The 113,973-nt window shown below is 66.5% G+C and carries 107 protein-coding genes and 2 tRNA genes (2 of these 109 cut by a window edge); 68 read left to right on the top strand and 41 right to left on the bottom strand.

Annotation, left to right across the window (positions count from 1 at the left end; genetic code table 11):
- The 3 genes from J0X25_RS34170 to J0X25_RS34160 form a co-directional block, all read left to right on the top strand.
- Positions 1 to 137 carry the final stretch of a hypothetical protein gene (locus tag J0X25_RS34170; protein WP_207288349.1) on the top strand. Its footprint begins 811 nt before the window's first position, so only the last 137 of its 948 coding nucleotides appear in the window; its start codon lies beyond the left edge, outside the window; the stop codon is at positions 135 to 137.
- A 100-nt stretch (positions 138 to 237) separates the two neighbouring features.
- On the top strand, positions 238 to 1,050 hold the full coding sequence (locus J0X25_RS34165) for an alpha/beta fold hydrolase (protein WP_207288348.1): 813 nt from the start codon (positions 238 to 240) through the stop codon (positions 1,048 to 1,050).
- A 139-nt stretch (positions 1,051 to 1,189) separates the two neighbouring features.
- Entirely contained in the window at positions 1,190 to 2,083 is an 894-nt protein-coding gene (locus J0X25_RS34160) for a bifunctional methylenetetrahydrofolate dehydrogenase/methenyltetrahydrofolate cyclohydrolase (protein WP_207288347.1), read from the top strand.
- Between the two features lie 45 nt (positions 2,084 to 2,128).
- On the opposite strand, the gene J0X25_RS34155 is transcribed toward J0X25_RS34160, so the two are convergent.
- Positions 2,129 to 2,875: a DUF7117 family protein gene (locus J0X25_RS34155; RefSeq protein ID WP_207288346.1), complete on the bottom strand. Its 747-nt coding sequence runs from the start codon at positions 2,873 to 2,875 to the stop codon at positions 2,129 to 2,131.
- A gap of 329 nt (positions 2,876 to 3,204) precedes the next feature.
- Here J0X25_RS34155 and J0X25_RS34150 point away from each other — a divergent pair, with 329 nt between their 5' ends.
- The 6 genes from J0X25_RS34150 to J0X25_RS34125 all read left to right on the top strand — a co-directional run bounded on the left by J0X25_RS34150 (position 3,205) and on the right by J0X25_RS34125 (position 8,921).
- Positions 3,205 to 3,987: a putative sodium/potassium/calcium exchanger gene (locus J0X25_RS34150; protein WP_207288345.1), complete on the top strand. Its 783-nt coding sequence runs from the start codon at positions 3,205 to 3,207 to the stop codon at positions 3,985 to 3,987.
- Between the two features lie 490 nt (positions 3,988 to 4,477).
- Positions 4,478 to 4,624 carry a hypothetical protein gene (locus J0X25_RS34145; RefSeq protein WP_207288344.1) on the top strand — a complete coding sequence of 49 codons (147 nt, stop codon included), beginning with the start codon at positions 4,478 to 4,480 and terminating at the stop codon, positions 4,622 to 4,624.
- 491 nt (positions 4,625 to 5,115) lie between these two features.
- A complete protein-coding gene (locus J0X25_RS34140) occupies positions 5,116 to 5,391 on the top strand; it encodes a PadR family transcriptional regulator (RefSeq protein ID WP_121742850.1) in 276 nt (91 codons plus the stop codon).
- Positions 5,392 to 5,588: 197 nt separating this feature from the next.
- Positions 5,589 to 6,881: an MgtC/SapB family protein gene (locus tag J0X25_RS34135; protein ID WP_207288343.1), complete on the top strand. Its 1,293-nt coding sequence runs from the start codon at positions 5,589 to 5,591 to the stop codon at positions 6,879 to 6,881.
- A 240-nt stretch (positions 6,882 to 7,121) separates the two neighbouring features.
- Entirely contained in the window at positions 7,122 to 8,477 is a 1,356-nt protein-coding gene (locus J0X25_RS34130) for an aminotransferase class III-fold pyridoxal phosphate-dependent enzyme (RefSeq protein ID WP_207288342.1), read from the top strand.
- A gap of 90 nt (positions 8,478 to 8,567) precedes the next feature.
- The gene (locus J0X25_RS34125; RefSeq protein WP_207288341.1) at positions 8,568 to 8,921 is read left to right on the top strand and encodes a hypothetical protein; all 354 of its coding nucleotides are present in this window, start codon (positions 8,568 to 8,570) and stop codon (positions 8,919 to 8,921) included.
- Positions 8,922 to 9,027: 106 nt separating this feature from the next.
- On the opposite strand, the gene purD is transcribed toward J0X25_RS34125, so the two are convergent.
- Positions 9,028 to 10,320 (bottom strand): phosphoribosylamine--glycine ligase, encoded by a 1,293-nt coding sequence (purD, locus tag J0X25_RS34120; RefSeq protein WP_207288340.1) that lies wholly within the window; start codon positions 10,318 to 10,320, stop codon positions 9,028 to 9,030.
- 139 nt (positions 10,321 to 10,459) lie between these two features.
- On the opposite strand from purD, the gene J0X25_RS34115 reads away from it, so the two are divergent.
- The gene (locus J0X25_RS34115) at positions 10,460 to 11,251 is read left to right on the top strand and encodes a TrmB family transcriptional regulator (RefSeq protein ID WP_207288339.1); all 792 of its coding nucleotides are present in this window, start codon (positions 10,460 to 10,462) and stop codon (positions 11,249 to 11,251) included.
- A 24-nt stretch (positions 11,252 to 11,275) separates the two neighbouring features.
- On the opposite strand, the gene J0X25_RS34110 is transcribed toward J0X25_RS34115, so the two are convergent.
- From J0X25_RS34110 to J0X25_RS34090, 5 genes are all read right to left on the bottom strand, one after another.
- Positions 11,276 to 14,008 carry a DEAD/DEAH box helicase gene (locus tag J0X25_RS34110; RefSeq protein ID WP_207288338.1) on the bottom strand — a complete coding sequence of 911 codons (2,733 nt, stop codon included), beginning with the start codon at positions 14,006 to 14,008 and terminating at the stop codon, positions 11,276 to 11,278.
- A 3-nt stretch (positions 14,009 to 14,011) separates the two neighbouring features.
- Complete coding sequence (locus tag J0X25_RS34105) at positions 14,012 to 15,706, bottom strand: ribonuclease H-like domain-containing protein (RefSeq protein WP_207288337.1); 1,695 nt, start codon at positions 15,704 to 15,706, stop codon at positions 14,012 to 14,014.
- A 162-nt stretch (positions 15,707 to 15,868) separates the two neighbouring features.
- A complete protein-coding gene (locus J0X25_RS34100) occupies positions 15,869 to 16,654 on the bottom strand; it encodes a hypothetical protein (protein ID WP_225896676.1) in 786 nt (261 codons plus the stop codon).
- A 162-nt stretch (positions 16,655 to 16,816) separates the two neighbouring features.
- Positions 16,817 to 17,431: a DUF2238 domain-containing protein gene (locus J0X25_RS34095; protein ID WP_207288335.1), complete on the bottom strand. Its 615-nt coding sequence runs from the start codon at positions 17,429 to 17,431 to the stop codon at positions 16,817 to 16,819.
- Entirely contained in the window at positions 17,428 to 18,015 is a 588-nt protein-coding gene (locus J0X25_RS34090; RefSeq protein ID WP_207288334.1) for a hypothetical protein, read from the bottom strand. Before J0X25_RS34090 ends, J0X25_RS34095 begins: the two co-directional genes overlap by 4 nt.
- 208 nt (positions 18,016 to 18,223) lie before the next feature.
- On the opposite strand from J0X25_RS34090, the gene thyA reads away from it, so the two are divergent.
- The 5 genes from thyA to J0X25_RS34065 all read left to right on the top strand — a co-directional run bounded on the left by thyA (position 18,224) and on the right by J0X25_RS34065 (position 27,157).
- Positions 18,224 to 19,240, top strand: coding sequence for a thymidylate synthase (thyA, locus tag J0X25_RS34085; RefSeq protein ID WP_207288333.1), 1,017 nt, complete (start codon positions 18,224 to 18,226; stop codon positions 19,238 to 19,240).
- A complete protein-coding gene (locus tag J0X25_RS34080; protein WP_207288332.1) occupies positions 19,237 to 19,800 on the top strand; it encodes a dihydrofolate reductase in 564 nt (187 codons plus the stop codon). Before thyA ends, J0X25_RS34080 begins: the two co-directional genes overlap by 4 nt.
- Positions 19,801 to 20,007: 207 nt before the next feature.
- A complete protein-coding gene (acnA, locus tag J0X25_RS34075; protein WP_207288331.1) occupies positions 20,008 to 22,875 on the top strand; it encodes an aconitate hydratase AcnA in 2,868 nt (955 codons plus the stop codon).
- Between the two features lie 387 nt (positions 22,876 to 23,262).
- Entirely contained in the window at positions 23,263 to 25,455 is a 2,193-nt protein-coding gene (locus tag J0X25_RS34070) for a thioredoxin domain-containing protein (protein WP_207288330.1), read from the top strand.
- Between the two features lie 298 nt (positions 25,456 to 25,753).
- Positions 25,754 to 27,157, top strand: a complete 1,404-nt coding sequence (locus J0X25_RS34065; RefSeq protein WP_207288329.1) for an FAD-dependent oxidoreductase — start codon at positions 25,754 to 25,756, stop codon at positions 27,155 to 27,157.
- Positions 27,158 to 27,676: 519 nt separating this feature from the next.
- On the opposite strand, the gene J0X25_RS34060 is transcribed toward J0X25_RS34065, so the two are convergent.
- Together J0X25_RS34060 and J0X25_RS34055 are read right to left on the bottom strand one after the other, a co-directional pair.
- Entirely contained in the window at positions 27,677 to 28,459 is a 783-nt protein-coding gene (locus tag J0X25_RS34060; RefSeq protein WP_207288328.1) for an HAD-IIA family hydrolase, read from the bottom strand.
- A 55-nt stretch (positions 28,460 to 28,514) separates the two neighbouring features.
- Positions 28,515 to 28,922 (bottom strand): SHOCT domain-containing protein, encoded by a 408-nt coding sequence (locus tag J0X25_RS34055; RefSeq protein ID WP_207288327.1) that lies wholly within the window; start codon positions 28,920 to 28,922, stop codon positions 28,515 to 28,517.
- A 171-nt stretch (positions 28,923 to 29,093) separates the two neighbouring features.
- Between J0X25_RS34055 and J0X25_RS34050 the strand changes: the two genes are divergently transcribed.
- Positions 29,094 to 29,543 (top strand): DUF7992 family protein, encoded by a 450-nt coding sequence (locus J0X25_RS34050; RefSeq protein WP_207288326.1) that lies wholly within the window; start codon positions 29,094 to 29,096, stop codon positions 29,541 to 29,543.
- Between the two features lie 126 nt (positions 29,544 to 29,669).
- Entirely contained in the window at positions 29,670 to 30,134 is a 465-nt protein-coding gene (locus J0X25_RS34045; protein WP_207288325.1) for a DUF7992 family protein, read from the top strand.
- 93 nt (positions 30,135 to 30,227) lie between these two features.
- Here J0X25_RS34045 and J0X25_RS34040 read toward each other — a convergent pair whose 3' ends face one another.
- Together J0X25_RS34040 and J0X25_RS34035 are read right to left on the bottom strand one after the other, a co-directional pair.
- The gene (locus tag J0X25_RS34040; RefSeq protein ID WP_207288324.1) at positions 30,228 to 30,368 is read right to left on the bottom strand and encodes a rubrerythrin-like domain-containing protein; all 141 of its coding nucleotides are present in this window, start codon (positions 30,366 to 30,368) and stop codon (positions 30,228 to 30,230) included.
- A 279-nt stretch (positions 30,369 to 30,647) separates the two neighbouring features.
- Entirely contained in the window at positions 30,648 to 30,830 is a 183-nt protein-coding gene (locus tag J0X25_RS34035; RefSeq protein ID WP_207288323.1) for a DUF7501 family protein, read from the bottom strand.
- Positions 30,831 to 31,119: 289 nt separating this feature from the next.
- On the opposite strand from J0X25_RS34035, the gene J0X25_RS34030 reads away from it, so the two are divergent.
- Positions 31,120 to 31,251, top strand: a complete 132-nt coding sequence (locus J0X25_RS34030) for a rubrerythrin-like domain-containing protein (RefSeq protein ID WP_207288322.1) — start codon at positions 31,120 to 31,122, stop codon at positions 31,249 to 31,251.
- Positions 31,252 to 31,365: 114 nt separating this feature from the next.
- Here the strand turns inward: J0X25_RS34030 and J0X25_RS34025 are convergent, their stop codons facing one another.
- The 3 genes from J0X25_RS34025 to ddfA all read right to left on the bottom strand — a co-directional run bounded on the left by J0X25_RS34025 (position 31,366) and on the right by ddfA (position 36,103).
- Positions 31,366 to 34,569 carry a disk-shape morphogenesis protein volactin gene (locus J0X25_RS34025; RefSeq protein WP_207288321.1) on the bottom strand — a complete coding sequence of 1,068 codons (3,204 nt, stop codon included), beginning with the start codon at positions 34,567 to 34,569 and terminating at the stop codon, positions 31,366 to 31,368.
- A 177-nt stretch (positions 34,570 to 34,746) separates the two neighbouring features.
- On the bottom strand, positions 34,747 to 35,574 hold the full coding sequence (locus tag J0X25_RS34020; protein WP_207288320.1) for an MOSC N-terminal beta barrel domain-containing protein: 828 nt from the start codon (positions 35,572 to 35,574) through the stop codon (positions 34,747 to 34,749).
- A 265-nt stretch (positions 35,575 to 35,839) separates the two neighbouring features.
- Positions 35,840 to 36,103: a DdfA family disk-determining factor gene (ddfA, locus tag J0X25_RS34015; RefSeq protein ID WP_207288319.1), complete on the bottom strand. Its 264-nt coding sequence runs from the start codon at positions 36,101 to 36,103 to the stop codon at positions 35,840 to 35,842.
- 197 nt (positions 36,104 to 36,300) lie between these two features.
- On the opposite strand from ddfA, the gene J0X25_RS34010 reads away from it, so the two are divergent.
- The 11 genes from J0X25_RS34010 (at position 36,301) to J0X25_RS33960 (ending at position 49,361) form a co-directional block, all read left to right on the top strand.
- Entirely contained in the window at positions 36,301 to 36,756 is a 456-nt protein-coding gene (locus J0X25_RS34010; RefSeq protein ID WP_207288318.1) for a dCTP deaminase/dUTPase family protein, read from the top strand.
- Between the two features lie 107 nt (positions 36,757 to 36,863).
- Positions 36,864 to 38,165, top strand: a complete 1,302-nt coding sequence (locus J0X25_RS34005; protein ID WP_207288317.1) for a P-loop NTPase — start codon at positions 36,864 to 36,866, stop codon at positions 38,163 to 38,165.
- 282 nt (positions 38,166 to 38,447) lie between these two features.
- The gene (locus tag J0X25_RS34000; RefSeq protein WP_207288316.1) at positions 38,448 to 41,978 is read left to right on the top strand and encodes a molybdopterin-dependent oxidoreductase; all 3,531 of its coding nucleotides are present in this window, start codon (positions 38,448 to 38,450) and stop codon (positions 41,976 to 41,978) included.
- 11 nt (positions 41,979 to 41,989) lie between these two features.
- The gene (locus tag J0X25_RS33995; protein WP_207288315.1) at positions 41,990 to 43,183 is read left to right on the top strand and encodes a 4Fe-4S dicluster domain-containing protein; all 1,194 of its coding nucleotides are present in this window, start codon (positions 41,990 to 41,992) and stop codon (positions 43,181 to 43,183) included.
- Between the two features lie 69 nt (positions 43,184 to 43,252).
- Positions 43,253 to 44,083: a TorD/DmsD family molecular chaperone gene (locus tag J0X25_RS33990; RefSeq protein ID WP_207288314.1), complete on the top strand. Its 831-nt coding sequence runs from the start codon at positions 43,253 to 43,255 to the stop codon at positions 44,081 to 44,083.
- A gap of 125 nt (positions 44,084 to 44,208) precedes the next feature.
- On the top strand, positions 44,209 to 44,730 hold the full coding sequence (gene mobB / locus J0X25_RS33985) for a molybdopterin-guanine dinucleotide biosynthesis protein B (RefSeq protein ID WP_207288313.1): 522 nt from the start codon (positions 44,209 to 44,211) through the stop codon (positions 44,728 to 44,730).
- Positions 44,731 to 44,896: 166 nt separating this feature from the next.
- Entirely contained in the window at positions 44,897 to 45,868 is a 972-nt protein-coding gene (locus J0X25_RS33980; RefSeq protein WP_207288312.1) for an extracellular solute-binding protein, read from the top strand.
- Positions 45,865 to 46,728, top strand: a complete 864-nt coding sequence (locus tag J0X25_RS33975; RefSeq protein ID WP_425600918.1) for an ABC transporter permease — start codon at positions 45,865 to 45,867, stop codon at positions 46,726 to 46,728. The genes J0X25_RS33980 and J0X25_RS33975 overlap by 4 nt, the downstream gene beginning before the upstream one ends.
- Before the next feature lie 133 nt (positions 46,729 to 46,861).
- Positions 46,862 to 47,530: a helix-turn-helix domain-containing protein gene (locus tag J0X25_RS33970; protein ID WP_207288311.1), complete on the top strand. Its 669-nt coding sequence runs from the start codon at positions 46,862 to 46,864 to the stop codon at positions 47,528 to 47,530.
- A 220-nt stretch (positions 47,531 to 47,750) separates the two neighbouring features.
- Positions 47,751 to 48,518 (top strand): enoyl-CoA hydratase/isomerase family protein, encoded by a 768-nt coding sequence (locus J0X25_RS33965; protein WP_207288310.1) that lies wholly within the window; start codon positions 47,751 to 47,753, stop codon positions 48,516 to 48,518.
- A gap of 93 nt (positions 48,519 to 48,611) precedes the next feature.
- Entirely contained in the window at positions 48,612 to 49,361 is a 750-nt protein-coding gene (locus J0X25_RS33960) for a hypothetical protein (RefSeq protein WP_207288309.1), read from the top strand.
- A 164-nt stretch (positions 49,362 to 49,525) separates the two neighbouring features.
- On the opposite strand, the gene J0X25_RS33955 is transcribed toward J0X25_RS33960, so the two are convergent.
- From J0X25_RS33955 to pyrB, 3 genes are all read right to left on the bottom strand, one after another.
- Entirely contained in the window at positions 49,526 to 50,365 is an 840-nt protein-coding gene (locus J0X25_RS33955) for a hypothetical protein (RefSeq protein WP_207288308.1), read from the bottom strand.
- A gap of 449 nt (positions 50,366 to 50,814) precedes the next feature.
- Entirely contained in the window at positions 50,815 to 51,303 is a 489-nt protein-coding gene (gene pyrI / locus J0X25_RS33950; protein WP_207288307.1) for an aspartate carbamoyltransferase regulatory subunit, read from the bottom strand.
- Complete coding sequence (pyrB, locus tag J0X25_RS33945) at positions 51,296 to 52,249, bottom strand: aspartate carbamoyltransferase (RefSeq protein WP_207288306.1); 954 nt, start codon at positions 52,247 to 52,249, stop codon at positions 51,296 to 51,298. Before pyrB ends, pyrI begins: the two co-directional genes overlap by 8 nt.
- Positions 52,250 to 52,503: 254 nt before the next feature.
- On the opposite strand from pyrB, the gene J0X25_RS33940 reads away from it, so the two are divergent.
- Entirely contained in the window at positions 52,504 to 53,127 is a 624-nt protein-coding gene (locus J0X25_RS33940; protein ID WP_207288304.1) for an RAD55 family ATPase, read from the top strand.
- A gap of 279 nt (positions 53,128 to 53,406) precedes the next feature.
- Here the strand turns inward: J0X25_RS33940 and J0X25_RS33935 are convergent, their stop codons facing one another.
- Entirely contained in the window at positions 53,407 to 54,384 is a 978-nt protein-coding gene (locus tag J0X25_RS33935) for an FKBP-type peptidyl-prolyl cis-trans isomerase (RefSeq protein ID WP_207288303.1), read from the bottom strand.
- A gap of 94 nt (positions 54,385 to 54,478) precedes the next feature.
- Here J0X25_RS33935 and cyaB point away from each other — a divergent pair, with 94 nt between their 5' ends.
- The 6 genes from cyaB (at position 54,479) to J0X25_RS33905 (ending at position 60,496) form a co-directional block, all read left to right on the top strand.
- The gene (cyaB, locus tag J0X25_RS33930; RefSeq protein WP_207288302.1) at positions 54,479 to 55,048 is read left to right on the top strand and encodes a class IV adenylate cyclase; all 570 of its coding nucleotides are present in this window, start codon (positions 54,479 to 54,481) and stop codon (positions 55,046 to 55,048) included.
- 129 nt (positions 55,049 to 55,177) lie between these two features.
- Positions 55,178 to 56,383, top strand: a complete 1,206-nt coding sequence (locus J0X25_RS33925; RefSeq protein WP_207288301.1) for a methionine adenosyltransferase — start codon at positions 55,178 to 55,180, stop codon at positions 56,381 to 56,383.
- A 176-nt stretch (positions 56,384 to 56,559) separates the two neighbouring features.
- On the top strand, positions 56,560 to 57,789 hold the full coding sequence (locus J0X25_RS33920; protein ID WP_207288300.1) for an MFS transporter: 1,230 nt from the start codon (positions 56,560 to 56,562) through the stop codon (positions 57,787 to 57,789).
- A 160-nt stretch (positions 57,790 to 57,949) separates the two neighbouring features.
- Positions 57,950 to 58,435: an ester cyclase gene (locus J0X25_RS33915; protein WP_207288299.1), complete on the top strand. Its 486-nt coding sequence runs from the start codon at positions 57,950 to 57,952 to the stop codon at positions 58,433 to 58,435.
- An 86-nt stretch (positions 58,436 to 58,521) separates the two neighbouring features.
- Positions 58,522 to 59,700 carry a tRNA sulfurtransferase gene (locus tag J0X25_RS33910; RefSeq protein WP_207288298.1) on the top strand — a complete coding sequence of 393 codons (1,179 nt, stop codon included), beginning with the start codon at positions 58,522 to 58,524 and terminating at the stop codon, positions 59,698 to 59,700.
- Positions 59,701 to 59,812: 112 nt separating this feature from the next.
- Entirely contained in the window at positions 59,813 to 60,496 is a 684-nt protein-coding gene (locus J0X25_RS33905) for a DUF5804 family protein (RefSeq protein ID WP_207288297.1), read from the top strand.
- A 122-nt stretch (positions 60,497 to 60,618) separates the two neighbouring features.
- Here the strand turns inward: J0X25_RS33905 and J0X25_RS33900 are convergent, their stop codons facing one another.
- The 3 genes from J0X25_RS33900 to J0X25_RS33890 form a co-directional block, all read right to left on the bottom strand.
- Complete coding sequence (locus J0X25_RS33900) at positions 60,619 to 61,323, bottom strand: hypothetical protein (protein ID WP_207288296.1); 705 nt, start codon at positions 61,321 to 61,323, stop codon at positions 60,619 to 60,621.
- Between the two features lie 120 nt (positions 61,324 to 61,443).
- Complete coding sequence (locus J0X25_RS33895; protein ID WP_207288295.1) at positions 61,444 to 62,421, bottom strand: PLP-dependent cysteine synthase family protein; 978 nt, start codon at positions 62,419 to 62,421, stop codon at positions 61,444 to 61,446.
- A gap of 209 nt (positions 62,422 to 62,630) precedes the next feature.
- Complete coding sequence (locus J0X25_RS33890; protein ID WP_207288294.1) at positions 62,631 to 63,683, bottom strand: Leu/Phe/Val dehydrogenase; 1,053 nt, start codon at positions 63,681 to 63,683, stop codon at positions 62,631 to 62,633.
- A 151-nt stretch (positions 63,684 to 63,834) separates the two neighbouring features.
- Between J0X25_RS33890 and J0X25_RS33885 the strand changes: the two genes are divergently transcribed.
- The 3 genes from J0X25_RS33885 to J0X25_RS33875 all read left to right on the top strand — a co-directional run bounded on the left by J0X25_RS33885 (position 63,835) and on the right by J0X25_RS33875 (position 65,808).
- Positions 63,835 to 64,224 (top strand): thioredoxin family protein, encoded by a 390-nt coding sequence (locus tag J0X25_RS33885; protein WP_207288293.1) that lies wholly within the window; start codon positions 63,835 to 63,837, stop codon positions 64,222 to 64,224.
- Between the two features lie 131 nt (positions 64,225 to 64,355).
- On the top strand, positions 64,356 to 64,589 hold the full coding sequence (locus J0X25_RS33880; RefSeq protein ID WP_207288292.1) for a glycine zipper 2TM domain-containing protein: 234 nt from the start codon (positions 64,356 to 64,358) through the stop codon (positions 64,587 to 64,589).
- A gap of 115 nt (positions 64,590 to 64,704) precedes the next feature.
- Complete coding sequence (locus J0X25_RS33875) at positions 64,705 to 65,808, top strand: S66 family peptidase (RefSeq protein WP_207288291.1); 1,104 nt, start codon at positions 64,705 to 64,707, stop codon at positions 65,806 to 65,808.
- A 124-nt stretch (positions 65,809 to 65,932) separates the two neighbouring features.
- Here the strand turns inward: J0X25_RS33875 and J0X25_RS33870 are convergent, their stop codons facing one another.
- Complete coding sequence (locus tag J0X25_RS33870) at positions 65,933 to 66,376, bottom strand: acyl-CoA thioesterase (RefSeq protein WP_207288290.1); 444 nt, start codon at positions 66,374 to 66,376, stop codon at positions 65,933 to 65,935.
- Positions 66,377 to 66,580: 204 nt separating this feature from the next.
- Here J0X25_RS33870 and J0X25_RS33865 point away from each other — a divergent pair, with 204 nt between their 5' ends.
- The 3 genes from J0X25_RS33865 (at position 66,581) to purM (ending at position 70,053) form a co-directional block, all read left to right on the top strand.
- The gene (locus tag J0X25_RS33865; RefSeq protein ID WP_207288289.1) at positions 66,581 to 68,353 is read left to right on the top strand and encodes a TraB/GumN family protein; all 1,773 of its coding nucleotides are present in this window, start codon (positions 66,581 to 66,583) and stop codon (positions 68,351 to 68,353) included.
- On the top strand, positions 68,350 to 68,982 hold the full coding sequence (locus tag J0X25_RS33860; RefSeq protein WP_207288288.1) for a zinc metalloprotease: 633 nt from the start codon (positions 68,350 to 68,352) through the stop codon (positions 68,980 to 68,982). The genes J0X25_RS33865 and J0X25_RS33860 overlap by 4 nt, the downstream gene beginning before the upstream one ends.
- Before the next feature lie 69 nt (positions 68,983 to 69,051).
- Positions 69,052 to 70,053, top strand: a complete 1,002-nt coding sequence (gene purM, locus J0X25_RS33855; RefSeq protein WP_207288287.1) for a phosphoribosylformylglycinamidine cyclo-ligase — start codon at positions 69,052 to 69,054, stop codon at positions 70,051 to 70,053.
- 10 nt (positions 70,054 to 70,063) lie between these two features.
- Here the strand turns inward: purM and J0X25_RS33850 are convergent, their stop codons facing one another.
- Complete coding sequence (locus J0X25_RS33850) at positions 70,064 to 70,537, bottom strand: universal stress protein (RefSeq protein WP_207288286.1); 474 nt, start codon at positions 70,535 to 70,537, stop codon at positions 70,064 to 70,066.
- A gap of 205 nt (positions 70,538 to 70,742) precedes the next feature.
- Between J0X25_RS33850 and J0X25_RS33845 the strand changes: the two genes are divergently transcribed.
- Positions 70,743 to 70,910, top strand: a complete 168-nt coding sequence (locus tag J0X25_RS33845; protein WP_207288285.1) for a hypothetical protein — start codon at positions 70,743 to 70,745, stop codon at positions 70,908 to 70,910.
- Positions 70,911 to 71,439: 529 nt separating this feature from the next.
- On the opposite strand, the gene dpsA is transcribed toward J0X25_RS33845, so the two are convergent.
- Positions 71,440 to 71,985 carry a DNA starvation/stationary phase protection protein DpsA gene (dpsA, locus tag J0X25_RS33840; protein WP_207288284.1) on the bottom strand — a complete coding sequence of 182 codons (546 nt, stop codon included), beginning with the start codon at positions 71,983 to 71,985 and terminating at the stop codon, positions 71,440 to 71,442.
- A gap of 205 nt (positions 71,986 to 72,190) precedes the next feature.
- Between dpsA and J0X25_RS33835 the strand changes: the two genes are divergently transcribed.
- On the top strand, positions 72,191 to 73,660 hold the full coding sequence (locus tag J0X25_RS33835) for an aldehyde dehydrogenase family protein (RefSeq protein WP_207288283.1): 1,470 nt from the start codon (positions 72,191 to 72,193) through the stop codon (positions 73,658 to 73,660).
- Between the two features lie 94 nt (positions 73,661 to 73,754).
- On the opposite strand, the gene J0X25_RS33830 is transcribed toward J0X25_RS33835, so the two are convergent.
- Positions 73,755 to 74,711, bottom strand: coding sequence for a hypothetical protein (locus J0X25_RS33830; protein WP_207288282.1), 957 nt, complete (start codon positions 74,709 to 74,711; stop codon positions 73,755 to 73,757).
- Between the two features lie 170 nt (positions 74,712 to 74,881).
- Between J0X25_RS33830 and J0X25_RS33825 the strand changes: the two genes are divergently transcribed.
- The 10 genes from J0X25_RS33825 to J0X25_RS33780 all read left to right on the top strand — a co-directional run bounded on the left by J0X25_RS33825 (position 74,882) and on the right by J0X25_RS33780 (position 85,231).
- A complete protein-coding gene (locus J0X25_RS33825; RefSeq protein WP_207288281.1) occupies positions 74,882 to 75,901 on the top strand; it encodes a carbohydrate kinase family protein in 1,020 nt (339 codons plus the stop codon).
- A gap of 138 nt (positions 75,902 to 76,039) precedes the next feature.
- Positions 76,040 to 77,218, top strand: a complete 1,179-nt coding sequence (locus J0X25_RS33820; RefSeq protein ID WP_207288280.1) for a YhjD/YihY/BrkB family envelope integrity protein — start codon at positions 76,040 to 76,042, stop codon at positions 77,216 to 77,218.
- An 89-nt stretch (positions 77,219 to 77,307) separates the two neighbouring features.
- Positions 77,308 to 77,730, top strand: coding sequence for a DUF7988 family protein (locus tag J0X25_RS33815; RefSeq protein ID WP_207288279.1), 423 nt, complete (start codon positions 77,308 to 77,310; stop codon positions 77,728 to 77,730).
- A gap of 211 nt (positions 77,731 to 77,941) precedes the next feature.
- Positions 77,942 to 78,397 carry a YbaK/EbsC family protein gene (locus J0X25_RS33810; protein WP_207288278.1) on the top strand — a complete coding sequence of 152 codons (456 nt, stop codon included), beginning with the start codon at positions 77,942 to 77,944 and terminating at the stop codon, positions 78,395 to 78,397.
- A 141-nt stretch (positions 78,398 to 78,538) separates the two neighbouring features.
- Positions 78,539 to 79,624, top strand: a complete 1,086-nt coding sequence (locus J0X25_RS33805; RefSeq protein WP_207288277.1) for a metal ABC transporter substrate-binding protein — start codon at positions 78,539 to 78,541, stop codon at positions 79,622 to 79,624.
- Entirely contained in the window at positions 79,621 to 80,358 is a 738-nt protein-coding gene (locus J0X25_RS33800) for a metal ABC transporter ATP-binding protein (RefSeq protein ID WP_207288276.1), read from the top strand. The genes J0X25_RS33805 and J0X25_RS33800 overlap by 4 nt, the downstream gene beginning before the upstream one ends.
- Positions 80,358 to 81,371, top strand: coding sequence for a metal ABC transporter permease (locus tag J0X25_RS33795; RefSeq protein ID WP_207288275.1), 1,014 nt, complete (start codon positions 80,358 to 80,360; stop codon positions 81,369 to 81,371). Before J0X25_RS33800 ends, J0X25_RS33795 begins: the two co-directional genes overlap by 1 nt.
- Before the next feature lie 87 nt (positions 81,372 to 81,458).
- Positions 81,459 to 83,582 carry an acetate--CoA ligase family protein gene (locus tag J0X25_RS33790; RefSeq protein WP_207288274.1) on the top strand — a complete coding sequence of 708 codons (2,124 nt, stop codon included), beginning with the start codon at positions 81,459 to 81,461 and terminating at the stop codon, positions 83,580 to 83,582.
- A complete protein-coding gene (locus J0X25_RS33785) occupies positions 83,579 to 84,775 on the top strand; it encodes a phosphotransacetylase family protein (RefSeq protein ID WP_207288273.1) in 1,197 nt (398 codons plus the stop codon). The genes J0X25_RS33790 and J0X25_RS33785 overlap by 4 nt, the downstream gene beginning before the upstream one ends.
- Before the next feature lie 162 nt (positions 84,776 to 84,937).
- Positions 84,938 to 85,231, top strand: coding sequence for a PRC-barrel domain-containing protein (locus tag J0X25_RS33780; protein WP_207288272.1), 294 nt, complete (start codon positions 84,938 to 84,940; stop codon positions 85,229 to 85,231).
- A gap of 132 nt (positions 85,232 to 85,363) precedes the next feature.
- Here the strand turns inward: J0X25_RS33780 and J0X25_RS33775 are convergent, their stop codons facing one another.
- The gene (locus J0X25_RS33775; RefSeq protein WP_207288271.1) at positions 85,364 to 86,815 is read right to left on the bottom strand and encodes a DHH family phosphoesterase; all 1,452 of its coding nucleotides are present in this window, start codon (positions 86,813 to 86,815) and stop codon (positions 85,364 to 85,366) included.
- A gap of 172 nt (positions 86,816 to 86,987) precedes the next feature.
- On the opposite strand from J0X25_RS33775, the gene J0X25_RS33770 reads away from it, so the two are divergent.
- A tRNA-Lys gene (locus tag J0X25_RS33770) sits at positions 86,988 to 87,061 on the top strand.
- Positions 87,062 to 87,371: 310 nt separating this feature from the next.
- Here the strand turns inward: J0X25_RS33770 and J0X25_RS33765 are convergent.
- Positions 87,372 to 87,587: a hypothetical protein gene (locus J0X25_RS33765; RefSeq protein ID WP_207288270.1), complete on the bottom strand. Its 216-nt coding sequence runs from the start codon at positions 87,585 to 87,587 to the stop codon at positions 87,372 to 87,374.
- 181 nt (positions 87,588 to 87,768) lie between these two features.
- Between J0X25_RS33765 and J0X25_RS33760 the strand changes: the two genes are divergently transcribed.
- Positions 87,769 to 88,704, top strand: coding sequence for an alpha/beta hydrolase (locus tag J0X25_RS33760; protein WP_207288269.1), 936 nt, complete (start codon positions 87,769 to 87,771; stop codon positions 88,702 to 88,704).
- A gap of 60 nt (positions 88,705 to 88,764) precedes the next feature.
- Positions 88,765 to 89,430 carry an MBL fold metallo-hydrolase gene (locus J0X25_RS33755; RefSeq protein ID WP_207288268.1) on the top strand — a complete coding sequence of 222 codons (666 nt, stop codon included), beginning with the start codon at positions 88,765 to 88,767 and terminating at the stop codon, positions 89,428 to 89,430.
- Positions 89,431 to 90,001: 571 nt separating this feature from the next.
- Here J0X25_RS33755 and J0X25_RS33750 read toward each other — a convergent pair.
- The 3 genes from J0X25_RS33750 to J0X25_RS33740 all read right to left on the bottom strand — a co-directional run bounded on the left by J0X25_RS33750 (position 90,002) and on the right by J0X25_RS33740 (position 92,870).
- The gene (locus J0X25_RS33750; protein WP_207288267.1) at positions 90,002 to 90,802 is read right to left on the bottom strand and encodes an enoyl-CoA hydratase/isomerase family protein; all 801 of its coding nucleotides are present in this window, start codon (positions 90,800 to 90,802) and stop codon (positions 90,002 to 90,004) included.
- Positions 90,802 to 92,373, bottom strand: coding sequence for a long-chain-fatty-acid--CoA ligase (locus tag J0X25_RS33745; RefSeq protein WP_207288266.1), 1,572 nt, complete (start codon positions 92,371 to 92,373; stop codon positions 90,802 to 90,804). Before J0X25_RS33745 ends, J0X25_RS33750 begins: the two co-directional genes overlap by 1 nt.
- Positions 92,374 to 92,486: 113 nt before the next feature.
- Positions 92,487 to 92,870 (bottom strand): VOC family protein, encoded by a 384-nt coding sequence (locus J0X25_RS33740; protein ID WP_207288265.1) that lies wholly within the window; start codon positions 92,868 to 92,870, stop codon positions 92,487 to 92,489.
- A gap of 193 nt (positions 92,871 to 93,063) precedes the next feature.
- On the opposite strand from J0X25_RS33740, the gene J0X25_RS33735 reads away from it, so the two are divergent.
- Positions 93,064 to 93,687 (top strand): universal stress protein, encoded by a 624-nt coding sequence (locus J0X25_RS33735; protein ID WP_207288264.1) that lies wholly within the window; start codon positions 93,064 to 93,066, stop codon positions 93,685 to 93,687.
- A gap of 332 nt (positions 93,688 to 94,019) precedes the next feature.
- Here the strand turns inward: J0X25_RS33735 and J0X25_RS33730 are convergent, their stop codons facing one another.
- The 7 genes from J0X25_RS33730 to J0X25_RS33700 form a co-directional block, all read right to left on the bottom strand.
- A complete protein-coding gene (locus J0X25_RS33730) occupies positions 94,020 to 94,250 on the bottom strand; it encodes a hypothetical protein (RefSeq protein WP_207288263.1) in 231 nt (76 codons plus the stop codon).
- Between the two features lie 245 nt (positions 94,251 to 94,495).
- Positions 94,496 to 94,569 (bottom strand) — tRNA-Thr (locus tag J0X25_RS33725).
- An 11-nt stretch (positions 94,570 to 94,580) separates the two neighbouring features.
- The gene (locus J0X25_RS33720) at positions 94,581 to 95,102 is read right to left on the bottom strand and encodes a GNAT family N-acetyltransferase (protein WP_207288262.1); all 522 of its coding nucleotides are present in this window, start codon (positions 95,100 to 95,102) and stop codon (positions 94,581 to 94,583) included.
- Entirely contained in the window at positions 95,068 to 96,294 is a 1,227-nt protein-coding gene (locus J0X25_RS33715) for a phosphoglycerate kinase (protein ID WP_207288261.1), read from the bottom strand. The genes J0X25_RS33720 and J0X25_RS33715 overlap by 35 nt, the downstream gene beginning before the upstream one ends.
- A gap of 145 nt (positions 96,295 to 96,439) precedes the next feature.
- Positions 96,440 to 97,054 carry a CBS domain-containing protein gene (locus J0X25_RS33710; protein WP_207288260.1) on the bottom strand — a complete coding sequence of 205 codons (615 nt, stop codon included), beginning with the start codon at positions 97,052 to 97,054 and terminating at the stop codon, positions 96,440 to 96,442.
- Positions 97,055 to 97,169: 115 nt separating this feature from the next.
- Entirely contained in the window at positions 97,170 to 97,931 is a 762-nt protein-coding gene (locus J0X25_RS33705; RefSeq protein WP_207288259.1) for a GTP cyclohydrolase III, read from the bottom strand.
- 152 nt (positions 97,932 to 98,083) lie between these two features.
- Positions 98,084 to 98,410, bottom strand: coding sequence for a DUF5785 family protein (locus J0X25_RS33700; protein WP_207288258.1), 327 nt, complete (start codon positions 98,408 to 98,410; stop codon positions 98,084 to 98,086).
- Between the two features lie 442 nt (positions 98,411 to 98,852).
- Between J0X25_RS33700 and J0X25_RS33695 the strand changes: the two genes are divergently transcribed.
- The 4 genes from J0X25_RS33695 to J0X25_RS33680 all read left to right on the top strand — a co-directional run bounded on the left by J0X25_RS33695 (position 98,853) and on the right by J0X25_RS33680 (position 104,014).
- A complete protein-coding gene (locus tag J0X25_RS33695; protein ID WP_207288257.1) occupies positions 98,853 to 101,126 on the top strand; it encodes an AAA family ATPase in 2,274 nt (757 codons plus the stop codon).
- Entirely contained in the window at positions 101,119 to 102,465 is a 1,347-nt protein-coding gene (locus J0X25_RS33690; RefSeq protein ID WP_207288256.1) for a hypothetical protein, read from the top strand. Before J0X25_RS33695 ends, J0X25_RS33690 begins: the two co-directional genes overlap by 8 nt.
- A gap of 357 nt (positions 102,466 to 102,822) precedes the next feature.
- Complete coding sequence (locus J0X25_RS33685) at positions 102,823 to 103,518, top strand: nucleotidyltransferase domain-containing protein (RefSeq protein WP_207288255.1); 696 nt, start codon at positions 102,823 to 102,825, stop codon at positions 103,516 to 103,518.
- Entirely contained in the window at positions 103,511 to 104,014 is a 504-nt protein-coding gene (locus tag J0X25_RS33680; protein ID WP_225896674.1) for a DUF8154 family protein, read from the top strand. Before J0X25_RS33685 ends, J0X25_RS33680 begins: the two co-directional genes overlap by 8 nt.
- 72 nt (positions 104,015 to 104,086) lie before the next feature.
- Here the strand turns inward: J0X25_RS33680 and mct are convergent, their stop codons facing one another.
- Positions 104,087 to 105,259, bottom strand: coding sequence for a succinyl-CoA:mesaconate CoA-transferase (gene mct / locus J0X25_RS33675; protein WP_207288253.1), 1,173 nt, complete (start codon positions 105,257 to 105,259; stop codon positions 104,087 to 104,089).
- Positions 105,260 to 105,398: 139 nt separating this feature from the next.
- On the opposite strand from mct, the gene glmS reads away from it, so the two are divergent.
- From glmS to citE, 5 genes are read left to right on the top strand one after another with little or no spacing between them, the layout of a single operon-like run.
- A complete protein-coding gene (glmS, locus tag J0X25_RS33670) occupies positions 105,399 to 105,854 on the top strand; it encodes a methylaspartate mutase subunit S (protein WP_207288252.1) in 456 nt (151 codons plus the stop codon).
- Entirely contained in the window at positions 105,855 to 107,294 is a 1,440-nt protein-coding gene (locus J0X25_RS33665) for a methylaspartate mutase subunit E (RefSeq protein WP_207288251.1), read from the top strand.
- Position 107,295: 1 nt separating this feature from the next.
- On the top strand, positions 107,296 to 108,579 hold the full coding sequence (locus J0X25_RS33660; protein ID WP_207288250.1) for a methylaspartate ammonia-lyase: 1,284 nt from the start codon (positions 107,296 to 107,298) through the stop codon (positions 108,577 to 108,579).
- Positions 108,572 to 109,636, top strand: coding sequence for a 2-methylfumaryl-CoA hydratase (gene mch, locus J0X25_RS33655; protein WP_207288249.1), 1,065 nt, complete (start codon positions 108,572 to 108,574; stop codon positions 109,634 to 109,636). The genes J0X25_RS33660 and mch overlap by 8 nt, the downstream gene beginning before the upstream one ends.
- A gap of 54 nt (positions 109,637 to 109,690) precedes the next feature.
- Entirely contained in the window at positions 109,691 to 110,734 is a 1,044-nt protein-coding gene (gene citE, locus J0X25_RS33650) for an L-malyl-CoA/beta-methylmalyl-CoA lyase (protein WP_207288248.1), read from the top strand.
- A 153-nt stretch (positions 110,735 to 110,887) separates the two neighbouring features.
- Here the strand turns inward: citE and J0X25_RS33645 are convergent, their stop codons facing one another.
- The 3 genes from J0X25_RS33645 to J0X25_RS33635 all read right to left on the bottom strand — a co-directional run bounded on the left by J0X25_RS33645 (position 110,888) and on the right by J0X25_RS33635 (position 113,696).
- Positions 110,888 to 111,742, bottom strand: coding sequence for a universal stress protein (locus tag J0X25_RS33645; RefSeq protein WP_207288247.1), 855 nt, complete (start codon positions 111,740 to 111,742; stop codon positions 110,888 to 110,890).
- Positions 111,743 to 111,794: 52 nt separating this feature from the next.
- Entirely contained in the window at positions 111,795 to 113,126 is a 1,332-nt protein-coding gene (locus J0X25_RS33640) for a hemolysin family protein (protein ID WP_207288246.1), read from the bottom strand.
- Positions 113,127 to 113,375: 249 nt separating this feature from the next.
- A complete protein-coding gene (locus J0X25_RS33635; protein WP_225896673.1) occupies positions 113,376 to 113,696 on the bottom strand; it encodes a hypothetical protein in 321 nt (106 codons plus the stop codon).
- Positions 113,697 to 113,887: 191 nt separating this feature from the next.
- On the opposite strand from J0X25_RS33635, the gene J0X25_RS33630 reads away from it, so the two are divergent.
- Positions 113,888 to 113,973 carry the 5' portion of a formate/nitrite transporter family protein gene (locus tag J0X25_RS33630; RefSeq protein WP_207288245.1) on the top strand. Its footprint extends 703 nt past the window's final position, so 86 of the gene's 789 nt are visible here — the first part of the coding sequence; it begins with the start codon at positions 113,888 to 113,890; the stop codon falls past the right edge of the window.

Here is a 113,973-nt window from a genome sequence, read left to right as displayed (position 1 = left end):
AGGCGCTGCGGTTGCTCGACGCCGCGGAGACGACTGAATACGGAAATCTCGAGACGGAGTATACGCCTGTCGTCACCGCCGAGCGCGACACCGCCGAGTGGGAAGTCTCGGAGCCGGGAACGGCCGATCGGAGTTGAAAACCCACTCCGGATGCCGGAGGCGGACCCCCGAACGCTGGTCCGCCTCAACCGTCCGGTTCAGCTACCTTTTTGTGGGCTGCGATTGGGTATCTCTCGCATGGGTGAGGATCCGGCGACGGCGATGTACCGCTCCCGAACCGACGCGCTGACGACCGACGTCGGCGAGGGGCGACCGGTCGTCTTCGCCCACGGGACGCTGATGGACCGGACGATGTTCGCGCCGCAACTCGAGGCCCTGCGCGACGAGTACCGGGCCGTCGCCTACGACCTGCGGGCGCGGACGGACCGATACGCGCCGGGGTACGATCTGTGGGACCTGACGGAAGACTGCGCGGCGCTGCTTGACGGGATCGACGAGGACAGCGCCGTCCTCGCCGGGATGTCGATGGGCGGGTTCATGGGCCTGCGCTTCGCGCTCGAGTATCCCGAGCGGGTCGACGGGCTCGTCCTGATCGACTCGATGGCGACGCCCCATCCCGAGGAGGAGCGGGCGGAGTACGGCGCCCTCGTGGAGCCCTACGAGGACGCTCTCGAGCCGATGCCACGCGAGATCGCCGAGGGGTCGGCGGCCGAACTGTTCGGCGAGACGACCCGCGCGGAGAACCCCGAACTCGTCGAGGCCTGGGTGGACCGCTGGGCCACCTACCCCGGACGGGCGGTCCACTACGAACTCAACTCGTGGCTCGGCCGCGAGGACGTGACCGATCGGCTCTCGGAGATCGACGTGCCAGTCCTGATCGTCCACGGCGAGGAGGACCCCTCGATCGCTCCGTCGCAGGCCGAACCGATGCTCGAGGACCTGCCCGACGCCGAGATGGAGGTGATTCCGGAGGCGGGCCACACCTCGAACCTCGAGCGACCGGAGCCGGTCAACGACGCGATCCGGAGCTTCCTCGACGAGCGCTTCTGATCGACGGCGGGCCGAATCGACGCAATAGCCGCGTTCTCGAGTTCCAATATCCACGTTCGTGCCCATTCGATTGCGTTCCGAGGGCGATTCTGGGCACGAACCCGAGCGTTGATTAGCCTCGCGGTCGGCCCTTCGAGTAATGACCGAGATCATCGACGGCGACGCCGTCGCCAGCGAGATTCGGGACGGACTGACGGACGCGATCGAGACGCTCGCCGACGCCGGCGCGCGGCCGGGGCTGGCGACCGTGCTGATGGGCGACGACCCCGCCAGCCAGACCTACGTGAACATGAAGCAACGCGACTGCGAGGAGGTCGGCATCGAGAGCCACCACGTCGACGTCGACGGGGACGCCCCGCCCGAGGACCTCTACGCGGAGATCGCCGATCTCAACGACGATCCCGAGATCCACGGCTACATCGTCCAGGCGCCGGTTCCCGACCACGTCGACTACCGCGAGGTAATCCGCCGGGTCGACCCCGCGAAGGACGTCGACGGCTTCCACCCCGAGAACGTCGGCCGACTCGTGGCCGGCGACGCTCGCTTCCGTCCCTGCACGCCCCACGGCGTCCAGAAGTTGCTCGAGTCCGCCGATATCGATACCGAAGGAAAGGACGTGACCATCGTCGGCCGCTCGGACATCGTCGGCAAACCGCTCGCGAATCTGCTGATCCAGAAGGCCGAGGACGGCAACGCGACGGTGACGGTCTGTCACTCCCGGACCGACGACCTCGCCGAAAAGACCCGCAGCGCCGATATCGTCGTCGCCGCCGCCGGCGTCCCGGAACTCGTCGACGGCTCGATGATCGGCGAGGGAAGCGTCGTGATCGACGTCGGCGTCAACCGCGTGGATGCGGACACCGAGAAGGGGTACGAACTCGTCGGCGACGTCGAGTTCGAGAGCGCGACGGAGCAAGCGAGCGCCATCACGCCCGTTCCCGGCGGCGTCGGCCCGATGACGCGCGCGATGTTACTATATAACACGGTCAAGGCTGCGAGCCTGCAGGAAGACGTCGACGTCGACCTTCCCTGACTGTTCTCTCGCTCAGTCCTCGAACCGGCCGTCGGCACTCACGTCTCAGTCCCCGAACCGACCGTCGGTTTCCACGTCGTCGAACTCGAGGTCCTCGAGTCGCTCGCGGGCCCGGGTGAAGGCCAGTTCGTCGCCGCGGAGCCCGTTGGCCAGGTCGCGGGTGGCCTCGATCAACCGATCGGCAGTTCGGGGGGAGACGTCGCCGTCGAGCATGCGGATTCGGGTGACGTGTCCGCCCAGCGTCTCGAGGGCGCCGCGTTCGGCGGCCGTCAGCTCGCGGTCTTCGGCCCACGTCCGGACGTCGCGGCGGTAGTCGCGCACGGCGTTAGCGGCGGCGAGCCCGCGGGCCCCTCGCAGCGTCGGGGGTACCTGATCAGCGGGTGGCCGCTCCCCCTCATCGGCGTCGCGAAGCAGGGCGAGGAAGTACAGTTCCTCGCGCTCCTCGAGGCTGATATCGCGGCGGACGAGGTCGGCGACGTGGAGGAGTTCGCTCGCGGCCAGGTAGGTGTCGTCGAGTTCACGGAGGTCGCCGGCGCTGATGAACCCGCGCCGGCGGACGTACTCGCGACACGCCTCGCGGGCGCGCTCCGCGATATCGTCGGTCGGGCGGTCGTCGATAGCGTTGCGGACCTCGGTGAGGTCGAACGCGACCTGCAGGTCGGTGTGTTCCGTGCGTTCGTCGACGCCGACGCTGTGGAGGCTCCCGCAGGCGGGACAGCCCACGCTGCCGGTCTCGTAGTACGACCAGCGAGTCCCGCACTCCTTGCACTCGCGCTCGCCCCGGATCTTCATAGTCGACCGTACGGCCGGACGGCTCAAAATAACCGCGGAGTCGGACGACGAACGCCGGTCGCTCGCCACGCCGACCTGTGTGGAAACCGAGGGGAGCCCGATCGATATCCGTGATTACCATCGCCACTCGAGACCGGACCGCCGCCGATCGTACACAGGGGGAACTGAGGGTGTGAGAGCGACGATTCCACCGATCAACCGCCGGATTTACCCGTCGAACGGTGTTCAACCGACGACGGTCTTGGATCTCTAGGCGACGTGCAATAGGTGATTAACGGGCGGCAGTTGCAGGCCGCACTGAAACCATCTGGAACCTCCTATCCAGGAATATGTCCGATTCAGAACTGAACCGACGCAAGTTCGTTGCCGCCACAGGTACCGCAAGCGCCCTCGTACTCGCCGGTTGTGCCGACAGCGGTCCCGGAAACGGTGAAAATGATAGCGAAGATGAAGGCGATACGGGCAACGGAGAGTCCGGCAACGAAACCGGTAACGGAATGGGAGACGAGACGTATACGCTGACGGTCACCGTCGAGGACAGCGCCGGGGAGTCCGTCGAAGGCGCGACCGTCACGCTCGAGGAAGCCGGCGGCATGCTGGGCGGCGACGAGGAAGGGAACGAGTCCGACAACGAAACCGACAACGAGACCGGCCTCGGCGGCAACGAGTCCGATAACGAAACCGGCCTCGGTGGCGACGAGAACGAGACGGAAACCGGATCGTTCATCCAGGAGGACGAGGAAGACGGCGGCCTCGAGGAGAACGACTCCGAGGGCAACGAGTCCGGACTCGGCAACGAAACCGAGGACGGGAACGAGACCGGCGGCAACGAGACCGACGGGGAAGACAGCGGACTCGGCGGCACGGAGGAGTTCCCGCGAGAAGAGGAGACCGACGAAAACGGCGAGGTCGAGTTCGACGAACTCGAAGACGGCGAGTACACCGTCTCCGCCGAGAACGAGGGCGAAGAGGCCGAAGACGACGTCGAGATCGACGGCGGCGACGAGGAAGTGACGCTCACCCTCGGCGAGGGCGGCATGGGCGGCAACGAGACTGGCAACGAAACCGGTAACGAAAGCGACAACGAGAGCGAGGAAGACGACGGACTCTAATCAGCGCTCATACCGGCAACGAACCGCAGCACTGACCTAACGGGCGGCTGATCGACCGATCGGCTGCCGTGTCCCATCCTTCTTCGACGCCACCGCCTCGAGTGGCAACTGCACTGAACTCGCGATCACAGCTGTCATTGCCTGTGTGGTCCCGGGCCAGCCCGCGCGATTCCGGCCCGGACTGTCCCACGAACAGTTTGCGAACAGTTGTCGGGCCGAAATAGATGGCTTCGCGCTGAAACTGCCCGCAACGATCGGATCGGCGCAGCTAATCACCTGTTACCGACCCGGTGGATCCGTGCGCACCTCGAGCACTCTCCGGCCGAGCCCCGCCGACGCGTGATCGAACCGGACCGGAGACGGCGCGGGTGATCGTGATTGCACGGGTATTCCACGTGATCGACACGCCGATATCGGTTCCGGCCCGACGCGGTCGGTAAAACCCACGCAGTCGGCGACCTTTTTCCGTCTCGCGCGCGTACCGGCGCATATGCGAGACGAAGAAGAAATCCGCGAGCAGTACGAGTTCCTCACCGAACACCTCGAGAGCGAAGACATGCGCCACGATGGCGTCAGAGAGATGTTCACCTACTACAAGCGGGCGATCGGGTGGGTGCTCGAGGAGGAACACATCTGACCCCGTACACGGAACGTATAAGTGGCCGATCCAGTGTCGTTACCTTTAAGTACACTCGGCGGAACCTTTCAGGTGACGCTTCGCTTGGAGGGCCGAAGCGTCAGCGGGGACCAATTCAGGGCGGCAAGCGATCGCGTGACACTTTTCCCGTCACGCGATTTGCTTTCCTGTTTCGACGACGATCGACTTCGTAGCGACCGCGTTCCCTCGCACAAACCAGCCGCGTTTTCGAGCGACAGCCACTCGAGTGATCACTCACCCGAACGATCGGGACTCTCTGGCGTTCTACTACTATAAAAATCCGGAACAGACTTTGGATGTACTGTAAACATGAATCGCACGTTACGTGAGGTCCGTCGTGAACCCATCACGGCCGTTATCATTCGAGTCGGCCCCAGACGAGGGGGCTCATCGGTAATATCCCTGTTTCGATCGAAACAACCCGATAGCCTTATTAAAATTCGACAGTAAGTGCAATTGGTACTTTCCCAATGTACGACTTGACAGGATTCCAGCGGGACTTGCTCTACGTCATCGCTGGCGAGGAGGAGCCTCACGGATTGGCGATCAAAGAGGAACTCGAGCAGTACTACGAGAAGGAGATCCATCACGGGCGACTCTACCCAAATCTCGATACCCTCGTCGATAAGGGCCTCGTCGAAAAGGGCCGCCGCGACCGACGGACCAACTTCTACACCCTCACCCGGCGCGGCCGCCGCGAACTCGAGGCCCGACGGGACTGGGAAGAACAGTACGTCGAACTGTAGGACGTGGTCCCGTCGCGACGGTTCGTCGCGCTCGCGGGTGCGATTCTCGGCGGCGTCGTCGGGCGCGTCTCCTGACCGCCCCTCGAGTCGCGTCTCGAGGAGTCCCATCGGCCGCGAAACGCGTTCGAACTGGGAATCAAGACCCTGTCGGCCGGTCCAGCGGGCCGTTTATAATAATTCGCGCTAAATCACCGGTAGTGAACGGGATCTCGCTGCAAATCGCGGACGCGCCGCTGGACGAGACGGTCGTCCGGATCGCACTGGCGGGCGCGCTCGGAATGTTTCTGGGGTTGGAGCGCGAGTGGTCCCAGAAGTCCGCCGGGATCCGGACGTTCTCGCTGATCAGTCTCCTCGGGGCGGTCTTCACGCTGCTCGTCTTCGAGAGCGAGATCGGCGAGAGCCTGCTGGTACTCGGCGGACTCCTCGTGATCGTCCAGGGGATCCTACTGGCCGTCCAGGGCCTGATGAGCGACGACGACGCCGGCCTCTCCCTGACCACGTCGGTCTCGATGCTCGTCGCGTACGGCGTCGGCGTGCTGGTGGCCGCCGGCTTCATCATCGAGGGCGTCACCGTCGCCGTCCTCTCCTCGCTCCTGCTGGTCCTCAAGCGGGAACTCCACGAGTTCGCGTGGGGGCTCTCCCACGAAGAGGTCCGCTCGTCGATCGAGTTCGCGATTCTGGCGTTCGTCATCTACCCGGTGTTACCCGCCGAGATCACCGTCGACATCGGCGACCTCGCGATCCCCCTCGAGCCGCAGGTGATCTGGCTGATGGTCGTCGCGGTCGCGGGGATCGGGATCGCCAACTACGCGATCGTCTCGACGTACGGCGGCCGCGGGATCGCCGTGACCGGCTTCTTCGGCGGCCTCGCGTCTTCGACTGCCGTCGTCGGGACGATGCTCGATCACGTCAACCAGCGCCCCGACGCGGCCTCCTACGCCGTCGCCGCGATCCTCCTCGCCAACGCGGCGATGGCCGTGCGCAACCTCGCGATCGCGATCGGGTTCACCATGGGCGGCCAACGGCCGCTCCTCCTCGAGGCGATGATCCCGCTGGGCGCGGTCATTCTGTTGGCGTTCGCCGTCGCCGCCTGGACCGCCGACTGGGGCGAGTCCGGCCCGATCGACCTCGAGAGCCCGTTCTCGATGAAAAACGCCCTCGCCTTCGGCGCCGTTTTCCTCGTCGTCCTCGTCTTCGGGTCGCTCGCGGAGACGTGGTTCGGCACGCTCGGCTTCTACGCGACCGCCGTCGCGAGCGGCTTCGTCTCGAGCGCCGGCGCGACGACGTCGGCAGTCGTCCTCTACCGGGGCGGCCAACTGGAGCCCGCGGAGGCCACGATCGCCATCCTGCTCGCGACGGTCTCGAGCATCGTCGTCAAGGCGCTGCTCGCGGCGACGTCCTCGAACGACGGCTTCCGGAATCAGGTCGCAGCCTACAGCGGCCTGTTACTGCTCGCAGGCGCGCTCGCGTCGATACTGATCGTCGTCTAGCAATTCGCGTTCGATCCGGCGATCCGTTCTCATACGATTTGAACGCGTGGCTCGAGAGCGGTGAGGACGAAAACAGGGGTTCTGCTGTCGTGGCAACGGGGAATCGCCACACCCTCCCCAGCCGATTCGTCGGAACGGTACGTCGTCCGACTGTGCGCACCTCTCGATTGGGTCCCCGAACCGTCCGCCCTACCCTGCTGCGGTCGGCGATTATTTCACTCAGGCGTGCTACCATTCCGTATGGACCGCGATACGGTCGAACCGCAGGTCGAGACGATCCCCGGCGAACGCGCCGCGGCGTGGGCCGACTACCACCACGCGTACGCCGCCCCGAGCACGTACGTCTACGAGTTCGTCTGGGACGCGACCGCCGAGGCCGTCGGCCCGTTCTGTACGGACGTCGACGGCAACGTCCTGCTGGACTTCACGAGCCACGTCGCCGCGGCGCCGCTGGGGTACAACAACCCCGCGATCCGCGAGAAACTCCGCGAGTTCGACCTCGTCGACCCGCTGAAGATCGCCGGCCAGGACTTCTACGTCAGCGGCGGCGGTCCGCCCGACGACCCCGAGTTCCCCGGTCCGACGCAGTTGATGGACCGACTGGTCGCGATGGCGGACCAGTACGACATGGATCGGGTCTTCCTCTCGAACTCCGGCGCCGAGGCCGTCGAGAACGCCATCAAAATCTGCTACGCCGCGGGCGGCCACCGGGCGTTCACCTTCGACGGCGCCTTCCACGGCCGCACGCTGGGCGCGCTCTCCCTCAATCGGTCGAAGGCGGTCCACCGGCGGGGCTATCCCGAGATTCCGGGCGTCGTCAGCGTCCCCTACCCCTCGAGCGACGAGGCCTACGAGCGTCGCTGGCTCACCGACGGCCCCGGCGGCAACGTCGTCGCGGACCAACTCCACCCCGAACGCGGCGTGATCGACCCCGACGAGGTCGCCTTCCTGATCCTCGAGCCGGTCCAGGGCGAGGGCGGCTACCGGGTCGCCCACCCCGAGTTCGCCCGCGACCTCGAGGCGCTGCGGGACCGGTACGGCCTTCGGATCGTCGCCGACGAGATCCAGTCGGGACTGGGGCGGACGGGCGAACTGTGGGCCGTCGACCACCTCGACCTCACGCCGGACGTCATCACGGCCGGGAAGGGGCTGCGCGTCGGCGCGACGATCTCCCGATCCGACGTCTTCCCCGCCGAGAAGGGGCGGCTCTCCTCGACGTGGGGCGCCGGCGACCTGATCGCCGCCATGGGTGGCGTGCTGACGATCGACGTCATCCACGAGGAGAACCTGCTCGCGAACGTTCGAAAGCGCGGGCGACAGTTACGCGAGCGACTCGAGGACGCCGTCGCGGACGGCGAGGCGCCCGGCGCCGTCGACGTCCGCGGCCGCGGACTCATGCTCGCCGTCGAGTTCGACGCCAAAGCGCGCCGCGAGGCCGTCATCGAGGCCGCGTTCGAGCGCGGACTGCTCACCCTCGGCTGCGGGCACGAGACGCTGCGGCTCCTGCCCCCGCTGGACGTCACCGAGCGCGAGATCGATCTGGGGGCGGACCTGCTCCTCGAGGCGATGGCGGCCGTCGCACCGGAGTTCGAGTGACCGCCCTGTGGACGTAATCGCCGTCCTCCTCCCGGCGTCGTCGTACGAAAGCCGGCCCCTCTTCCGGCGTCCGTGCGAACACGACGTACGATGATCGGCGCATTCACGGTCGGCAAGAAAGCGGTGAAGTTCGGGTACAAACGGTACGGCATTCCGGGCGCGATCGCGTCGGGCGGGATCGTCCTGGTCGGATACGTCGCCGTTCGCCGCGCGCTGAAATCACAGACCGGCGCCGACGACGCGACGCTCGATTCGGCCATCGACGCCGAGTCGATCAAATCGGCCGTCCAGGAGGACGGCCTGCAGGCCGTGACCGACACGGGGACGCTCGACGACGCGATCAACCAGGACGAACTGGGATCGCCCGTCGATACGGACGACGTCCAGTCGTCGGTGTCGGACGAGACCGAGGAGTTCACCGGCGGACAGGATCAGCAGGCGTAGAACTGCGGCCGACGCCGTTTCGCCGATCGTGTGTGGTCAGTGTTCCGATCTCTCGAGCCGGGGCGAAGCGATCCTCTCGAGGGGCCACGCGCCGACGTTCCGCGAGTTACTCCCCGCGGAGCTCGTCCATGTGATCGATACGCTGCTTGACGAGATCGGGTTTCCCGATGTCGTGGCGCACGTGCAGCCCCTCGTCGCCGGCGACCGCGAGGGCGTCTTCCGCGATTTTCTCGGCCTCTTCGATCGAGTCGGCGACGCCCACGAGGGCGAACGCGCGCGACGTGGTCGTGTAGATGCCGTCGTCTCGCTCGTCGACGCTGGCGTAGTACAGCAGGGCATCGCCGGCGCTCTCTTCGTCTACTTGCACCTTCGCGCCGGCCTCGGGGTTCGTCGGGTAGCCCTCGGGCACCGCGTACTTGCAGACGGTCGCTTGTTCTGCAAACTCGAGCTCCGGTACCGGTTCGCCGTCGCGCGCGGTCACGAGCACGTCGAGGAAGTCCGTCTCGAGGATGGGCAGCGTGTTCATCGCCTCGGGGTCGCCGAAGCGGGCATTGAACTCGACGACCCTGGGGCCCTCGCTGGTGAGCATGAACTGGCCGTAGAGAATACCCCGGTAGTCCGCGAGGGCGTCGACGGTGGCTTCGATGATCTCGACGGCCTCGTCGTACTCCGGCCCGGTCATGAAGGGCAGTTCGTCCGTTGCGTCGGAGTAACTGCCCATGCCGCCGGTGTTCGGCCCTTCGTCGCCCTCGTAGGCCCGCTTGTGATCCTGCACCGCGGGCGCCGTGCGGAACTCGCCGTTGGCGACGAACGCCTGGATCGTGAACTCCTCGCCGATCAGGCGTTCCTCGAGGACGATTCGGTCGTACTCGGAAGCGCGGATGTATTCCTTGCCTTCTTCAGCGGTGACCTGATCGCCGATGACCTTGACGCCCTTGCCGCCGGTCAGTCCGGCGGGCTTGATCGCCAGATCGCCGTCGTACTCGTCGATGTAGTCGCAGGCGACTTCCATGTCGTCGAACGTCTCGAAGTCCGGACAGCCAGGGATGTCGTGTTCCTCCATGAACCGCCGCTGGAACGCCTTGTCCGTCTCGATCCGGGCGTCCTCGGCCTTCGGTCCGAAGGGGTAGACTCCCGCGGCCTCGAGTTCGTCCGCGACGCCGGCCTCGAGGGGCGCCTCGGGGCCGACGACGGCGATCGTGGCGTCGATCTCCTGGGCGTACTCGGCGACGGCCTTCGGGTTCGTCGTCTCGAGCGTCTCGAAGTCGGCCGCGATCCGAGCGATTCCGGGGTTTCGGTTCCCCGCGCAGGCGTACAGGTCGGCCTCGCTGTCCTCGAGCGCGCGAGCGATGGCGTGTTCGCGGCCACCGCCGCCGATCAGGAGCACGTTCTCTCGCATGGTCGATAGCGGAACGCACGAACCTGTAAGCGTTGCTCTTTCCTCGAGCTGGAAATATTCACGTACGTGCTCACTGATCCCCCGTGCGCACTGCCATCGGCGGTAGTGGACTTTTGTGTCTCGTTGTGAAGAGATTCCTATGGTGGATTTTGACGACGACCGGGCCGAAGCCGAAGCGCTCGACCGGTTGCAGGAACTCGGATTGACCCAGTACGAAGCGCAGACGTTGATCAACCTCCTCCGACTCGGAACGGGAACCACCAAGGATATCACCCGTATCAACGGCGTTCCCCGTACTCGCGTGTACGAAGCGACCGATCGACTCCACGAACTGGGGTTCATCGATATCCAGCACACGACGCCGCGGAAATTCACGGTGATCTCGAAGGAGACGATCATCAGGACGCTCAACGCCAAACGTGAGGGTACCATTACCGAACTCTCGGAATGTCTGGAGGAGATCGGAGCAGCCCAGCCACAGCGCGAACAGTTCGGCGTCTGGACGGTCTCCGGACGAGAGGCGGTGTCCTCGCGTATCGACGAGTTCATCGCCGAGGCAGACGAGCAGATCGTCTACATGACCGTCGACGAGTTGCTCACCGACGGCCACCTCGACGGACTCGAGGCCGCCGCAGATCGCGGGGTCGAGATCTATCTAGCGGGGATTTCCGACGACGTGCAGGACCAGATTCGGGAGACGGTGCCGTCGGTCGAACTGTTCGACACGCTCTGGGAGTGGGACGAAACGCCCGCCGGTAGCTTGCTGATCACCGACGAGGAGACGGCACTCGTCAGCGCGCTCGTGGACGAGTCGACGGCGGGAAGCGATTTCGAGGAGACGGCGATCTGGGGGAGTGGCGAACGAAACAGCCTCGTCGTCGTCCTTCGAGCGATCTTCACGTGGCGACTCGACGGCGATTCGGCGACGTGACGCCCTCGGAGCGATCCATCGCAGTCACGCGTAGAACAGCGGCGGTCGCCGGTCGCCACCGTACTCCTCGTCGGGAAGGTGGGTCTCGAGCGCCTCCTCGCCCGCGTTCCCCAGCAACTGATCGAGCACGTCCACGGCCGCGTCGCGGTGTAACGGCTGGTTGTCGTTCCCGCACTGCTCGTCCATCACGCAGGCGGGACAGCCGTCGACGTTCCCGCAGTCGCAGTCGGCGATGAGGTCTCGAGCGCGCTCGGCGACGGCCTCGTAGTTCTCGTAGATCGCCCGCGCGAAGCCCAGTCCGCCCTCGATCCCGTCGTAGATGAACCAGCCGCTCGCGGGGGTGCGCTCGAGCCCCTGTGCGATCTCTCGCACTGTGGCCTCGGCCGCGGCGATATTTCGCGGCGCACCGTCGTCGCCCGTGCTACCGGGACCCGCTCCTGGGCCCATTTCGTTCCTCCCGTCCGCATCCGTCTCCTGATCGAGGTGCGAGTCGATCGTCAGCGTCGCCAGCCCGCCCAGATCCCGCTTGTCGACCATCAACTCGAGCGGCGCGACGCCGATGGTCGCGTGCTCGGCGGCGTGGAGCCCGCCCGCGTAGCCGAGGTGGGCCGTCCCCGCGAGGACGTCCTCGAGTTCGGGCACCTCGAAGTCGCGGTACTTCTCGATCAGCGCCCGCTCGACGCGCTGGGGCACCTCGAGCCAGCACAGTTGAGTGTCCATCTCGAGCGGCGGGTTCTCGGTGGGGATGCCCTGCTCCTTGCGCTTCCCGCCGTGGACCGCGACCTTGTCGTAGGTGCCGTGGTAGACGAGCACCCGGCCGCGGCCGAAGTGCAGCGTGAAGTCGCCGATCTCCCGCGATTCTTCCGAGACGGCGTCCAGCACCGTCACGTCTGTTCGCGTCCGCGTGTAGTAATCGACGTTCGTCGGCCGGACCGTCACGGAGGGACGGGGCGCGTCGTGGTCGACGGTCGTCACCTCGTACTGCTGGCCCTGGTGCAGCCGCACCGCACCCTCGTGGAAGTCCCGCAAGACCCGTTCCCTCGCCAGCGGCTCCATGCCCGGGTCGTGACGCTCGTCGACGCCGTCGGCGAGTGCCACCTCGTACTCCTGCCCCGTCGTCGCGTACAGCGAGATCGACTGCTGCGGTCGCGGCGGCCCCACGTACGAGACGCCCGTCTCGAGCGTGCCCGTCAACTGGCCCGCGCGGCGCCACATCTCGATCGCCCGCTCGAGGCGCTCGCGGTCGGCGAGCGTCCCGACGTCCGAGTCGTCGACGGCGAGTTCGTCGGCCGCACAGCGCAGGTGCTGGGCGAAGACCGCGTCGTTGTCCACGTCGACGACCGCGTCCTCGACGTCGTTCTCGAGCAGGTAGTCCGGATTCGAGATCACGTACTGGTCGAGGGTGCGGTGTTCGGCGACCAGCACCGAGAGCGCGCGCTTGGTCCCGCGACCCGCGCGGCCGATCTGCTGCCAGAACGACTGGCGCTGGCCGGGATAGCCGAGTTGTACCGTCGCGTCCATCTCGCCGATGTTGATCCCCAGCTCGAGGGCGTTGGTCGAGGCGACGCCGTCTAACACGCCGGTCTTCAACTGGTGTTCGGTCCCGTGGCGCTTCTTCCGCGAGTGGCCCGCGTGGTAGGGTTCGATCGCGCTGCCGCGATCCGGGTTCGTGTAGTAGCGGCGGTTGTCGTGGCGGTGTTTCGACGCCCGCTTGATCGAGAGTTCGGCGAGCTTCCTCGAGGGGGTAAAGAGGAGCGTCTGGGCGTCGTTGTAGGTCAGGTGCGAGAGGAGTCGCGGGGCCTCGACGGTGGCGGGGACCCGTTCGACGATGGCGTCTTCCGGGTCGTCTCCGGTCTCGCCTCCATCGCCGTTCGTTTCGCTCCACTCGTCGCGCTCATCGTCCGCGTTTTCCCGCGCTTGTGGCGGCAGATTCCAGAGCACGAGGTCCCGCGGCCCCGTCGGAGAGCCGTCTTCGTCGACGACGGTCACCGATTCGTCGATCAGCGCCGACGAGTGCTCGCCGGGGTTCCCGATCGTCGCGCTCGTCAGGACGAACTGCGGGTCGGCGTCGTAGTAGCCGAGGACGCGCTTCAGCCGGCGGACGATCCAGGCGACGTGCATCCCGTGGACGCCGGTGTAGGTGTGCGATTCGTCGACCACCACGAGGTCGCAGGCCGAGAAGAACCGCGCCCAGCGGTCGTGGTCGTGCAGGTAGGTGTTCACGCCCGCGAAGTTCGAGATGATGACGTCGGCCTCCTCGCGGATCCGTTTGCGATTGCTCCCGCGCTCGGTATCGCCGTCGTAGACCCGGACCGTGATTTCGAGTCCCAACTGATCGAAGAGGTCGTTCAACTCCCGCTCCTGATCCCGCGAGAGCGCCTTCGTCGGGTAGCAGACGTAGGCGGTGGCGTCGTCGTTCCGGGCGCGGGCCTCGAGGTAGTTCCGGGCGATCTGAAGCGCGTAGATCCGGGTCTTCCCCGAGGAGGTGCTCGTCGCCACGCAGACGTTTTCGTCGCGTTCGAGCGCCTCGAGGGCCTCGGCCTGGTGGGAGTAGAGGTCGTGCTCGAGCGGGTCGGCGAGCTCGGGCCGCAAGACGCGCTCGTTCGGAACCGTCGCCGCCTCGCGGCCGGGGCGCTCGAGGACGGTGACGTCGTCCGCGTCGCGGTAGCCGGGGAAGGTGTCGACCAGTTCGTCGCCGGTGACGGGGACGTCCGCGGACTCGGAGTCGTGCCGTTCGGATTCGCGTTCGCTACTCATGGGTTAGAAATCACTCAGTCCGGTCTGTTCGCCGTCCGCGCTGCTCGAATCACGCCGTGACTCCGCTTGTCTGTGGATCTCGCTTCCGGATGCTTCGGCGCTCGACGCGCCCGTTCCCGAGGCGGCAGTCGACGACGACCCGCTCGAGTCGACGGCGTTCGAATCGGAGCGCCTCGAGTCCGGAGTGGTGGCCCCCTCGATCGCCGACGCCGATGCCGCCGGGGCGTCCCGCAACCGCTCGTAGACGTGCCAGAGCGCCCGGCAGTCGTCCTCGCAGTAGGCCTCGTGGCGGTCCCACTCGAGTTCCGTCCCCGTTCGCACGAACCGCTGGTAGGCCGCCGCCGTCGCCGCGCCGTCGAGCCCGGTCGCCGCGTCCTCGTACCCGAGCGCGTCGGCGACGGCCTCGAGTTTGTTGGTCCGGCCGGGAAGCATGGCGTGCTCGTTCGTCACCGCCCAGAGGTAGAGGTCGAACTTGGGAATCGACTCCCATTCGTCGACGTAGTAGGGCACGTGCTTGGCGATGAACGCGCCCAGATGGCGGTAGTCGAACCGCCAGCCGTTCCACGTGAGCAGCGCCCGATTGGGGTGCATCCCGAGCAGCCAGTCGCAGAAGGCCTCGAGCACCGACGCCGGATCGCTCGGATCGTCGTGCTCGACGAACGCCCGGTAGGTGTCCGTCGCGGGATCGTAAACGCCGATCTGCCAGATGATCGTCGGCGAGAGGCCGTCGGTCTCGATGTCGAGACAGAGCGGCGGTTCGTGCCAGTCCTCGCCCGGCAGCGACTCGTCGGTGAGCCGCCGGGGCTCGCCCGTCTCGAGCACCGTCGCGTGCTGGTGCATCGTGCGAGCGCCGTCGCGACCGACGTTCGGCAGCGACGCGAGCGTCTCGACCGGGGTCTCGAGCAGTTCGTCGCGCGTCGTCACGCCGCGCTCGACGAGTCGCTCCGCGGTCTTCGGGCCGATTCCGGTGACGGCCTCGAGGCCGAAGTCGGTCACGTCGTGCGTTTCGACGCGCTGGACGCCGCCTTCGGCGAGCGTGAGGACGGCGATCGACCTCGAGCGGCCGTATCCCTCGACGGGACCGGCCCCCCGGAGGCGGACCGAGACGCGGTCGTCGGCAGTTCGGTCCGCCCCATCGTCGAGCAGCGGGTCGTGATCGACCTCGAGCACCGCACCGGTTTCCGGCTCGAGGTGCCACAGTTCGTCGTACTCCGCGGGCTCGGCGCCCGTCAGGACGGTCGTGGTTCGGTCGGTCGGGAGCACGCTCGCGAGCGTCGCTGCCCCCTCGAGGTGCGTCTCGAGAGCCGTCGGCCGGACGGTCGTCGTCACGTCGTCGCAGACGAGCGCAGCGATATCCCCGTCAGCGCCGTCGCGAAGCGTGTTCGAGGCGGTCTCGGGCGACGCCCGAAGCGCACGGAGACTCTGGGCGACGGCGATTTCCAGTTCCGCGCCGTCTCCGGCGTCGATCACGTGGCGGCGAACTGGCTCGTTCCCGCTGGTCTCGAGCGGCGGATGAAACGCCGGCGCGTCGAACGCGCCGCGAGCCCGGGCGAACGCCTGCGGCTCGCGGGTCGGACCGAGCACCCAGACGGCGTCCGGCTCGAGGGTCCGATCGAGGTCCTCGAGGGTGGCGACGGGGCGGTCGGCCAGCGCCGAGGGCGGGAGGGCGAAGAGGCGGACGCCGGCTCGAGCGGTCATTGGTCCTCGGGAGGCGGCCGGCGACAAAGAGGGTTTGGACACCGGAGTGAAAGTGAACTGAACGATCCCGCTCGACCGCCGCAATCGGTTCGGACCGCTCGACGCCGGTCGAACGTTCGCACCGTGACCGTCCGTCGTTCGCTCGGTCCGGGCCAGCGGCGGCTATCGGAGGAACTCGTCGTCGATGGTGATGCTGTCCTCGTCGACGGTGTTGAACTCCGTGGCGACGAGGTTCCCGGCCGGATCGAAGAGTTCGAACTCGTCACGCATGACGTAGGTCTGTCCCGTATCCGTCGTCGCCGCCTCCTGAGCGAACAGGAGGAAGCGGTTATTCGTCCCGAGATATTCGGCGTGGACGGTGTTGTAATCGGTAAAGAGGCCGCTCTGGGCGATGTCGTCCGGTACCCATCCCTGCGCCCCCGACGTAATCTCGAACAGCGCCCCCGAGTAGAAGTTGTCGGGACGAACGGCGGCCTCGCCGCCGCTATCTTCGAGGATGTCGAAATCTTCGGGTCTGGCAAACTCGAAGGGGAGGTCCGCGTCCGTGAGCCGGCGGAACTGGACGCGGACGAAGTCGTTGACCGTCAGCTCGTCCTCGGTCGGGGACGAAAGCCGGTCGTCGTACACGTACTGTTCCCCCTCCTCGAGTCGAACGTCCTGCGGAACGTAGAGCTGCCCCTCTTCGTTCGTGTTGAAGAGTTCGATGGAGTATGCAACGTGGTTCCGGAGGGCGTCGATCGCTCCGATCGACGGGGCGTTCTCGAGCGGCGGCGAGACGACGCGGAAGACCGCGCCGGAGTAGAACGAATCGCGAGACGCGATCGCGTTCTGGAACTCGGAACCGCCGTCCGTCTCGTCGTTTCCGTTCTCCGAACTCGTTTCCTGTGCCGCCGTCTGCCCGGCCACCGCGAACGGCAGTGCGCCTGCGGTGACCGCTCCGACCCTCATGAATCGACGTCTCGACGCGTTACGTTCCGGATCGTTCATGGTGAATCAAGCCTTCGAAGGCGGGAGATCATTTGGTTCCGCCGTGGATAGTCCCCGTGCCGGCTTTTGCAGCGGTTCATTGGCCTGCGAGGTCGGACGACATCCCCGGAGACCGATGCTCGCCTACCGCTCGGAATTGGAACGAATCCGGCGCCGAAAGAACCCGACGAGTCCGTCGACGTAGCCGGTTCCCCAGACCGCCGTGATCACCGCGCCGACCGCGTTGAACACGAAATCGGTGACGATGTCGTCGATGCCGTAGACGGTGATGACCCCGCCGAGGGAGAACTCCAGCACTTCCCAGACGACGCCGGCAGCGAGGACGAAGACGACGATGAACACCGCTCGAAACGCCGGCGGAACGTCGATGTCGTCGGAGTGCAACTCGAACGCCCGAAACGAGGCGTAGCCGATCCCGGCGATGATCGTCGCCGACACCGTGTGCGTAATCTCGTCGTACCACTGGAACCACTCGTACAGCCAGAGCGAGCCGACGGTGTGGAGGATCATGGCGACGGCGATCCAGAGGACCAGCCCGACGTCCATCGAGTAGCCGTACTCCCGGCGCAACGCCGCCGGCAGGAGCGTGATCGCGAGGGCGAATCCGCCGGTCGCGGCGATATCGAATCGCGTCGTCACCAGCCCGTACCCGACCAGTCCGACCAGCCCGAGCTGTAGGACGCGAGCGGCGCGTCGCTCCTGAGCGTCCGACAGCCCGAGTCGATCACTGATCGTCATCGTGAACCCGTGCCGTTCGTCCGTTCGCCGGCGGTGCCGACCGATTCGAATCGAACGAAGTACCACTGGAACAGCGCACCCAGCACGAGGCCGACGACCGTGACGACCACGAAATCCCGCTGAAGTTCCGTCTGCGTGCGCAGGAAGTCGGTCCCGAGCCACTGATCCGAGTAGAACTGCGCGACCGTCCACAGCGCTTGCAGTGCGAGCGTCGTCAGCACCGCGAAGCCGACCGCGAACCGAGAGCTCAGCTCGACCGACGTAAACGCCTCGAGTTCGACGACCACGACGAACGCGAGCGACGCGATGGCGAGGTACACCGTCAGTTCGAACGGAACGACGGCCGTCCCGGCGAGCACGGCGGACGCCGTGATCGAGAGGATCGGCCACGGGACCATCGCCGTCCACTCGCGGGTCGCCAGCGCCGGCGCCGACGCGACGGCGACGACGAGGAGTTCGAATCCGCCCCACAGCGGAACGTCCCGGAGGAGATTTTCGAGCGCGTCGATCGTCACGATACTCAGCAGTATCCAGCCGACGACGGCGTTCGTCCGCTCGTCGTGAGCGAGGCCATCGAGCGTCACCACCTGCTAGCTCGACCGGCGCACACTAAAATCTGCAGCCGCGGGTACAGCTGGCAGGAGCGACCGAAACGCGACGGTGCAGTTCCGTTCGTCCGTTCGAGTGGTCGCGTGCGAGTGATCGCGGTCGATGTCGGTGCGTTCGTCTCTCGACGGCCTCGAGGCCCGGGACCGATACCGATAACTTCGCGCGGTCTGAACGTCTCTCTCAATGCGACAGTACCTCGATCTCGTCGACACGGTCCTCTCGGAGGGTACCTACAAGCCCAACCGGACCGGCGTCGACACGATTTCGTCGTTCAGCGAGCACTACGAGGTCGATCTTCAGGAAGGCTACCCGCTACTGACGACGAAGGAGATGGACGGCTACCGCTGGAACTCGATGCTCCACGAGGTCTGCTGGTATCTCTCGGGCGAAGAGCACATCCGCAACCTTCGCGAGGAGACCAAGATCTGGGACGCGTGGGCCGACGAGGAGGGACACCTCGACACCGCCTACGGCCGCTTCTGGCGCCGGTTCCCGGTTCCGGACGAGAACGCGCAACTCGAGGGCGAATCCTGGCCCGACGTCGCCCAGCGGTGGGTCACCGTCGAGGACGACGGCCGGCGGACGTTCGACCAGCTCCAGTACGTCGTCGACACGCTCTCGGATTCGCCCAACTCCCGCAGACTCGTCGTCAACGCCTGGCATCCCGCCAACGCGGCCGTTTCGACGCTACCGCCCTGTCACTACTCGTTCGTCTTCAACGTGCAGGGCGATCGACTGAACTGCCACCTGACCCAGCGCTCGGGCGACACGGCACTCGGGATTCCCTTCAACATCGCCGCGTACGCGCTCCTGACGAAGGTGATAGCCCAGGAAACCGGCTTCAAACCGGGCACCTTCGCGCACACCGTCGTCGACACCCACGTCTACTGCGGCCGCGGCGCGCGCGGCGAGTGGTACGCCGACAACCTCGAGGCGCTGCAGTCGCGACTGGCCGAGGTCGACGACCGCGAGGACTACCTCGCGGTCCGCGAGTGGCTCGAGTCCGAGGCCCCCGCCGAAGCCGAGGGTGACGAACGACTCGATCACGTGCCGGGGCTGCTCGAGCAGCTCTCCCGGGAACCGCTGGCGCGGCCGACGCTCGAACTCGCCGACACCTCGATCGACGACCTCGCGTACGAGGACGTTCAGCTGAACGGGTACGAGTCCCACGACGGGATCGAGTTCTCGGTCGCCGAATGAGCGGCGACGAACCGCGCCGCGACGATCCGAGCGCCGACGCCGACCTCGAGACCGACCGGGAACTCGTCGGCATCGTCGCCGTCGCGGACAACGGCGTCATCGGGAAGGACGGCGACATGCCGTGGCACGTCCCCGAGGACCTCCGGCACTTCAAGGAGACGACGATGGACCACCCGGTGATCATGGGCCGGGTCACCTACGAGGGCATCCTCGAGACGCTGGGCGAACCGCTCCCCGGGCGGACCACGGTGGTTCTGACGAATCGGGACCTCGAGACGCCCGAGAACGCCGTCGTCGCGGGGAGTCTCGAGGCGGCGCTCGAGGAGGCCGATCGGGCCGCCCGAAATCGTCACGACGACGCCGAGCGGATCTTCGTTGCGGGCGGCGCAACCGTCTACGAGCAGTTCCTGCCCGCGCTGGATCGACTCGTCGTGACGGAAGTCCACCGCGAACCCGACGGCGACACGCGGTTCCCCGACTGGAGCCGCGAGGACTGGCGGGTCGTCGACCGCGACGCGCGCGACGGGTTCGACTTCGTCGAGTACGCTCGATCAGCCTGACCGTGTGACTCTCCCGCACAACACAAACTCCACACCTGTGGTGAGTACGGGCATATATTGCTCGACTTCTGTAACTCGTCCAGAATAGTTCGTCCGGCGACAACATCTTCAACTCGAGCGAGCCACCAACCGTCAAATACGGGGTGTATATGAGCTCTACTCCTCGATCTAGGCAGTTTCAAATGTGGTCGTCCCCAAGTGGGGATAATGTCAACCGATGCGTTCTCGGATGCAATCCGGGAGTTCGAACACGACGGGGAAACGTACAAGATGGCGGATCTCACGGTCCTCGAGGAGCAGGGGCTCTGCGACCTCGAGAAACTGCCCGTGAGCATCCGGATCCTGCTCGAGTCCGTCCTCCGAAACGCCGACGGCGAGCAGATCGACGCGGATTCGGTCCGCGCGGCGGCCTCGTGGGAACCCGACGTGCCGGACGCCGAGGTGCCGTTTACGGTCTCGCGGGTCGTCCTCCAAGACCTGACCGGCGTTCCCGCAGTGGTGGACCTCGCAGCACTTCGCTCGGCCGCGGACCGCAAGGGCGTCGATCCGACGGTCGTCGAGCCCGAAGTTCCCTGCGACCTCGTGATCGACCACAGCGTGCAGGTCGACCACTTCGGCAGCGACGACGCCTACGAGCAGAACGTCGAACTCGAGTACGAGCGCAACGAGGAGCGCTACCGCGCGATCAAGTGGGCCCAGCAGGCGTTCGACGAGTTCAACGTCGTCCCGCCGGGGACGGGCATCGTCCACCAGGTCAACCTCGAACATCTCGGTCGCGTAGTCGACGTCCGCGAGGTTGACGGCGTCTCCGCGAGCGAAGCGAGCGGAGGCTCGTCGGACGAGTCCGACGTTGAGCAGTGGCTCGTCCCCGACACGCTCGTCGGCACGGACAGCCACACTCCCATGATCGGCGGCATCGGCGTCGTCGGCTGGGGCGTCGGCGGCATCGAGGCCGAGGCCGCCTTGCTCGGCCAGCCGATCAACATGAGCCTTCCCGAAGTCGTCGGCGTCCGCCTGTCGGGCGAGCTCCCCGAGGGAGCCACCGCGACGGACCTCGTGCTCCACATCACCGAGCGGCTCCGCGAGGTCGGCGTCGTCGACAAGTTCGTCGAGTTCTTCGGCCCGGGCGTCTCGCAGCTCTCCGTCGCGGATCGGGCGACCATCTCGAACATGGCGCCCGAGCAGGGCTCCACCATCAGCATGTTCCCCGTCGACGAGAAGACCCTCGAGTACCTCGAACTGACGGGTCGCGACGAGGACCACATCGAACTCGTCCGCGAATACCTCGAGGCCCAGGGCCTCTTCGGCGAGCAGGAGCCCGAGTACACGGAGATCGTCGAGTTCGATCTGAGCGACGTCGAACCCAGCCTCGCTGGCCACAAGAAGCCCCACGACCGGATCCCGATGGGCGATCTGGACGAGCACTTCCCGCGCCTGCTCGAGGAGCAGGGTGTCCTCGGTCCCGGCGGTGAACCTGCAATCGGCGACGGCAGCGGTGCGGCCGCGGACGACGCGACCTCGTCCGGCCCCGGCCTCACCCTCGACGAGAAGGTTCCCGTCGAACTCGAGGACGGCACCGAGGTCGAGATCGGTCACGGCGACGTCCTCGTCAGCGCCATTACGAGCTGTACGAACACCTCGAACCCGTCGGTGATGGTCGCCGCCGGCCTGCTCGCGCGCAACGCGGCCGAGCAGGGACTCGAGGTTCCCGACTACGTCAAGACGAGTCTCGCACCCGGGAGCCGCGTGGTTACCGAGTACCTCGAGCAGGCCGAACTGCTCGACGACCTCGAGGAACTGGGCTACCACGTCGTCGGCTACGGCTGTACGACCTGTATCGGGAACTCCGGGCCGCTTCCGAAGCCCATCGAGGACGCCATCGACGAACACGACCTCTGGACGATGAGCGTCCTCTCGGGCAACCGCAACTTCGAAGCCCGCATCCACCCGAAGATCAAGGCGAACTACCTCGCCAGCCCGCCGCTGGTCGTCGCCTACGGCCTCGCGGGGCGGATGGACATCGATCTCGAGGAGGACCCGATCGGTACGAACGACGACGGCGAGGCGGTCTACCTCGAGGACGTCTGGCCGGACCCGGAGGAGGTCCGCCAGACCATCCACGACAGCGTCTCGCCGGAGCTGTTCGCGGAGAAGTACGCGAGCGTCTACGAGGGCGACGAGCGCTGGGAAGCCCTCGACGCACCCACCGGCGATGTCTACGACTGGGACGACGAGTCGACGTACATCCGCGAACCGCCGTTCTTCCGGGACTTCCCGCTCGAGAAGCCGGGCGTCGAGAACGTCGAAGACGCCCGCGCGCTGCTCACGTTCGGTGACACGGTCACGACCGACCACATCAGCCCCGCCGGCCTGTTCGGCGAGGACCTGCCCGCCGGCCAGTGGCTCACGGAGCGCGGCGTCGAACCCCACGAGTTCAACACCTACGGCTCGCGACGGGGCAACCACGAGGTCATGATGCGCGGCACGTTCGCCAACGTCCGCATCGAGAACGAGCTGCTCGACGGGAAGGAGGGCGGCTACACGATCCACCACCCGACGGGCGAAGAGAGCGAGGCGCTCCGCGCCTCGGAAAAGACGAGCGGGGAGCAAAGTGACCCGCGAGTCATGACCGTCTTCGAAGCCAGCGAGCGCTACCGCGAGGACGACACCCCGCTGATCGTCATGGCCGGCGAGGAACTGGGCACCGGCTCGAGTCGCGACTGGGCCGCGAAGGGGACCGACCTGCTGGGGATCCGCGCGACCATCGGGAAAAGCTACGAGCGGATCTACCGCGACAACCTCATCGGCATGGGCGTCCTGCCCCTGCAGTTCGAAGACGGCGAGGGCTGGGAGGAACTCGGCCTCGAGGGCGACGAGTACTACACGATCGAGGGGCTCGAGGGCGGTCTCGAGCCGAACGCGGAACTGTCGGTTACCGCTGAACGGGACGACGGCGAGATCATCGAGTTCGACGTGACCGCACAGGTCGACACGCCGATGGCGGTCGAATACGTCGAGAACGGCGGCGTCCTCCACCTCGTGTTGCGACGCCTGCTGCAGGAAGAAGCCGAGTAACGGGCGCGAAACGGACTCGGGATGCGTTTTTATTTTGGGGAGTTCGATTTCCCGAGAGTGCGGGACTCACTCGCGGTGGCGCGCGCTGAGCCACGGTGAGCGAACGCGAGACGCGAACGGAGTGAGCGCCTCGAGAAGCGAATGGGGAGCGAAGCGACCCATAAGCACGGCGAACCGTGGCTCGACTATGCGCGAGGGACGAGCGAGCGGTGCGAGGGATGAACGGAGTGAATCCCTCGGAAGCGAGCGAGTCGGCTGGGGAGGACGTGGCATTCCTCGTTGCCACGGTAGCGACAGCTGCCACTGGACGACCGGAACGCAGCGAACGAACTCCGCCGATCTCCGTCGTACCGCGGGCTTTTACAACTGACTGCCCTACGCCGACACATGACCGATCCGACCGCGCGCAACCGGCTCGAGGACGAGGAGAGCCCGTATCTGCGCCAGCACGCGGACAACCCCGTCAACTGGCAGCCCTGGGACGAGCAGGCCCTCGAGGCCGCGAGAGAGCGCGACGTGCCGATCTTCCTCTCGATCGGCTACTCGGCGTGTCACTGGTGTCACGTCATGGCCGACGAGAGCTTTGCCGACGAGGCGGTCGCCGAGGTGCTCAACGAGAACTTCGTCCCGATCAAGGTCGACCGCGAGGAGCGCCCCGACATCGACAGCATCTACATGACCGTCTGCCAGCTCGTCTCCGGACAGGGCGGCTGGCCCCTTTCGGCGTGGCTCACGCCCGAGGGCAAGCCCTTCTTCGTCGGGACCTACTTCCCGCGGGAGAGCCAGCAGGGCCGACCCGGCTTCCTCGACCTCTGTCAGCGAATCGGCGACTCCTGGAACAGCGAGGACCGCGAGGAGATGGAGCACCGCGCCGACCAGTGGACCGAGGCCGCGAAAGATCGCCTCGAGGAAACCCCCGACGGCGCGGGTGCCGGCGGCGGCGCCGCCGAACCGCCCTCGAGCGACGTCCTCGAGCGGGCGGCCGACGCGGCCCTCCAGAGCGCCGACCGCCAGTACGGCGGCTTCGGCTCCGGCGGTCCCAAGTTCCCGCAACCCTCGAGACTGCACGTCCTTGCCCGCGCATACGACCGGACGGGGCGCGACCAGTACCTCGAGGTGCTCGAGGAGGCCCTCGACGCGATGGCCGACGGCGGCCTCTACGACCACGTCGGCGGCGGGTTCCACCGGTACTGCGTCGACCGCGACTGGACGGTGCCCCACTTCGAGAAGATGCTGTACGACAACGCCGAGATTCCGCGGGCGCTGCTCGCGGGCTACCAGCTTACGGGCGACGAGCGCTACGCCGAGGTCGTCGAGGAAACCCTCGAGTTCGTCTCCCGAGAACTCACGCACGACGAGGGCGGCTTCTTCAGCACCCTCGACGCCCAGAGCGAGGATCCAGAAACCGGAGAACGCGAGGAGGGCGCGTTCTACGTCTGGACGCCCGACGAGGTTCGGGAGGTCCTCGCGGACGAGACGGACGCGGGACTGTTCTGCGAGCGATACGACGTCACCGAATCGGGCAACTTCGAGGGAACGAATCAGCCCAACCGCGTCCGATCGATCCCGGATCTCGCCGACGAGTACGATCTCGAGGAGAGCGAGGTCGAACGCCGACTCGAGGACGCCCGCGAGAAACTGTTCGAAGCCCGTGCGGAGCGCCCGCGACCGAACCGCGACGAGAAGGTGCTGGCGGGCTGGAACGGCCTCATGATCGACACGTGTGCGGAGGCCGCGCTGGTACTGGGCGAGGACGCGTACGCCGAGCAGGCGGTCGACGCCCTCGAGTTCGTTCGCGACCGACTCTGGGACGACGACGAGGGACGACTCCACCGCCGATTCAAGGACGGAGACGTCAAAGTCGACGGCTACCTCGAGGACTACGCCTTCCTCGCGCGCGCCGCGGTGGGCTGCTACGAGGCCACCGGCGAGGTCGACCACCTCGCGTTCGCGCTCGACCTCGCGCGCACCATCGAGGCGGAGTTCTGGGACGCCGACCGCGGGACGCTCTACTTCACCCCCGAGAGCGGCGAGTCGCTCGTCACGCGGCCCCAGGAACTGAACGACCAGTCGACGCCTTCCGCGACCGGCGTCGCCTGCGAGACGCTGCTCGCGCTCGACGAGTTCGCCGCCGAGGAGTTCGGGGCGATCGCCGCCACCGTCCTCGAGACCCACGCGAACGAGATCGAGGCGAACGCCCTCGAGCACGCCTCGCTCTGTCTGGCCGCGGATCGCCTCGAAGCCGGCGCGCTCGAAATCACCGTCGCGGCCGACGAGGTGCCCCTCGAGTGGCGCGAGCGCTTCGCCGCCGACTACCGTCCCGACCGGCTGTTCGCGCGCCGTCCGCCGACGGCTGGGGGGCTCGAGGCGTGGCTCGACGAGTTGGGGCTCGAGGACGCGCCGCCGATCTGGGCCGGTCGGGAGGCCCGCGACGGCGAGCCGACGCTGTACGTCTGCCGCGATCGGACGTGTTCGCCGCCGACGCACGAGATCGAGGACGCCCTCGAGTGGCTCGGCGAGAACGGGGATACCGACGGGGCGGACGGGGAGGCGTTCGACGAGCCTGAGAGTCCGTTCTAGGGGCACATCTTCCCTCCTGCGTCGTCGCAGAGGGTACACGCGTAGCGACCAGCCCGGTCCTGTAGCGTCGGGACGCGATCCGCCGGCGGACCGTCTGCGACGGGTTACCTTCCGTAAAATTGTGACCGTGCGGTCGATTTTTCGAACCTATCGGGACCAGTTACCCACAGTCGAACGGTTCGAGATGCCGACTAGAAAATCGGAGCCGACGTCCGGTCGTTCGATATAGCAGGGGTTTAGTATAGTCATGAATTTTCACCGATAACGGCGATCGGTAGCGCCGATCCGAACACCGCACATGAACGAAGAATACGAACTCGTTATCGTCGGCGGCGGGATCAGTGGGGCATCGCTTCTGTACACGATCGCGAAGTTCACCGACGTCGAACGCGTCGCGCTCGTCGAGAAGGAGGACGAACTCGCGGCGATCAACTCTCACCACACGAACAACTCCCAGACGCTGCACTTCGGGGACATCGAAACCAACTACACCCTCGAGAAGGCCGAGACCGTCAAGCGGGGCGCCGAGATGGTCGCCGGCTACCTCGAGGCGAACGATCCCGACCGGGAGATGCACAGCAAGCGCAGCAAGATGGTGCTCGCGGTCGGCGACGAGGAAGTCGACGAACTCGAACACCGGTACCACGAGGAGGGCTTCGGCGACCTCTTCCCGAAACTCGACGCGATTCGACGGGACGAGATCGCGGAGATCGAGCCGAACGTCGTCGAGGGTCGGGATCCCAGCGAGGACATGCTGGCGCTCCAGACGCCGGACGGGTACACGGTCGATTACGGCGAGGTCGCGAAGTCGTTCGTCGACGAGGTCCGCGATATCGACGGCGTCGACGTCTACACGGGGACGGCGGTCGAATCGATCCACGACGCGGACGACGAGTTCCTCGTCGAAACGGAGGCCGGCTGGTTCTCGGCCGACGCGACCGTCGTCGCGGCCGGCTCCCACAGCCTCCAGATCGCCAAGGAGATGGGGTACGGCGAGCACCTCTCGCTGCTGCCGGTCGCGGGAAGCTTCTTCGAAGCCGACCAGGAACTGCTCAACGGCAAGGTCTACACCCTCCAGATGAAGAAGCTCCCGTTCGCGGCGGTTCACGGCGACGCCGAGGTCCACGATGGGACGATCACCCGGTTCGGACCGACGGCGAAGGTCGTCCCGGCCCTCGAGCGGGGTCGACTCTCGACGGTGCCGGACTTCTTCGACGTGTTCGGGCTGAACCCCGACTCGTTCCTGAGCTACGGGAACATCCTCGCGGATCGGATCCTCCTGCCGTACGTGCTCAAGAACCTCGTCTACGACGTCCCGTACGTCGGCAAGAAGGCGTTCCTGCCCCACGTCCAGAAGGTCGTCCCGACCGTCGAACTCGACGATATCGAACGGGCCAAGGGGTACGGCGGCGTCCGACCGCAGATCGTCAACACCCGAACGAAGTCGCTCGACATGGGCGAGGCCACGATCACCGGGGACGGGATCCTCTTCAACGTCACCCCTTCGCCCGGCGCGTCGACGTGTCTGCAGAACGCGATGCGGGACACCAAACAGGTCGTCGAGTTCCTCGAGGGCGACTACGAGTTCGACGAGGACGCGTTCGAAGCGGCGACGATCGAGCACTTCCCGCGTGCGGGTGCCGCGGAACAGGGCCCGAGTCAAGACGAGGATCAAGATCCGATCGCGGCAGACGACGACTGACCGACTCGAGTCCGTCCGTACTCAGATCACTTTTGTGAAACTCGCGTTCAGTACAGCAACCTCTTTTGCCGGGGGCATCGGCGGGCGTCAGAGACGCCCGCCTCAACCCCCGGCAAAACCCGTTGATGCCAAAAGGCCGCCGTCGCGGGTTTCACCCCGCTCCGGCGGTGAACCGCTCGCTTCGCTCGCGGATGCTTACGCTCCACAGCACGTTCAGTAAGCACACGTAGTTGTCGTTCAGTACAGGCTGAGGAGCCGGCGTGCAGTGGCGCGCGCTGTCAGCCGCCCGAGTGAGCGCGAGGGCGGCTGACGATTTCGTGCGAGGGATGAGCGAGTGAGCCTGCGAACGAGCGAATCGGCTGGGGAGGGCGTGGCGAATCACTGTGGCCACGAGAGGAGGACGCTTCGCTTCACCTGCCGCTCCAATCGAAGCGTCGTTCCATTCGCAAACGAACGTACCGAATCGAGGGTTACTGTCACACGCTCGTCCGTACGGACAAATCGACGTCCGGACTACCGTTATGACAGCAGCGTCCCGACGTCGGCCAGCGACTCGAGGACGTGATCCGGCTGGATGGCGGCGTTCTCGAGGTCGGCCCGGTCAGTGACGCCGGTGAGGACGAGCGCGGTCGTCGTGCCGGCTCGTTCCCCCAGCGCGATGTCGGTGTTCAGCCGGTCGCCGACGACCAGCGTCCGCTCGGGCGCGGCGTCGAGGCGGTCCATCGCCGTCGTGGCGGCGATCGTCGACGGCTTGCCGAGGACGGCGTCGGGTTCCCGGCCGGCGACGGCCTCCATCGCGGCGAGGATCGCGCCCGATCCCGGGATCTCCCCGTCGTCGATCGGAATCGTCGCGTCGGGATCGGTGCCGTAGAAGGGGACGCCGTCCTCGAGCGCTCGGAGGGCCTCCCAGAGCGTCCCGAAGGTAAACTCCGAGTCGAACGACCCGAGGACGACCTCCGCTGCGTCGGGATCGTCGGTCAACTCGACTGTCGCGTCCTCGAGGATCGACCGCAAGCGGTCGCTCCCGACGAGGAAGACCCGTTCGCCGGGGTAGGAGGTCGCGAGGTACTGCGCCGAAACCGTCGCGGAGGTCAGGACCGTCTCGGGATCGACGTCGATCCCGTGGGGTGCGAGCGTCTCGCCGTAGTGGTCGCTGCCCCGCGTCGGGTTGTTCGAGAACAGGAGTCGCGCGATTCCGGCGTCCTCGAGCGCGCGGAGGCCGTCCGTCGCCCCGGGGAGCAACTCCTCGCCGCGAACGATGGTGCCGTCGACGTCGAGGATCGCCGCCTCGTAGTCGGTCATCGGCCGTGGCTACGGCGGGCCGGCGATTGAGTCTTGGGGCGTTCCGCCGGCTCCCTCACCTCGACCGCTCGAGTTCGAGTTCGTCCGTGTCGACGCCGGCGGCGTCGGCCCGCTCGTTGGACTCGATCAGTCGGTCGAGTTTCGCTTCGAACTCCGCTTCGGAGAGTTCGCCGTCCGCGTACCGCTCCTGCAATCTCGTGACGGGGTCGTGTTCGGCCGCGTGGTCGGCGTCGGCGTCTCCCTCGGCCGCCCGTTCCGCCGCGCGTTCGGCGTCGGCCCGCTCGCTGCGCCGGGTGAGATACCAGATCAGGAACGTGCTGGCCACGAACAGCGCCGTGATTCCGAGGGCGTACAGCGGCCCGGCCAGTAGCAACGCGGCGATGATCAGGACGTCGGCCAGAACGAACTTGATGGCGAAGATTTCCGTGAGGTTGTAGCTTCGCCCGCCGCTCTCGCTGCCCATACACGACAGTTAGCTGTCGTTCGAAATAACTGTGCGGGACTGTGCCGACTCGCCGGACGGTCGGCGGCGGACCCGTATTCGCGATCGGCGGTACCGACGCGAGTCCGTCTCGGTGCCGAGCCGGGTTCTCGCCGGGGAAACGCACATCGGTCTACCGCACGAACGTCGAGTATGACGCTCGACATCGAGATTCCGGAGCCGCCGACGCTTCGAGGGCCGGAGGATCCGGGCGACTACGACGCCGTCGAGGAACCGGAGGAGCGGACCGGAGACGACACGCGCCGGGACGAACTCGCCGGCCTCCTCGAGGCGGGCGCCTGGGAGGACGCGTTCGACGAGTGGGCCGACGACACCTACCTGAACGAAGGCGAGTTCCGGGCCGTCCGGGAGCGGGGGCTGCTCGACGAACTCGACTTCTACTGGAACCGGGCCGCAGGGGACGTCGGCTACCGCGTTCCGCCGATTCCGGCCGACCTGACCGACGCTCGCGAGGACATCGACGCCCACGATATCGACGACATCGAAGAGGCGCTGGACGACCTCGCGCGGACGGTCAGCGAAGTGCTCGAGAGCGACTACATCCACCGCGGGAGCGAGGAATTCGGCTACGACTGGGAGTAGGGCTCCCCGGATCCTCGCGGCGGCGCGAACGGAGCCGTCCGACCGACCGGGCCTGCGACCGTCCGTCGGCGGTCCGGCGACCGCGAGGTGGGAATTCTTATCCGCCGACCCGTCCTACCCTCGACTATGACACTCGAGGTCGAGGCGCCCGACCCGCCGGAACTGGACTTCGTCGACCCCAACGAGTACGAGGACGCGACGATCAGCGCCGACGGCGACGTCGACTACCGCCGCGAGGAACTCCAGGCGTTCCTCGAGGAAGGCGCCTGGGAGGAAGCGTTCGACGAGTGGCGCGAGGATACCGACCTCGAGGAACGGGAGTACGGAATCGCCAGGGATCTAGATCTCTTCGCGGGGTTCGACTTCTTCTGGGACGATTTCGCCGACAGAGTCGGCTACCACGCGCCCGGGATCCCCGAGGACTGGCAGGCCCGCGAGTACCACCCCGAACTCGATACGTGGGGGACCGTCTCCTCGATCAACGCCGAACTGACCGAGTTCGGCCAGATCGTCTCGGTGACGCTCAAAGAGGAGTACGTCGACTGGGAAGCCGAGTACGAACCGCCGGAGGATCTGCCGGACTTCGAGTGACCGCCTCCGGACTTCGAGTGACCGCGGCCGCCGCACTCCGAGCGACCGCGGCCGCCGCACTCCGAGCGACCGCGGCTGCCACAATCCGAACGCCTACGCCCGGGGGACCGCGATATTTCTCGTCCGTCCGTCGCAGTCCGGACAGGACTCGAGCGAGTCGGTGACTTCTCGGTAGCCACACTCGCAACACTCGTAGTACGATCGGTCTGGCACGTCTGGGGCCGGATGAACCATCGTGTGTTGCAATCGCACACCACGGAATAAGGATTACGCTAGTAGTGGTATATCGGCCGCATACAACTAAACCTCCGCAAATTCCCTAATATTCTGGTCAATCGGTCACCAGGATTCGATTCGTCGGCCCAGCGGCGTGACGAAGCCGTCGCTCACCACCGGCCTCGACACGAGTCGTCTCAGTTTCCACAACCCGGACTCGGTTCCGGAGCAGCAGCTCGGTCCGCGCGATGTCGAGCGAGAAGCCGATTCGATACTGCCGTCGTCCGCAACCGACCCCTATCCGGACCACTCGTCGGCGAGGTCACCGGCGATGTTCTCTCGCCAGTGTTCGAAATCGGTTTCGCACGCCGCGTTCTCGTCGATATGGTCGACGAATCCGGCACCGGGGGAGGCAAGCTCGTCGCCACAGAAGGGACAGGTAACGGGGTCGCTCCAGTCCGTCGTCGTGTTGACTGCCATTGGTGCCCCAATCTATCAGGAACTATCATATAAGTTTAGCCGGTTAAGATCTATTATAATTTGTATGTTATATAATCACAATACTACGGAAGAGATATTGGCCTATTTCGAGGCTGTGTCCACACCTGATCGGTTCGGTTTTGAATTTCGACGAACGCCCATCACCGAATCCTCGAGACGGTCGCAGTACGAGACTCGAGTCCGAAATCGGCCAGGATTCGGCCCCGATCGCCTCGATCACAGATTTACCACGAAAAGAGTTAACACGCTTCAGTACATATGTTATCACATGTCAGTCACCGAACCGCGCGAGTACGAGTGCGTCGCGTGTGGCCGCCGTGAAACCGTCACGGACGCGTTCGTCAGCACCTGTCGGCGATGCGGGGGCGAGATGCGAAACGTCGAGCTGATCCGGGAGTAGTCGAGTCGTCGTCACCGCGCCCGCGTCGGGGAGCAGCGGCAATCGGTTTTCCGTTCGTTCGTCGACCACGGAGTCGTGGATTCGATCGTTCGGACCGCGCCCGTCGACCGCGATTCACCGCCCGACGGCGATCGCGGCACCGAGCAGGAGCAGGCCGATGACGACCGCGACGGCGCCGATCGATCCGTCGCCGGCGAGGGCGACGGTTCCGCCGGCGACGACGCCGGCACCGCCGCCGCCGGCAGCGAGCGGGACAACGACGTTCGATCCGTCGCTCGCTTCGTCGGCATCGCCGTCTTCGCTCGATTCTGGTCCGCCCGCCGACTCGAGCGCGTCCAGACGCTCGTCGACTTGTTCGAGTTCCGTCGTGACAGAATCGACCGTCGAGCCGTCGGTCGGCGTCTCGACGGACGCCGCGAGATCGTCGACCTCCGCGGCGACCGACTCGAGACGCGCGCGCTGTTCCGCCAGCGTCTCGGCCTGCCCCTCGAATCGGGAGTCGTGATCGCTCAGTCGCTCGTCGAGTCGATCGGTGCGGTCGGCGAGGTCGTCGAGGCGGCCGGCGAGATCGTCGATCCGGTCGACGCCGGTCGCCAGTTCGTCCGTCCGACTCGCCTCCTCGTCGACGCGAGCAGCCACGGTGTCGACGCGGTCCGCGAGGGCAGCGTCCGCCGTCCCCTCGAGATCGGTCTCCAGCGTCGCGATCGTCTCGGCGGTCTCGTCGTGGGCCGCCTCGAGCGACGCCAGCTCCTCCTCGAGGGCGGCGAGTTCGTCCCGGAGCGATGCGACGGGCTCCCCAGCGGGCGACGTCTCGTCCAGCGCCTCGAGTCGGGCGTCGAGATCGGAGACGGTCTCGTCGATCCGGTCGACGTCCGACTCCACGGCCTCGACGACGTCCTCGAGCCGGTCGTCGACGGTCGTAGCTCGCTCGTCCACCGATTCGAGCCGCGTCTCGAGCGCGTCGGTTTCGTCCGTCAGCTCCGATTGGAGGTCGGCCGCGAGGTCGTCGACCCGCTCCGCGGTGGCCGCTCGCGTCTCGAGGTCGGACGCCGTCTCCGAAACGGCGTCGAGGGTGTCCCGGAGGTCGTCGAACTCGGTCTCGAGGGCCGCGAGGTCGTCTTCGACGGCGGCGACTCGCTCGCCCTCGGCGGCCGTCGACTCGAGATCGTCGATCGCGTCCCGAACGCCGGCGAGACTGTTTTCGAGGTCCGCAGCGGTCGCGTCGAGCCGTTCGTCGATGGACTCGAACCGATCGTCGACCGCCGCGAGTTCGTCGTCGAGACGATCGGTAACGGCCGCGAGTTCCACGTCGAGTCGGTCGTCGACGGTCGCGCACTGCTCGTCGACGTCCTCGATTCGGTCCGTGACCGACTCGAGGTCGGCTTCGAGGGCGTCGATCTCCGCCTCGAGCGTCGTTTCGACGCGCTCCAAATCCTCGTCGACCGCCGCTTCGACCCGCTCGACGTCGGCGGCGGCAGTTTCCTCGGCGGCGTCGATCCGCGCCTCGAGCCGGTCGCCGAGGTCGTCGACGCGAGTCCCGATTCGGTCGACGTCGTCGTCGATCGTTTCGAGGCGCTCCTCGAGTCCTGAGACCGTCTCCGTGACGACCTCGAGGTCGTCCGCCGCCGCGGTCTCGGCGTCCAGATCGCTCAGGTCGCTTCGGAGCGTCTCGAGACGGTCGTCCAGCGTCTCCGTCCGATCGTCGAGGGTCTCCGCGCGGTCGGCCACCGTCTCGAGTTCGTCGGACAGGGCGCCCAGACGGTCCTCGAGAGCCCCGCGTTCGTCCGCCGTGCTCTCGGCGAGGGCGTCGATGTCCGCCGCCAGATCCGCCTCGAGGCCGTCGACGTCGTCCTCGAGCGTCTCCAGGTCCGCGGACAGATCGGTCTCGAGACCGTCGATATCGTCCTCCAGCGCATCGAAGGCCGACGACAGCGAGTCGAGGTCGCCCTCGAGGTCGTCGACCGTCCCCTCGCTGGCGTGGGTCTCGCTCTCGGCTTCGAGGTCCTGCAGGTCGTCGGCGAACGCCTCGAGTCGCTCGTCGAGATCCGCGACGGTCTCGGCGTCGGCGGCCCGCTCTTCGACGTACTCGACGTCCTCGAGGACCGACTCGAGGTCGGCCCGGACCGACTGGATCTCGTCGTCGCGGGTGGCCAGCCGGTCGAACAACTGATCGATAGCGTCGTCCGCGCGCTCGTGGTCCGCGTCGGCGCCCTCGAGCGCGTCGAACGAGAGTGACGTTCCGTCGCCTGCATCGCTTGCTTCGATCGCGTCGGCGGTTGCGCCGGTCGCCGCATCGGTCACCGCGTCGTCGCCGTCGCTCGCATCTCCGTTCCAGGTGACGTCCTCGTAGGCGTCGACGTCGTCCGCTGCTGCCGCCAGCGCCCCTCTGGCGGCGCAGGCTGCGGGATCGTCCGCGAGACGCACGCCGCGGATCGAAAACGGCAGCGGCGCCGCGTCGAACCGGCCGCCCAGCAGGTACTCGAGGCCCTCGAGCGCCCCCGATCCGGCGATCGCGATCGGGACGGCGAGCCCCTGCTGGACGTCGTTCTCGTCGGCTTCGGCCGCGATCGCGTCCGCGAGGTCGCCGATCAGCGCGTCGTAGGCCCCCGCCAGCGCGCTCTCGATCTCGCCCGAGGCCGCGTCGGGATCCAGCGTGAACTCCGCGAGCACGTCGGCGACCGCCGCCGGCTCCCGGCCGGTCTCGTCGGCCGCTCGGTCGACGACCCACTCGCGGCCCTTCGCGAGCGAGAAGGCCAGCGCGGGGACGCCGTAGTAGACCAGCGCGACGCTGGTCGTCTGCGTTCCGACGTTGATCCCCAGTCCGGTGTAGTTGTCCTCCGCGAGCTGGTCGTAGACGACGGCGAAGCCCCGGCTGATCGGGGTCGCGTCGACCCCGCGATCGGCCAACACCGACTCGAGCGTCTCGCGGTGCGCGTCGGTCGGCTCCGCGGCGCCGATCAGCGATCCCGGCGTCGTGTAGCAGAGCCGTTCGGCCGGTGCGTCGTCGTCGAGCACGCGGTCGACGAGCGCCTCGAATGCGGGTTCGACGTAGCCGTCGACTGCGAGGACGCCGTTCGAGAAGAGCGAGGTAGGTGTCTCGTCCGCGGCGTCGGCGACGCGCTCGGCCGTCGGCCCGACCGCGTACGTCGTGCCGTCTCGCTCGACGATCAGTTCGTCCCCCGGCGAGTCGACTGCCGACTCGAGCGTCGCGTCGTCAATCGGAACGACGACCGACGCCACTGACTCGATCGCGTCTCCGGCCGTCGTCTCCGCGGCCACCCTGATCGTCCCCGGTCCGATGTCGAGACCCTGGTTCATGCCATCGGGAAGTCGGAGCGACCTCTTTGAGCTTTGGCCCCGAATACCAGATGTGAAAATTACCGACCCGTTCGGCCCCTGTCGGGCCGGTTTTCGTCGGCTACTCCGGTCGCCGATGGCGACGGGGACGGTACAGGTGGGACGGACCAGTGCGGACGGACGGCGCGTCGGGCGCGCTCAGTCGGCCGGATCCGGAACGGTGACCGCCCTCCCCACGGAGACCGTATCGCCCACGGAGAGGGTCTCCCCCCGCGAGGAGTCGGAGACGAGCGCCTCGGCCGTGAGACGGGCGTAGTGATCGAATCGCGCCTCGTGGGCCCACTCGGGGAGCGTCGCCTGCCGTCGCTCGGCGATCATCTCCCGAAACCGATCGCTCTCCCGCCCGATATCCGCGTCGTCCGGCGGGACGGGACAGGGGCCGATACCCAGCAGCGTTGCCGAACCGATATCGACGGGGACGACGCGTTCGGACGCGTCGTAGAGCCGATCCTCCCAGAACGCGGGGGCGTCACCGACGACGAGATTCGGGCGGAGTCGCCGACACAGCGCCTCGACGTCGAGCCCGTCGACCCACGAGGCGACCCTCTCGAGCGTGGCGTCGCCGACGATCGTCGCCTCAGGGCTCGCCGCGTCCCCCGGTAGTGACGCCTCGTCGAGACGGACGAGTTCGACCGGGTAGCCGAGGTAGTCCGAGAGCCACGAGGCGAAACAGTCCCGGTCGAGTTCGAGGTGGAAGGTGTGAGTTTCGTCGGCCCCGCTCTCGCGGACCGATACGGTCTCCCGATCGAGGTCGTAGTCGGTTTCGAGGTCGTGGATTCGTCGCTCGCGGTTCCGGTCGACGTACTGGGCGCCGAAGCCGTCGTCGGATCCCGACCCCGGTGGACGGTCGACGATCGCGTACCGACGGTCCCACGCGAGCCCGCTCCCGTCGAGGTCGACCGCCTGAACCGACGTTCCGTCGAGGGCCGCGACCGGATGGACCCGAATGCGCTCGAGGCGTACCATGGCCCGTTCTGTCGCGGTGCTGACTCTTAGTTCTGTTCACACCAGACCTCCATCAACTATGTTAATATTAGATGAATTATTGTCTCGAATGACACTGGTGCACGGAGGGAAAACCGTCAGTCGTTCCACCGAACGACGATCCAATCGCGCTGCAGGCGGCTCGAGCGGTAGCGACTGCGACCGGCGGGGTTTCGGAGGCCGTTCAGAGCGTCGCGCTCGGAGACCCGCTCGAGTACACTGCGCTCCGAGACGCGAGTGGATTCCACTACGCGCGCACTGTCGACGATGACGCGTCTGCGCTCGCCTTCGAGAGCCGAATGTCACCCGTTCCGTCGACCCGGACCGAGTAGCCGCAGTACGTGAACGTGACGGACGCGTCGGCCCCAGCCGTCGACGTTGCGAACAGCGTCTCGAGCGCCTCGGTATCGATGGCCTCGTACAGCGGTGGTTCCAGTTCGATCACGTCGACACCCTCCTGCTCGGCGACCGCCTCGACGATCGCCATCGAGAGTTCGTCTGCGTCGTGCATGTTCAACGAACCGGCGTTCTATGGTATATAATCACGTGATCGTATTCTGACGCGCGTCTGCCCCTCGTCAGACACCTCTCGGAATCGGTACACGTCCAGCCGGCGACGATCGCGGGATGGTTCCCCGACCGGACGATGCACGCGACGGCCGCTCGAGGACATATTTTTTGCCGCTCCGCATCGTCACTGCGACCGATATGTCCGCCGAGAACCCGCTCGCCGAGGTCGTCGACAACCTCGTCTACGAACCGGCACAGGTACACGAACACGGGGTCGACCTGACCGTCAGCGCGATCTACGAAGTCGCCGCTCCCGGTCGGCTGGATTTCGGCGGCGACGAACTCGAGGACGCCGACCTCGAACCGATTCCGACCGAACTCCGCGATCCCGACGACGAGTACGGCTGGTGGGACCTCGAGGGCGGGCAGTACGTCCTCCAGCACAACGAGTTCCTGACCGACCTCGAGGGCCCCGTCCAGTTGCAGCCGCGCAACGAACTGCTGGCCCGGGGCGGCTCCCACCCCTCGATGCTGGTAGCCTCGCACCTGCCGCTGATCCCGCTGTCCGTCCCCGACGGCGGCCTGCGGATCAAGGAAAACGCGCGGGTGTCGACGCTGGTACTGGGCGGCGCCGGAGCGGCCCGGACCGAGTAGCGACGGTCGGCCAGCGACGGGTGACCGCGTCGGCCGTGGAGCGAGGTGTTCCCGCCCCGTGGGAACTCCCGACGGGAGAAATAGTGGGTCGGACCGAACCGACGACCATGACCGACGAGACACCGCTGACCGACGAGGCGATCAGGCGGGCGGTCGTCGATCGCGTCCGGGAAGTCGAGATCATGGGCGGCGACCCGATCGGCGAGCAGTTGATCGAAGACGTCGCCGTCGAGGACGGGATCGTCACGTTCACCGTCGACTTCGGGCCGGTCGATCGCGTGTTAGCCGACCGACTGACCGATCAGCTTCGGGGGGCCGGGCTGGCGACCGACGGCGTCGTCCACGTCCGGGTCGAGGCCGCCGGTGCCGACGCTCCCGAAATCGGGCTGCCGGTCTCCGGCGTCGACTCGATCATCGCCGTCGGCAGCGCGAAGGGCGGCGTCGGCAAGACCACCGTCACCGCCTCGCTGGCGCGCGCGCTCGCCGAGACGGGGCTGGACGTCGGCGTCTTCGACGCGAACGTTTACGCGCCCGACGCGCCGGACCTGCTCGAGGCCGAGGGACCGGTTCAGACGTCGCCGACGGGGAAGCCGATGCCCGTCGAGACCGAGGACGGTATTCAGGTCGTCAGCATCGAGTTGATCGCCGACGACGGCCCCGTCGCGTGGCGCGGCGCGATGGTCCACGACGTCGTGAAGGACCTGCTCGGGGACGCGGCCTGGGACGATCGGGACGTGTTGCTCGTGGACCTGCCGCCGGGGATCGGCGACGCGGTCTACACGATCGTTCAGCAGGCGCCGCTGGACGGCGGCTTGCTGGTCTCCACGCCGACCGACGAGTGCGTACGGGCGACGCGGCGGACCGCCGCGCTGTACTCGGCCAACGACGTGCCGACGATCGGCGTCGTCCCCAATATGGTCGGCGCCGCCGAGGGCGAAACGACGCCGTTCGACGGCGGGCCGGACGCGCTCGCCGAGGACGTGGCCGAGGCGGCCTACGCCGAGATCGATCCAGTCCCGTTCGACCCAACGCTGCGAGAGCCGACGGCGCGGTCCGTCGCCGATCCCGAGACGACGGGCGAACGGGCGATCGACGCGCTCCGCGAGACCGTGCTCGAGTTCCTCGAGACGGAGGGCGGACCGGGGGTTCCCGAGGACGCGATCGACCTGCGGGGGCTCCCGCCCGAGACGTGCCACCGGCAGGTCGTCACCGAGTTCGGCGTGGCCGCCGACGAACCGGTGTCTGTGCTGCTCCGGGGCGACCCGGACGACCTCGTCGAAGTCGTTGACGAGAGCCTCGCGCGGGACGGACGCTCGCTCGAGCGGACCGCCGTGGACGACCTGGGGTACGACGGCTGGCTGGTCGAACTCGAGGCGGGCGGCCGGTCGGCGGTCGAACCGGCGACCTGACGCCGGCGCCGCCGGACGCGGATTCTCGCCGATCCGTTTTTCTCGTCGGGGGACCGTCTCGTTACGAGCGTCGCCCGACCCGTTATAAAAACCCACTATTCGGAGGATTTCGGCCGTAGCGTCCCCAGCGCGTGGGAACGGGCGGGTCTGGTTAATGAGTGGAGTCCGCAGTGTCGACCGTGATGGCACACCGACGACCACCGTTCGAACGGCGCTGTCCGAATCGGTCGGTGAGCGACTCCCCGGCCGGCCATCCGCGCACCGCGCGTGCGGGGTGGTACGATGAGTGACGAGGAGGCCGACGGGCTGGAACTGTCCCGTCGGGAACTCGGTGCCGCGGCGGCGGGCGTCGCCGGCGCGTCCGGACTCGGGTTCCTCGGCTATCGGCGCCTGACCGGCGAGGAAACCGCCGACGACGAGGGGCCGATGAACCCCCTCGAGGAGTATCCCAACGAGGAGTGGGAGCAGAAGTACCGGGAGATCTGGGAGCCCGACGACTCCTACATGCTCACGTGTACGCCAAACGACACCCACAACTGCTACCTCGAGGCGACCGTCAAGAACGGGCAGATCACCCGTCTGGGCCCCTCGATGAACTACGGCGAGGCGACCGACCTCGACGGGAACCAGTCCTCCCAGCGGTGGGACCCCCGCGTCTGTAACAAGGGGCTGGCGATGGTCGAGCGGTTCTACAACGAACGCCGCGTCAAGGCCCCGATGATCCGCGCGGGGTTCAAACGGTGGGTCGACGACGGCTTCCCCCGCGACGACGACGGCTCGATGCCCGAGGAGTACGCCGAGCGGGGCGAGGACGACTTCGTCGAGGTCGACCACGAGGTGGCCCACGAGTACGCGGCCCGGGCGTTCCTCGAACTCGCCGACCACTACAGCGGCGAGAGCGGGGTCCAGTCGCTGCTCGAGCAGGGGTACGACGAACGGGTCGTCGAGGAGACCCAGGGCGCCGGCGTCCGGACGATGAAGTTCCGCGGCGGGATGCCGCTGCTCGGCGTCATCAAGCTGTTCGGCCAGTACCGCAACGCCAACTCGATGGCGCTGCTGGACAACTACGTCCGCGACGTCTCCGAGGACGAGGCGCTGGGCGCGATGGGGCTGGACAACTACTCGTTCCACACCGACCTGCCGCCGGGGCACACGATGGTCACCGGCCAGCAGACGGTCGACTTCGACCTCGCGAGCATCGAGTACGCCGACCACATCGTGCTCGACGGGATCAACTACCTTACCTCGAAGATGGCCGACTGCCACTGGCTGACCGAGGCCAAGCTGAAGGGGTCGAAGGTCACCGGGATCTTCACCGACTACAACGCGACGGCCTCGAAGTGCGACGAACTCATTACGGTCCGCCCGGCGTCGGACACGGCCCTGTTCCTCGGCGCGGCCCGCGTCCTCATCGAGGAGGAGCTGTACGACGAAGCGTACGTCCGCAAGCACACGGACCTGCCGCTGCTGGTCCGGATGGACGACAACGAACTGCTCCGGGCCAGCGACGTCTCCGAGGACTACGAGCCCGCGGACCTCGAGAAGACGAACTCCGTCGGCGACGACGCGGACCGACCCGGCGTCGACGTGACGAATATCGACGACCAGGTCATCACCGAAGAACTGCGCCGCGAGTGGGGCGACTTCGTCGTCCACGACGCCGAGAACGGCGAGTTCGTGCCGGTCACGCGCGACGACATCGGCGACGACTTCGACGTTCCCGCGACGATCGAGGGCGCGTTCGAGGTCGAACTCGCCGACGGCGAGACCGTCGAAGTCCGGACGGTGTTCGACCTGATCAAGGAACACCTGGTCGGGACCTGGGACCTCGAGTCGGCCGCAGAGGTCACGGGGACGGACCCCCAGGCGATCGAGAACCTGGCCCGGGACTTCGCCGACAACCAACAGAGCACGATGTTGCTGACCGGGATGGGGCCGAACCACTACGCGAACGCCGACCAGCACGGCCGCGCGGCGTTCCTGCTGGCGTCGCTGACGCGAAACGTCGGCTACCGGACCGGGAACGTCGGCAGCTATTCGGGGAACTACCGGATGGCGTACTTCAACGGCGTCGGCCAGTACGCCAACGAGGACCCGTTCGACCCCGAACTCGATCCCGAGAAGCCGGCCCGGACCGACAAGCGCTGGGACGCCCACTCGGCGCACTTCTACACGAACCTCGACAAGCCGCTGAAGGTCGACGGCGAGTACTTCCAGGGCGACTCGCACATGCACACCCCCACGAAATCGATCTGGGTGTCGGGGTCGAACTCCATCCTCGGCAACGCGAAGGGGGCCTACAAGATCATCGAGAAGGCCCTGCGCACCGGGAAGATCGAGGCGTTCTTCACCAACGAGTGGTGGTGGTCGATGACCTGCGAGTACTCCGACATCGTCTTCCCGGCGGACTCGTGGGCGGAACACCACGTCCACGACATCACCGCCTCCGTCACGAACCCGTTCATCACGACGATGCCGGAGACGGAGATCGACCGGATCTACAACACGCTGAACGACACCCAGCACTACAAGGGGGTCGCCGAGAAGCTCGCCGAACTGACCGGCGACGACCGCTTCGCCGACTACTGGGAATTCATCGACGAGGAGGAACACCGCGCCAAGCCGTACCTCCAGCGCATCCTCGACAACTCGAACGCCGTCAAGGGGTACGACGTCGAGGAGTTGCTGGCGGACGCCCGCGAGGGGACCCCGGCGATCATCATGACCCGGACCTACCCCAAACACGTCGGCAACGAGCAGACCCAGGACTCCCAGCCCTGGTACACGAAGACCGGGCGCCTCGAGTTCTTCCGCGAGGAGGAGGAGTTCGCCGAGGCCGGCGAACACATCCCCCTCCACCGGGAGCCGATGGACGCGACGCCCTACGAGCCGAACGTCATCGTCGACGACAGCGACAGTCCCGTGGTCGCACCGGAGACGCCCGCCGACCGCGACTGGGACAGCGCGGCGAAGGCTCGCGACACCAACGACCGGCAGGTCCGCAACGAGGTCCGGTCGCCGAGCGAGCTGGTCGACACGAGCCACCCGCTGACCGACCTCGACGAGGGGTACGACTACGTCTACATGACGCCGAAGTACCGCCACGGGACCCACACCTTCGGCGCCGACCTCGAGGAGATGGCGGTCTGGTGGAGCAACTTCGGCGACCAGGGCCGGAAGACGGGGCGCGATTCCTTCGACGAGCGCAAGCCGTTCGTCGGCGAGGGCTACGTCGAGATGAACCCCGCGGACGCCCGCGAGGAAGGGTTTCAGGACGGCGACTACGTGTGGGTCGACGCCGACCCCTCGGATCGGCCGTTCCCGGGCTACGACCCCGACGACGAGGAGACCGAGTACACGCGTGCGCTGATGCGGATCCGCTACCAGCCGAGTCTCCCCGAGGGCGTCACGCGGAGCTGGATGAACGTCAGCCAGACCTCCCACAAGTCCTACGAGGCTCAGCAGGAGCGCGACGACGGGAAGGCCCAGTCCGAGGACACGAACTACGTCTCGATGTACCGCAGCGGCGGCCACCAGTCGATGACGTCGACGTGGCTGCGCCGTACCTGGCTGACCGACTCGATGCCCCGCAAGGACATGCTCGGGCAGAACATGGATGTCGGGTTCGAACCGGACGTCCACGCCGCCAACGGCGCACCCAAGGAGTCCTTCGTGAAGATCGAGAAGGCCGAAGACGGCGGCCTCGAGGGCGAGGGCAACTGGCGACCGGTCGACGAGGGCGTCCGGCCGACCCAGGAGGACGACCGGATGAAACAGTACCTGCAGGGCGGTTTCACGAGCGAATCAGACTGAGGTGACCACCAATGGCAGAAGTCTACAACTGGCAGATCGGCCGAGAGATGGAGTACCCCTACCCGGAAGCGCGACCGGAACGGCAGTGGGGCGCCGTGTTCGACCTGAACAAGTGTATCGCGTGCCAGACGTGCTCGCTGTCGTGTAAGACGACCTGGACCAACAACGAGGGCCAGGAGCACATGTTCTGGAACAACGTCGAGACCAAGCCCTACGGCTCCTACCCGCTCCAGTGGGACGTCGAGATCCTCGACCGGCTCGGCGTACAGGAGTGGGGCTCCGACGGCGTCTACGAGGGCAAGACGATCTTCGAGGCCCGGGACTTCGACTGGGAGTCGATGGCGATCGACGACGATCCCGAGACCATGCACAGCGAGGGGATCGAGGGCTTCCGCCCCGCCGACGAGGACTGGGCCCAGCCGAACCTCGGCGAGGACGAACCCGCCGGGCAGGAGTTCGAATCCGACACCCACATCGACGAGGACCACCACCCGACGTGGTTCTTCTACCTCCCGCGGGTGTGCAACCACTGCACGTTCGCGGCGTGTGCCGGCGGCTGTCCCGTCCAGGCCATCTACAAGCGCCAGGAGGACGGCATCGTCCTGCTCGACGAGGACAGCTGTCAGTCCTTCCAGGAGTGCGTTCGCGCCTGTCCCTACGGGAAGTCGATCTACAACCCCGTCGAGATGAACTCCCAGAAGTGCGTCGGCTGCTATCCGAAGGTCGAGCAGGGGAAAGTCCCGCAGTGTTTCGAGAACTGCCTGGGCAAGATCCGGATGCACGGCTGGGTCAACCAGCCACAGAACGCCAACACCTCCGCGCCCGTCGACTACATGGTCCACGAGGCGGAGGTCGCGCTCCCGCTGTACCCGCAGCTGGGGCTCGAGCCCAACGTCTACTACATCCCGCCGATCAACGTTCCGACGGACTACCTCGAGCAAATGTTCGGCCCGCGGGCCGAGCGGGCCCAGGAGACCTACCGGAAGGCCCGCCGGGGCGACGAGGAGTACCGCAAGCTCCGCGGCGTCCTCCACCTGATGGGCTCGACGGAGTGGCGCATCGAGGAGTTCGAGGTCACCGACGAGGAGGCCATCGGCTACGACAAGGACGGCCGCACCGTCGCCCGCGTCCCGATGGAAGAACCGCAGTACGAACGCGACCGGTTCGACGGCCAGCACGACGCCTACCGACTAGACATCACGTAACGGCCGAAGCGCGATACCGCCGGGACCGCCTGGCAACACAACCAGACACCGACACACACCGATCCACCAATGGCAGACCCAGAACACCACGTCCACCGCGCGCGGCTGTACAAGCTCGCGTCGATGGCGTTCGACCGACCGACCGACGACCTCCGCGAGGCGATGCGATCTGACGAGTTCGACGAGCAACTCGTCGAGTCCGCCGCGGCCCTCGAGGACGACCGACTGCGCGACCACGCCGAGACGGTCGCCGCCGAGAGCCCCGACGACGCCGACGAGATCGAAGACTGCTACTCGAGGTACGCCATGCTGTTCGGCTTCGAGCAGGGCGGCGAGATTCAGCAGTACGAGGTCGAGTACGGGCCGGGGACGCTCGTGACGAGCACCGACGCGCTCGCCGATATCGCCGGTTTCTACGGCGCGTTCGACCTCGAACTCGAGGCGGGCAACCGCGAACGGGTCGATCACCTCTGTATCGAACTCGAGTTCGTCTCCCACCTGGCCCTGCAGACGGCCTACCTCGAGCGAACCGGCGATCAGGCGGGCGTCGACGTCGTGACGAACGCGCAGGCCGACTTCCTCGAGGACCACCCCGGACGGTGGCTCCCGCGATTCCGCGATACCGTCCACGAGGGCGCCGACGACGCGTTCTACCGAGCGCTCGCTGACCTGGTCGTGGCGCTCGTCGAGGCCGACGCCGACCGGTTCGGCGTCGAGCCGAACGTCTTCCCCGAGGAGCCGCCGGCCCCGACCGAGGGGCTCACCGGCGGCGGTGACGGCGACTTCCGCTGCGGGACCTGTGGTTCGAACCCGTCGTCGGCCGAGGGCGGACGACCGCCCAAGCAGCCGCGGTCGGGGACGCAGCAGTTCCCGATGGGGGATCGCGACGGGCCGTACTGACGACAGCGGGCGCAGGACCGAATCCGCCCCGTTCGGATCGGCAGTCGCAGCCGTCGCAGCCGCGAACCCCGATCGTCCGTTCGAACGAGTTTCCCGTCCGTCTCACCGACCCGACTGTGCTAGCGATGAACCGAAACGCTCCGTTCCGCGTCGTCTGTCTCGCCGGCCCGAGCGATTCGGGGAAGACGACGCTCGTCGAGGAACTCGTCTCGCGACTGAGCGAGCACGGTCGCGTCGCGACGGTCAAGTCGATCCACCACGATATCGAAATCGACACGCCGGGGACCGACACGCACCGCCACCGGACCGCCGGGGCCGACACCGTGGTCGGCATCACTCCCGAGCTGACGTTCGATATCAGCACGCACGGCAAGCGCGACCCGCCGGATCGACCCGACGGCACAGCGCTCCTCGAGTCCGAGGATCCCGAAATCCGGGCGCTGGGAAGTACGCTCACGCGACTCGAGCGGCAGGGGTACGCGTTCGTCGTCGTCGAGGGGTTCTCCGCTGCGCCGCTGCCGACCGTCCTCGTCGGCGACCGCGAACCCGCGGCCGTCGGCGGTGACGTGATCGGCCGCGGCGAGGACGACGTCGACGCCCTCGTCGCGGCGATTCGGGGCCTCGAGCCCCTCGTCGATCGCGACTGATCGTGACTGATTGCGACTGATCGGTGCTATTGCCGGCAGTCGACGAGCGGAGTCGAGACCACTGACCGAAGGCGCACTCACCCACCACCGAAACCAATTCCGGTTATGTTCCCACAAGGTTGGAACGGAAACCAGTTATATTGACGTGGGAAGTCGAGGGGAACGTATGAAGAGTGACGACGGCGCGTCCGGAGCGACACCCGGACTCGGGCCCCACTCCCGTGGACGCCGTTCGTTCCTCGCTGCCGCAGGGTCTGCGGTCGCGGGACTCGTCGGCGTCGCGGGCTGTCTCGGCTCGTCGGACCGGGTCCGCGTCCTCGCGGCGGGGAGCCTCGCCGTCGTCCTCGAGGAACACGTCGGTCCGGCGTTCGAGGCGGCGCAGGACGTCAGCTACGGAGGGGAGTACCACGGCTCGAACGCCGTCATGCGACTGCTCGAGGAGGGGACCAAACACCCCGACGTGGTCGTCAGCGCCGACGCGCAACTGCTGCGGGATCGGCTCTATCCCCAGCAGGCCGACTGGGACGTGACCTTCGCGGCCAACGAGGTCGGCATCGCGTACGCTCCCGAGACCGACCTCGGCGCGCGACTCGATAGCGACGAGCCGTGGTACGAGGCGTTCGCCGACGCCGACGCGGGCGACGTCGCGATCAGCGACCCCGATCTGGATCCGCTGGGCTACCGCGCCGTCCACCTGTTCGAACTCGTCGAACGGGCCGAGGGCCTCGAGGAATTTCGCGACGCGATGCTCGAACGCGTCGCGCTGGTTCCCGACGAACCGCAGTTGCTCACGGGCGTCGAATCCGGCACGCGGGCCTGCGCGGTTACCTACCGGAACATGGCCCTCGACCACGACCTCCCCTTCCGCTCGCTGCCGGACGCCTACAACTTCGCGAATCCGGAATACGCGTCGCAGTACGCCGAGGCGACGTACACGACCGACGAGGGACGGACGATCGAGGGGCGACCCGCGGTCTACAACGCGACGGTCGCCACCGACGCCGATGCTCCCGAGTACGGCCGCGAGTTCGTCTCCTTCCTGCTGGAGCGACCGGCGCTGCTCGAGGAGCACGGCCTGCGCGTCGGCGGGTCGCTTCCCCGACTCCACGGCGCCGCCCCGGAGGCGATCGAACCGTGACCGACGGCTCGCAGACGGCCGAGACGAACGGTGGCACGAATCGACCCCCGAACGCGGCTACGGCGGGCGGGAACGCCCTCGAGCGACTGACCGGCGGGATGGCAATCCCTGCGCTGCTGGCGGCCGTATTGCTCGCGTACTTCGTCGTCCCCTTCGCGCTCTTCTTCGGGCAGGTCGGTTCGGCCGACGTGCTCGACGGGCTGGGCGAGCCGGCGACTCGAGACGCGATCGGAACCTCGCTGGTGACGGCGTCGATCTCGACGGCGATCGCGACCGTCCTCGGCGTCCCGCTCGCGTACGTCCTCTCGCGGGCCACCTTCCGCGGGAAACGCCTCGTCGAGGCCGCCGTTCTCCTGCCGCTCGTCCTGCCGCCGATCGTGGGCGGCGTCATGTTGCTGACCGTCGCCGGGCGCCACACCCCGATCGGCGCCGCGGCGGCGGCGCTCGGCGTCCCGCTGACCGACAGCTACGCCGGCGTGATCCTCGCCCAGACGTTCGTCGCCGCCCCGTTTCTCGTCGTCACCGCCCGCGCCGGGTTCGACGACGTCGACCCGCGCCTCGAGGAGGCCGCCCGAACGCTCGGCCACGGTCGCATCGAGACGGCGCGACGGGTCTCGCTGCCGCTCGCGCGTAACGCCATCGCCGCCGGCATCGTCCTGACGTTCGTGCGCGCGATCGGCGAGTTCGGCGCCACCACGATGGTCGCCTACAACCCCCGGACGATGCCGACCCGGATCGAGGTGTTGCGGATCTCCCGGGGACTCGAGGCGATCGTCCCGATCGCGCTGGCGTTGCTCGCGATCACGGTCGTGGTCGTCGGCCTCGTCCACCTGCTGGTCGGGCGCTCCGGCCGCTACTGACACTATAATGATTTCCTCGGACGAAATACATCGATTCGGTACAGACTTTAGATACTGAAATTCGACTTCATCGTCGCTAATCTCTTTGGAAACGGGGTTATTGGACATCCCGTCGTATCCACAGTTGAGACTCATGACATCGATCGCAGACATCGAGATTCCGGCGGACGGAACCGGGACCGGCGAACTGTTCGAGGCCGTACCGTCACTGACCTGTGAAATGGAGCGGGTGATCGCCTCGAGCGGCCACGGGCTCTGGCTTTCGGGCCCCTCGCAGGACGAGATCGAGACGGCGCTCGACGATGCGTCCGCCATCGGGGCGTACTCGCTGATCAACAGCGAGGACGACCGCTGGCTCTACGACATCGAGTTCGAACCCGACGCCGTCGACGTCTTCGAACTGGTCCTGGAGAAGGGCGGCACGGTGCTGAGCGCCTCGGCCTCGGGAGAAACGTGGCTGTTGAGTATCCGGTTTGCCGAGCGGGAGGGCGTCAGTTCGCTGTACGACCGCCTCGACGAGGCGGACGTCACGCCGACGATCGTTCGCCTGTTCGACCTCGAGGAAGAGACCCACAGCCAGTGTGGCCTCACCGCTCGACAGTACGAAACGCTCGTCGCGGCCATCGACCACGGCTACTTCGAGATCCCCCGCGAGGTATCGATGCAGGAACTGTCCGAGGAACTGGGCATCTCCCACCAGGCCCTCTCGGAGCGACTCCGCCGGGCCTACCGCGCGCTGGTCACCTCGGAACTGAACGTTTCCGAGGACGAGACCGTCGCACCCCCGGTCCCCTCGAACTGACGCGGCCGCAGTGCCGTCACGCCGTCTCGGGTCCGTCCAACTCGGTCCCGGACACGCTCGATGTTTTCGCACCGACGTCGCCGTTCCCAGCGTTGGCGTCCGGATAGCCGTTTTAGTTCCTCCGAGAGCCATCTCCGCGCCGCAGCGTTCCGAATGCGCTCGGGTCGTCCGAAGCCGACGTACCAACTACCGTTAAGAATCCGGCGGACGATCCTCGAGTATGCACGTCGATAGCGAGGACGACGTCCTCCGGATCGCGTTCGACCGACCGGCTGCGCTCAACGCCATGACGAAAGAGATCGCCGTAACGCTGGCCGACACCATCGAGGACGCCTCTCCCGCGGCGTACGACGCGATCGTCATCACCGGCGAGGGCGACGCGTTCAGCGCCGGCGGCGACCTCGAGTCGCTCTCCGAGCAGCCCGAGACGACCCGCGAGGCCTACACGGAGGTCGAGGAGAGTTTCGGTCGCGTCGTCGAGGCGATGCTCGAGTGCCCCGTCCCGATCGTCGCGAAGGTCAACGGCGACGCCATCGGCGCCGGGTTGTCGATCGTCGCGCTGGCCGACATCGCCTACGCCGCCGCGGACGCGACCTTCTCCTGTGCGTTCGTCCGGATCGGCCTGATTCCCGACACCGGCGGCACGTTCATGCTGCCCCGCATCGTCGGCCTGCGGGCCGCCAAGAAGCTCGCCTTTACCGGCGAGTTCTTCGACGCCGAGCGGGCGGCCGATCTCGACTTGCTCAACGAGGCGGTTCCCGCCGACGAACTCGACGACCGGGTCGACGAGACCCTCGAGCAACTTCGCCGCCGGCCGACCGAAACCATCGGCATGATGAAGGGAGCGATGCACGAGAACCTCGGCCGCCACTGGTCGGAGGCGCTGGACTACGAGAACCTCGTCCAGGTGCAGGCCCGTACCTCCGACGACCACGCCGAAGGCGTCGCCGCCTTCCTCGAGGACCGAGAGCCCGATTTCGACACCTGAGCCGGCGTCGAATCATCAATTTTCCGTCACTCGGGCCGCAAGCCACCGCAAGCACCACAATCATCCTTTTTGTTGTCATACTAGTAGAATGCAATGTCTCCACAGTTTACCGACGACGACGTCGGCAAGACCGTCGTCAACGCGAACGGCGACGAGGTCGGCCTCATCGCGGACGTCGAACACGGCACAGCACACGTCGAACCGGACCCCGGAATTACAGACACGATCAAGGCTAAACTCGGCTGGGGCGGCACCGACGAAGACTCCTACCCGCTCCAGGAGGAGTCGGTAGCCCGCGTAACGGACGACGAGGTCCGCCTCGAGAGCGAACTCTCGAGCAGCGCCGGCGGCGGCGCGACGAGCGCCGGTGGCACGACCGACCTCGACGCGGGCGCGACGGGAACGACCGATACCGGTACCGACCGCGGCGACGATGACCTGATCGGCGACGACGACCGTCGCTCCGACGATGACGGCCTTATCGGTGACGACAATGACGACGATTCCCTGATAGGAGATGACAACGATCGCCGCTCCGATGACGATGGGCTGATCGGTGACGACAGCGACGACGGTTCGCTGATCGGTGACGACAACGACCGCCGCTCGGACGACGATGGCCTGATCGGCGACGACGACAATCGCGGCACCAATGACGACGATCTCATTGGGGACGACAACGATCGCCGATCCGACGACGACGGCCTGATCGGCGACGACGATAGCCGCTCCGACGATGATGGCTTCATCGGCGACGATGACGATGACGACGATTCGTTGCTGGGCGACGATGACGACCGCCGCTCCGACGACGACGATACGATCGGCAGCGACACCCGATAGCCGGTCGTCCCGTCGACGTTCGCCGACGTCTCCCGGTCGGTTCTCGAGCCGAGTCGTTTTTTCGCGGTCACGTCCGCTCCCGATTCGTCGATCGCACCGGCTGTCCGGAGTGTCGAGCGCGTCGATCGGCCGATAGGGCGCCCCTCGAGGACCGCCGTGAGGTGTCAGGACTCCGAATCCGGTTGGCCGTGGGTCACGCCGTCGCGGTCGTCGGCGCGCATGCGTCGCAGGGCGGCGCGCGCGTTGCTGGCCTCGTAGCCGAAGAAGACGTCGTTGCCGTAGTTCTCCGCGACTTCGATCGCGTGAATCAGGTTGTCGATGTCGACGTTTACCGCGTACAGCTCGATATCGAACGGCGTCTCGAGCGCGCTCTCGAACCCCTTCGCGATGGTCTCGAGCCAGTAGGTCGTCTCGTAGGCGGTGTCGTAGAGGGGGACGACGAACTCGTCGACGTGCTCCTCGACGGCCGCGAGGTCGATGCCGGCCCGTTCGTAGAGGTGGCCCGGGTAGGGATCGGGGTAGAGCGTCATGTAGACGTCGCCGGGGATGCGGTCGACGGCGTCTTCGACGAACGCCGTGATGACGCTCGCCCGCCACTCCATGCGGTCGTCGTACTCGCTCCGCTCGAATTCCCGCTCGCAAACGCCGCAGCGACAGTACTCCGCCCGCGGAAAGCCGATGTCGTCGAGGCGGACGTCCGGGTTCGCGTCGACGCAGTCGTCGATGATGTCGAACAGGCCCTCGCGGTAGTCCTCGCGGGAGGGACAGATGTAGGCCCAGTCGAAGTACTCCCGCTCCCGGTCGGCCGGCCGTCCCATGTCGTCGACGGGAACCAGCGACGGATCGGCGTCCGCGGCGGCGTTGTCGCCGAAACAGGAGACCATGTTCACGCCGTCTTCGATCGGTTCGGCGGACCGGCCGGTGACGTCCTTGACCTCGTAGAAGCCGCGATCGAACTCCGGCCACCGGACTTCCGCAGCGTTGCGCGTGACGACGCCGTACATACCTTGGAGTACGGTGCCGCGCCCGTAAGCCGTTCGGAATCGACCGGTGATCGTCCGCGGACGGTCACCGACGGCTCGACCGCGCGGAGACGACGCGTCCCGCGCGGTCGCGGTGGCGAGCGATCTGTTTGCGGGGTTATTCGACCGGTTCGTACTCGACCTCTTCGATGTCGACGTCGGAAGAGCCGCTCGAGACGACTTTCCACAGGACGGCGATGACGAACAGGGCGATGACGATTTTCACTGTACGGGACATGTACGTCCGAACGGTCTCTCGGCATCCACTTAGATATTCTGGATACGTCGCTCAAAATGAAGAACGGTTTGCCGGTTGGGACCCGCGGGACCGAACTCGTTCCGGCGTCGCCTCGAGTCGTCAATGGTACCGCAGAGCCGACGACGCCGATGCGATGGCGGGTGCGCGTGGCGATCGACGGTAACCGACCCGATCAGGTTTCGATCAGCGACGCGAGTTCTTCCCGGGCGATCGTCCCGCAGTAGCTACAGCGCACGCCGTCCTCGAGCACCTCGAACCGGGAGGTGACCGGTTCGTCGCCGGTCGTGATACAGCCGGTGTTGGGACAGGACAACACCCCTTCGACGATCTCGGGGGGTTCGACGCGGTGTTTCTCGATCACCTCGTAGTCGCGGACGATGTTGATCGTCGCGTCCGGCGCGATCAACGAGAGCACGTCGACCTCGTCCTGGCTGAGTTCCCGCCCCTCGACCTTCACGATGTCCTTGCGCCCGAGTCGATCGGAGGGGACGTTCATCCCGACCGAGAGCTCCTCGCCCTCGCTACCGTCGATGCCGAGAATCGCCAGCACGTTCAGCGCCTGCCCGCCGCGGACGTGGTCGATCACGGTCCCGTCGCGGATCTTGCTGACCCGGAGTTCGTGATCGTCGTTCCCGTCGTGGTGCTCGTGATCGTCACTCATCACCATCACCTCCGAGCGCGCCGCCGGCCCCGTCGTCGCTCAAAAACAGATCGAGCAGCGCCATCCGAACCGGGACGCCGTTGTGGGCCTGATCGAAGTAGGCCGCGTGATCGGTCTCGTCGATCGCCGGCGCGATCTCGTCGACTCGCGGGAGCGGGTGCATGATCGTCAGGTCGTCGCTCGCCGCCTCGAGGTCCTCGGGGCCGATCTGGTACTCGCCGGCGACCTTCTGGTACTCCTGCTCGTCGGGGAACCGCTCGCGCTGGATCCGGGTCACGTAGAGGACGTCCAGCGACGGCAGGACTTCCTCGAGCGAGTCGTGTTCGCGGATTCCGGCGCCGTCGTCGGCCTGATGGAGGTCGTAGACGACCTCGCGGGGCAGCTGCAGGCTCTCCGGGCTGACGAAGTGCTGGCGGACGTCGAAGTTCGTCAGCGCGTGGGCCAGCGAGTGGACGGTCCGGCCGTACTTCAGATCGCCCATGATTCCGACGGTGAGGTCGTCCAGCCCGGCGTTCTCCCGGATCGTGTAGAGATCCAGCAGCGTCTGCGTGGGGTGGTGGCCCGCTCCGTCGCCCGCGTTCAACAGCGGCACGTCGACGTACTCGCTGGCCATCGTCGCCGCCCCCTGCTTGGGATGGCGCAGGACGAGCGCGTCGGCGTACCCCTCGATGACGCGGACGGTGTCGGCGAGCGTCTCCCCTTTCTTCACGCTCGAGGACTCGACCGAACCCATGTCGACGACGTCGCCCCCGAGGCGTTTCATCGCGGTCTCGAAGCTCATCTTCGTCCGCGTACTCGGCTCGAAGAAGAGCAGTCCGAGCAACGTGTTCGCGTGGCGGTCGGCGACGGCCGACGGGTCGGCGTCGATCTCGGCCGCCCGGTCGAGGACGGTCTCGATGTCCTCCCGCGAGAGCTGTTTGCTCGTGATGAGGTGATCGTGGCGCATTCGTTCGTGTTAGCTCTTGGCGCCCTCTTGAATCTCTCCATTCGGCGTCGTCGGCCGGCCGGTCGACGCCGGTTCCACAGACCGCCGACGGCACCGATCGTCCTCGAGGGCCGGTATCCGGTTGACTGGATCCGCTGATGGCGCGGTGATGGCCCGGCGATGGCGTTTTGATCAGTGGAAAGTATAGTCATATCTGCGCGACTGAGTCGAAGCCAAAGAGTTATGCGGGCGCTTCGGTAATTGGTCTCAATTGTATGGTCGGTCGGTTGGATACCGGGATCGACGTTCTCGATCGCAAACTCGACGGCGGGCTTCCACCGGGCTGTATCGTCGCGTACACAGCCGAAGCAGCCAGCCAGTCGGAGCTCCTGCTCTACGAGCTGACGGCCGCTCGCGGCACCCTGTATCTGACGACCGAGCGCTCGGACGACGCCGTCCGTCACGCGATCGAATCCTCCCCCTCGGAGGTCGGTAGCCCGACCGTCCGCCAGGTCACCGGCGACGACCCCCTCGAGGAGGCGACCCGCCTGATCGGGGCCCTCCCCGACGGCGCGAACCTCATCGTCGACACGATGGACGTCCTCGAGCGGTCCGACACCGGCGCGTACATCGACTTCCTCAACGAACTCAAGTCCCAGATGCTCGACACCGGCTCCATCGCCGTCCTCCACTGCCTGAAGGGCAACGCGCCGACGAACCGGTCGCGGACCCAACACGCCGCCGACGCCGTCTTCGATCTCCGGACCGAGATCGCCGGCACCGAACTCGAGAACCACCTGACGATCCCCAAGTTCCGCGGCGGCGCCCAGCCGACCGACGCGATCAAACTCGAGTTGACGGAGGAAGTCGCGATCGACACGAGCCGGGACATCGCCTGATCGGCAACTTCTCCTGCCAACATTTTGCTCTGCGCTCCCTCGTTTCGCTCGGTCGCTCGGCAAAATGTTGATTAAAAGCACTCCTCCCTCCCCTACGGGTCGGTCGTCGGCCCGCTCGCTCCCTTCGGTCGCTCGCGGTGAGTGCACACTTCTCCGCCTGTACTGATCGGTCGATGAGGTCGCTGGAACGGATACTTGCCCTCGTGGGTCTGCTCGAGCGTTTCGACAGCAACGGCTCTCGGTGACGACCAAAAACCGCGAAAAACGAACCGGATCTGCTTACTCCTCGGCGCCTTCGAGTTCTTCGACGATCTCGTCGGCGTCGACGTCGGCGTCCTCGAGGGCCTCCTCGATGTCGCCGCCGCCCATACCGCCCATGCCGCCCATCATACCGCCCATGCCCATGCCGCCCATGCCGTCGATGACCTCCTGGACGATGACGCGGTCGACGCCGACCTTCTCGATGACGTCCTGGCCGATCTGCTGTTTGCCCATCATCCACTGCTGGTTCATCGTCATCTGGGGCGTGGCCTCGAGGTAGAGCGTCTCCTTCTCGACGGTTTCGGTCTCGAACTCGGGCTCGGCGTCCTCGTCGTCATCTTCGTCGGGTTCGACGGGGACCTCCTCCTCGACCTCGTCCGTCTCGATCCAGAGCTCGGGCTCCATCCCGAGGTACATCTCGAACAGGCCGGCGGCCTGCTGTTCGCGGTCGTCGACCTCCTCGAGGACCTCGTACTCGTACTCGACGTCCTCGCCGGCCAGCGGGTGGTTGAAGTCGACGCGTGCGCGGCCGCCGATGATCGTGCTGATGTAGCCCTGCTGGCCGTCGATCTGCACGTTCGCGCCGGGGTAGCGGTCGTCCTCGTCGATCTTCTCGGCGCTGACGGTCTGGACGTCGTCGGGGTCGTACTCGCCGAAGGCCTCCTCGGCGGGGACGGTCACGGTCCCGGTGTCGCCGGGTTCGGAGCCGACGACCGCATCCTCGACGCCCTCGAAGATGTGGCCCTCGCCGAGGACGATCGTCCGCGGTTTGAACTCCTGACCCTGGTCGTCGACGCCCTCCTCCTCGGCGACCTCGGGGTCGGTCGTGTCGACCAGCTGGTCGTCGTCGGCGGTGTACGCCGTGTAGTCGAGTTCGACGAAGTCGCCCTCCTGAAGCCCCTCGGCTTCGGTCTCGGACTCGTCCTCGTCTTCGGCTACCTCATCTTCGACGTCATCGGCCTGCTCCTCGAGCTCGGCCTCCTGTTCCTCGGTCATACGTTGTACGTCCCGCCGTCAACATTTAAGGTACACGTTTTCACGCGAGATCGAGAGCGACCGATACTTACGAGCGCTGACCGTCTCTCCGCCCATGTACGAGGTCGAAGTGAAGGTTCCAGCGGACCTGACGGCCGTCCGGGATCGACTCGAGGCGCTCGAGTCCGACGACGCCGAACCGACGTCGCTGGGGACCGTCGTGCAGGCGGACACCTACTACGACGCGCCCCACCGGTCGTTCCCCGAGACCGACGAGGCGCTGCGCCTGCGCGCGGAGACGTGGACCGCCGGCGGCAGCGAGGCGGTCGAGGAGACCCGGATCACCTACAAGGGGCCGCTGCTGGACGACGAGTCCAAGAGCCGCGAGGAACACGAGACCGGCGTCGAGAACGGCGAGACGATGGACGCGGTCCTGACGAACCTCGGCTTCGAGGCCGCCGCGACGGTCCGCAAGGAGCGCGAGCGCTTCAGCCTCGAGGGGTACACGGTCACGCTCGACGCGGTCGACGACGTCGGCGAATACGTCGAGGTCGAGCGGGAGGTCGAGGACGAAGCCGACCTCGAGTCGGCCCGCGAGGGCGCCTACGAGGTGCTCGAGCGACTGGGGCTGGATTCCGACGACCAGATCCGAACGTCGTACCTCGGATTGCTGCTGGACTCCTGACCTCATCACCGGGCGACGTGACGCGCAGGTATTAGTGACAGTAAATTGGTCGATAACTCCCCGCAGTTATGAGACGACTCCGAAATCATATCCGCAAGTTATAGAACGACGCCTCGCCAACGGCCTGTAATGAGCGAGCGGAACATTCGGGTCGAATCGATCGACCGACAGGCAGTGGAGGATCAGCAAGTCGAAATCGTCGAGCGAAAAGGGATCGGTCATCCCGACTCGATCTGTGACGGCATCGCCGAGGCCGTCGCCGGCGCGCTGGCCCGCGAGTACCTCGATCGGGTCGGCGAGGTCCTGCACTTCAACACCGACGAGACGCAACTGGTCGCCGGCGAAGCGGCCCCCGCGTTCGGCGGCGGCGAGGTCGTCGACCCCATCTATCTGCTGATCGTCGGCCGCGCGACGAAACGCTACGAGGGCCAGATGATCCCCGCCGAGACCATCGCGCTGCGGGCCGCCCGCGAGTACCTCGAGTCCGAGATCCCCCAACTCACCGTCGGCGAGGAGATCGTCGTCGACGTGAAACTCGGCGAGGGCAGCGGCGACCTGCAGGAGGTCTTCGGCGAGGACGAAGTGAGCGTCCCGATGGCCAACGACACCAGTTTCGGCGTCGGCCACGCGCCCCTGACCGAGACCGAGCAGATCGTCCTCGAGGCCGAGCGGCGGCTCAACGGCGAGTTCGCCGAGGAGAACCCGTATCTGGGTCCCGACGTGAAGCTCATGGGCAAGCGCGAGGGCGACAAGATCGACGTCACCGTCGCCGCGGCGATGGTCGACGAGCACATCGCGGACATGGACGCCTACGTCGACGCCGTCGAATCCGTCCGCGAGTTCGTCTCGAGCGTCGCGAACGAGCACACCGACCGCGCGGTCGACATCCACGTCAACACGGCCGACGACTACGACGAGGGCTCGATCTACCTCACCGTCACCGGGACCTCCGCCGAACAGGGCGACGACGGTTCCGTCGGTCGGGGTAACCGCGCGAACGGCCTCATCACCCCCAATCGCTCGATGTCGATGGAGGCCACCAGCGGCAAGAACCCCGTGAATCACATCGGGAAGATCTACAACCTGCTCTCGACGGAGATCGCGGAGTCGGTCGTCGACGACGTCGACGGCATCCGCGACCTGCGCGTGCGACTGCTCTCCCAGATCGGGCGCCCGATCGATCAGCCCCACGTCGCCGACGTCGAGGTCGTCACGGACGAGGGCGTCGCGCTGGGCGACGTCGAGGGCGAGGTCGAGACCATCGTCGATCGGGAACTCGCCGACGTCACGGGGGTCACCCGTCGCGTGATCGAGGGCGAACTCTCGACGTTCTGACGAGGCCGGGCGTTCGATCTTGGTCGACTACAGGGCCCCGCCGTAACGGCGCTTGCCCGGCCGAGACGGTCGTCTCGAGTCGGTCACGGTGACCGGTTCCGACAGACCCTTTGGCCGCGGCGGAGTGGCCTTCGCATAGCGAGTTACGAATCGAAACGTCTCGAGAGCGATCGCCAGTGAAACGCCCCGCGTCAGGTTCGAACCGCGTCGTCCTCGCCGTCGTCGCCAGTACCTTCTTCGTCGGCTTCGGCGGCGGCGTGATCTTTCCGATCCTGCCGAATCTGGGCGAGGTGCTCGGAATCTCGGCGTTCATGGTCGGCCTCATCCTGAGCGCCAACCGGTTCACGCGACTCGTGGCCAACGCGCCGGCCGGCGTCCTCGTCGACCGGATCGGCACCCGGACGCCGTTCATCGCGGGACTGGCGATCGAGGGCGTCGCGACGTTCATGTACGTCGTGGCGATCCTCTCGTCGTTCCCCGAGTTCTGGTTCATGGTCGCCCGGATCCTCTGGGGGATCGGCAGCGCGCTCGTCTTCGCGACCGCCTACACGATCACCGCCGACGTCAGCGAGGCCGAGTCGCGGGGGACGAGCATGGGGATCGTTCGCGCGGGGATCACCTTCGGCTTCCCCGCGGGGCTGGTGCTGGGCGGCGTCGTCAGCGACCTCTGGGGCAACGTCGAGGCGTTCGTCCTCGCGGCCTCCTTCGCCGGACTCGCGAGCGTGATCGCGTACGTCATCGTTCCCGAGACGCACGTCGAGGGCGAGCAGCGGGCGATCAAACCCTGGGACGTCGAACGGAGCGTCCCGGCGCTGACGATCGGACTCGTCAACTTCGGGCTCTACTTCGCGTACATCGGCGTCCTCTTCTCGACGCTGGTCCTGCTGCTCGACGCGCGGGCCGTCTCCATCTTCGGGCTCGACGCGCAGGGCTCGTCGGGGATGCTGATGGCCGTCACGGTGCTGGCGGGATCGGTGTTCACGCTCGGCGGCGGCGCGCTCTCGGACGCCGTCGGCGCGCGCGTCCCCGTCATGCTCGCCTTTCTGGTCACCTCCTGCGTCGGCTTCGCCGTCCTCGCCTTCGGCTCGCGGTTCGAGGTGCTGGTCCTCGCGTGCCTCCTGATCGGCGCCGGACAGGGCGGGGTCGGCGGCCCGCTGACGGCGCTGCTGGCCGATCTCACGCCCGAGGAGCGCGTCGGCCGCGCCATGGGAACGAACAACGTCTTCGGCGACGTCGGCGGCGGCCTCGGACCGATGGTCTCCCTCCCGCTGGTCGATACGCTCGGCTTCGAGTTCATCTACGCGGCCAGCGCCGTCGTGCCGATGCTCGCCGGCGTGGTACTGGTCATCGGTATCTACGTCCACACCGGCAGCGTAAGTCCGACCGTCGGCGAGTCCGTCGGCTGACGGCTCGAGGTTCACCGTCGGACGGCCGCTCCCTCGCGACCCATCTACTGGCGTGTGGTAACAGCTATCTATTCTGGCCGCCTCTAGTGGGACACGTTCTCGCCGCCCCGTCTCCTCGAGAGCCCGCGAGCGACGCGAGGGCGTATTCAGGAGGAATACCATGGCAGCAACAGCGATCGAACGGGAGAACGTACGGATCGTCCGCGACTACGTGACCGAGATCTGGCAGGACCACCGGTTCGACCGGGTGCCGGAGTTCGTCGCCGACTCGGTCATCTACGACGACCCCACGCTATCGACGCCGGTCCGGGGACCCCGCGAGTTGTACGCGCACCTCCGCCGAACGAAATCGTCGTTCTCGGACTTTCACGTCGCGATCGACGCGCTCGTCGCCGAGGGCGACGTCGTCGCGTCCGAGTGGACGCTCACGGCGATCCACGACGGGCCGATGGGTGTGATTCCGCCGACCGGCCGTCGGCTACAGGTTCGGGGGATGTCGATCCACCGCCTCGAGGACGACAAACTCGTGGCGGATCGCGCGTACTGGGACGTGGCCGAGGTCCGGACGCAACTCGGCCTCGACGTCCCGGCAATCCTGGGACAGCTGCCGAAACTGGCGTGGCGGAAACTGACCGGTCCGCGGTAGGCGCCCGCCCGTCTTCGACTCGAGCGCGCCCGCAATCCGCGCCACCCTCGTAATCCCCTTATAGCCGGGGCCGACTATCACAGTCCATGCACCCTCCGGGAGCCGATACCGTCCTCGTCCGCCACGGGGACCTCAACACCAAGAGCGACACCGTCAAGCGGTACATGGTGGGGATTCTCGCCGAGAACGTCGAGGCCCTGCTGGCCGACCGGTCGATCCCCGGCGAGGTCGAACGCCGGTGGAATCGACCGCTGGTCCACACGACCGAGGACGCCGTCGCGGACGCGACCGACGCCGTGACCGACGCCTTCGGCGTGGTCTCCGCGAGTCCAGCCCTGACCGTCGGCACCGAGAAGGCGACCATCGTCGACGCGCTGGCCGAAATCGCCCGCGAGCGGTACGACGGCGGGACGTTCGCGGTCGACGCGCGTCGGGCGAACAAGCAGGTACCCTACGACAGCGAGGAGCTGGCCCGCGAGGGCGGTACCGCTATCTGGGAGGCCGTCGAGGACGAGTTCGAGCCCGAAGTCGACCTCGACGACCCCGACGTCACCTTCGGCGTCGAAGTTCGCGACGAGAGCGCCTTCGTCTACCTCGAAAAGGCCCCGGGGCCGGGCGGACTCCCCCTCGGCGCCCAGGAACCGGTCGTCGCGCTGGTCAGCGGCGGGATCGACTCGCCCGTCGCAGCCTACGAGATGATGAAGCGCGGGAGTCCGATCGTCCCGGCGTACGTGGATCTCGGCGACTACGGCGGAGTCGACCACGTGGCCCGCGCGATGGACACCGTCCGGACGCTTTCGGAATACGCGCCCAACTTCGACATGCAGGTCTACGAGATTCCGGGCGGCGAGGCCGTCGACCTGCTGGTCGCGGAGATGGAACAGGGACGGATGCTCTCGCTCCGGCGCTTCTTCTACCGGGCCGCCGAGACGCTCGCCGAGCGCGTCGACGCCCACGGCATCGTCACCGGCGAGTCGGTCGGCCAGAAGTCCAGTCAGACCGTCCAGAACCTCGGGGTGACCAGCCGCGTCACCGACCTCCCGATCCACCGCCCGCTGCTCACCAGCGACAAACAGGACATCGTGGCTCAGGCCCGCGAGATCGGCACGTACACCCAGTCGACGATCAACGCCGGCTGCAACCGCGTCACCCCCGACCGCGTCGAGACCAACGCCCGCCTCGAGCCGCTGCTCGAGCACGAACCCGACGACCTGCTCGAGCGCGCCGAGGAAGCGGCGCGGAACGCGGAACTGGTCGAGCCGTGAGTCGATCGCGAGAAACCGCGTTTCGATCGGGAGGGTCCCGATCCGACGTCGACATCTCAGGTTTGGCGACGTTCCGTAATCCCCATTACGCCGACGCACGCACTGCAAGCTAGTGACCCGCGTCTGTCTCATCGGGAAGGACGACTGCAACCTTCAGTACGAACTCCTCTCCCGAGAGACGTCCCGCGAGGCGCTCGCGACCTACGACCTGACGCGCCCCTTCGAAAACTCGCTCGCGCTGCGGACGGTCAGCGTCGGCGCTGCCGTCTCCTTGCTGAACGACCTGAACTGGTACCTCATCCGCTTCGTCGACGAGGCGCTCGTCTTAGAGCCCAGCGTCAGCGAGGAGGAGTGGCTCTCGCGGCCGCTGGCGAAGGCGTTGCGCAACGGCGAGATCGAACCCGCCGGGACCGCCGAGTTCTGCAAGATCTACGGCCTCGAGCGGGTCGGCCCGGAGCCGGTAGCCGACACCGACGCGGACGGCGCCGCCACTGCGGATTCGAGCGATTCGAGGAACGGAAGCGGCGGGACCGACTCGAACGATTCGGCCGACTCGAGCGTCGACACGACAGCAGACGACGACGCGACCGCAGACGACGACACGACAGCAGACGACGACACGACAGCAGACGACGACGCGACCGCAGACGACGCGACGCCAACCCACGACACGACCTGGCGGCTGGTCGAACCGCTGTACGTGCGCCGGACCGGCGGCGAGCTTCCCGAGTACGACCTCCGGGACGTCGAGGACACGCTCGTCGTTCGCGTAACCGAGGCCGAACACTCGCCGTGAGGCTCCGTCTCCCAAACCGATAGCCGACACGAGGGCACCGTTCGTCTCGCGCTCGAGACGTGCGGGCGTCTCGAGGTCGTCGGCAAAATGCTCGCTTCCTCAGTCGTCTCGTTCTGCCGAGATCACGCGTCTTCGTCCGGCTCGGGCGCCGATTCGCTCGAACTATCGACGGCCATACCGAACTCGTGCGAGGTGCCGTCGTGGCCGACGATCGTTACGGACGCCTCGGTTAGCGGTTCGCCGTCGAACGTCGCCCGGACGAGTTGACCGACGGAGATCATCTGCGTCCCGCCGACGTCGCTCGATCCCTCGTCGTCCGACGTCTCGGTGACGGCCGCTTCGATGGTGAGGGTCCCCTCGTGGTCTCCGTCGCCGTCTCTACCCTCTTCAGTTGGCGCGTCAACCGCCACCGTCTCGAGCGCGAGTTCGTAGTTCAGTTGCGGCGCTTCGGCCTCGAGGGCCAGCAGGACCGAGTCGTCGAACACGGTGTCGGCGACGAACTCGAGGTACTCCTCCTCGTCGAGACCGCGTTCCGCGAGCCAGCTATCGGCGCGGTCGGCGTCGACGAAGAGCGTCCCGGCGGGATCGACGGGCTTGTTTCGGGTGAAGGCGGTGGCGTCGTACGTCTCGAGGCTGCTCGATCCGGTTCCGTCGTCGGATTCACCGTCGGACCCGGCGGATCCCGGCCCGTCGTCGCTGGGGCTGTCACCGTTGCCGTCGTCGTTCTCGCCGTTCCCCGACGTGCCCATCTGGTCGAGGCAGCCGGCGGTGAGGGCGACCAGGCCGGCGGTTCCACACAGGACCGTTCGTCGCGATCGATCCGTCATTACTCGCAGTGAGACGCGCACACCGCAAAGGGGTTGGCCAAGGTAAAAGAACGATTTTCGCTACGCGGCTCGAGACCCGATCGGTGGCCGCTCGAAGCGTCGGACCAGGCGAGCCGGCCGTCAGTCGAACAGCCCGGTCGAGAGGTACCGCTCGCCGCTGTCCCAGAAGACGGTGACCACGAGCGGACAGTCGTCGGCCTGCCGGCCGCCGTCGGGTTCGGGCGTCGCAGCGGAGTCGTCGAACGCGCCGGAGACGGTCGGGCAGTCGAGGTCCGGCTCGGCGATCTCGCGGGCGATCCGCTGAGAGACCAGACTCGTCGCACCGCTGGACTGGCCCACGAGGATCCCTTCCTCGCGAGCGAGGCGCCGACACTCGTCCTCGGCGTCCTCGAGTTTCACCGTCTCGACGCGGTCGAGCAGGTCGAGGTCGAGGTTGTCGCTGACGAAGCCCGGCCCCATCCCCTGGAAGTCGTCGCTGCCGGACTCGCCCGTCGAGAGGACGGCGTTGCGCGCCGGTTCGACGGCGACGACGTCCATCTCGGGGAACTCCTCGCGGAGCCGTCTACCAGTGCCCGAGATGGTGCCGCCGGTGCCGACGCCCGCGACGAAGGCGTCGATCTCCCGGTCGCCAACCTGTTCGACGATCTCCTCGCCGGTCGTCTCGTAGTGGGCCTCGGGGTTGGCGGGGTTCTCGAACTGGCCCAGTAGGATCGCGCCCTCGGCCTCGAGTTCGTCCGCTCGAGCGCGGGCGTCCTCCATGTCGCCCTCGACGAGCTCGAGTTCGGCGCCGTAGGCGGCCATGATTCGCCGGCGCTCTTCGGACTTGTCCGCCGGCATCACGATCGTCAGGTCGTAGTCGCGGGCGGCCGCGACCAGCGCGAGGCCGATGCCGGTGTTGCCGCTGGTCGGTTCCACGAGCCGGTCACCGGGTTCGATCAGGCCGTCGCGCTCGGCGGCCCGGATCATCTCGCGGGCCGGCCGGTCCTTGGCCGAGCCACCGGGGTTGAACGATTCGATCTTGGCGGCGACCGTCACGCCCTCCGGCGAGTCGACCTGGACGAGCGGCGAGCCGATAGTGTCCAGGATGCTGCCCTTCATTGGCAACCCCTAGGGAGTCGAGCCATATACTGTTTATTGTACCGAGTTATGCGAATTCACCGATAGTCGGTGAATTCGCTCACTGACGTACAGTAAACAGTATAAACCCGATACTGGACGGAGGCAGGACGTGGCGGTGTACCGGTGGCGGCGTCGTGCGATCACCGAAACGGCAACACGGTCGGGCGAATCGTCCGCTCGAGCGCCGATTACGCCGAGGAAGCTAGCGTCGTCTCCGCCCCGTCGATTCGCTCCTCCGCGTACGCGTCGGCCGCGTCCAGGACCGTCGTTCCCCGATCGTCGGCGCGTTCGATCAACTCGAGCAGGCGGTCGCCGATCGCGGCCGCCTCGTCGTAGGCCTCCTCGCGAGTCCCGCCGAGGTGCTCCTTTGCGACCGTGATCAGGCCGCCGGCGTTGAGCACGTAGTCCGGCGCGTACAGCACGCCACGGTCGCGGAGTTCGTTCGCGTGTCGTCGCTCGGCGAGCACGTTGTTCGCCGCTCCGGCGACGATGTCGCACTCGAGCGTCGGGATCGTGTCGTCGTTGACGACGCCGCCGACCGCACAGGGCGCGAAGACGTCGCAGTCCCGTTCGTACACCGCCTCGGGCGCCACCGTCTCGACGTCGTGGTCACGAGCGAACGCTTCGACCGCGTCGGCATCGATGTCGCTGACGGTCACCGCGGCGCCCTCCGCGAGCAGTTCCTCGGCGAGCGATCGGCCGACCTTGCCGAGCCCCTGAATCACGACTTCGCGGTCGGACAGCGAGCCGGTGCCGTAAACGGCCTCCGCGCAGGCCCGAATGCCGTGGAACGCGCCGTGAGCCGTGATCGGCGACGGATCGCCCAGTCCGTCGCTCGTGCCGACGACGGAGTCGGTCGTTTGCGCGATGACGTCCATGTCCTCGACGCTGGAGTTGACGTCGACCGACGTGATATAGCGCCCGCCCAGGCAGTCGATGGCCCGACCGTAGGCCTCGAGCAGCGCCTCCGTCTTTATCGCCGGCGGGTCGCCGACGATGACGGCCTTGCCGCCGCCGAGTGGCAGGTCCGCCGCGGCCGCCTTGTAGGTCATCGCCTGCGAGAGGCGACAGACGTCCGCGAGCGCGTCGTCCTCCGTATCGTAGTCGAAAATGCGGGTTCCGCCGAGACTGGGGCCGAGGCTCGTGTCGTGGATCGCGACGATCGCTCGCAATCCCGTCTCGGGATCGGTGAAATAGGATACCTGTTCGTGTCCCGAATCGGCCGTCAGCTCGAATACCATAGTAATATATCTTTTGTTTAGTGTGAAAATTGCTTCGGATCGCTCGAGCGCTCCGGGCCCTCGTCGGCTCGTCCTTCGATGCCGTCGGACGAATCGGGAAACCGCTGCCAGAAACACCGTCGTTAAGCCGTCGGACTCGCTACCGAGACGTATGAGTCTCGAGACCATGCGACCGAATCCCACGTGGGACGCCGCCTCCTACGAGGACGCGGTCGACACGCTCGAAGCGCACAACGACGAACTCGTCTACAAGGTGTGGGGCGGCGACTGGTGTAAGGACTGCCGGAAACTCCTGCCGGATTTCGGCGCGACCCTCGAGGCCGCCGACGTTCCCGAGGATCGAATCCAGGAGTTCTCCCTCGACCGGGACAAGCAGGGGCCCGGCGTCGAGGAGTACGACGTCGAACTCATTCCGACCATCGTGGTGGAGCGCGCGCCCGGCGGCGCGGCCGACGCCGGCGAGGAGGTCGCCCGGTTCGTGGAATCCGAGGACCTGCCGCCGGCGGTCTGGCTCGCTGCGCGACTCGAGGAAGAACTGTAGCGAACGCCGTCGGGATCGGACGCGTTCGAAGGTCATATCAACGAACTAACTTTTCGAGAGACGGCCGCCGTTCGTCGCAAATCCTGTATGGAGGACGTATGTTTATCACCGATACTCACAATAGTCGACGTATGAAGTCTCGTATCAAACGCGTTCTGCTCCGGGCCCGGTACGCTGCGATCGGTGCAGCGGTCGGCGCCGCGATCGGATCGGTCTTCAGTCGAAACGCCGCGAGTACCGGCGGTGCGATCGGTGCCATGGTCGGCGCGACGGTCGCGGACACCCGCGACACCGCGACGACGTTCCTCGAGGAGGCCACGGAGACGGACCTCAACCCGCTCTCCGACGGCGACGCCGAGAACTGAATCGTCAATCGCTCGCTCGGCCGCTCCGACTCGCGTCCGCCCCGCGGTCTCGAGTGTCGGCGTCCGACGGGCGACTCACCGAAACGAATAGTTTCTTCGTTTGATACAATCGGGTATGGTCGAGTTCGTCACGCCGCCACCGCTCGAGCCCGGCGATCGGATCGCCGTCGTCGCGCCCGCTTCGAACCGCGCGACCGACTACCCGCACGTCTACGAGCTCGGACTCGAGCGCCTCCGCGAGACCTTCGACCTCGAACCGGTCGAGTATCCGACGGCGTCGAAAGACGACGAGTACCTCGCCGATCACCCCGAGGAACGCGCCCGGGACGTGATGGACGCCTTCGCCGACCCCGACGTTCGGGGCGTGATCACCACCATCGGCGGCGACGATCAGATCCGGATCCTCGAGCACCTCGATCCCGAGGTGCTCCGGGCGAACCCGACCCGGTTCTACGGCTACAGCGACAACACGCAACTCGCGCTCTCGCTGTGGAACCTCGGCATCGTCTCCTACTACGGGCCGAGCGTCATCGTCGAACTCGGGATGGACGGCCACCTGTTCGACCACACGGTCGAGTACACCCGACGCGCGTTCTTCGACGAGTCGTTCGGCCGCCTCGAGCCGGCCGACGAGTTCACCGACGAACCCGGCGACTGGGCCGATCCGGACTCGCTCGAGACGCCCCGCGGGACCGAACCGAACCCGGGCTGGACGTGGTTCGGCGGCGAAAGCGAGGCGACAGCCTCGAACGACACGAGCGGCGAGCAGCCGCGAGGTCACGAGGCCGTTTCGGGCCGCGTCTGGGGCGGCTGTCTCGAGAGCATCGAGCAGCGCCTGCTCGCCGACCGGGAGCTGCCCGACGCCGACGCCCTCGAGGGGGCGATCCTCGCCATCGAGACGTCCGAGGAGGTCCCGCCCCACACCTGGGTCGCGCGTGTACTCGCAGCCCTGGGCGAGCGCGGACTCCTCGAGCGCTTCGACGGCGTGCTGGTCGGCCGCCCGGCGGCGCGCTCGCACCTCGAGGACCGGCCGCCGGCGGAACGCGAGGCCTACCGGGCGGACCAGCGGGAGGCCATCCGGACCGTCCTCGAGCGCTTCAACCCCGACGCGCCGGTCGTCTTCGATCTCGACTTCGGGCACACGTGGCCGACGACACCGATCCCGATCGGCGGCCGCGTCGAGATCGATCCGGGGACCGAGACGATCCGATTCGAGTAACGGTGGCCGTCCCGACTCGAGTAATGGCGAGCGACCCGATTCGAGTAATGGCAAGCGCTCCGACCCGAGTGGCGGTGACCGGCGCGGTCAGTTCGCCCCGGTTCGAGCCAAGGGCGCGATGCAATCAGTGATCGTCGTCGCCCTCGAGCGCGGCCCGACGAAGACACTCGCCCTCCTCGCTGTTCACCGTTAGCTCGGGGACCGTCGTCGGCTCGTTGTGCTCGTCGATCGCCACGTAGACGAAGTAGGACTCGGTCGTCTGCTCGCGTTCCCGCGTCCGCAGGTCCTCGCGCTCGGTGACCAGCCGGACCTTCACGCTCGAGGTGCCGGCGTCGTAGACGTAAGCGGTGATAAACGCCGTATCGCCCACGTGAATCGCCCGCTCGAAGTTCATCTGATTGACGCGTGCGGTGACGCAGGTTTCACCGGAGAACAACATCGCCGACATCGCCCCAACTTCGTCCATCCACTTCATCACGTTCCCGCCGTGGGCCGTCTCGAGCATGTTCGCGTGGTTGGGTTGCACCATCTCGCGGTTCTCGACCAGCGTCTCCAGCAGATCGGTCATCGGTCGCCGTTGTGCGAGGAGGCAAATCCGTCCACCGACTCGAGTCAGGTCCGGCTACTGACTCGAGTCCAACCCGTCCACTCACTCGAGTCCGACGCCGGTCGGTCCACCGCTGTATGCCGATATATGCACCGCGGAACCCGTCGCATTTATTTTTCTAGCCACTCCGATACTGGTAAAAGTCGTCGCCGAGTTGACCCGCTAATGAGCGATGCAGGCGACGCCGACGTGCCGGAACCGCCGACCCCACCGGCGGAGGGTCGGGGATCCGTGCACGTCCTCGGGACGGCCCACGTCTCGAAAGCGAGCGTCGACGAAGTTCACGAAACGATCGATCGCGAGAACCCGGACGTCGTCGCCGTCGAACTCGACGAGAACCGCTACCGGCAGATGCAGGGCGGCGCGCCGGACGACATCGAGGCGAAGGATCTCCTCTCGGGGAACACCGTCTTCCAGTTTCTGGCCTACTGGATGCTCTCCTACGTCCAGTCTCGTCTCGGCGAGCGATTCGATATCGAGCCCGGTGCGGACATGCGCGCGGCCATCGAGGCCGCCGAACGCAACGGCAGCGGCGTCGCGCTCGTCGACCGCGACATCCAGATCACGATCCAGCGGTTCTGGCGCGGGCTGTCGTTCACCGAGAAGCTGAAGATGGTCGGCGGCCTCGCGCTCGGCGTCACCGATCCGCGCACGATCGGCCTCACCTTCGGCGCGGTCGGCGGCATCTTACTCGGGCTCGTCTTCGCCGCGTTCCTCGCCCCGCTGTTCGGACTCGGCGAGCTACTGATGCTCGGTCTCTCCGGCACTGCGGCGGTACCGTACGTCGGCGCCGTCGCCGTCGGCGCCCTCGGCGGTGCGCTCCTCGGCCTGCTCGTGCTCCCGTCGATCGAGTCGGCCAGCAAGTCGACCGGGGGCTTCCTCAGTGGCCTCTCGTTGCGAATCCTCGCCGGGGTCGGCCTCGGAATCGCGGCCTGTCTCGCGCTCGTCGCGACCGAAACCTTCGTCGGCCCGTTCTCCGCGGCGACGTTCGCGGGCGCCGGAACCTACGCGATCCGCGGGACCGTCGGCGTGCTCGCCGGCCTCGGCGTCGGCGTCGCCGTCGGCGCCGTCGTCGGACTCTTCCTCGACGCGAACAGCGGCGATGTCGAGGAGATCGACGAGGTCGACCTCGAGGAGATGACCGACGGCGACGTCGTCGGCGCGATGATGGAGGAGTTCCGCCAGTTCAGCCCCCGCGGCGCGAACGCGCTGATCGACGAACGCGACGCCTACATCGCCGAGCACCTCCACGAACTCCGCGAGCAGGGGTACGACGTCCTCGCGGTCGTCGGCGCCGGTCACAAGGCGGGTATCGAACGCCACCTGGCCAACCCGTCGGAGATCCCCCCGCGCGAGTCGCTGACCGGGGTCGCCTCGGGCCGTCGGTTCTCGCCGCTGAAGATCGTCGGCTACCTGCTCATGTTCGGGTTCGTCGCGTTCTTCTTCCTGCTGGTCATGGCGGGCGTCCAGAACGCGTTCCTGCTCCAGTTGTTCGCGGCCTGGTTCCTGTTCAACGGGATCTTCGCGTTCACGCTTGCCCGACTCGCGGGCGCCCGCTGGACCAGCGCCGGCGTCGGCGGCGCCGTCGCCTGGCTGACCAGCATCAATCCGCTGCTGGCGCCCGGCTGGTTCGCCGGCTACGTCGAACTCAAACACCGGCCGGTCAACGTGCGGGACATCCAGACGCTCAACGAGATCATCGGCGACACCGAGCGGCCGATCGACGAGGCGCTGACCGAGATGTTCGACGTGCCGCTGTTCCGGCTCATCATGATCGTCGCGCTGACCAACGTGGGGAGCATGATCGCCTCGTTCCTGTTCCCGGTCGTCGTGTTGCCGTGGCTGGCACCCGAGATCGGCGGCGTCGGCGCCCTCATCGGCGAACTCTTCAACGGGGCCCGGAACACGCTCGAGCTCCTCCGGGGGCTGCTGACATGAGCGTCGAAACGAATCGCCGGTCGGAGACGGAACTGACCTTCAGCGACAGGGAACTGATCGATCTCGCGCTGGCGTGGGTGACCCTGTCGGTCGCGTTCGCCTTGCTGTTCGCCCCGATCCATCGGGGCGGGATCGACGTCGGCTACTTTCTGGCGATGGTCGCGCTGAGTTTCGTCACCGTCGGCGTCGCGTTCCTCCTGCACGAACTCGCCCACAAGGTCGTCGCGATCGAGCACGGACAGATCGCCGAGTTCCGCGCGGACTACCAGATGCTGTTCCTGGCGCTGATGGGCGCGCTCGTCGGCTTCCTCTTCGCCGCGCCGGGAGCCGTCTACCACCGGGGCCAAATCTCCCAGCGGGAGAACGCGATGGTCGCCCTCGCGGGGCCGATCACCAACCACCTGCTGGCGCTCATGTTCCTGCCGCTGATGATCTTCCCCGGCATCGTCGGGACCGTCGGCCAGATGGGCGTCTGGATCAACCTCTTCCTGGCCGCGTTCAACATGATCCCCTTCGGCCCGCTCGACGGGAAGTCGGTCTACGACTGGCACAAGGGCGTGTTCCTCGCCGTCTTCGTGCCGACCGCTCTCGTCGCGGGCTACGTGATCGTGTTCGTCGGTCCGTTCTGACCGCTCGAGGGGTCGCGCCCGTTCGAACGGACCGGTGACCTTTTGCTCACCCCGAGAGGTCGTTCAGACATGACCGACCGTGCGGATCCGGCGGACGACGCGGACGAGGAACGGCTCACCTACGCCGAGACGGGCGTCGACATCGAGGCCAGCGAGGACGCGACCGCGGCCCTGCTCGAGGCGTTCGGCAGCGATCTGCGGACCGAGTACGCGGGCCTGCTCGACATCGGCGACCGCTACCTCGCGCTGGCGACCGACGGCGTCGGGACCAAACTGCTCGTGGCCGAAGCGATCGAGGACTACTCGACGATCGGCATCGACTGCATCGCGATGAACGTCAACGATCTCGTCGCAGCGGGCGTCGAACCCGTCGCCTTCGTCGACTACCTCGCGATCGACGAACCCGACGAGACCCTCACGAACGAGATCGGCGAGGGGCTCGCGGTGGGCCTCGAGAAGGCCGACCTGACGATGCTCGGGGGCGAGACGGCCGTCATGCCCGAGGTCGTGAAGGGGTTCGATCTGGCGGGGACCTGCGCCGGCCTCGCAGGCAAGGACGAGGTGCTCGAGGGCGAGGCCGAAGTCGGCGACGCCCTCGTGGGCTTCCCCTCGAACGGGATCCACTCGAACGGGCTGACGCTGGCCCGCGAGGCCGTCACGCGGGAGCACGACTACACCGACGCGTTCCCGCCGAACCCCGAGCGGACGATCGGGGAGGAACTGCTTCGACCGACCCGGATCTACACGGACCTGCTCGAGCCGATGCGCGAGCACGGCGTGCGCGCGGCGGCCCACGTGACTGGCGGCGGGTGGACGAACCTGCTCCGAATGGGCGAGTTCGAGTACGTCGTCGACGATCCCTTCCCCGTGCAGTCGGTCTTCGAGTTCGTCCAGGCGGAAGGAAACGTGACCGACGAGGAGATGCATCGGGCGTTCAACATGGGCACCGGATTCGTCGTCGCGCTGCCCGCGGACCGGGCCGACGACCTCGTCGCCGAGACCGACGGACGGGTCATCGGCCGCGTCGAGGACGGGAATTCGGTCGAAATTCGCGGACTCTCGCTGTCCTGAGCGCGGCGGGTTACAGGGACGTGACCGGTGTGGCCGTGGTGTTCGCGACTGCATCGGGGACCGACCGGAAAATCGGTCGGAACGTCGTGGCCGGGTGGTCCGCGATGACGATCCGGTCGACCGCGCGTTCGTCCGCGTAGGCGGCGATCTCCGTCGCCGCGCGGCCGGAGCGGACGACCGGTTCGATCTCCCTGTCGTAGCGCTCGGCGAGTTCGTGGGCGCGAGCGAGTGCGCCCTCGGCCCGTCGACACTGGGCTCGCGTGAAGCGGTCCGGCGTCGGTAGCGGCTCCGCGTTCCGGTCGGCGGTCAGTTCGGGAACCACGTACTCGCACGGATCCCGCCCGCCGAACCGGGCGAGCGGGCCGGCCGGGACGGTGACGTGCACGACGGAGACCCGCGCCGCGGGATACTCCTCGAACGCGTACTCGAGGGCCGCGTCCGACGCGTCGGTCCGATCCATCGCCACCAGTACGTGTCGCTCCATACGCTCGGATTCGCACGATCGCGGAAGATCGTTTCCGAACACAGTTGGTGTCTTTAAGACGGATCGAGGGGATCGAAGCGATAATACGGCGATGGTGTCCCGAACGAGGTCCAGCACTGTGAACGTGTCCCCGCGGTCGGGTCGCCTCGCAGAGACTTAGGCCGACCAAAACCTTTTTAGATTTAGGTGCACCTAAGTCCACGTGATGGACGTACCCGCCCGCAGGCAGGATTCCGATACCGACGAGGACCTCGAGGAGCCGGCGGCGGTCGTGACTAGCCACGAGACCCGCCCCGGCAAGGTCGTCTTCACCGAGCGCGACAACTGCGACGGCTGGATCGCGACCGACCTCACCGTCGACCTCGAGCGCTGACGCGTCGGGACGGGTTCCCGATCCGAGACGCGCGACTCGAGCGAACCGCTCGTCCGTCACTGGTCCCGACGGATCGAATCGCCACGCCGACACGCACTCACGCCACTCTCTCTTCCGTTTTCACCTGGCGCCTCGATCCATTGTCTCACCGGTGGGTTCGTCTTCATCCGTTTTGTATACGTGCTTATTGAACGGAGTATTTAGATGGAAAGTAATCGAAAACCAGTGTTCTACTATCGTGGCAACAGGGAATTCTCACACCCTCCCCAGCCGATTCGCTCACTCGCAGGCTCGTTCGCTCATCCCTCGCGCAATTACGTCGGCGCCCCTCGCTGTCGCTCGGTCCTCCGACAGCGCGCGCCACAGCGGGCCGGTTCATCAGCCGAGCGTAGTACGTTCTCAGCCCCTACTGACCGCGCGTCGGATACGCGTATCAGCGGCGAAACCGGTCGCTGTCGAATCGACGCGACAACAAAACGGGAATTCGATCGACGACGCTGCGTGGTGACTCGAGCGACGACGCGTCCGATTACTTCGTGGCTTCTTCGAGGACCAGCGTGTCGTCCTCGAGGTAGTGTTCGAAGTGGTGGCCGTCTTCCTCGAGGTGGACGAGGATCTCGCGGAGGATCTCGCTCGTGGCGGGATCGCCGAGGTTCTCGGCGAGTTCGATGCTGCCGCGCATCGACTCGATGATGTCGCCGTACATCTCGAGGTCGTTCTCGAACATCGTGCGGACGTCGTAGACGTCCTCGCCCTCGAACTCGACGGTCGCGCGCTCCTCGAGGTTGGTCGGTCCGGAGACGGGGACGCCGCCCAGCGCCTGGGCGCGCTCGGCGATGACGTCGGCGCCCTCCTCGACGTTTTCGTAGGCTTCCTCGAGGAACTCGTGGAGGGGCAGGAACTCGGCGCCCTCGACGACCCAGTGGTGTTTCTTGAGCTGGTGGTAGAGGACGTACGAGTTCGCGAGTTCGGAGTTCAGCGCGTCGACGATCTGCTCGGCCTTCTCCTGCTCGAGGCGAAGCTCGTTCTCCTCGACGCTGTCTGCCGATTGACGGACGGTCTTTTGGGTGCTCATCGTGTTTTATACGTACGCGTGCTTCCCACTTAAAGGTTATCCATGCGGAAAGATTTATTCCGGTATCGAAAATGTTTCTTGTCAAATGGTGGCGTTCAGTTTTGCCGTACCGACAGTGAACCCGTCGCCGAACGGTAGCATCAACTGGCGTGTTGTTTTTTCAAGAGTGAGTAAACATTTTCAGTGTGGGGCTCCAAGAGTAGGTATGGCAACTAGCACCGCACAGCGGAGAGAGCGGCTGTACGTCGACGGCGAGTGGCTCGAGACCGATTCCGTCCTCTCGGTCTCGGACCTCGCCGACGGCGGCGCCTTCGCACAGATCAGCGCCGCGGATCCGGCCGCCGTCCAGGCCGCGCTCGAGGCCGCCCACGAGATCAAGCCGCGGATGCGCGAGACGACGGTCGTCGAGCGCGCCGCGTGGTGTGAGGCGATCGCCGAGGGGCTTCGCCAGCGCGAGGAGGAACTCGCCGAGGTCATCGTCCGCGAGGCGGGCAAGCCGATCTCCTCGGCCCGCGGCGAGGTGGGCCAGGCGGCCGAGCGGTTCGACCGCGCCGCGGAGGAGGCCCGCAACATCGTCAGCAAGGGCGAGTTCCGCGAGGGCTCGACGGCCGGCCACGAAGGCTGGCAGGCGATCGTCAAGCACGAGCCGATCGGCGCGGTGCTGTGTATCACGCCCTACAATTATCCCCTGGCCACGACGGCATTACAGGTTGCCCCTGCACTCGCCGCGGGGAACAGCGTACTGCTCAAACCCGCGAGCAAGACGCCCATCTCGGCGGCGATCCTGTCCGAGGTCATCGCCGACGTCGACGGGATTCCGGACGGCGCGTTCAACTTCGTCCCGGGGGAGGCCAGCGAAATCGGCGACCTCCTCGCGGGCGACGACCGTATCAACGCCATCGCCATGACCGGTTCCTCGGGCGCGGGCAAACACGTCGCCCGCGAGAGCGGCATGGTCAACCTGCACATGGAACTGGGCGGCAACGCTCCGGCGATCGTCTTCGAGGACGCCGACCTCGCCGACGTCGCGGGCAACTGCGCCAAGGGCTCGTTCAAGTACGCCGGTCAGCGCTGTTCGGCCATCTCCCGCGTACTCGCCCACGAGTCGGTCCACGACGACCTCGTGGACCTGATCGACGGCCAGATGGACGCCTGGACGGCCGGCGACCTCTTCGAGGAGGACACCGCCTTCGGCCCGCTCATCAGCGTCGAGCAGGCCGACTGGGTCGAGACGCTCGTCGAGGACGCCCTCGAGAAGGGCGCCGATCTCGTCCGCGGCGGGGAGCGCCGCGCGCCCGAAGGTATCCCCTCCGAACTCGGCGACCAGTTCTTCGAACCGACGCTGCTGGCGAACGTCCCCCACGACGCCCGGATCGTCGACGAGGAGCAGTTCGGCCCCGTCGCCGTCGTCACCACGTTCAGCGACGAGGAGGAGGCCATCGAGATCGCCAACAGCTCCGATCTGGCGCTCGACGCCGCCGTCTTCACCAACGATCACAAACGAGCGATGAACGTCGCCAACCGCGTCGACGCCGGCGCCGTCCGGATCAACGGCGCTCCCAGCCACGGGCTGGGCGACATCCCCTTCGGCGGCAACAAGGATTCGGGCATCGGCCGCGAGGGCCTCGACGCCTCGATCCACTCGATGATGCGCGAGAAGAGCATCATCCTGTAGGCTCGAGCGCGTTTCGAGTGTCGATCGTCTTTCCCCCGAGTATCCCACGCCACCGAGCCGTCGATCGCCCTCGCCGCGATCGGTGACCGACCCGTTACCAGGGAATCCCGCGGTATTCCTCGGTGTCGACCCGTGCAGTGGTGACGATCGCCCGTCCGTCCGCGTCGACGGACGCGTCTTCGTAGGCGCCCAACCCGTATCCCTCGGCCGCGTCGCTCTCGGCGTCGGCGACGGTCTCGTCGTCCGGAGCGTCCTCGTAGAGTTCCACCAGTCGAATCGTCGCCTCGCCATCGTCGAACGCGACTGACCCGCCCCACCCGCTCACGTCGGCCGTGTTCATCGACGATCGGAAGTCGCCGATGGCGGTCGCGCCGTCGTCGAGATGGCTCACGAGGGTCTCGAAATCGACGCTATTGCCGTCGCCGTCACCGCCGTCGTCGCTCTCGAAGTCGCCAGATTCGACGCGCTCGAGTAGCGAGGCCATCTCCTCGGCGCTGACCCCTCCGCTGACGTCGACGACGAACGCCGAACTGAGCGCGATCGACGACCCGGAGCCGCTGTACACGTCGAATTCCTCGATCCGCTGGTGGGCCATGTCGGTCTCGGCCTCGATCGCTTCCCGTACCGGTTCCACGTCGAACGTTCCCTCCAGTCCCAGACAGTTCACGGGTTCGGTTCCGTCGGTTGCACCGCGAGTGCGGAACGAGAACGTCGCGTCGATCCCGTCGGTTCCCAGTTCCTCGGCCAACTGGCCGGCGTCCGCGTACGCCGCATCCCGCAGGCCCTGTGCCTGCTCGTCGGGAAGCGACTCCGAGACCGCGTCGACCGCGGTCAGATCGAACTCGACGAACGTCAGCTCCGAGAGATCGACCTCGCTCGAGGCGGACGCGGCGAGGACCCACTCCTGATACGTCGGTCGGCCGCCGTCTCCATCGTTGCCTCCGTTGCCGTCACCGGCTTCGTTCGCTCCCCCGTCGAGGCAGCCCGCCAGTACCAGCCCGAGTCCCGCCGCCACACTCATCACGTCGCGTCGCGTTCGTCGCGAATCCATTGTCACTGATACCAACCGATCACGGTATCTTGGATGTTGTGGCCCCTGAACGGGGGGGACAGCGGTTCGCGTCCGCTCGTAGTCGACTGCGCGGCTCCCACAGCCGCCGGCGCTCGAGGCCCGGTCGTCCCGACCAACTATTAACTCGTCGTCGCTCGAACGACGAGCCGATGGCGTCCTCCGTCCTCGTCGCCGGCGAAACGCTGATCGACTTCATCCCCGACCGCCCCGGCCCGCTCGAGGACGTCGCCGGCTTCGACCGCCGACCCGGCGGCGCGCCGGCGAACGTCGCCGTCGGCCTCGCCCGCCTCGAGGAGCCGCCGCTGTTCTGGACCCGCGTCGGCGCCGATCCGTTCGGCCGGTACCTCGAGACCGTCCTCGAGGACGCGGGCATCCCGGATCGGTTCGTCGAGCGCGACCCCGTCGCGAAGACGACGCTCGCGTTCGTCACCCACGACGAGGCGGGCGACCGCGAATTCACCTTCTACCGCGAGGACACCGCCGATACCCGCCTCGAGCAGGGCCGGATCGACGACGAGACCCTCGCCGACTGCGAGTGGGTCCACGTCGGGGGCGTCACCCTCGCCAGCGAGCCGGCGCGGACGGCGACGCTCGACCTGCTCGAGCGGGCCGCCGAGGCGGACTGTACGACCTCGTTCGATCCGAACTTCCGACCCGAACTGTGGTCCGACGACGGGGCGTTCGAGCACGTCGGTCGGGAGGCGCTGGCGCACGTCGACGTCTGCAAGGCGACCGTCGCGGAGCTTCGACGGCTCGGATTCGGGGTCGAGGCGGCCGCCGACACCGAATCGACGCCGGCGGCGGTCGCTCGAGCGGTTCTCGAGACCGGCACCGACGCCGGCGGTCCGCACACGGTCTTCGTGACGCGCGGGAGCGATGGGGCCGTCGCGGCCACGTCGGCGCGTGGACCGTGGACCGCGGGCGATTCGCGCGACGAGGGGCCGCGCGTCGCGAGCCAGCCGGGGTTCGACGTCGACGTCGTCGACACGACCGGCGCCGGCGACGCGTTCGTGGCTGGTCTGATCGCAGGGATGCGGGACGGTCGGTCGCTGCAGGCGACGCTCGGGTTCGCGAACGCGGTCGCCGCGTCGGCGACGACCGGCGCGGGAGCGATGGCGACGTTGCCGACTCGAGACATGGTCGAATCGATCCTCGAGGACGCGTCGTGAAGGTGATGATAGAGTCGCGGGGCGACGGCGACGGAGGCGGCGCCTTGGACGGGGGTAAACCGACGGCGACGCCGAACGGAAACCGACACGGTTGCTGCAAGCCGACGGCCTAACGGCCTCCAGAACGCTTCCTCTCCTATGTCTAGCGACCTTCGCGACGGCCTCTCTTTTGGAAAGGCGGTCGTCGCCGGTATCAAGGAGAAGAACGTGCCGTTCATGGCGGCGAGCATCGCCTACCAGGCGTTCATCTCGCTGTTGCCGTTGCTCGTCCTCGTATTCTTCCTCGTCACGTTCGTGGGTGACGAGGCGTTCGCCGAACAGGTCTCGACCACGACGGAAGGGTTCCTCCCCGATAGCGGCCAGCTACTGGTCGAGAACGCGATCACGGACTCGCCGGCGTCGGCCGGATCGACGATCGTCGGACTCGTCGTGCTCCTGTGGGGGTCGCTGAAGATCTTCCGGGGACTGGACACGGCGTTTTCGGAGATCTACGGCACGTCCGACGAGAACTCGTTTCTCGACCAGATTCACGACGCGCTGATCGTCTTCGGCGTCATCGGCGCCGCCCTGATCTTCGCAGCCGCCGCGACCGCGATCGTCGCGTTCCTGCCCGACATTCCGTTCCTCGGCGTCGCGCAATCGATCCTGCTGTTCGTCGTCCTCGCGATCGCGTTCTTCCCGATGTACTACTACTTCCCCGACGTCGACTCCTCGAAGCGACAGGTGATCCCCGGCGTCGTCGTCGCGGCCGTCGGCTGGACGCTGCTCCAGACGCTGTTCCGGGTGTACGTCTCCTTCGCCTCGAGTTCGGAGTCGGCGGGTCCCCTCGGAGCCATCCTTCTCCTGTTGACGTGGCTCTACTTCGGCGGGATGATCCTGCTGTTCGGCGCCGTCGTCAACGCGATCGGGACGGGCTACCTCGAGCCCGGTGCGGACGAGGCGGCGGACGACGAAAGCGCCCTCGCAGACGATTCCATCGCGGCGACGGACCGCGACCAGTTCGTCGACGACGCGGCACGCGAGCACGAGCGCCTCGCCGACCGCGCCGAGACCCTCGAGCGGGAACGCGACCAGTTGCGAAACGACCTGACGGCGCAGCGCGAGCGCCGCTACCGACTCGAGGATCGGGTCGACGATCTCGAGGCGACCGCGACGAGCCTCGAGGCGACCGTCGACGAACTCGAGGCGGAGAACGAACGCCTGCGACGCGAACTCGACGAGCGGCGAGCGCACGATCCGGCGTGGCGACGCGCGATCCGAACGGGGCTGCGTCACGTCGAGACCCTGAACGTCGGCACCGTCGAGCGCCGGAAGTAGCGCCTGACAGCCGTCGACCGAGCCGGCGGCATACTCCGTTCGAAAGGAGAGTCGAGACAACTTAGTGATTCCCGCCGCCACTCACACTCGTGTCGTATCCGGTACGAGACGCGCGTCGTCGGATCCGGGCCGAACACGTCGGGGTCCTCGAGGAAATCGATCGCTGTGCCGATCGGGTCGCCGAGCCCTGGGACACCGCCCGGACCACCGATCCCGACGCGGTCGCCGACGGCCTTCGCGCGACGTTCGCGGAGACCGGGCTCCTCGAGCGATTGCCGCTTGTGCTGTCCGACGTCGTCGCCGCGACGGGCCACGAGTTGCCGGTCGAACCGGTGGCCGCCCCGCCGTACGTGGTCGTCACGAGCCGCGGCCCCGTCCTGCGGGCGACGATCGATCCCGGACGGCTCGTCCTTCGGTTCGACGTGTTCGATATCGTCCGAGACGCGGAACCCGGTAAGCCGCCGGCCTACCGGCGTGGTAACGGCGTCGAACTCGGAATCTCGCTCGAGTGAGCGCTCGGGATCTCGCTCAGTGAATCCTTTTGTCGCTGCCGCGGCAACGGTCGAGCGATGCATCCGCGCGCAACGGCGTTCGCAGAACGCGCTCGCGAGTAGCGCGGTTCGGAACGAGCGCGGTTCGGAGGCCCGACGGGCCGAGAACCGCGAACTGGGAGCGGCAGCGCCGCGAGCGAGCGAAGCGAGTGAGAACCGCGGAAACCGAACGGTGAGCGGAGCGAACCGTGAGGCGTACGGATTCGATCCCGCCGTCGAGGAGTTCCCGGAGGGAACGAAGACGGCGGCGGACGCGGCCGACGCGGTCGGCTGCGACGTCGCACAGATCGCCAGTTCGCTCGTCTTCGACGTCGACGGCTCGCTCGCCGTCTCGGTAACCAGCGGCGCCAATCGGGTCGACGAGGGCGCGCTCGGACGGGCCTTCGAGGCGCCGGCCGACGCCGTGTCGATGGCCGACGCGGGCCGGATCACGGACGAACTCGGCTGGTCGATCGGTGGCGTCCCACCGTTCTGTCACGACCGGCCCGTCCCGGTCATCGTCGACGAGACGCTCCTCGAGTTCGGGACCGTCTGGGCGGCCGCGGGAACCCCGGAAGCGGTCTTCCCGATCGACCCGGACGAACTGCGACGGTACGCCGACGGTGAGCCGGCGGCCGTCGCCGAGTGAGCCGCTTCGCACGTCGCTTGGGGCCGCCACGGGGCTCAGTTCGGCCGGAGTTACTAGCGACCCGCCCTATAGCTGCCACGAGTTATTAACTAGGTGGAGTCAGATAACAACTCTTTTATCCGAGTGGGCGTACGTTCGGATATGAACCGGACACGACGGTCCCTGCTGGGAAGCGGGGCGGGCCTCCTCGCGGCGACGACCTTCGCCGGCTGCCTCGACGACGTCGGCCTCGCCGAGCGCGAGTACGACTCGGGGTACGCCGCGCTCTTCGCTCTGTACGACTGGGCGGACCAGATCAGCGGCGACGTCATCGACGTCGAAAACCCGGTGGGCACGGGGGAATCCGGCCACGGCTGGAACCCCCGCGGCGACCTCACTCGCGACGTCGCCGACGCCGGCCTCTTCGTCTACCTCGACACGCCCGAGTTCGGCTGGGCACAGGACATCGCGACGACCCTCGAGGCGGATTACAACGACGTGGTCGTCGTCGACGGCTTCGCGGGCCTCGACGATCAGTTGCTCGAGTGGGATCACGAGGGCGGCGGTCACGACCACGGGGGCGAGGACGAGAGCGGTGGTCATGATCACGGCGACGAGGGCGGCGATCACGATCACGAGGACGGTCAGGAGGACCACAACCACGAGGACGAACAGGGCCACGATCACGACCGCACCGGGGTCGACCCCCACGCCTGGCTCGATCCCGTCCTCGCCCAGGACATCGTCGCGAATATCGTCGACGGACTCGCCGAGGCCCATCCCGACGAGGAGTCGACGTTCCGGGACCGCGCCGACGAGTACGCGGGCGTCCTCGAGGAAATCGACGCCCAGTTCGAGCAACTGGTCGACGAGGCCGACCGCGACACCGCCGTCCTCGTCAGCCACGACTCCTTCACCTACCTCGAGGAGCGCTACGGGTTCGAACTCCACACGCCGGTCGGCGTCTCACCCAACGAGGGCATGAGCCAGAACGCCATCTCGGAGACGATCACGTACATCGACGACGAGGGGATCGATACGATCCTCTACGACGCCTTCGACGCCCCCGGAGGGGAGTACCCGGACGAGGTCGCGACGATCCTCGACGGAAGCGACGCGACGAACGCGATGCCCCTCGCGACCGCGTCGGGCACCCTCGCCTCGTGGGCGGAGAAGGACTGGGGCTACCGGGAGCAAATGGAAGCAATAAACATCCCCGCGTTCAGAAATGCACTAGACGCACAGTGACCGTCGTCGATCTCGACCACGTGACTTTCGCCTACGACGACCAACCCGCGGTCCGCGACGTCTCGCTGACCGTCGAGGAGGGCGACTTTCTGGGGCTGATCGGTCCCAACGGCTCGGGCAAGACGACGCTGCTACACCTCATGCTCGGCCTGCTCGAGCCCGACAGCGGCCGGATCGAACTCTTCGACGAACCGGTCGACGCCTTCGACGACGGCGAGCGGATCGGCTACGTCTCCCAGCAGGCGACCAGCCGCGGGGGGACGATGCCGGTCACCGTCCGCGAGGCCGTGACCATGGGTCGATTCGCCCACGTCGGCCACGGGCGGATCCGCGAGGACGACCGCGAGATCGTCGCCGACGCCCTCGAGACGGTCGGCATCGACGAACTGGCCGATCGGCAGGTCAACCAGCTCTCGGGCGGCCAGCGACAGCGCGCCTACATCGCGCGGGCGCTGGCCTCCGAGGCCGACCTGCTCGCGCTCGACGAACCGACCGTCGGCGTCGACGCCGAATCGCGAGACGCCTTCTACCAGTTGCTCGAGTCGCTCAACGACGACGAGATCACGATCATCCTGATCGAGCACGACATCGGCGTCGTCACGGATCGCGCGAACCGGATCGCCTGTATCAACACGGAACTGTACCACCACGGTGACACGGAGTCGTTCGTCGAGAGCGACGCGCTCACCGAGGCCTACGGGGCGACGGGACAGGTCGTCCACCACCACCACTGATGCACCGCGAGACGAGACGCCGCCTGGAACTCGGGGGCATCACCGCGACGGGACTGCTCGCGGTCGTGATGATCGCGTTTCTCGCCCTCGACTACCTGCAGGCGTATCCCGTCGCGGGCGCGCTGTACGAGCAGTTCCGTATCGCCGGTCGAATCGCGGACCGCGTCTTCGGGACGAACGTCTTCAGACATCCGTTCATGTGGCGCTCGCTCGCGACGGGGGTCCTGATCGGGATCGTCGCGCCGCTGGTCGGGACCTACCTCGTCCACCGCGAGATGGCGCTGATCGGCGAGACGCTGGCCCACACCGCGTTCGCCGGCGTCGCGATCGGCCTGCTGTTCAGCGCCACGACGGATCTGGGCGTCTCGCTGCTGCTCGCGGCGCTGGTCGTCGGCATCTGCGGCGCGCTGGGCGTCCAGTGGCTCGCCGAACACACGGACACCTACGGCGACGTGCCGATCGCGATCATGCTGACCGGCAGCTTCGCCGTCGGGACGCTCATCATCAGCTACGGCCGCGGCATGACCGGGATCAACGTCGAGGACTACCTCTTCGGGAGCATCTCCGTGGTCACCCCCGGCGGCGCGCGGCTGGTGGCCGTGCTCAGCGTCCTCGTCGTCGCCGTCGTCGTCGCGACGTACAAACAGCTCCTGTTCATCACGTTCGACGAGCAGGCCGCCCGCGTCGCGCGGCTCAACGTCACCTGGTACAACACCCTGTTGATCGTCATGACGGCCGTCGTCGTCGTCGGTGCGATGCAGATCCTCGGCGTCATCCTCGTCGCCGCGATGCTCGTCGTCCCGGTCGCGGCCGCCACCCAGATCGCCCACAGCTTCCGCGAGACGCTGTTCTGCTCGATCCTCTTCGGCCAGCTCTCGATCCTCGGCGGCTTCGCGCTGTCGATCTCCGGCGGGCTTCCCACCGGCGGCTCGATCGTCGTCGTGGCGATCGCCTGTTACCTGCTCGCGATCCTCGCCTCGAGTCGGTCGACGGCGGCGATTTCGACGCACTGACTGTAGTCCCGCCGCTGGCCGATCGGACTCGCCACGCAGCGGGAACATGCCACACCCTTAACACGCCCCTCGGCAAACCCTCGAGCGATGGGACGGTTAGCCGAACTCTTCGATCCCGAGACCGTCGCCGTGGTCGGGGCGACCGACCGCGAGGGCGCCGTCGGCCGCGCGATCACGGAGAACCTCCTGGACGGGTTCGACGGCGAGGTCGTGCCGATCAACCCCGGCCGCGACGAGGTGCTCGGGCTCGAGTGCTATCCCGACGTGTCGAGTGCGCCGCCGATCGATCTGGCGGTGCTCGTCGTACCGCCCGATATCGTCATCGACTCGCTGCGCGAACTCGGCGAGGCCGGGACGCGAGACGTCGTCGTCATCACCGCCGGCTTCTCCGAGACCGGCGGCGAGGGCGCCGAGCGCGAGCGGCAGTTGCGCGAGGTCGCCGACGAGTACGACCTCAACGTCGTCGGCCCGAACAGCCTCGGGGTCATGTCCACGCCGACGGGCATGAACGCCACGTTCGGCCCCGAGAACGCACTCGAGGGCTCGATCTCCTTCATGAGCCAGTCGGGCGCGTTCATCACGGCCGTCCTCGACTGGGCCAACGAGCAGGGGATCGGCTTTCAGGACGTCGTCTCGCTGGGGAACAAGACCGTCCTCGACGAGACCGACTTCGTCCGCGAGTGGGGCGACGATCCGAACACCGACGTCGTCATCGGCTATCTCGAGGACGTCGCCGACGGCCAGGGCTTCCTCGAGGCCGCCCGCGAGGTGACCGACGACACGCCGATCGTCCTCGTCAAGTCCGGGCGGACCGACGCGGGCGCGCAGGCGGCCTCCTCGCACACCGGCGCCATCGCCGGCAGCGAGCGCGCCTACGAGGCGGGCCTCGAGCAGGCCGGCGTTCTCCGCGCTCGCTCGGTGCAGGAACTGTTCGACTACGCGCGGGCCCTCGCCGGCCTGCCGGAGCCGGAATCGGACGGCGTCGCCGTCGTGACCAACGCCGGTGGCCCCGGCGTGCTGACGACCGACGCCGTCGGCGATTCGACCCTCGAGATGGCGAATTTTACCGACGAGACGATCGCCCGACTCGCTGAAGCGATGCCCGACGAGGCCAACGTCTACAACCCGATCGACGCGATCGGCGACGCGGACGTGGATCGATTCGGCGAGGCCCTCGAGATCGCGCTCGAGGACCCCAACGTGGGCAGCGCGGTCGTCGTCGCGGCGCCGACGGCCGTCCTCTCCTACGACGAACTGGCCGAGCGGGTGATCGACGAACTCGAGGCCCACGACACCCCGGTCGTCACCTGTCTCATGGGCGGCAAGCGGGCCCGCGACGCCGAGGAGACGCTGCGCGAGTCGGGGATTCCGAACTACTTCGATCCCTCCAGAGCGGTTTCGGGACTGGACGCGCTGGCGCGGTTCCGCGACATCCGCGAGCGCACGATCGACGAACCCGAGCGGTTCGACGTCGACCGCGAGCGCGCCCGCGAGATCCTGGCCCGGGCAGACCGCAGCGACGACAACCGGCTCGGCGTCGAGTCCATGGACCTGCTCGATGCCTACGGAATCCCGACGCCGCAGGGCGAGATCGTCGACGATCCGGGCCGAGCACGAGAGGTCGCCGAATCGATCGCGGGTGACGTCGTGATGAAGATCGTCAGCCCCGACATCTCGCATAAATCGGACATCGGCGGCGTCAAGGTCGGCGTCCCCGACGAGGAGGTCTACGACGCCTACGAGGACCTCGTCGCTCGCGCGCGCAACTACCAGCCGGACGCGACGATCCTCGGCGTGCAGGTCCAGGAACTGCTCGACCTCGAGCGCGCAACCGAGACGATCGTCGGGATGAACCGCGATCCGCAGTTCGGCCCGCTGCTCCTGTTCGGCCTCGGCGGCATCTTCGTCGAAATTCTTGAGGACACGTCGGTCCGCGTCGCCCCGATCGGCGAGGGAGAGGCCCGCGAGATGGTCGACGAGATCCAGGCGGCGCCGCTGTTGCGCGGCGCCCGCGGGCGCGAGCCGGCTGACGTCGAGGGCGTCGTCGAGACGATCCAGCGGCTCTCCCAGCTCGTGACGGAGTTCCCGGCGATTCTCGAACTCGACGTCAACCCGCTCGTGGCCGGCCCCGACGGCGTACAGGCGATCGACCTCAGGCTCACCGTCGATACGGACGCACTCGAGCCGACGGACGACACGGAGGAACTATGAGCGACACTGATCCCACGGACACCGATACCGACACCGACGCAGACAGCCAGCCGGTCGACAGCCAGTCGACTGACGACCGGCCGACTGACGACCAACCAACCGACGGAACCACCACCGCTGAGATCGACGCCGACGTCGTTCTCGTCAGTTCCCTCGAGGAGAGCACCGGCAAGACGGCGATCGCGATGGCGCTGGCCAGCCTCGCGGCCGAAGAGGGCGACAGAGTCGGCTACATGAAACCGAAAGGGACCCGCCTGCAGAGCAACGTCGGGAAGACCCTCGACGAGGACCCGCTGCTGGCCCGCGAACTGCTCGACCTCGAGGCCGAGATGCACGACCTCGAGCCGGTGGTCTACTCGCCGACGTTCGTCGAACAGGCGATCCGCGGCCGCGAGGACCCCGCGGAGGTGCGCGAGCGGGTGGTCGAGGCCGCCGAGACGCTCGCCGAGGGCCGCGACCGCCTGTTCGTCGAGGGCGGCGGCCGCTACGACGTCGGCGGCATCGTCGACCTGACCGACGTCGACGTCGCCGACCTGTTCGACGCGCGCGTCGTCCTCGTCGCCCCCTACGAGATCCCGGCCGACGTCGACGCGGTGCTCGCCGCGGCCGACGCGTTCGGCGACCGCCTCGCCGGCGTCGTTTTCAACGACGTCGCCGACGCGGCCTACGATCCCCTCGAGACCGACGTCGTTCCGTTCCTCGAAGGACGGGGGATCCCGGTCTTCGGCGTGCTCCCCAGCGAGCGGACGCTCTCGGGCGTGACGGTTCGCGAACTCGCCGACGAACTCGGCGCGTCGATGCTCGTCGAGGACGGCGCCGACGAGTACGTCGAGCGGTTCTCCGTCGGCGCGATGGGCGCCGACAGCGCCCTGCGGCACTTCCGGCGGACGAAAGACGCCGCCGTGATCACCGGCGGCGACCGCGCCGAGATCCACACCGCCGCGCTCGAGGCGCCCGGCGTGCGCTGTCTCATCCTGACCGGCGGCCACCGACCGTCGGGGGCGGTCACCGGACAGGCGGCGAAGCGGGGGATGCCGATCCTCTCGGTGCAGACGGACACGCTGACGACCGTCGAACGCGCCGAGGACATCGTCCGGAGCGGCCGAACGCGCGACGCCGAGACGGTCGAGCGCATGGCGGAACTGCTGACCGATCACGCCGCCGTCGATTCGATTCTGGGCTCGAGCGGGTGAGCGACGGGGTCGTTTCGGATCTGCGGACTGGTGTCGGGCCCGCTGCTGTCAGGTCGCCGGCGCCCGCGAACGGTGGGGCCGGGTACCGGTTCCACTGGTATCACTCCCGCCGACTGTGACGTCTGACCAAAAGTTAAGAGTCCACCGCACATGAGGTCGGACATGGACGACACTCCGCAAGAAATTACCTCCCTCGTCGGACGTGAGGTCTACTCGAACAACGGCGTCTTCGTCGGCGAAGTCGAAGACCTGCGACTGGACGTCGACGGCCAGGCCGTCACCGGACTCGCACTCGGCGACCTGAACACCGAACTGCTCGCCGACGCCGCCCGCAGCGGGCAGGGCGTCATCGTTCCCTACCGCTGGGTCCGCGCGGTCGGCGACGTAATCCTGATCAACGACGTCGTTGAGCGGGTCCGCCAGCCCGACGAGGAAGAAGAACAGCTCGTCGCGTAACTCTCGAGTCTCCGAGTCCGTCGCTGCGGTTCTCGGCCGGCGGTTACTCGTCGAGTGGCTCGCAACTGCAGTTCCGTACTCTCACTCTCAGACTCTTTCCGTCCAGAATACGCCCGGAGCGACGCGACGGGTTCAGTTTCCGTTCGACCCTTCGTTGCTGCCCTCGACGCCCATCGCGTCGAACAGCGTGCGCTTGACCGCCTCCTCGGTGAGATCGAGCAAGGTGTCGCGGGTGTCGTCGGAGATTTCGATCCCGGTGAAGATGCCCAGCGGGATCTCCGCGCTGGCCTGCGTCGAGTGGCCCGCCGTCTCGCCCATCTCGCCGTAGGCGTCCTCGAGCACCTTGCCGATGTTGATCCGGATGTCCTTCGAGCGGCCGGCGAGGAAGATGGTCTCGTCGGCGATGCCGAAGACGGCGGTCGTGGTGACGCCCTCGAGGTTCAGCAGGTGGCTGGCGGCCTGCGTGAGTGCCTCGCGGTCGCGGACGAAGCCCGCGTTGGAGACGAGGTGGCTCCCCTGGACGTCGCGGTTGGTGATGGCCTCCGCGAGGACGTCTAAGGTCTCGGGGGACATCGACGGCGACTCGACCTGCTCCAAGGTGTCGTGGTTCGCGAACGGGTAGAGGTAGGCCGCGGCGGTGAGGTCGGCGGGGGTGGTGTCGCGTTTGAAATCCAGGGTCTCGGCGCGGATCCCGTAGAGAAGGGCGGTGGCGACCTCCTCGGAGACGTTCATGTCGAACTCCTGGATGTACTTGGTCATGATCGTCGACGTCGAGGACATGTTGGGCCGGATGTCGACGAACTCGGGTTCGACCTCCTCCTCGGGTTCGTGATGGTCGATGATGATGTCGACGGGCAGGTCCATCTCCCCCCTCGTCGCGTGATCGACCAACGTGACGGTGTCGTAGACGGAGTAGTCCTCGATCTCGTCCCACTGGACCAGATCGATCCCCAGCAGGTTGACGAACGCGCGGTTCTCCTGGTGGCCGACGTCGCCCAGATAGATGATGTCGGACTCGATGCCGAGGTGCTCGGCGATCGCCTGCAGCGCCGCCGCGCTGGCGATCGAGTCCGGATCCGGGCTGTCCTGCGTGATGATCGCCAACCGCTCCTGGGTCTCCTCGAGGAGTCGGGCGAGTTTGCCCGCGTTGTACTCGAGTTCGCCCGACTCGAGCGCTCGGAGCGCGGACTCGGCGATCACCGAGGAGGGGTTGATGACGATATCGGCGCCCAGTTCCTCGAGTTCGTCCCCGGAGACGGGGTCGCTCGCGCGGGCCACGACGAACTGGGTGTCGTCGATCTCGCGGATGTGCTCGACCGCGCGCTTGTTCGACTCGACGTCCGAGGCGAGGATGAGGACGACGTCGCGGTCGGCGACGAGGTCCGCGGCCTCGGGTTCGCGGATGTCGGCGGTCCGGGCGTCCAAGTCCTGATCCCGGAGCGACTCGACGCGGCTCTCGTCGCGGTCGATGATGAGGACGTCCTTCCCCTGTTCGACGAGTTCCTCCGCGACGGCGTAGCCGACGCTCCCACAGCCGAGGATCGCGTAGTCAGAGATCGACGAGATCGTAACCCCCGTGCTCATTACACGTGTGGTCGGAGCGGCCACACTTAACGCTCCCGAAGATTGTTATTGGGCGAAGACGCCGCCGTCTGGCGGGATCGTGTGGTGTTCGTTGGCGGACGTGTGCCCGGCGTTGCCACAACGGGTGCCAAGGGAAACGTATTTCACCAACCGACGAAAACTCGCAGGTACAGGGCCGGTAGCTCAGTCCGGCAGAGCGTCTGACTCTTAATCAGACGGTCGCGTGTTCAAATCGCGCCCGGCCCGCTTCTGCTCCGAGCAATTACGCGAGGAGCGAAGCGGCTAGCGGGATTTGAACGCAGGGAGAGCGCAGTCTCGCGAACGGAGTGAGCGAGGAAGCGATCGACCGTGTGTTCAAATCGCGCCCGGCCCGCTTCTCGCCGCGAGCAACTCCGCGAGCGGCGAGCATCGGAACCGGCGGGATTTGAAGTAGACCAGAAAGGCGCAGCGAAGCGAGCATTTCTGGGCGTAGTTCAAATCGCGCCCGGCCCGCGTTCTCCGCCACGACGCTGAGCCACACTCACGAACAGACTGCTTGGAGGGCCGGTTACTGCGTCTACAGCGCGGACGGATCCAGCGCCTCGAGGTCGATATCCCCCTCACGAGCATCGGTATCGTCGGGCGTCTCGTCGCCGCTCTCGACGACGCGCGTGAGCGTGTAGACCGAACCGACGAGGACTGCGCAGCCGACGACGAGTTGGACGAGCGACGCCCCCAGGATCGCTGCCTGTGCACCCAGCGCCTCGAGCGATGCGTTGGTTCCACCAAGCATGTCTGTCCGAACTATTGGTTCAAATATAGGTACTACGTGTCATTTCATATGGTGAGAAAGTTACGCTGAGTCATTGGTAGCGTCTCACAGGCGGCCACGCTACCGGGCCCGCCTCGAGACAGCCTCGTCGGAGCCGATACCGGACCGGAACAGCTTAGTTCAGTTCGCCGGACGGTCCGCTATGGAGGCTGACAGGATCGATCCGCAGGCCAAGGACGCGCTCGAGCGCCAGCAGCGGATTCCGATGCCGCACAACCGCTACGGGCTGAAGCTCTTCCGGCTCCTCACTCGCCCGGTGATGCGACTGCGGAACCGAAACGGCCCGAGCGTCGGGCGGACGATCGACCGGACGATCCCCGGTCCGGCGGGCGACCTCGACGTTCGGCTCTACCTCCCCGACGCGAAGGGGCCGTACCCCACGGTCGTCTTCTTCCACGGGGGCGGGTACGTCCTGGGGAGTATCGAGACCCACGACTGGCTCTGCCGGCACCTGACTCGAGAGAGCGGCTGCGCGGTCCTGTCCGTCGACTACCGACTCGCCCCTGAAGACCCCTTCCCCGCGGCGGTCGAGGACGCCTCCGCGGCCGTCGAGTGGGCGGCCGCGAACCCCGAAGCGATCGCCGGGAACGGGACGATCGCGGTCGCGGGCGACTCCGCCGGCGGGGCGCTTGCCGCCGTCGTCGCGCTCATGGCCGCCGAGCACGGCGGTCCGGAGATCGACTATCAGGCGCTCGTCTATCCGAGCGTCGGCATCGAAGCCGACCAGCCGTCGGTCAGAGAGCACGCCGGCATCGTCCTCGCGGAGGACGATATGGCGTGGTTCCGGGAGTGCTACTACGAGAGCGAGATCGACGAGCGCAACCCCTACGCCGACCCGACGAACGCCTGCGACGTCTCCGGCGTCGCTCCGGCGACGGTCGTCACCGCCGGTTTCGACCCGCTACGGGACGGCGGGAAGGCCTACGCCGAACAGCTCGTCCGCGACGGCGTCCCCACGCGCTACGAGAACTACGAGGCCATGCCTCACGGCTTCCTGACGCTCCGCGACGTCGACCGCGCCCACGACGCGATCGCGACCGTCGCCGGCGATCTCGCCGACGCGCTCGAGGACGGCTGACTCGAGGGCGAAGGAGCCGCCGACCTATAAGACCGAACGCGACGTACGCTCGAGACGACCATGTCCGCCACCTACGAGGGGATCACGTTCGAGCGACTCGGCCACGCGAGCAAGCGTATCGAGACCCCCGAGGGCCTCGTTATCTACGTCGACCCGTGGGGCGAGCAACTCGAGGGGGAACCGGGCGACGGCGACGTCGTCCTCGTCACGCACGACGACTTCGATCACTACGATCCGGAGGCGATCGAGGCGGTCGCGGGGCCGGACGTCACCGTCGCCGCCTACGAGGACATCGACACGAGCGACCTCGCGTCCGACGTGATCGATCTTCCCCACAAGGGCGAGACGACCGTCGAGGGGATCGACGTCCGGTCGGTGCCCGCCTACAACGACCCCGACGGCGAGCACGTCGACGAGGACGGCGAGCCGTTCCACGCCGAGGGCGAGGTGATCGGCCTCCTGCTGACGCTCGACGGGACCACCGTCTTCATGGCCTCGGATACGGACTTCCTCGAGCACCACGAGTCGATCACCGCGGACGTCTTCGTGCCGCCGATCGGCGGCCACTTCACGATGGATCGCCGCGAAGCCGCCGACTTCGCCCGCAGCGTCGAGGCGGACCTCGTGCTGCCCGAACACTACGACACCTTCGACCCGATCGAGACCGACGCCGAGGCGTTCGCCACGGACCTCGAGGCCGACGGGATCCGCGTCGAGTTGTTCTAAAGAACGCTCGAGTGATCGGCCGTGGCGGTCGGTTCGAAGCGGCGTTGGCTCTGGATCCGATACTGACTCGGGACGTTCGTACTCTCGAGAGGATGGCTCAATGGAAATCCGGAGAGGAGGAGAAGGGGAGTTGTAGGGAAGTCGAACACCGACGTGCTCTGCGTATACTGGCGGCTGGGAGAAGCCACGCCCTCCCCAACCGACTCGTTCGCTCCTTGCAGTCGCTCACTCGTCCCTCGAGCAGTATTGTCGATCGGTCTTCGCTTCCGCTCGCCCGATCGACAGCGCGCGCCACCCCACGACAGGCCCACGGTTCGAAGTGGAGTGGACGGACGATCCTCGGGTTATCTCCGGCTGACCAACCATCGATCGGTGGCGCGTGCTGTGCCGCGGTGAGCCGCGGCACGAAATCGCGCGAGGGATGAGCGAAGGAGCGGAGCGACTGAGCGAATCGGCTGGGGAGGGCGTGGCCACTCCCCGTTGCCACGTTGAGCAGAACACTCGAGCCCAGAATCGATCGCGACGAAAACCGGTCCCGGACGCACGAACAAACCGAAAACGAGGAACGCCGTTATCGCCCTTCGAACTCGGGATCGCGGTCCTCGAGGAAGGCGTTGACGCCCTCCGCGTGATCTTCCGTGTCGAAGACGATGCCCTGGGCGACCGCCTCGTCGGTCAGGGCTTGGTCGAGGGACTTCTCGAGGCCTTCGCCGACCAGTCGGTTGGCGTGTCGCAGAGCGATCGGCGGTCCGGAGACGACCTTCTCGACGAACGCGTCGACCTGGTCGTCGAACTCCTCGGCGCCGTAGACGTGGTTGACCAGGCCGAGGTCCTTCGCGCGGTCGGCGCCGAAGATGTCGCCGGTCAGAACGAGTTCCTTGGCGACGTTCTCGCCGACGATCCGGGGCAGCAGGTAGGAGGTCCCCGCGTCGACGCTCAGGCCGACCTGCCGGAAGACGAAGCCGAAGGCGGCCCGGTCGCTGGCCAGTTGCACGTCGCAGGCGATCGCGAGGTTCGCGCCCGCCCCGACGGCGGCCCCGTCGATCGCCGCGATCGTCGGGATCGGGTAGTCGACCAGCGTGGTCATCATGTCGTTCGTCGAGCGCTCGAGGCTGCGCACCCGCTCGTCGGCCGGAACGTCCTCCTCGAGGGCGTCGGTCATCCGCTGGATGTCGCCGCCGGCGGAGAACGACCCGCCCGCGCCCTCGATGACGACGCAGCGGGCGTCGCTGTCTTTGATCTCCTCGAGGGCCTCGAGGAGGCCGTCGCTGATCTCCGCGGAGAGGGCGTTGCGGCGATCGGGCTGGTTGAGCGTGATGGTCGCGGGGCCGTCGTCCTCGATCTCGAGGAGGACCGCGTCACCGAGCGCCATTATTGGGCACCCCCTTCTTCCTCTCGGAGTTTGAACTTCTGGACCTTCCCGGTCGTCGTGCGGGGGAGTTCCTCGACGAACTCGACCTCACGCGGGTGCTTGTACTCCGCCATGTTGGTCAGACAGTACTCTTTGATCTCCTCCTCGGTCACGTCGCCGTCGGGCGTCCGGACGATGAACGCCTTGACGGTCTCTCCGCGGCGTTCGTCGGGGATGCCGGCGACGGCGGCGTCGGCGACGTCCTCGTGCTCGAAGAGCAACTCCTCGACCTCCCGCGGGTAAACGTTGTAGCCGCCGGTGACGATCATGTGCTTCTCGCGGTCGACGACGTAGAAGAAGCCGTCCTCGTCCTGGTAGCCGATGTCGCCGGTGTGGAACCAGCGCCGGCCGCCCTCCTCGGTGAAGGCCTCCTCGTTGGCCTCGGGCAGGCCGTAGTAGCCCTTCATCACGTTCGGCCCGGCGATGACGATCTCGCCGGTGATCTCCCGGAGGTCGGCCTCCTCTTCGTCGATCGGCCCCTCCTCGACCGGGGAAACCTCGTTGAACTCCTCGTCGACGACCTTCGAGTCGACGCCGGGGACGGTCTTGCCCACGCTGCCGACGCGACGGCCCTCGATCGGGCTGTTGAAGTGGGTGATCGGGCTGGTCTCGGTCAGGCCGTACCCCTCGTAGATCTTCGGCTCGTAGAGCTCCTCGAACTGGCGCAAGACCTCGACGGGGATGCCCGAACCGCCGACGCCACAGAGGCGCAGCGAGGACATGTCGAACTCCTCGGCGTTCGGCTGGTTGATGACGTCGTTGTACATCGCCGGCACGCCGTGCATGATCGTCAGCTCCTCGTCCTCGATGAGCGAGACGGCATCCTGTGCGTCCCACGAGGCCATCGGGTAGTAGGCGCCGCCGTGGAACAGCGACGCGTTCATCACGACGGTCATCCCGTAGATGTGGAACAGCGGGAGGACGCCCAGCGACTTGTCGTCCGGCCGGATGCCGTCGGGGATGAGTTTCGACGCCGCGTTCGCGTTCGACGCGAGGTTGCCGTGGGTGAGCTGAACTCCCTTGGGCTGTCCCGTCGTTCCGGACGTGTACGGCTGGACGGCGTCGTCGTCGTCCTCGCGGTCGACGATGTCGGGATCGCCCGGCTCGAGGAATTCCTCGAACTCGGTGGCGCCCTCGGCGTCGCCGCCGACGCTGACGATGTGCTCGACGTCCGTCTCGTCCTGTACCTCCCGGACGAAGGGAACGAGGTCGGCCAGCGCGACGACGACCTTGGCCTCGCTGTCTCCGAGCAGGTGCCCGATCTCGCGGGCCTTGTACTGCGGGTTCATCGGCACGACGACCCCACCGGCGCGAAGCGTCCCGTGGAAGGCGATCACGAACGGCGGGACGTTCGGCAGATAGATGGCGACCCGGTCGTCGGTACCCAGTCCGCGCTCCTCGAGCGCGGCCGCGAACGCACCCGTCTGCCCCCAGAACTCCTCGTAGCTCGTCTCCGAGCCCTGATATCCGATCGCGGTGTTATCGCCGTATTCCTCGACGGCTTCCGCGACGTTAGTGACAAGATTTGTCATAGTCCGTGCGATACCTTGCCGCGTACCCTCAAAAAGATTATCAAAGACGGCGACGGCTGCCAGTTTTCGGCTGTGATTCGTGGCGGGATCGAGCCGCTCGAACGAGCGCTTCGCTACTCGAGCGGCCGGAAGAGTTCGATTTCGTACCCGTCGGGATCCGCGACGAAGGCTGCCCGAGCGTCGGCCGGTTCGATCGTCGTCGGTTCCTGCACGACGGGACAGTCCGTCCGATCGACGACCCGCTCTACCGCCGCATCGACGTCGTCGACGCGGAGCGCGAGGTGGACGATCCCGGTCGGCTCGGGCGCGCCAGCGTCCGAATCGGGGTCGTGGACGAACTGCAGTTCGGTGTCGAGTTCGTCGCCGGTAACGTAGTAGTTGTGGACGCCTTCGTCGGTGTGGAAATCCTGACTGTACTCGAGGCCGAGTCCCTCCTCGTAGAACTCCCTGGTCGCCTCGAGGTCCGAGACTCGGATCGCGGCGTGCTGGATGTCCATACGCTCGCATCCCGGACTGGCGGCATAAGCGGTTTCATCGATCGCCCCGCCAATTCGCTTCGAGTCCCGATTCGCTTTGAGTTCCAGTTCGCTTCGAGACGGAGTAGCGCTATGGAGTCCGCAGTAGCCGACTCGAGACACCCGAACCGCGACTCGAGGCTATATACGTTCGTGTTCCTTACGTCCGATATCCATGTATCAGGACGTGCTCATTCCGACGGACGGGAGCGACGGGACCCGGCAGTCGATCACGCACGGGGTGACGATCGCGGAGCGGTTCGACGCGACGATCCACGCCCTATCGGTCGTCCCGGAGGGCCCCTTCGGAACGCTCCAGAACGACGCGGCGACGCCGGCGGCCTACCGCGCGGTCGAGCGGATCGAGACCGAGGCCGAACGCGCGGGGGTTCCCGTCGAGACGGCGGTCGAACAGGGCGTTCCCCACGAGAAAATCCTCGAGTACGCCGCGGAACACGGCGTCGATATGATTGTCATGGGAACGCAGGGCCGGACCGGTCTCGATCGCGTGCTGGTCGGCAGCGTCACCGAGCGGATCGTCCGCATGGCCGACGTGCCGGTCGTGACGGTCCGCCTGACCGACGACATCAGGATCGAAGACTCAGCCGAGGCCGAGCGGATCGCCCGAAAGGCGCTCGCCGGCGAGGACGGCGTCGACCCCGACGAGATCACCGCCCTCGAGGACCCCCACCGGACCAGCGCCTCCTGGATCGTGCCCTTCGAGAGCGACCGCGGAACGGTCCACGTCCACGTCGACGCGCTCTCGGGAGAGGCGCGGATCGCGCGACGCGAGGCGTGACGGCGACTCGAAGCCGGCCCGGTGGTCGATTACCAACACACATTGGAAGTAGAACTATCAATCATAGGCACGTTCATTCGAACGACGGGGGTCGAACGCCAGTCGTTGCCACGAAGGGGGTTCAGACTCTGAGACAGTCCCTCGTCAGACGATCATCAATCGTTCCACCGTCAGCCGGTACCGGCTGGCATTTTCGTAGCCGTCCGTACTCCACCCGTAGTCGTCGCTCTCCGTCTACCGGGAAACGTGGCTCGAGTGGCGAGTCGAACGATGACACTCCGATCCCATCATCCGTGCGAGGAGAACAGTTCATCGGCAGATCGGGACAGCCGTCACGCTTTGTCCAGTCCGAGGCCCTTCACGGCCGTGACCGTCACGAAGACGATCACCGGGAGGACGACACAGAGGCCGACGAGATTCGCCACGACGCCCACGTAGGGAAACTGCGGTATCAGATCGGCGACGTCGAAATAATGGCGGACCACCTCTCGAAGTCCTAAATAGAGGAGCACTCCCGCGGCGACCCCTTCCGCCGCAAAGATCGCGATATAGAGATTCTTCATACCACCGATTTCGATGATCGCTCATTAGTCTTCATGGCCACGTGTTAGCGAACCGGTCAAAACGGCTATCAGGTGTCGCTCCCTCCGGATTCGTGGTTGATATGTTCGGACTTCAATAAGCAACCGGAACGGGCAATTCGAATCGTCTGAAGCGGGTTTCCCACTCACCCGCTCGATCGTTCGCTTCGTTCACTCTCGAGAACTCGGCTGTTCGGCGTCGCTCACGGATTCAATCACAACAAGGAAGCCAGGGCGGGGATTTGAACCCCGGGAGTCTCGATTACAAGTCGAGTGCATGAACCACCCATGCTCCCCTGGCGCGAGTCCGTGTTAGCCGTCCTCCTTTGAGTGTGTATCGCTTTCTGATCGCTCGTCCTCGAGGTCCCGCTCCATCGCGATCCGGTAGGTCTCGTACCCCTGTCGCTCGTAGAATCGGCGCGCGGCTCCGTTCTCGGCCATCACCTCGAGGACGGCGGCCTCCGCCCCGTTGGCGGCCAGTTCCTCCTCGACGGTCTCGAGCAGCGCCTCGCCGATGCCCCGGTCGCGGTAGGCGGGTTCGACGTAGATGTTCGAGAGGAGACCCCGGGTGGCCTCGAGTTCGAGCGATCCGCGCTCGATGGAGTACGACGCGAAGCCGACGATCTCGCCGTCGACGCGGGCGACGAGGAGACTCTCGTTGATCTGATGGGCCGTGAGGGTATCCCGCATCGTCTCGCGGTTGGCGTCGGCCCGGACGTAGGAGTCGTAGGCGCGCTGATCGCGGGCCAACTGGACCCACAGGTCCGCGACCGCCTCGATGTCGCTCGAGGAGGCGTGTTCAATCGTCGGCTGGCTGTTGTTGCTTTGGACCATCCTCGAGTGCCGTCACGGCGGGCAGCGGTTCCGCGGTGAGCATCCGGAGGGCGGCGCCGCCGCCGGTGCTGACGTGGGAGAAGCCCTCGACGCCGAGTCGGCGGAGCGCGGAGGCGGTGTCGCCGCCGCCGACGATGCTCGTGTCGACGTCGGTCGCGGCCCCGTAGAGTCGGCGGGTTCCCGTCTCGAAGTTCTCGTCCTCGAAGACGCCGGCCGGCCCGTTGAGGATGACCGTGCCCGCGTCCTCGAGAATGCGCTCGTAGTAGGCGAGCGTCGACTCGCCGATGTCCATGGCGGCCTCCTCGTTCTCGGGGGGGAGGGCGTTGACGCCGAGTTCGTGGCGGTCGCCGTCGCGCTCGACCGCGACGTCCCGCGGGAGCGCGATGTGCTCGCCGTGGGCGTCGAGCAGATCGGCCGCGCGGTCGATCTCGTCCCAGTAGCCCTGATCGTAGATGAAGTCGGAACTGGCGTCGCCCAGATCGACGCCGTCGGCGATGAGGAAAACGTTGCCGACGACGCCGGCGGTCAGAACGTGGTCGGCCAGCCCCTTCTCGAGGACCGACCAGGCGACGTCGATCGAATCGGAAACCTTCGCGCCGCCGAGGACGTAGACGCGCGGTTCGGGGGTCTCCTCGATCGACCCCAGTACGTCGAGTTCGGCCTCCATCACGCGGCCGGCGTAGCCGGGTAGAACGGTGGGGAAGCCGACCAGCGAGGGCTGAGAGCGGTGGGCCGCGGCGAAGGCGTCGTTGACGTAAGCGTCGAGCACCGGCGCCAGCCCTTCCACGAGGTGGGTCTCGGCGGCGCGATCGGGTTCGAACTCCATGTACTCCTCGCTGTAGAAGCGCGTGTTCTCGAGAACGACGCAGTCGCCGTTCCCGAGGGTCCTGACGGATTCGCGGGCGGTGGCGCCGAACGTCGCGTCCACGTAGTCGACGGGGTGTCCGAGCAGTTCCGAGAGGCGCTCGGCGTGGGACTCGAGGGAGACGAAGTCGTCACCGCCGGGGCGACCCTGATGGGCGAGGACGGCGACCCGGCCGCCACGCTCGAGCAGTTCCGAGAGCGTGTCGACGTGGGCGCGCAGTCGGGCGTCGTCGGCGAGGGTACCGTCGTCGCCGATGGGGCTGTTGACGTCGACGCGGACGCCGACGGTGGTCCCTTCGACGTCCAAGTCGTCGAGGGTCTCGATCATTATCGAAGCGTGCACCGCGGCACCCGAAAGGTCTTTCTATCGGAGAGATCTCTGTCGGTGACTGTTGACACGGCGCACTGGTGTTGATCCGGTTTCGAACTTCCGACGGCGAGCGGAGAGAGTGTTCGACAACTGGGCGGGGCGGTCACACCGTTCGGCAGTCAGCACAGACCAGCTGGCCGTTGGCGTCCCACAGCGCGTCCGCGAGCGAACCACAGGCCTCGCAAACGCCCTGGGTCGTGTACTCGTCGCCGCCGTTGGCCATCATTCGCGATTCGTCCTCGTCAGACGCGCTCGTCGGCTGCGGGGCGCGATCGTCGTTCGGTCGGTTTCCCTCGAGGGCGACGTCGCTCGAGCGCGTCGGGGTCATGGTCGCCTGGAACGAGCCCGCGGCGGCGATGACGTCCCGCTGGGTCACGAGCCCCAGCACGCCGTCTTCGTCCTCGACCACGACGTTGCGGATGTTCTCGCGGGCCATCGTGGTGGCGGCGTCGGTGAGCGACCGGTCCGGCCCGAACGAGATGACGGGCGAGGTCATCACGTCGCCGACGGTCGTCTCGCCCGGCGTTCGGTCGTCGGCGACGACGCCGAGTACGTCCCACTCGGTCATGATCCCGACCGGCTCCGTCCCGCGGACGACGAGGACGCAACTCGCGCGCTCCTCGCGCATGAGTTGGACGGCGCCGCGAACGGTGTCTGACTCGCTGACGCCGACGTATTCGGTCGTCAGGACGTCCCTGACCGACAGTTCCGATTCCATGTGCGACCAATGGCCGCTCACGTGCTAAAAGCTACCCCCGCTACGTTTAAGCGAGTTCGTCTCGAAGTTTCGAGATTCGCGTTCTCGAGGCCCGTACCGCCGGGTCGTGGCTCGGCTACCAGTCGAGTTCGACGCGGGTCCCGTCGGCGCGACAGGTCTCGAGGGCGTGTTTCGCGGCGAAGCCGGCCTCGTGGGCGCTCTTCCCGCGGCCGACGCCGACCTGCAGTTCGACGTCGACGGCCTCCTCGACGTGGCGGATGGCCTCCTCGTAGGCCGCCTCCTCGAGGTCGGGACAGACGACGATGACGTTGTCGCCGCCGACGAAGAAGGAGAGGCTGTCGTGGGCGTAGCGCATGTGGCGCATCAGTTCGGCGTACCCCTGCTCGATCTCGATGAACGTGTCGAAGGCGTTCAGTTCGTCGGTGTAGTTGCCGGTCGCGTCGATGACGTCGAAGTGGGCGATCTGGACGTCGTCGTCGCTCCGGTGCGGGTCCTCGACGACCCGACCCTCGAGACACTCCCGCCGATCCTTGTCCTGTGCGCTGCCGGCTTCCTGGACGCGGGTGGTCGCGTCGGCCAGCGCCTGCACCGGCGAGGTGCCGGTCGCGACGCCGAGGCTGAGCGTCACGGGATACCGGTTACCGACGGACTCCTGGAGGAGCGCGTGGTCGTCCATCGAGACGCCGTTCGTGACGGCGATCATGTTGTCGAATCGCGTGAAGAACGTGTAGCCGTCGCGGTTCCCGACGAACTGCGAGATGTCGGCGTAGAGCCGGGACTGCATGGTCTGGAGGTCGGCTTCCCGACGAGGCTCGGGCGTCACCGTCCACGGCCCGTAGTTGTCGATCTGAACGAGCGTAACCTGCGTATTAGTCACGGTGAGTGACCCTTTCGAACGCCATCGTATAAGTGATACGTAATCCAGATTCGTGATGCACTGCGAGAAACGGGTTGCGGGACTCGAGTCGCGCCTCGAGCGTGGGTCCGTGTCTCGAGCGTGGGTCCGTGTCTCGAGCGTGGGTCCGTGTCTCAGGCGTGTTTGTTCTCGGGATCGGCACCCTGCGGGTGGTACTCCCAGAAGTCGCCGGCGCGCATCGCCGCGCCGACGGCCTTGTGCATGTCGACCATCGTCTCGAACTCCTCGGGTTCGACGTACTCGAAGATTTCGCTGAGCGCGACGACCTTCTCGTGGTTGATCCGGATCGGGTAGTCGCCATACTCCGCGACGAACTCGTCGCGGTTCATCGGAAAGTCCTCTCCCTCGTCGACCTTGTCCGCGATGATCCGCATGTCGTACTTGCGCATCCCCTCGCTGCCCTCCTCGCCGTCCGGATCGACCGGCCAGTTGCTGCTCATACTCCGACGTGTGCGGGGGTCCCGCAAAAGGGTTACTCTCTACCGCGATCGGGTCGATTGGATGCAACAGCGGGTCGGCAGCCGTCTCTGACCGTGCGCAGATAATTTCTCACACCAGATTCTGAACTCGGTTTAACAGGGCCGAAGGGCCCTGTGGGATCGAGTAACTCAGTGATTCCGGACGGGCTCGAATCCGTCCGGTAGCCGCTCTTCGAGCGGCTGTGTCAATGGACAACATGCGCCACAATGAGTGTTCTGGTTACTTTTGCGTCAGTAGGTGGTTATTTGTACTTTAAACGACACCTCGAGTTTTCGATATCGTCGTCCAGTTCGCTACGGCGTTCCGAGAACTGACCTGCACGCGTGTCAGGCGCTGGACGGCACTCCTCTTTCGACGGTGCAACAGGATTTATGGGACGGCACTGTCTCGATTTAGCAAGCAATGACGTCTGGGGAACGTGAACAGTCTGGCGATTCTACTGCTCCTGATCCGGCCGTCTATCAGGTGCCGATAACGACGGACGACGAGGGACCGATTCGGATCAATTTCGACCGGACCGTCGTCACGAGTGTCCAGCGGGACCGTCTCGAGGATATCTGTGAAATTCCGCTCGATCACGAGACGGTTCGGGTGTGGGGAAATACGGCGTCGAAGGCCGCTGACACCGGTGACTATCTCCTGTTCGCGGATCGCGACGGTCACTACGGGGGCGAGTACACCCTCCTCGCCCGGATCGAACACGCGACGATTCTCGACGAGGAGACGGCCGCAGCGTTTACGGAAGCGATCGGCTGGGGCGAGGTATCCGACGACTCGTATCAGCACGTCATGTTCCTCGATCCGGTGTACGAGACAACGCTCGACAGGGAGGAGTTCTGGGAGACGGTTGGATACAACGGCTGGCCGAACAACACCTTCGCTCGGATCAAATTCGACCGTACCGGGTCGACGTTCTTCTCGGAGTACGATTCGATCCCAACGTTCATCGAGGAGATCCGCGGTGAGAAGCTCTACCCGACCGAATCAGCCGACGAGGACGAGGAGACACCAGGTCCAGATTCGCGTCCAACGAACGTCGACCATCCGGTGATCTCGCACATTCGATCGGCCTCGCCAACCGTGTACGCGTTCACTGCCCCGCCGGAATACTGGCTCACGACCGTCGAATACGGGTCGGTCTCGTTCGCGGAAGAACACCGGGACCGGTGGGCCGAACTCTCGGAAGGCGACGTTGCCGTCCTCCACGCTCGAGCGGAGCCGTCGGACGAGGAACTCAGTCCCCGACCGGGCGGTATCGTCGGCGTTGGAATCCTCGGGCGTCGATTCGAGAAGGACGAACCGTGGTGGCGCGACGAACACGAGTACGGCGAGTCGTTCCCGCTGGTCGCGGCGTTCGATCGACTCTTCCTCGCGGGCTCGATCGACCGGATCGATACGTCTCGATCGGTCGCCGAAAAGTCGACTGCGACGATCGATCGGGAAACCGACGCGCTGACGACCGATCGCCTCCCGACCGACCGGGCGAACGACATCTGTGCCGAGGCTACCGGAACCGAGTTCCCGGTCCAGTCGATGCACGCGACGTTCCGGGCCGACGACGGAACCGACGAGCGCGACCGACCGATCGCGCTCGTCTCGGCGATGGCCGAGGCGCTGACCGAGGTCTCGACGATTCACGTCCACGAGTCATACCGAGGGGCGATCTCCGGCGAAACGCTCGAGGGACTGTACTTCCCTGACGACCAGGGCGAGCGGATTCTCGAAGGGATCGCGACGGCTCTTCGGTCGGGCAAGCACATCCTCCTGACGGGACCGCCGGGGACCGGCAAGACGGAGATCGCTCGCCGGGTCAGTTCGGCGCTCGCGGACGACTACCCGTATCTGTACTCGGGATACGAGGTGACGACGGCGACCGCCGACTGGTCGACGTTCGACACCGTCGGCGGCTACATGCCGACCGAATCGAGCGAGACCGACGGTGACGACCTCGCGTTCACGCCCGGAATCGTCCTCAACCGACTCAAGGACACTCGGACGGAGACCCAGTCGAACGAGTTGATCGTCATCGACGAACTCAACCGCGCCGACATCGACAAGGCGTTCGGACAGCTCTTCACGCTCCTCTCCGGGCAGTCGGTCCAACTTCCCTACACCAGGAACGGTCGCGAGATCGAACTCACGACGACGGACGACCTATCGGGACCACCGGCGGACCACCAGTATCTCGTGCCGGACTCGTGGCGGATCTTCGCGACGATGAACACCTACGACAAGACGTCGCTCTACGAGATGAGCTACGCGTTCATGCGACGGTTCGCGTTTATTCGCGTTCCAGCCCCCGAACTCCCCGCGGACGACGGTCAGTTGGAGGACCTCGTCTACGAGTACGCGAGCGCGTGGGAACTCGACCCCGATCGAAACGTGGCGATGACGGTCGGCCGCGTCTGGCGAGAGACGAACAACGCCGTCGAGGAGCGATCGATCGGACCGGCGATCGTGGAGGACGTCCTCCGGTACGTGGACCAGCACCCCGAATCGGCCCTCGAGTACCACCTCACGCAGGCCGTTATCAGCTATATCTTCCCGCAACTCGAGGGCGTTCCGAAGCGACGACAGATCGTCCGCGATATCGCGGCCGTCAGGGAAATCGACGACTCGCTACTCGAGCAGGCTGCTCGAGAGATGCTGCAGGTCACGCTGGCCGAGAATGAATAGGGAGGAACTCCTCGATCAACTGACCGAGGACATCCTCGCGCACGTGATGCGAGGCTCGTTTCCCGAGCGCGAACTGGCGGAGTCGATCAAACCCGAGCAGTTGGACGAGCGGTTCGAGGAGTACGAACTTCTTCTCGATCTGCACTTCGTCCTCAAATCCGACGTCGTCGATTTCGTGCGGGACCTCTCCACCCACTTGCGGAGCATCCGAACCGAAACGCGGACGACGTCACGGACCCGGCGCGGGACGGTCGACGGCCGAATCAACTGGAACGAGACGATCAAAAAGCGGTATTCCGAACACCCCCGAGACCGGTCGGTCTTCGTCTGCGACGATCGGACGATCGATTACGACATCCCCGAGAACATCGTTCTCAAACGACTGATCTCGATCGTCCACACGACGATTCGCGAGGCCGAGGAGTACCTCCGCGGCGACTACGACTGGGTACGGGAGACGTGGAAAGGAAGCGAGGATCTGATCGACGAACTCCAGCGCATCGTCGAGCGAAACGTCCACATCCGACGAATTCGCGACCCGGACACCTACGAACCGACGGAACGAATGCTCACGACCGCCGCGAATTCGCGCCACGCCGTGTATCGCGAGGCCGCGTCGCTCCTCAGAGTTCGAGAGCGACTGTTCAACGGAGACGCCGACGCGATCCGTGAGCTACTCGAGGAGACGGCGATCGCGCCCGACGATCAGGACTCGCTGTTCGAACTGTTCGTCCTCTTCCGGTTCGTCGCGACACTCGAGCGACTGCGGGGGAGCCAGCCGACGTACAAGACGATCGCGACGGGACGGCAAGAAGTTGCGCGGTTCGAAGACGAGAAGGAAATCGTCCTCTATCACGACAACTCCGCGGGCGATCGAAACCTGTCGTTCGTCGCGGAACCCGACGAAGAAGAGGAACATCTCTCGCGGACGGACAAGGTCCAACTCGAGGCCCAGGAGATCGCGAACGACTACTTCGATCGGGAGTTCAGAAATCATACCGGCCGCCCGGACGTGATCGTCCTCGAGATCATCTCCGAGAACGACGATCAGCACGAGTACCTGATCGTCGAGGTCAAAAATAGCACCAACGTCGACACGATCCGTCGGGGGATCAAGGAGACGCTGGAGTACCTCGCATTCCTCCGAGTCAACGAGGAGCACGTCTTCGGTCCCGACGAGGAGGACTACTTCGGCTCGGGGTGGAACGGGCTTCTCGTCGTGCAGGACCGCGACGACGAGTCACCCTCGCTCGAGGAACAGGCCGAGAACCCGGTGACGATTCTGCAGGCCTCGGAGTTGGAGCGCAATCTCGAGCATATACTTCGAGAGATCCTGTAACCTACTGCTTTGAACCGTTCGTCGAGTTATCGGTCGGAGAAGAGATTGAAGTTCGAATGTAGCTGCTTCGACAGTGTCGCCTGACTTGTGCCTGTCACATCGAGGATCAATTGGTAGGGGAGGGTGGCTCGAGACGGTAGCCGTTCGATCACACGTCACCGACTGGATACTGGCAGTGTCCGTGGATACCGACAGTATCCAGTCCGACCTCGCGGGACGGCTGCCGCGCTCGGATGACTTGCCGTTGAAACCGTCTCGAGATGTCCGGCCGAACTCGATCGAGAACGGACAGTAGTATATAAGCTACTCCCGAGTATGGTATAAACTATAAGTAGATAGCGTAGGATATCCCTTACAATGAAAACGAAACCGAACACGTCGTCGACGGATCAGACGACCATAACCCTCGATATCCCGGTCGAGGACGGCAGGCTGTTCCGAAGTGAGGTTATCGACGACATTCTCTCACTTTTAAGTCGGAATCCGGACACCGAGTTCTCGATGACGGAGCTCGCGAACGCGGTCGATCACTCGAGACCGAGCGTTTCTACCGCGGTCGATGTGCTCTCGAGTAACGATCTCGTCACCGCGGAACGGAAAGGCCGGAAACGGTTGGTACGGATCAACCGAGACCGGCTCTACGTCCCCGACGATCCGTATTTCCAGATCCCCCAATCGGAGTTCCACGCGCCCGTACGGACGGCTGTAGAGACGCTCGCGGACGAACTGGACGACGTGATCGGAATCGTCCTGTACGGGAGCGTGGCTCGAGGCGAGGCCGATCGACGAAGCGATATCGATCTCTGGGTGCTGGTCGAGGACGGTCGAATGGAAGCCCAGCGGGAAGCGAATCGAATCCGCCACCACCTCGAGGAGGAATCGTTCGACGGTAGCCGGTACGCGTACGAGATCGACGTCGAAGCGCTGCAGGCGGTTCCGAACTACCTCTCCGAACTCCGAGAAATCCTGCGAGACGGGATCACGCTCTACGAAACCGAGGACTTCGGAACGGTTCGGAACGTGATCCGTCAGGGCGGTGATGCAGATGAGTGACGGGTCCGATCCGAACGCGATCAAAGACGCACTCGAGACCGCCGTCGACGCGTTCAACGAGGAAGGACACGGCATCCCGACGTACGAGGAGACGATCGATACGGACGACGCCTGGAAGGCCCAACTCACGAAAGGGTGTACGCTGCTTCGTGCCGTCGAACGAATCGGCGGCGACGGTTATTATACTGCAACCATCGAACTCTGTTTCGGGGCTATCGAACGGTCGATAGAGGCGTACGCACTTGCAGAAGGTGGAGACGAATTGCAAGACTTCCACGATCATACGTACTGTTACGATCGTGCATCGGAACTCGCGCTTCTCTCGCGGTCGACGACGGATGAACTCAGGGGGCTGTACACCGAGAACCGGACGGACAGCTACTACGGTGGGAAACAGCCGACGAAAGAGCAGGCTGACGCCATGCAATCGCTGACTCGCGAGATACACGACCACGTCAGAGACCAGATTCGAGAGGGTGGTGTGTGCAACTGTTAGCTCGCCGCCCGAAGTCAGAATCCGTTTTCGAACGGAGCAATCCAGCTACCGAATCGAGCGGTAATCGGTCGCTCAGTCGTCCGCCGTCGTCTCCGCTTCCTCGCCCAAAATCTCCTCGCGGTGTTCGTCCAGCAAGGGTGCGCGACCGCGGGGCTGGGGCGTCGTCTCGCTCATCTTGATCGGGTTGCCCGCGATCTCGACGTCGCGGTCGGCGCCGGGCTGTTCGACCGGCACGAGCATGTCGCGCGCGTGGATGTGTGGATCGTCGAAGATCTCCTCGGTCGTCTGGACCTTGGCGGCCGGGACGCGGCCCTCGAGTTTCCCGACGAGTTCCTCGTTCGTCTGTTCGAGCGTCCAGTCGGCGATTTCGTCCCGGAGGAGGTCGCGGTTCTCGAGGCGCTCGGCGGTCGTGGGATACTCCTCGGCGAGTTCCTCGCGGCCCATGATATCACAGAGTTCGGCCCAGTGGTTGTTGTTGAACGCGGCGATGACGGCGTAGCCGTCGTCGGTTTCGAAGGCGTTGTAGGGGAACAGCGTGGGATGGGAGTTGCCCCGTCGGGTCGGCGCCTCGCCGGTGTAGGACTGCTGGTAGATGGCGCGCTCGGTGAAGCTGATCATCGAATCGTACATGGCGGTATCGACGTACTGGCCCTCGCCGGTCTGTTCGCGGTGGTTCACGGCGGCGAGGATGCCGATGCAGTTCAGCGTCGCGGTGAAGAGGTCGCCGACGCCGGGGCCGGTCTTCGTCGGCGGGCCGTCGGGCTGGCCGGTGGTCTCCATGACGCCGCCCAGCGCCTGCGCGATGAGGTCGAAGGAGGGCTGCCCTTGCCGGTGGGTTTCGCCCGTCCGCGGGTCGCCGAAGCCGCGAATCGAGGAGTAGATGATGTCTTCGTTGTATTCTTTGAGGGTCTCGTAGCCCAGATCGTACTTCTCCATCGTCCCCGAGCGGTAGTTCTCGACGACGACGTCGGCTTCCTCGACCAGCGAGAGGAAGTCCGCGCGGTCCTCCTCGTCGCCGAGATTCAGCTCGATGCTCCTCTTGCCGCGGTTGACGCTCTGGAAGTAGCCGCCGTAGGCCTCTCCCTCCGGATCGTCGACGAACGGCGGGTTGGACCGGATCATGTCCCCGCCCGGCCGCTCGATTTTGACGACGTCCGCGCCCATATCGGCGAGCAACATCGTGCAGTACGGCCCGGCCAGCACCTGGGTCAGATCCAGCACGCGCAAATTCGAAAGCGCTCCCATATGTACGACTCTCTTCCCAAACCAGTACCAAAACCCTTACCATTGATCATGTACTTGTGAACGCGTCCCATAGGGACGCTGTTAGGATGTTTAAGGAGTATTATCATGGAAGATCATTAGGTTTATAGTGGGGTTCCTCATGGTTTTCAACACGATGTCCCACACGGTCGTCCTCGGCGTGATCGGTTCCGACGCTCACGTCGTTGGAATCACAATCCTAGAGCAAGCCTTCAGTGCAGCCGGCTTCGACGTCATCAACCTCGGTGTCCAGACCTCCCAGGAGGAGTTCGCCGAGGCCGCCGTAGACCACGACGCCGAGGCCGTACTGGTCTCGTCGCTCTACGGCCACGCCGAGCAGGACTGCCAGGGATTCCACGAGGTCCTCGAGGAGGCCGGCGTCGACGCCGTCTCCTACATCGGTGGCAACCTCGCCGTCGGTCAGGACGAGTTCGAGCAGACCCGGCGGACGTTCCGGGAGCTCGGCTTCGACCGCGTCTTCGACTCGGAGACCGACCCCGAAGACGCCATCGAGGCGCTTCGAGAGGACCTGCAGATCAAACCGACCGAGTCGGAACGTGCTACTATCAGTTCCTAGATGATACGAGACGAACGTATTCCCTCCGACGAGCTACGGCGTATCGACGAGGAAATTCGATCTAACTGGCCGACGGGTGAAGGCGTCGACTTCGAAGACGCGATCGAGTACCACGAGTCGCTGCCCGACCACAAGCGATTCGCAGACGTCCTCGAGTCGGCCGACAAACCGCTGCTCCAGCCGCGAGCCGGCGTCCCCCGACTCGACGACCAGATCGAACTCCTGCAATACCTCCTCGAGGAGGGGAAAGCGGACCTCCTGCCGACGACCATCGACTCGTACACGCGCGACAACGAGTACGAGAAGGCCCAGCAGGGCCTCGACAAGGCTCGCGAAACGGGCGACGACACGCTCAACGGCTTTCCGGCCGTCAACCACGGCGTCGACGGCTGCCGGAAGCTAATCGACGCGGTCGACGCCCCGATCGAGGTGCGCCACGGCACGCCGGACGCCCGGCTGCTCGCGGCGATCACCTTCGCCGGCGGCTTCCAGAGCTTCGAGGGCGGTCCGATTTCCTACAACATTCCGTACACGAAGCGCCACGGCCTCGAGGAGACCATCGAGAAGTGGCAGTTCGTCGACCGCCTCGCGGGGGCCTACACCGAACGGGGCGTGCGGATCAACCGCGAGCCGTTCGGCCCCCTCACGGGGACCTTGGTCCCGCCGTCGATCGCGATCGCAGTCATGCTGGTCGAGGGCAAGCTCGCCGCCACGCAGGGCGTGCGCTCGATCACCCTCGGCTACGGCCAGGTCGGCAACGTCGTACAGGACGTCGCCGCCCTGAACGCCCTCAAGGAACTGGGCAACGAGTACCTGCCCGACGAGGTCGTCGTCACGACGGTCTTCCACGAGTGGATGGGCGGGTTCCCGCCGGACGAGGCCCGCGCCAACGGCGTCATCAGCCTCGGCGGCATGACCGCCGCGATCGCCCAGCCGGACAAGGTCATCACCAAGTCCCCACAGGAGTTCCAGGGGGTTCCGACCATGGAGGCGAACTCCGCCGGCCTGCGTACGACGCGACAGGTCATCGACATGGCCATCGAGCAGGATATTCGGATCGACGGCATCGACGAGGAGCAGGACCTGATCGAACGCGAGACCCGGTGTCTGATGGACACCATCTTCGAGCACGGCGACGGCGACGTCGTTCAGGGGACGCTCAAGGCCTTCGACTCCGGGGCGCTCGACGTGCCCTTCGCACCCAGCGACAGCGCGAAGGGGGCCGTCCTCCCGGCGCGGGACGACGACGGCCGGGTCCGCATCTTCGAGTGGGCCGACCTCGACATGGACGACGACATCAAGGAAATTCACAAGGCTCGGCTCTCACAGCGCGCCACCACCGAGGGCCGAGAACAGTCGTTCCGCATGGTCGCGGACGACGTCGACGCGATCAGCGACGGCAAACTCATCGGCCGACCACAGTCACAGGGTGACGTCTGAGATGGAGATCACAGGAATACACGCGACGCCCGGCTACTCCGGGTTCTTCTTCGACGACCAGCGCGCGATCAAGCAGGGAGCACAGCAGGACGGCTTCACCTACGAGGGCGAACCGGTCACCGACGGCTTCGACGAGATTCGCCAGGCCGGCGAGACGATCATCGTCGACATCGAACTCGCCGACGGCACCGTGGTGCGGGGCGACTGCGCCGCGGTCCAGTACTCCGGTGCCGGCGGGCGCGACCCGCTCTTCCAGGCCGAGGAGTACGCCCCCGTCGTCGAGGGCCCCGTCGCTGACGAACTCGTCGGCCGCGACGCCACCGAGTTCCTCGCAAACGCGGAGTTACTCGAGGAGCTACAGGTCGAGGGTGACCGACTCCACACGGCAATCCGATACGGCGTCTCCCAGGCGTTGCTCGCCGCGGCCGCCGAAGCCGAGAACACGACCCAGACGGACGTCATCGCCGATGCACTCGGCACCGAACCCGCGACCGAGCCGGTGCCCGTCTTCGGCCAGTCCGGCGACGACCGCTACAACAACACGGAGAAGATGTTCGTCAAGGGCGTCCCCGTTCTCCCCCACGCGCTCATCAACAGCGTCGAGAAGATCGGCGAGAACGGGGAGGTCCTCCTCGAGTACGTGGAGTGGCTCGTCGAGCGCTCGCAGGAACTCGGACCGGATGGCTACGAGCCCCGGTTCCACATCGACGTCTACGGCATGATCGGGGAGATCTTCGGCGCGCCATACGACCGCGACGAGGTCGTCGACTACTTCGCCGCCCTCGAGGAGGCCGCTGCGCCGTTCCCGATCCAGATCGAGGGCCCGATGGACGTCGGCAACCGCGCCGACCAGATCGACGCGATGGTCGAACTCCGCGAGGGGCTCAAAGACGCCGGCGTCGGCGTCGACATCGTCGCCGACGAGTGGTGTAACACCTTCGAGGACGTGCAGGCGTTCGTCGACGCGGGGGCCGCCGACCTCGTGCAGGTCAAGACGCCCGACCTCGGTGGGATCCACCGCAGCGGGCAGGCGGTTCGCTACTGCGAGGGGACCGAGACCCGCGCGTATCTGGGCGGCACCTGTAACGAGACGGAGACCTCCGCGCGGGCCTGCGCCCACGTTGCACTCGCGACCAACGCCGCGCAGGTGCTCGCCAAGCCCGGCATGGGCTTCGACGAGGGGTACATGATCGTCGAGAACGAGATGCGACGAACGATCGCCCGACGGAAGCGCGAACAGCAGACGACCGACTCCGACACAGACGAAATCACCGCCGATGACTGATTGGACAGATCCCGACACGTTCGCACAGGCACTCGAGCAGGTCGACACGAAAGAGAAGGGCAACTGCTTCGAGGACTTCGAGGAGGGGGACGTCATCGAACACGACCCCGGCCTCACCCTCACGCAGTTCGGCAACGAGGGGTGGATGAGCCAGACGCTCAACCACGACCCCGCCTACTGGCGGGCCGACGCCGCCGCGGAACGAGGCTTCGAGGAACCGCCGGTCCACCCGGACTACCTCACCGCCGCGACGCTGGGGATCACCGTCGAGGATCTCAGCGAGAAGGGCGGCTACTTCCTCGGCCGCACGGACGTCCGGTTCCCCGGCACGCCCGTCTACACGGGCACCGAACTCCACGTCGAGAGCGAGGTCGTCAACCGCGCGACCTCGAGTTCCCGACCGGAGTACGGCATCGTCTCCTGGCGCACCCGCGGCACGGACGCCGAGACGGGCGAAGTGCTGTGTTCCTACGAGCGGACGAACATGATCCCGCGCCGCGAGCCGGTCGCGACCGACGGCGGCGCCACGGCAGCCGAGGAGGACGAGGACGACGGGCCCGACCTCCCCGAGACGTTCGTCACGCCCGAGGGCGGCTACTTCGAGGACTTCGTCGCGGCCCTCGAGGACGCCGACGACGAGAACGCGGCCGTCGCCTACCGCCACGAGCGCGGCCGCACGCAGGACGACGTCACCGTCGCCTCGCTGCCGCTGGCGACGCTCAACACGGCCAAACAGCACCACAACGTCGACGTGATGAGCGACTCGCCGTCGGGGAACATCGTCACCTACGGCGACGTGACCCGTTCGACCGCGCTGGGCCACGCCCGCTCCGACGAGGAGACGTGGCGCGAGGTCGGCTTCGACGACGAGTCGTTCCACACCTTCGTCGCGGTGGGCGACACCGTCTACGCCTTCACGCGCGTGCTCGAGGCGGAAGACGACGCCTCGAGCGACGAGGCGGGCACCGTCCGGTTCGAACACATCGCGTTCAATCAGGACGACGAACCCGTCTACTCGGGGACGCGGACCGCCGAAATTCGAAAGCGTTCTAACTAACACGATCGAACGTTATACACGACTGCTGATACCAGCGACTTCGAACTCATACACATGACCGACGACATCCGACTCTGCCGCACGTTCCAGACCGCACCGGCCGCCGTTCCGAAAGACGACTCGGCGAAGTACCTCGTCTCCGCGCTCGAGGCCGAGGGGTTCCAGGCCCCCGACTGGCTCGTCCCCGATATGGAGGACGGCACCGCGCCGAACATGAAAGCCGAGGGCCTCGAGAACACCATCGAGAAGGTCCCCGAGTACGACTTCCCCGGCGAGATCTGGCCCCGCGTCGAGTGGAGCTACGAGGACGAGGAGTACTGCGAGAAGGGCCGCAACCAGATCGACCGGCTCGTGAGCGAGATCGGCGACGAGATCGATGGCGTCGTCGTCCCCAAGGTCGGCCGACTCGAGGACGTCGAGCGCGCCGCCGAGGTCGTCGCCGAGGCCGAGGCCGAACACGGCTACGAGGACGGCTCCATCGGCCTCTCGATCATCATCGAGACCGGCCGCGCCCGCTCGGATCTGCGCGAAATATCCAAGTTCGGCGAGGACTCCCGGCTCACCGCGCTCGTCTTCGGCCCCGTCGACTACGCCGCCGAACTCGGCGGCCGCGATCTCGGCGACGGCATGCCCCGCTGGGACGGCCTGCTCGAGGCCCTCTCGAACGAGGCCAGCGCCGCGGGCCTGCTCTCGATCGGCGGCCCCTTCGACGACTTGTTCAAGGAGCGGGCCGGCCTAACCTACTACAACGCCGACGACTACGCGGATCAGGTCGAACACGAGGCCCAGCTCGGCCTCGACGGCTCCTGGTCGCTGTACCCCAAACAGACCGTTCAGGCCAACACCGTCCACATGCCCACCCCCGAGGAGCTCGAGCGCGACGTGAGCAAGATCGAGCGCTTCAACGAGGCCAAACGGGAGGGCACCGGCGCGGTCACGCTCGACGGCCAGATGGTCGACGAGGCCACCTTCAAGAACTTCCGCAACACGGTCCAGCAGGTCCGCGCGATCGACGACATCCGACCCGCCCAGACCGAGGAGTACTACGACGAGGAGCTGCTGACGCGAGCCCGCGAGCTCGAACTCTCCTACAACTGAGTCGCCGGCTACTCCGGCCGTCCCGTCTCGACGGTCCGCCATAGGAGCGTCGTTCGTCTCGACGTTCAGCGCGACGAACGCCGTTCGTTTCGATACTCACGATACCCGACAGACGCCGGTACGCGCCGGCCTCGAGCCGCGTCCATCGCCGCGTTACGCGTCGTCGGCGCCGGTCGTGGTCAGAACGGGGACCGGAGCGGTGCGCAACACTCGTTCGGTGATACTCCCGAGCAGGAGCTGGTCGAGGCCGTTTCGGCCGTGCGTCCCCATCACGACGAGGTCGATGTCATTCAGGTCGGCGTAGGAGACGATCTCCCGCGGCACCGACCCCGTTCGCACGTCGGTCACGACCTCGTCGGCGCCGGCCTCCCGCGCCGTCGCCGCGGCGTCCTCGAGGAGGTCGCGGGCGCGGTCGGTGCGGTCGTCGTCCGAACCGAGGATCGACTCGTCGACCACCGTCAGGAGGTGCAGCGGCGCGTCGTGGCGGGATGCCACGGCCGCACCTTGGCGGAGCGCGGTCGTCGCGTGGGCGCTGCCGTCGGTCGGAACGAGGACGGAGCCGTACGGATAGGTCGCCGTCGCGTCCCCGGGGCCGCGGACCGTCAGCACCGGCACCGGCGAGTCGTTGACGACGCGCTCGGCGACGCTGCCGATGACGTACCGTTCGAGGCCGTCTCGACCGTGGGTTCCCATCACGACGAGGTCGACGTCCCGCGATTCGACGTAGTCGACGATCGCGTCGTGCGTCGCCCCCTGTACGACGTCCGTGGTGGCGGCGACCCCGCGGTCCGCGGCCCGCTCGCTCGCGTCCGAGACGATGTCCTCGCCTTCCCCTTCGAGGACGTCGACGACTTCCGTGCCGACGCGGGTCTGGCTGGGTTCGTTCGTGTCGGCGACGTAGCAGAGGTACAGGGACGCCTTCCGGTCGCTGGCGATATCGAGCGCGTGGTCGAGGGCCGCCGACGCGGCGTCGCTCCCGTCGACGGGAACGAGAATGCGTTCGAACATGACTGTGCGGAGAAACGGACCGGACCGGCTTACCTCTAGGCCCGTGTGCGACTCACTCGAGCGACTCCTCCGCCGCCGGCTCTTCGCGGACCAGAATCGAAGCCACGCGAGCGCCCTCGACGTCGGCGACCTCGAGCGCGTAGCCGTCGACGTCGATCCGATCGCCGACCTCGGGGGGTCGCCCGAGTCGATCGAGTACGAGGCCGCCGATCGTGCCGAACTCGTCGGTCTCGAACGCGGTATCGAGTCGCTCGTTGACGTCCGAGACGGTGACACCGCCGTCGACGACGTAGGCGCCGTCGTCTCGGCGGTCGATGGAGGGCTCGTCGGCGTCGAACCCGTCGCGGAGGTCGCCGACGATCTCCTCGACCACGTCCTCGATCGTCACGATCCCCTCGAAAACGCCCCACTCGTCGATCACCGCGGCTATCTGAGCCTGATCGGTCTGGAACTGCTCCAAGAGGTCGGTGACGGACGTCGTCTCCGGCACCACCGGCATCTCGCGGACGACCTCGCCGACGGTCACGTCCTCGAGGTCGGCCGCGGACTCGCCCGCCCGCAACACGTCCTTGGCGTCGACGAAGCCGACCACCTGATCGTCCGCGTCGGGATCGAGCACCGGATAGCGGGTGTGGCCCTCCTCGAGGATCAACGAGCGAAGGTCAGAGAGCGGAAGGTCGTCGGTGATCGTGACGGCGTCGGGACGGGGCACCATCACCTCCTGGACGGTCGTGTCGTCGAGTTCGAAGACCTGTTCGATCATCTCGACCTCCTCCGCGTCGATCTGGCCCTCGCTCCCGGACCTGCTCAGGACGGTCAGGATCTCCTCCTCGGAGAGCGTCTCGTCGGTCTCCGAGGCCGGCGGAATCCCGATCAGTCGCGTGAAGGCGTTGGCCGTCCCGTTGAAGACGATGATCCCGGGGAGGAAGGTGTAGTAGAAGAACTTCATCAGCGGCGAGACCAGCAGCGCGACGCGTTCGGCCTGGGCGATCGAGATCGTCTTCGGCGCGAGCTCGCCGAAGACGACGTGGAGGAACGTGATGAAGCTGAATCCGATGATGAAGGCGACGAGGTGGAGCAGGCTCGCCGGGAGAATCGGCGCGAGTACCGGCTCGAGCAAGGCCGCCACGGCCGGTTCGCCCAGCCACCCCAGCCCCAGCGAGGCGAGGGTGATTCCCAGCTGGGTGGTCGCGAGGTAGTCGTCCAGGTTGTCGACGGCCTCCTGCAGGATCCCCGCCCCGGTCTTCCCCTCCGCGACCGCCTGCTCGACGGCCGACGAACGAACGCGGACGTAAGCGAACTCCGAGGCGACGAAGAAGCCGTTCAGGGCGACCAGCACGAACGCCCCGAACAGCCGCGCGAGGTCGGCGACGAGGTCTACCATCGCCGTTCCCTCCCGACTCGAAGCGGCCCTCGAGTCGATTCGCATCTCGGCGTCGGTACTACGATCGGCGCCGGCGTCGCACTCGAGGACGGAAACGTCCGTGCAGCGTTTCCGTACACGGACGCCCGTGCAACGTCCCCGTACGCGGACGACCGACCGTCGCCCGCGTTCACAGTGACGGCATCCATCATACTCTCCAGTCGTCACGCTGGCCCCATAGTTGCGTGGGTGACAGATGCAACGAGGCAATCAATCGGCCGCCGAATCGCTCGGGTCGTAGAAGGCGACGAACCCCGCGAGCGGCACGAGGTAGATGTGGCGGTCGACGGCGGCGAGGGCGGTCCCGCTCTCGTCGATCGACGCCGTGGCGGTCCCGATCTCGGAGAGGTGGTGGACGAAGACGTACGCGACCGAGACGCCCCCGGCCATCGACAGCCACCGGCTGCGCGGGCTCGCCTCGAGAAACCGGAATCGGCCGGCGAACACGTGGGGCGGCCCACCGGCGTCGATCGTCGACTGCGACTCACCGATCACTGACTGCACGCCGACGCTCGCCGACCGCCGTTCCATACCGGCCGTACGACTCGGATTCCCTTTGGCTCGCTGCAAACGACGGATCGGACGTTGCCCCACAGCCATCCATCGGCCAGTTCCGGGCTCGTTCGGAACGGTGGGGAGGCCGAATTCCCACGACGAGTGATACGTGTACGGAAACGCAGGCACGTCCTATTTCTCCTGTCAAGCGCAACGATTGTCAGCCCATGTCCGTCGCGCCCGATCCCTCCGAGATCTTCCACCGTGCGGCCGAGGAGGGCGAACGTCGACTCGAGCAGTCGTTGCTCGAACT

It is taken from the genome of Haloterrigena alkaliphila, assembly GCF_017352155.2.
GTDB classification, from domain to species: Archaea; Halobacteriota; Halobacteria; order Halobacteriales; family Natrialbaceae; genus Haloterrigena; species Haloterrigena alkaliphila.
This window is presented reverse-complemented; position numbering and strand designations above follow the sequence as displayed.

Coding starts and splice junctions, on each gene's coding strand:
- mobB (WP_207288313.1), top strand. CDS start 44,209: ATGAACCGAAACGCTCCGTTCCGCGTCGTCTGTCTCGCCGGCCCGAGC.
- J0X25_RS33940 (WP_207288304.1), top strand. CDS start 52,504: ATGGTCGGTCGGTTGGATACCGGGATCGACGTTCTCGATCGCAAACTC.
- J0X25_RS33885 (WP_207288293.1), top strand. CDS start 63,835: ATGAGTCTCGAGACCATGCGACCGAATCCCACGTGGGACGCCGCCTCC.
- J0X25_RS33700 (WP_207288258.1), bottom strand. CDS start 98,410: ATGAGCAGCAACTGGCCGGTCGATCCGGACGGCGAGGAGGGCAGCGAG.
- J0X25_RS34150 (WP_207288345.1), top strand. CDS start 3,205: ATGTCCGATTCAGAACTGAACCGACGCAAGTTCGTTGCCGCCACAGGT.
- J0X25_RS33900 (WP_207288296.1), bottom strand. CDS start 61,323: ATGACGGATCGATCGCGACGAACGGTCCTGTGTGGAACCGCCGGCCTG.
- J0X25_RS34165 (WP_207288348.1), top strand. CDS start 238: ATGGGTGAGGATCCGGCGACGGCGATGTACCGCTCCCGAACCGACGCG.
- J0X25_RS33850 (WP_207288286.1), bottom strand. CDS start 70,537: ATGGAGCGACACGTACTGGTGGCGATGGATCGGACCGACGCGTCGGAC.
- J0X25_RS33805 (WP_207288277.1), top strand. CDS start 78,539: ATGAACCGGACACGACGGTCCCTGCTGGGAAGCGGGGCGGGCCTCCTC.
- J0X25_RS34160 (WP_207288347.1), top strand. CDS start 1,190: ATGACCGAGATCATCGACGGCGACGCCGTCGCCAGCGAGATTCGGGAC.
- J0X25_RS34025 (WP_207288321.1), bottom strand. CDS start 34,569: ATGAACCAGGGTCTCGACATCGGACCGGGGACGATCAGGGTGGCCGCG.
- J0X25_RS34115 (WP_207288339.1), top strand. CDS start 10,460: ATGGTGGATTTTGACGACGACCGGGCCGAAGCCGAAGCGCTCGACCGG.
- J0X25_RS33890 (WP_207288294.1), bottom strand. CDS start 63,683: ATGGTATTCGAGCTGACGGCCGATTCGGGACACGAACAGGTATCCTAT.
- ddfA (WP_207288319.1), bottom strand. CDS start 36,103: ATGCACGACGCAGACGAACTCTCGATGGCGATCGTCGAGGCGGTCGCC.
- J0X25_RS34105 (WP_207288337.1), bottom strand. CDS start 15,706: ATGACCGCTCGAGCCGGCGTCCGCCTCTTCGCCCTCCCGCCCTCGGCG.
- mch (WP_207288249.1), top strand. CDS start 108,572: ATGACTGATTGGACAGATCCCGACACGTTCGCACAGGCACTCGAGCAG.
- J0X25_RS33970 (WP_207288311.1), top strand. CDS start 46,862: ATGACATCGATCGCAGACATCGAGATTCCGGCGGACGGAACCGGGACC.
- J0X25_RS33965 (WP_207288310.1), top strand. CDS start 47,751: ATGCACGTCGATAGCGAGGACGACGTCCTCCGGATCGCGTTCGACCGA.
- J0X25_RS33835 (WP_207288283.1), top strand. CDS start 72,191: ATGGCAACTAGCACCGCACAGCGGAGAGAGCGGCTGTACGTCGACGGC.
- J0X25_RS34155 (WP_207288346.1), bottom strand. CDS start 2,875: ATGAAGATCCGGGGCGAGCGCGAGTGCAAGGAGTGCGGGACTCGCTGG.
- J0X25_RS33830 (WP_207288282.1), bottom strand. CDS start 74,711: ATGGATTCGCGACGAACGCGACGCGACGTGATGAGTGTGGCGGCGGGA.
- J0X25_RS33690 (WP_207288256.1), top strand. CDS start 101,119: ATGAATAGGGAGGAACTCCTCGATCAACTGACCGAGGACATCCTCGCG.
- J0X25_RS34145 (WP_207288344.1), top strand. CDS start 4,478: ATGCGAGACGAAGAAGAAATCCGCGAGCAGTACGAGTTCCTCACCGAA.
- J0X25_RS33935 (WP_207288303.1), bottom strand. CDS start 54,384: ATGACCGAGGAACAGGAGGCCGAGCTCGAGGAGCAGGCCGATGACGTC.
- J0X25_RS33640 (WP_207288246.1), bottom strand. CDS start 113,126: ATGGTAGACCTCGTCGCCGACCTCGCGCGGCTGTTCGGGGCGTTCGTG.
- J0X25_RS34080 (WP_207288332.1), top strand. CDS start 19,237: ATGAGCGGCGACGAACCGCGCCGCGACGATCCGAGCGCCGACGCCGAC.
- J0X25_RS34035 (WP_207288323.1), bottom strand. CDS start 30,830: ATGGCAGTCAACACGACGACGGACTGGAGCGACCCCGTTACCTGTCCC.
- J0X25_RS33980 (WP_207288312.1), top strand. CDS start 44,897: ATGAAGAGTGACGACGGCGCGTCCGGAGCGACACCCGGACTCGGGCCC.
- J0X25_RS33710 (WP_207288260.1), bottom strand. CDS start 97,054: ATGGAATCGGAACTGTCGGTCAGGGACGTCCTGACGACCGAATACGTC.
- J0X25_RS33750 (WP_207288267.1), bottom strand. CDS start 90,802: ATGGCGCTCGGTGACGCGGTCCTCCTCGAGATCGAGGACGACGGCCCC.
- J0X25_RS34030 (WP_207288322.1), top strand. CDS start 31,120: ATGTCAGTCACCGAACCGCGCGAGTACGAGTGCGTCGCGTGTGGCCGC.
- J0X25_RS33720 (WP_207288262.1), bottom strand. CDS start 95,102: ATGGTCCAAAGCAACAACAGCCAGCCGACGATTGAACACGCCTCCTCG.
- J0X25_RS33745 (WP_207288266.1), bottom strand. CDS start 92,373: ATGACAAATCTTGTCACTAACGTCGCGGAAGCCGTCGAGGAATACGGC.
- J0X25_RS33635 (WP_225896673.1), bottom strand. CDS start 113,696: ATGGAACGGCGGTCGGCGAGCGTCGGCGTGCAGTCAGTGATCGGTGAG.
- J0X25_RS33785 (WP_207288273.1), top strand. CDS start 83,579: ATGAGCGACACTGATCCCACGGACACCGATACCGACACCGACGCAGAC.
- glmS (WP_207288252.1), top strand. CDS start 105,399: ATGGTTTTCAACACGATGTCCCACACGGTCGTCCTCGGCGTGATCGGT.
- thyA (WP_207288333.1), top strand. CDS start 18,224: ATGCGACAGTACCTCGATCTCGTCGACACGGTCCTCTCGGAGGGTACC.
- J0X25_RS33760 (WP_207288269.1), top strand. CDS start 87,769: ATGGAGGCTGACAGGATCGATCCGCAGGCCAAGGACGCGCTCGAGCGC.
- J0X25_RS33910 (WP_207288298.1), top strand. CDS start 58,522: ATGCACCCTCCGGGAGCCGATACCGTCCTCGTCCGCCACGGGGACCTC.
- J0X25_RS33845 (WP_207288285.1), top strand. CDS start 70,743: ATGGACGTACCCGCCCGCAGGCAGGATTCCGATACCGACGAGGACCTC.
- J0X25_RS33665 (WP_207288251.1), top strand. CDS start 105,855: ATGATACGAGACGAACGTATTCCCTCCGACGAGCTACGGCGTATCGAC.
- J0X25_RS34045 (WP_207288325.1), top strand. CDS start 29,670: ATGACACTCGAGGTCGAGGCGCCCGACCCGCCGGAACTGGACTTCGTC.
- J0X25_RS34125 (WP_207288341.1), top strand. CDS start 8,568: ATGATCGGCGCATTCACGGTCGGCAAGAAAGCGGTGAAGTTCGGGTAC.
- J0X25_RS33955 (WP_207288308.1), bottom strand. CDS start 50,365: ATGTACGGCGTCGTCACGCGCAACGCTGCGGAAGTCCGGTGGCCGGAG.
- J0X25_RS33680 (WP_225896674.1), top strand. CDS start 103,511: ATGAGTGACGGGTCCGATCCGAACGCGATCAAAGACGCACTCGAGACC.
- J0X25_RS33715 (WP_207288261.1), bottom strand. CDS start 96,294: ATGATCGAGACCCTCGACGACTTGGACGTCGAAGGGACCACCGTCGGC.
- dpsA (WP_207288284.1), bottom strand. CDS start 71,985: ATGAGCACCCAAAAGACCGTCCGTCAATCGGCAGACAGCGTCGAGGAG.
- J0X25_RS33895 (WP_207288295.1), bottom strand. CDS start 62,421: ATGAAGGGCAGCATCCTGGACACTATCGGCTCGCCGCTCGTCCAGGTC.
- J0X25_RS33880 (WP_207288292.1), top strand. CDS start 64,356: ATGAAGTCTCGTATCAAACGCGTTCTGCTCCGGGCCCGGTACGCTGCG.
- J0X25_RS33775 (WP_207288271.1), bottom strand. CDS start 86,815: ATGAGCACGGGGGTTACGATCTCGTCGATCTCTGACTACGCGATCCTC.
- J0X25_RS33870 (WP_207288290.1), bottom strand. CDS start 66,376: ATGACCGATCTGCTGGAGACGCTGGTCGAGAACCGCGAGATGGTGCAA.
- J0X25_RS34065 (WP_207288329.1), top strand. CDS start 25,754: ATGAACGAAGAATACGAACTCGTTATCGTCGGCGGCGGGATCAGTGGG.
- J0X25_RS34050 (WP_207288326.1), top strand. CDS start 29,094: ATGACGCTCGACATCGAGATTCCGGAGCCGCCGACGCTTCGAGGGCCG.
- J0X25_RS33695 (WP_207288257.1), top strand. CDS start 98,853: ATGACGTCTGGGGAACGTGAACAGTCTGGCGATTCTACTGCTCCTGAT.
- J0X25_RS33865 (WP_207288289.1), top strand. CDS start 66,581: ATGAGCGATGCAGGCGACGCCGACGTGCCGGAACCGCCGACCCCACCG.
- J0X25_RS33995 (WP_207288315.1), top strand. CDS start 41,990: ATGGCAGAAGTCTACAACTGGCAGATCGGCCGAGAGATGGAGTACCCC.
- J0X25_RS34020 (WP_207288320.1), bottom strand. CDS start 35,574: ATGGTACGCCTCGAGCGCATTCGGGTCCATCCGGTCGCGGCCCTCGAC.
- J0X25_RS34095 (WP_207288335.1), bottom strand. CDS start 17,431: ATGACGATCAGTGATCGACTCGGGCTGTCGGACGCTCAGGAGCGACGC.
- J0X25_RS33860 (WP_207288288.1), top strand. CDS start 68,350: ATGAGCGTCGAAACGAATCGCCGGTCGGAGACGGAACTGACCTTCAGC.
- J0X25_RS34055 (WP_207288327.1), bottom strand. CDS start 28,922: ATGGGCAGCGAGAGCGGCGGGCGAAGCTACAACCTCACGGAAATCTTC.
- J0X25_RS33645 (WP_207288247.1), bottom strand. CDS start 111,742: ATGTTCGAACGCATTCTCGTTCCCGTCGACGGGAGCGACGCCGCGTCG.
- J0X25_RS33990 (WP_207288314.1), top strand. CDS start 43,253: ATGGCAGACCCAGAACACCACGTCCACCGCGCGCGGCTGTACAAGCTC.
- cyaB (WP_207288302.1), top strand. CDS start 54,479: ATGTACGAGGTCGAAGTGAAGGTTCCAGCGGACCTGACGGCCGTCCGG.
- J0X25_RS33685 (WP_207288255.1), top strand. CDS start 102,823: ATGAAAACGAAACCGAACACGTCGTCGACGGATCAGACGACCATAACC.
- J0X25_RS34010 (WP_207288318.1), top strand. CDS start 36,301: ATGTCCGCCGAGAACCCGCTCGCCGAGGTCGTCGACAACCTCGTCTAC.
- pyrB (WP_207288306.1), bottom strand. CDS start 52,249: ATGCGCCACGATCACCTCATCACGAGCAAACAGCTCTCGCGGGAGGAC.
- J0X25_RS34070 (WP_207288330.1), top strand. CDS start 23,263: ATGACCGATCCGACCGCGCGCAACCGGCTCGAGGACGAGGAGAGCCCG.
- pyrI (WP_207288307.1), bottom strand. CDS start 51,303: ATGAGTGACGATCACGAGCACCACGACGGGAACGACGATCACGAACTC.
- J0X25_RS33915 (WP_207288299.1), top strand. CDS start 57,950: ATGGCAGCAACAGCGATCGAACGGGAGAACGTACGGATCGTCCGCGAC.
- J0X25_RS33755 (WP_207288268.1), top strand. CDS start 88,765: ATGTCCGCCACCTACGAGGGGATCACGTTCGAGCGACTCGGCCACGCG.
- J0X25_RS33820 (WP_207288280.1), top strand. CDS start 76,040: ATGTCTAGCGACCTTCGCGACGGCCTCTCTTTTGGAAAGGCGGTCGTC.
- J0X25_RS34000 (WP_207288316.1), top strand. CDS start 38,448: ATGAGTGACGAGGAGGCCGACGGGCTGGAACTGTCCCGTCGGGAACTC.
- J0X25_RS33795 (WP_207288275.1), top strand. CDS start 80,358: ATGCACCGCGAGACGAGACGCCGCCTGGAACTCGGGGGCATCACCGCG.
- J0X25_RS33730 (WP_207288263.1), bottom strand. CDS start 94,250: ATGAAGAATCTCTATATCGCGATCTTTGCGGCGGAAGGGGTCGCCGCG.
- J0X25_RS34060 (WP_207288328.1), bottom strand. CDS start 28,459: ATGACCGACTACGAGGCGGCGATCCTCGACGTCGACGGCACCATCGTT.
- J0X25_RS33875 (WP_207288291.1), top strand. CDS start 64,705: ATGGTCGAGTTCGTCACGCCGCCACCGCTCGAGCCCGGCGATCGGATC.
- J0X25_RS34005 (WP_207288317.1), top strand. CDS start 36,864: ATGACCGACGAGACACCGCTGACCGACGAGGCGATCAGGCGGGCGGTC.
- purD (WP_207288340.1), bottom strand. CDS start 10,320: ATGCGAGAGAACGTGCTCCTGATCGGCGGCGGTGGCCGCGAACACGCC.
- J0X25_RS33740 (WP_207288265.1), bottom strand. CDS start 92,870: ATGGACATCCAGCACGCCGCGATCCGAGTCTCGGACCTCGAGGCGACC.
- J0X25_RS33765 (WP_207288270.1), bottom strand. CDS start 87,587: ATGCTTGGTGGAACCAACGCATCGCTCGAGGCGCTGGGTGCACAGGCA.
- citE (WP_207288248.1), top strand. CDS start 109,691: ATGACCGACGACATCCGACTCTGCCGCACGTTCCAGACCGCACCGGCC.
- J0X25_RS33825 (WP_207288281.1), top strand. CDS start 74,882: ATGGCGTCCTCCGTCCTCGTCGCCGGCGAAACGCTGATCGACTTCATC.
- J0X25_RS34040 (WP_207288324.1), bottom strand. CDS start 30,368: ATGGTTCATCCGGCCCCAGACGTGCCAGACCGATCGTACTACGAGTGT.
- J0X25_RS33735 (WP_207288264.1), top strand. CDS start 93,064: ATGTATCAGGACGTGCTCATTCCGACGGACGGGAGCGACGGGACCCGG.
- mct (WP_207288253.1), bottom strand. CDS start 105,259: ATGGGAGCGCTTTCGAATTTGCGCGTGCTGGATCTGACCCAGGTGCTG.
- J0X25_RS34140 (WP_121742850.1), top strand. CDS start 5,116: ATGTACGACTTGACAGGATTCCAGCGGGACTTGCTCTACGTCATCGCT.
- J0X25_RS33960 (WP_207288309.1), top strand. CDS start 48,612: ATGTCTCCACAGTTTACCGACGACGACGTCGGCAAGACCGTCGTCAAC.
- acnA (WP_207288331.1), top strand. CDS start 20,008: ATGTCAACCGATGCGTTCTCGGATGCAATCCGGGAGTTCGAACACGAC.
- J0X25_RS33790 (WP_207288274.1), top strand. CDS start 81,459: ATGGGACGGTTAGCCGAACTCTTCGATCCCGAGACCGTCGCCGTGGTC.
- J0X25_RS34130 (WP_207288342.1), top strand. CDS start 7,122: ATGGACCGCGATACGGTCGAACCGCAGGTCGAGACGATCCCCGGCGAA.
- J0X25_RS33780 (WP_207288272.1), top strand. CDS start 84,938: ATGGACGACACTCCGCAAGAAATTACCTCCCTCGTCGGACGTGAGGTC.
- J0X25_RS33925 (WP_207288301.1), top strand. CDS start 55,178: ATGAGCGAGCGGAACATTCGGGTCGAATCGATCGACCGACAGGCAGTG.
- J0X25_RS33660 (WP_207288250.1), top strand. CDS start 107,296: ATGGAGATCACAGGAATACACGCGACGCCCGGCTACTCCGGGTTCTTC.
- J0X25_RS34110 (WP_207288338.1), bottom strand. CDS start 14,008: ATGAGTAGCGAACGCGAATCCGAACGGCACGACTCCGAGTCCGCGGAC.
- J0X25_RS34100 (WP_225896676.1), bottom strand. CDS start 16,654: ATGAGGGTCGGAGCGGTCACCGCAGGCGCACTGCCGTTCGCGGTGGCC.
- purM (WP_207288287.1), top strand. CDS start 69,052: ATGACCGACCGTGCGGATCCGGCGGACGACGCGGACGAGGAACGGCTC.